The organism is Ramlibacter alkalitolerans, from assembly GCF_016722765.1.
GTDB classification, from domain to species: Bacteria; Pseudomonadota; Gammaproteobacteria; order Burkholderiales; family Burkholderiaceae_C; genus Ramlibacter; species Ramlibacter alkalitolerans.
In genome coordinates, this window is record NZ_JAEQND010000020.1 from 1 (window position 1) to 82,735 (window position 82,735).

The window sequence follows — 82,735 nt, forward strand, 5'->3', positions numbered from 1 at the left end:
GAAGTGCGCGAGCTGCTGTCCAAGTACGACTTCCCCGGCGACGACACCCCGATCATCAAGGGCTCGGCCAAGCTGGCGCTGGAAGGCGACAAGGGCGAGCTGGGCGAGCAGGCCATCATGAAGTTGGCCGACGCGCTGGATTCGTACATCCCCACGCCCGAGCGTGCCATCGACGGCACCTTCCTGATGCCGGTGGAAGACGTGTTCTCCATCTCCGGCCGCGGCACGGTGGTCACGGGCCGCATCGAGCGCGGCGTGATCAAGGTCGGCGAGGAAATCGAGATCGTGGGCATCAAGACCACGCAGAAGACCACCTGCACGGGCGTGGAGATGTTCCGCAAGCTGCTGGACCAGGGCCAGGCGGGCGACAACGTCGGTATCCTGCTGCGCGGCACCAAGCGTGAAGACGTCGAGCGCGGCCAGGTGCTGTGCAAGCCGGGCTCCATCAAGCCGCACACGCACTTCACCGCCGAGGTGTACGTGCTGAGCAAGGACGAAGGCGGCCGCCACACGCCGTTCTTCAACAACTACCGCCCGCAGTTCTACTTCCGCACGACCGACGTCACGGGCTCCATCGAGCTGCCCAAGGACAAGGAAATGGTCATGCCCGGCGACAACGTGACGATCACCGTCAAGCTGATCGCCCCGATCGCCATGGAAGAGGGTCTCCGCTTCGCCATCCGCGAAGGCGGCAAGACCGTCGGCGCCGGCGTCGTTGCCAAGATCATGGAGTAATCGTCATGGCCCAACAGAAGATCCGCATCCGCCTGAAAGCCTTCGATTACAAGCTGATCGACCAGTCCGCCGCCGAGATCGTCGACACGGCCAAGCGCACAGGCGCCATCGTCAAGGGCCCGGTGCCCCTGCCGACGCGCATGAAGCGCTTCGACATCCTGCGTTCGCCGCACGTCAACAAGTCGAGCCGCGACCAGTTCGAGATCCGCACGCACCAGCGCCTGATGGACATCGTCGACCCGACCGACAAGACGGTCGACGCCCTGATGAAGCTGGACCTGCCGGCGGGCGTGGACGTGGAGATCAAGCTGCAGTAATTGCTGCGCTTCGACGCCCTGAAAGGCCGCCTCCGGGCGGCCTTTCCCTTTCCGTCACCCCCGCGAAGGCGGGGGCCCAGGGCTCCCGATGCCGCCGCGCGCGGCGGTCCCTGAAGCCCTGGATTCCCGCCTCCGCGGGAATGACGACGAGGGGCGTCCGTCCGCGGGGAATGACGGCAGGAGCCGCTGGCGCCCCTGTAGGACTCCTGCTACAATAGTCGGCTTCGCTCGTTTTCGGGCGCGCGAAGCATTTTTCAACCCTCTCTCGCAAAGTCCGTGATCGACGCGGGCGTCAAACATGGCAGCCAATTGCAGCGGCCGCGGCGGGAGCAACGGAGTAACAACATGAGTCTGAGCAGCCTCGGGTTGCTGGGCCGCAAGGTGGGCATGATGCGCCTGTTCACCGATGACGGGGACGCTGTTCCTGTCACGGTGCTGGACGTGTCCAACAACCGCGTGACCCAGGTCAAGAACCAGGACAACGACGGCTACGTGGCCCTGCAGGTCACGTTCGGTGCACGCAAGGCCTCCCGCGTCACCAAGCCGCTCGCCGGCCACCTCGCCAAGGCGGGTGTGGAAGCCGGTGAAATCATCCGTGAATTCAAGGTCGACGCCGATACGGCCGGCAAGTACGCCGCCGGCAAGACCGTTCCGGTGCAGGACGTCTTCTCCGCCGGCCAGCTGGTCGACGTGCAGGGCACCTCGATCGGCAAGGGCTTCACGGGCACCATCAAGCGCCACAACTTCAGCTCGCAGCGCGCGTCGCACGGCAACAGCCGTTCGCACAACGTGCCGGGCTCGATCTCCATGGCGCAGGATCCGGGCCGCGTGTTCCCGGGCAAGAAGATGTCCGGCCACCTCGGCGACGTGACCAAGACCGTGCAGAACCTCGACATCGTCCGCGTGGACGAAGCGCGCGGCCTGCTGCTGGTCCGCGGCGCGGTGCCGGGCGCGAAGAACGGTTTCGTGACCGTCCGCCTCGCCGCCAAGGGCCAGCCGAAGCCGGTCCAGGTGCAAGCCAAGGCCGAGAAGGGGAAGAAGTAAATGGAACTCGAACTCCTGAACGAGCAGGGCCAGGCAGCGTCGAAGTTCGACGCCCCCGAGACCGTGTTCGGCCGCGAATACAACGAAGCGCTGGTGCACCAGATCGTGGTGGCCTTCCAGGCCAATGCCCGTCAAGGCACGCGCGCCCAGAAGGACCGCGAGCAGGTCAAGCACTCGACCAAGAAGCCGTTCCGCCAGAAGGGCACCGGCCGCGCCCGCGCCGGCATGACCTCCTCCCCGCTGTGGCGTGGGGGCGGCCGCATCTTCCCGAACAGCCCGGACGAGAACTTCTCGCAGAAGATCAACAAGAAGATGTACCGCGCCGGCATGGCGTCCATCTTCTCCCAGCTCGCCCGCGACGGCCGCCTGGCCGTCGTCGAATCGCTGACGGTCGACAGCCCCAAGACCAAGCAGCTGGCCGCCAAGTTCAAGGCCATGAACCTGGAGTCGGTGATGGTGATCGCCGACCAAGTCGACGAGAACCTGTTCCTGGCGTCGCGCAACCTGCCGCACGTCTACATCGTCGAGCCGCGCTACGCCGATCCGGTGTCGCTTGTCCATTACAAGAAAGTGCTCGTCACCAAGGGCGCGATCGACAAGCTCAAGGAGATGTTCGCGTGACCGCTCCGAAAAAATACGATGAAGGCCGCCTGATGCAGGTGCTGGTCGCTCCGATCATCTCGGAGAAGGCCACCCACGTCGCGGACAAGACCAACGCGGTGACCTTCAAGGTCCTGCAGGATGCGACCAAGCCCGAGATCAAGGCCGCCGTGGAACTGATGTTCAACGTGAAGGTGACGGGCGTCTCGGTCGCCAACATCAAGGGCAAGACCAAGCGCACGGCGCGCTCCGTCGGCCGCCGCGACAACATCCGCAAGGCGTATGTGTCGCTCGCCGCCGGCCAGGAGCTGAACTTCTCCGGGGAGACCGCTTAATCATGGCCGTCATCAAGATGAAACCGACCTCCCCTGGCCAGCGCCAGGTGGTCAAGGTCTCGCGCGATCACCTGTACAAGGGTGACCCGTACGCGCCCCTGCTGGAGAAGAAGTTCCAGAAGGCCGGCCGCAACAACAACGGCCACATCACCGTGCGCCACAAGGGCGGCGGCCACAAGCACCACTACCGCGTGGTCGATTTCGTCCGCAACAAGGACGGCATCCCGGCGAAGGTGGAGCGCATCGAGTACGACCCGAACCGCACGGCCCACATCGCCCTGGTGGTGTACGCCGACGGCGAGCGCCGCTACGTGATCGCCCCGCGCGGCCTGGAAGTCGGCGCCACGCTGCTGTCCGGCGCCGAGGCCCCGATCCGCGCCGGCAACACGCTGCCGATCCGCAACATCCCGGTGGGTTCCACGATCCACTGCATCGAGATCATGCCGGGCAAGGGTGCGCAGATCGCGCGTTCCGCCGGGACCTCCGCGACGCTGCTGGCGCGCGAAGGCACCTACGCCCAGGTCCGCATGCGCTCCGGTGAAGTGCGCCGCATCCACATCGAATGCCGCGCCACCATCGGTGAAGTGGCCAACGAAGAACACAGCCTGCGCCAGATCGGCAAGGCCGGCACCAAGCGCCACATGGGCATCCGCCCGACGGTGCGCGGCGTCGCGATGAACCCGATCGACCACCCCCACGGTGGTGGTGAGGGCCGCACCGGTACCGGCAAGCCGCCGGTGGACCCGTGGGGCAACCTGACCAAGGGTTACCGTACTCGCAACAACAAGCGCACGCAGACGTTCATCGTCTCGCGTCGCAAGAAGTAAGGGGTCCGCAACATGACGCGTTCTCTCAAGAAGGGTCCGTTCGTGGACCACCACCTGGTGAACAAGGTCGACAAGGCCGTTTCCACCAAGGACAAGAAGCCGATCAAGACCTGGTCGCGCCGCTCGATGATCCTGCCCGATTTCATCGGCCTGACCATCGCCGTGCACAACGGCAAGCAGCACGTGCCGGTCTACATCACCGACCAGATGGTGGGCCACAAGCTGGGCGAATTCGCCCTGACGCGCACCTTCAAGGGTCACCCCGCGGACAAGAAAGTCCAGAAGAAGTAAGGATCCATCATGGCTGAAACCAAAGCGATCCTGCGCGGCGTGCGCCTGTCCGTGGACAAGGGCCGCCTCGTGGCCGACCTGATCCGCGGCAAGAAGGTGGACCAGGCCCTCAACATCCTGAACTTCACCCAGAAGAAGGGTGCCGTCATCGTCAAGAAGGTGCTGGAGTCCGCGATCGCGAACGCCGAGCACAACGACGGCGTCGACATCGACGAGCTGAGCGTGAAGAGCATCTACGTGGAACAAGGCACCGTGCTGAAGCGATTCACCGCGCGCGCCAAGGGCCGCGGCAACCGCATCAGCAAGGGCACCTGCCACGTGTACGTGACCGTCGGGAACTGAGGAAGAACATGGGACAGAAGATCCATCCGACCGGCTTCCGCCTGGCCGTCACGCGCAACTGGAACTCCCGCTGGTACGCGAACAACCGTGACTTCGGCCACATGCTGGCCGAGGACATGAAGGTGCGCGAGTACCTGAAGACCAAGCTGAAGAACGCCGCGGTCTCGCGCGTGCTGATCGAGCGTCCGGCCAAGAACGCCCGCATCACGATCTACTCCGCCCGCCCGGGCGTGGTGATCGGCAAGAAGGGCGAGGACATCGAGAACCTGAAGAAGGAACTCGCCACCCGCCTGGGCGTGCCGGTCGCGGTGAACATCGAGGAAGTGCGCAAGCCTGAAGTCGATGCCCAGCTGATCGCCGACTCGATCACCCAGCAGCTCGAGAAGCGCATCATGTTCCGCCGGGCGATGAAGCGCGCCATGCAGAACGCGATGCGCCTGGGCGCGCAGGGCATCAAGATCATGTCCGCCGGCCGCCTGAACGGCATCGAGATCGCGCGCACCGAGTGGTACCGCGAAGGCCGCGTGCCGCTGCACACGCTGCGCGCCGACATCGACTACGGCTTCTCCGAAGCCAAGACCACCTACGGCGTCATCGGCGTCAAGGTGTGGGTCTACAAGGGAGACACGCTGGGTCGCACCGACCTGCCGTCGCTCGACTCCACGCCCCGTCCCGAAGGCGAAGAGCGCCGTGGCCCGCGTGGCCCGCGCCGTGACGGCGACCGCCGTGGCGGCCCCGGCGGCGATCGCCGTGGCGGCCCTGGTGGCGGCCGTGGCGGCCCCCGCCGCGACATGGGTGCGACCAACGCTGCGCCGGCCGAAGGCAGCGACAAGCCCGCTGAAGCAACCGCAGGGGCGGATGCCCCGAAATCTACCGTTAAGCGCGTCCCCGCGCCGGGCGGCGCCAAGCGCTGATCCGACGGTAAAGGAGAGAACCAATGCTGCAACCTGCTCGCCGCAAATTCCGCAAAGAGCAAAAAGGCCGCAACACGGGCGTTGCCACCACCGGCAACTCCGTGGCGTTCGGTGACTTCGGCCTGAAGTGCACCGACCGCGGCCGCCTGACCGCCCGCCAGATCGAGGCCGCGCGTCGCGCGATCTCCCGCCACGTCAAGCGTGGCGGCCGCATCTGGATCCGCGTGTTCCCCGACAAGCCGATCTCCCAGAAGCCCGCCGAAGTGCGGATGGGTAACGGCAAGGGCAACCCGGAGTACTACGTGGCCGAGATCCAGCCGGGCAAGATCGTGTTCGAGATCGTCGGCGTGCCCGAGGAACTCGCGCGCGAAGCGTTCAAGCTGGCTGCCGCCAAGCTGCCGCTGCGCACCACGTTCGTGACCCGCATGATCGGCGCCTGAGGAGGAGATGGAAATGACGAAAGCCAATGATCTCCGCCAGAAGGACGTCGCCGGCCTGGAAGCCGAAGTGAAGTCGCTGCAGAAGGCCCATTTCGGCCTGCGCATGCAGAAGGCGACGCAACAACTCAACAACACCGCCACGCTGCGTTCCACGCGCCGTGACATCGCTCGCGCCAAGACCATCCTGGCGCAGAAGCGTGCGGAATCCGCCAAGACGTCGAAGGAGTGAACATGACGGAAGCGAAAACCTCCCTCAAGCGCACTCTCGTCGGCAAGGTGGTGAGCGACAAGCGCGCCAAGACCGTGACCGTGCTGGTCGAACGCCGCGTGAAGCACCCGCTGTACGGCAAGATCGTGATCAAGTCGAGCAAGTACCACGCGCACGACGAACAGGGCCAGTTCCACACCGGCGATGTCGTCGAGATCGAGGAAAGCCGTCCGATCTCCAAGACCAAGAACTGGGTCGCGACCCGCCTGGTGGAGAAGTCCGAGGCGGTCTAAACCCCGCGGCCCCTGCAGGCCCTCTGGAAACGGCCCACAATCGTGGGCCGTTTTTCTTTTGTCCAGTCACTTCAACGAGGAGATCGAAATGATCCAGGTCGGCGACCAACTCCCTGATGTCACCCTGCAGGAATATTCGGAAGTCGAGGGCAATGGCTGCAGCATCGGCCCCAATCCGGTGAAGGTGCGCGAAGCCGCCAAGGGCAAGACCATTGCGCTGTTCGCGCTGCCCGGCGCGTTCACGCCCACCTGCTCGGCCAAGCACGTACCCGGCTACGTGGAGAAGTTCGACGAACTGAAGAAGGCCGGTGTCGACGAGATCTGGTGCGTGAGCGTCAACGACGCCTTCGTGATGGGCGCCTGGGCGCGCGAGCAGAAGAGTGCCGGCAAGGTGCGCATGCTGGGCGACGGCAGCGCCGACTTCGCCCGCGCGACCGGCCTGACGCTGGACCTGACGGCGCGCGGCATGGGCGTGCGCAGCAACCGCTATTCGATGCTGGTCAAGGACGGCAAGGTGGCCAGCCTGAACGTCGAGGGGCCAGGCAAGTTCGAGGTGAGCGACGCGGGGACGATGCTGTCGCAGGTGAAGGCCTGACCCTGCTTTTTCCCTCCCCCTCTGGGGGAGGGCAGGGTGGGGGCGCTCGGTCGCCTGAACGAGGCGCGGCTGATCGAGCGCCGCAGCGCCCCCACCCCAACCCTCCCCCGGAGGGGGAGGGAGTAAAGACCGTCCTAGCCCCGGCTGCTCAAGGGCGCCGGCGCGCTGACCCACAGCTCCGCCTTCAGGTAGTGCGCCCCGGCAATCGGGTTGTGGTAGTAGGGCGGGATCTCCTCGAAGCCGAGTTCCTCGTAGAGCGCCCGCGCCGCCTCCATGTCGTCCAGCGTGTCCAGCAGCACGCAGTCGTAGCCGGCGCGGCGCGCCGCATCGAGCGCCGCCTCGGCCAGCTGCCGCCCGAGGCCGAAGCCGCGGAAGGGCCGGCGCACGTACAGGCGCTTCATCTCCGCGGCATTCGGATAGTCGGCGTTGTCGATGGGACGCAGGGCGCAGCAACCGGCGACCTCGCCGTCCACGCGCGCCACGTAGAGGGCTCCGCGCGGCGGCACGTACTCGCCCGGCAGCGTGGCGAGCTCCTCCTCGAAGTTCTGGAAGCAGAGGTCGACGCCGAGGCCCTCGGCGTATTCGCGGAAGATGGCGCGCACTGCGTCGAGCTCGCGCCTTGCGGGAGTGGTCAGCTCGATGACCGGCAAAGGGGCAGTGTCCAAGGTCGGGAAAGCAAGTCCACGGACGGCGAATTTTAGCCAAGTCGCACGGATGAGCTTGTTTTTCAACCCAGCCGGCTGATCCAGGTGACCAGGCCGGCGCAAGCGAGCGCCACGGCGGCGGCCACCGTGCGCGAGGCCGCGTCGTCGCGGGCCGGCGGGGCGGCGTGCGCCAGTTCCTTGTCGCCCGTGATCATCGGGCGCACCAGCGCCTGGCGCCGGCGGCGCTCGTAGAACACGATGGCGGCGATATGCAGCCCCACCAAAGCGAACACGAGCCACTGGCCCACGTGGCGGTGGTAGGAGGTGAGCGCCAGGCCGCGTGCGGTGGAGACGAAGCGATTGAGCGGGCCGGTGAAACCCGCTTCGTCGTCCGTGAAGAGCCCGCTCGCCGCCTGCGCCAGCAGCACCAGCAGCATCGCGAAGACCGAGGCCGCGCCGAGCGGGTTGTGGCCCACCAGGTGGTCCGGATGCGGGCGGCCGCCCAGGTAGGCCAGCACCTTGCCCGGGGCATAGAGGAAGGAGCCGAAGCGCGACCAGCGCCCGCCGATGAAGCCCCACACCAGCCGGAACAGCAGCAGCGCCAGCACCGTGCATCCGATGCGCGCGTGCCATTCGGTGCCGCCTTCCACCTTGGCCGTGATCACGAGGGCGACGACGCACATCGCGAGTAACCAATGGAATAAACGCGTGGGCAGGTCCCAGACGCGGACGCGATAAGACATCGGTGATCCTGTTGTCGTTGGCACTAGCGAAAAGCCGGATGGCCGGCGCCGAAATGCTTAGTAGATTCCCGCGGTGGACAGTTCCGGACCGAACTTTTTTCACAGGTCCCGGGTCTGCCGCCTTGGCACCCGCCACTCTACCCAACGGAGAAGAACCGATGAAAGTTGTTGCCACCCTCGCCCTCGCCGCCGCCGCGTTCACCCTCGCCGCGCCGGCGTCCGCCCAGTTCGCCAAACCCGAGGATGCGGTCAAGTACCGCCAGAGCGCCATGTTCATCATGGGCCAGAACTTCGGCCGCATCGGCGCCATGGTGAACGGCAAGGCGCCGTACGACCCCGCTGCCGCCGCCACCAGCGCCGAGATCGTGGCGGAGATGGCCAAGCTGCCCTGGCCCGGTTTCACCGCCAACACCGACAAGCTGTCGCAGAAGGCGAAGTCGGAGATCTGGGTCGACGCCGCCAAGTTCAAGGAAGCGTCGGAGCGCCTGCAGAACGCCGCTCCCAAGCTGGCCACCGCGGCGAAGACCAACAACCTCGACACGCTGAAGACCGCCTTCCAGGAGACGGCGGGCGCGTGCAAGAACTGCCACGACAACTTCCGCAACCAGTGAAGTGACCGTCACCCCCGCGCAGGCGGGGGCCCAGGGAAGAAAGCAAAAGCGGCCGACGGCCGCTTTTGTGTTCGGGAGCCCTGGATTCCCGCCTGCGCGGGAATGACGGAGTCGAAGCGGGAATGACGCAGGTGAAACGGAATGACGGAGGGGAAGCGGAAATGACGCAGGGGTGCGTGCACCTCAGCCCGCGCACTCCACCAGCATCCGCACCAGCTCCTGCGGCGCGCTGATCATCGGGTCGTGCCCGGTCGCCAGTTCCCGCACCTGCGCGCCGCCGCCGCGCATCCATTCGCCGTCCCAGAAGCCAGCGTCGCGCACGCGCGGGCGGATCGAATCGATGGTGCCCAGCCGCGGCTGCACGCAGTCGATGAAGGTGCGCGGCACACTGGCTACCCGCCGGGCGTCGAACTGCAGCGGCGCCTGGTAGGTGTGCCCGGGGTGGGGCGTCTGCCGGCGCTGCACCCACGCGTGGTCCGCCGCGGCCAGACCGAACACCGACGGATCCGGTGCCGGGAAGGCGAAATCCGGTGAGCCCTGGGCCGCCGCCAGCCGCGCCTCGCGGGTGGCGCTCGCATGCGTGCTGCTCCAGCTTTCCCCCGGCTTGGGCACCACGGCGTCGATGTACACCAGGTGCTTCAGGCGCTGCGGCATGCGGTCCGCCACCGCGGTGCCGATCATGCCGGCGTAGGAGTGCACGGCCAGCACCACGTCCTGCAGTTCCTCGGCCTCGAGGGTGTTGGTCACGTCGGCGATGTGCGTCTCCAGCGTGATCAGCGAGGACATCAGGTGCACCCGCTCGCCCACGCCCGTCAGGCACACGGCCAGCGCGCGATGGCCCTGCGCATGCAGCGCATCGACCACCCGCCGCCAGGCCCAGGCGCCGTGCCAGGCGCCGTGCACGAGGACGAAGTTCGCCATCAGATCACCTCCTTCGCGCGCAACGCGCGGATCCGCTGCGCGTCCAGGCCCAGCACCTCGCCCAGCACCTGCTCCGTGTGCTGCCCCAGCAGGGGCGGCGGCAGGTCCGTGCGCACCGGCGTAGCACCCAGCTTCAGCGGGCTGCCCACCAGGTTCAGCGGACCGGCCAGCGGATGCTCCCACTGGTGCACCATGCCGCGCTCGCGCACCTGCGGATCGGCGAACACCTCGCCGATGGAGTTGATCGCGCCGCACGGCACCTTGGCCGCCTCCAGCGCCGCCAGCCAGTCGGCCTTGCGCCGGGTCTTCATCACTTCTTCCAGGATCGGCACCAGCACCGCGCGGTTGTGGACCCGGTCGCGGTTCCTGGCGAAGCGCGTGTCGGTCGCCAGTTCCGGCCGGCCCGCGACCTGGCAGAACTTGCCGTACTGTCCGTCGTTGCCCACGGCCAGGATGATGTGGTCCTTGTGGCCGTCATCGGCCGGTGCGACCTCGAACACCTGGTACGGCACGATGTTCTGGTGCGCATTGCCGGCGCGGCCCGGCACCTTGCCGCTCACGAGGTAGTTGGCCCCCAGGTTGGCCAGCATCGCCACCTGCGTGTCGAGCAGCGCCATGTCGAGGTGCTGGCCCTCGCCGGTCCGCTCGGCGTGGCGCAGCGCGGCCAGGATGCCGACGCAGGAATACATGCCCGTGAACAGGTCGGCGACCGCCACGCCCACCTTCTGCGGCCCGCCGCCGAGATCGTCGCGCTCGCCGGTGATGCTCATGAGCCCGCCCATGCCCTGGATGGCGTAGTCGTAGCCGGCACGCTCGCGATAGGGGCCGGTCTGGCCGAAGCCCGTGACGCTGCAGTAGACGATGCGCGGGTTCACCGCCTTCAGCGCCGCGTAGTCCAGGCCGTAGCGCGCCATGTCGCCGACCTTGAAGTTCTCCACGAACACGTGGCAGTGCTTCGCCAGTTCGCGCACCAGCGCCTGCCCCTCGGCCTGCGCGATGTCGCAGGTCACCGAGCGCTTGTTGCGGTTGGTGCCCAGGTAGTAGGCGGCCTCGTGCGTGTCCTGGCCGGCGCGGTCCTTCAGGAAGGGCGGGCCCCAGGTGCGGGTGTCGTCGCCGGTGCCGGGGCGTTCGATCTTGATCACGTCGGCGCCCAGGTCCGCCAGCGTCTGCGTGCACCAGGGGCCGGCCAGCACGCGCGACAGGTCGAGCACGCGGATTCCATCGAGAGCATTCATGCACGCCATTATCGGGAAACGGATAATGGCCGGAGCGCCCCGCAAGAAGGCGCCTTCCGCTTCATCCAAGGTTCCCGATGTCCCTGCTCGATCGCCGCCAGACGGTGGTGGTGTTCCTGGCGTTCGCCTTCGCCTATTTCTTCGCCGCCGTGCTGCGCGCCATCACGGCCACCCTGTCCCCGGTGCTCACGCGCGAGTTCCACCTCGACGCCGGCGCGCTCGGCCTGCTGGCCGGCGGCTACTTCCTCGGCTTCGCGATCATCCAGCTGCCGCTGGGCACCTGGCTCGACCGCCACGGCCCGCGCAAGGTCAACCTGTGGTTCGTCGCGCTGGCCGTGCTCGGCTGCGGCGCCTTCGCCATGGCGACCAGCTTCGGCTGGCTGCTGGCCGCGCGCGTGCTGTGCGGGCTGGGCGTGGCTTCCTGCCTGATGGCGCCGCTCACCGGCTTCCGCCGCTGGTTCACGCCCGGGGTGCAACTGCGCACCAATTCCTGGATGCTCATGACCGGCTCCTTCGGCATGGTCGCGTCCACGCTGCCGGTGCAATGGCTGCTGCCGCAATTCGGCTGGCGGCCCCTGTTCTGGGGCCTGGCGGTGCTGCTGGCGCTGTCGATGTTCGTGATCGCCTGGCGCGTGCCGGAGTGGAGCGAGTCCGACCACGCGCTGCCGCCCGGCGCCCCGCGCGCCAGCTACGCGCCGGTGTGGCGCCACCCGTACTTCTGGCAGATGGCCCCGCTCGGCTTCTTCACCTACGGCGGCATGATCGCCGTGCAGTCGCTCTGGGCCGGGCCCTGGCTGTCGCGCGTGGCCGGCGCCGATCCGGTGCAGGCCGCCGGCGGCCTGTTCACCATCAACCTGTGCATGCTGGCCACCTTCTGGACCTGGGGCCTGATGAATCCCTGGCTGCAGCGGCGCGGCATCGTCACCGACAAGCTGATCGCCTGGGGCACGCCCCTGAGCCTGCTGGCCGTGGCCAACCTGGTGGTCTCCGGCCCCCATGCCGGCGCGGCGGCGCTGGCCTTCTTCTGCACCAGCAGCACCTTCGTCGCCCTGGCGCAGCCGGCCGTGGGCATGGTGTTCCCGGCAACGCTTGCGGGCCGCGCGCTGTCCGCCTACAACCTGGTGATCTTCGTCGGCGTGTTCGTGGTCCAGTGGGGGATCGGCCTGCTCGTCGACGCCTTCCGGCAGGCCGGCTGGAGCGACGTGGACGCCTTTCGTGGCGCCTTTGGTGTCTTCCTCGCCACGAGTGCCCTGTCCTACGCGTGGTTCCTGTGGAGCAGACGCCATAATCGGCAGAGCCCATGAACGCCATCCTGCTGATCGCCCACGCGCCGCTGGCCAATGCGCTGCGGCAGTGCGCGCTGCATGTCTTCCCCGACTGCGGGGCGGCGGTGACGGCGATCGACGTGCAGCCGAACCTCTCGCCGGACGAGACGCTGGCCGCCGCGCGCATCGCGATGGAGCAGCTCACGGCGGCGGGCCACGTCCAGGGCGTCCTGGTGCTCACCGACATCTTCGGCGCCACGCCCAGCAACGTGGCGCAGAAGCTGGTGGACGGCGTCGCTTCCCGCCTGATCACGGGCGTGAACCTGCCGATGCTGCTGCGCAGCGTGAGCTACCGCAACGAGCCGCTGGACACGCTCGTCTCGCGCGCGGTGATCGGCGGCACCCAGGGCGTGATGCAGGTCGCCATCACGGCGCCGCAGCAGCAGCCACAACGCAACCATGATCAAGACCACAACGACCATCAGCAATAAGCTCGGCCTGCATGCGCGCGCCTCGGCCAAGCTCACCAAGCTGGCGGGCAGCTATCCGTGCGAGGTCTGGGTCAGCCGCGGGGAGCGGCGCGTGAACGGCAAGAGCATCATGGGCGTGATGATGCTGGCCGCCGGCGTCGGCGCCGAGATCACGCTGGAGACCAGCGGCGACAAGGAGCAGGAGGCGATGGACGCGCTGCTGGCCCTGATCGCCGACAAGTTCGGAGAGGGCGAGTGACTTTCGCGGTCCATGGCATCGCGGTCGCCCGGGGGATCGCCATCGGTCGCGCGGTCGTGACCGGCTCCGGCCGGGCCGACGTCGTCCACTACTTCATCCAGCCGGACCAGATCGGCCCCGAGATCGAGCGGATCCGCGTCGGCCGCAATGCGGTGGTGGAGGAGATCCAGCGCCTGCAGCAGACCATCACGACGATGGGCCCGAAGGAAGCGCCGCACGAACTGTCGGCGCTGCTGGACGTGCACCTGATGCTGCTGCAGGACGAGGAGCTGATCGAAGGCGTCAAGCACTGGATCACCGACCGCCTCTACAACGCCGAATGGGCGCTGACCACGCAGCTCGAAGTGCTGTCGCGCCAGTTCGACGACATGGAGGACGAGTACCTGCGCGAACGCAAGGCGGATCTCGAACAGGTCGCCGAACGCATCCTGCGCTACATGAAGGGCATCCCTTCGCCGGTCACGCAGCCGGTGGCGCGGCGCAAGACGCAGCAGGACCTGCTGCTCGATGACAGCGTGGACGTGCCGCTGGTGCTGGTGGCGCACGACCTGTCGCCGGCCGACATGCTGCAGTTCAAGCAGAGCGTGTTCGCGGGCTTCGTCACCGACGTCGGCGGCAAGACCTCGCACACCGCGATCGTCGCGCGCAGCCTGGACATCCCGGCCGTCGTCGGCGCCCGTTCGGCGAGCAACCTGGTGCGCCAGGACGACTGGGTGATCATCGACGGCGACACCGGCGTGATGATCGTCGACCCGTCGGCCATCATCCTGGCCGAATACGGCTTCAAGCAGCGCCAGGCCGAACTGGAACGCAGCCGGCTCAATCGCCTGCGCCACACGGCGGCGGTGACGCTCGACGGCCAGAAGGTGGAACTGCTCGCCAACATCGAACTCCCCGACGACGCCGTCGGCGCGCTCAAGGCCGGCGCCGTGGGCGTCGGCCTGTTCCGCAGCGAATTCCTGTTCATGGGCCACGGCGGCGACATGCCCGACGAGGAGGCGCAGTACCAGGCGTACAAGCGCGCGATCGAAGGCATGCAGGGCCTGCCGGTCACGATCCGCACGCTGGACGTGGGCGCCGACAAGCCGCTGGACGACTCCCGGCGCGATTTCGCCCACCTGAATCCTGCCCTGGGCTTGCGGGCGATCCGCCTGAGCCTCGCCGAGCCGGACATGTTCCGCACCCAGGTGCGCGCGATCCTGCGCGCTGCAGCCCACGGCAAGGTCAATCTGCTGATCCCGATGATCGCGCACGCCACGGAGATCCGGCAGACCTTGTCGCTGATCGACTTCGCGCGCGCCGAGCTGGACAACCGCGGCGTGCCCTACGGTTCGGTGGAGATCGGCGCCATGATCGAGATCCCGGCCGCCGCGCTGTCGCTGCGCACCTTCCTCAAGTACTTCGATTTCCTCTCGATCGGCACCAACGACCTGATCCAGTACACGCTGGCGATCGACCGCTCCGACGAATCGGTCGCGCACCTGTACGACCCCTGCCATCCCGCGGTGCTGCGGCTGGTGGCCGACACCATCGCGGAGTGCCGGCGCCAGAACAAGGGCGTGAGCGTGTGCGGCGAGATGGCCGGCGACACGCAGTTCACGCGCCTGCTGCTGGGCCTGGGCCTGCGCAGTTTCTCGATGCACCCGGCGCAGATCCTCGCCGTGAAGCAGGAGGTGCTGCGCGCCGACGCGAGCCGGCTGGAGACCTGGGCGCGCGAGGTGGTGGATTCGGAGGACCCGGCGCAGGCGCTGGCGGGTTGAGGCACCTAACGTGGGGCATCTCGTAGGCTGGGGCGGCGCCAGCCGCGGAAGGTGAGCTGCGCGAACCCCAGCGTCCCCGGCCGGCCACCCGCAGCGCCGGGGTTCCGGCGCTGGCGCGCGTCACCGCCAGCCTACGGGTTGGCACCGATGCAGTCTGCCGCCGCCGCCTCCAACAATCCCCCCGCAGGGTCCCCGCCGGCTCCCGCGTGAGGCGAGCCGGCGTGCCGCGCCGTGCACCGCCAAAGGGGAATGCATGGGCCTCACGCTGAATCATTTCTCGATCCGCACGCTGGACCTCGAAGCCACGCGCGACTTCTACGAGCGCGTGCTGCAGCTGACGGTCGGCCCGCGCCCGCCCTTTCCCTTTCCCGGCCTGTGGATGTACCGCGGCGACCACGGCGACTACCAGAACGCCGTCGTGCACATCATCGGCATGGACCCGGACGACCCGGTGGGCCTGCGCAAGTACCTGGGCGATCGCGACGTCTCCTCGCTGCGCGGCAGCGGCGCCGTGGACCATGTCGCCTTCTTCGCCACCGGCCTCGCGCAGATGCGCGCGCACCTGCAATCGCAGGGCATCGAAGTGCGCGAGCGCACCGTGCCGGCACTGGGCCTGCACCAGCTGTTCCTCGACGACCCGAACGGCGTCGTCGTCGAACTGAACTATCCCGCTTCCGAACATCCCGGCTCCGCGGCCTGAGCCCCGCGACGTGGTGGTGCTCCATCCCGGTGCCGTGTCCCTGCGCGGCACGGCTGGACGTGTCCTGAAGGAGGCCTGCGCATGAAGGCGCCCGATTTCGATTACGTGAAGGCGCGCAGCGTCGCCGAGGCACTGGAACTGCTCGCGCGCCATGGCGACGACGCGCGCATCCTGGCCGGCGGGCAGACGCTGCTCGCGGCGCTCAACCTGCGCCTCTCGGAGCCGAAACTCCTGATCGACATCGGCGGCCTCGCCGAACTGCGCGGCATCGAGCGCCGGGGCGAGCGCCTGCACATAGGCGCGCTCACGACGCACAGCGAGATCGAGGCCTCCCCGTTGGTGGCGGAACTGGCCCCACTGCTGTGCGCCGCCGCGCCGCACATCGGCCACCGCGCCATCCGCAACGCGGGCACCTGGGGCGGATCGCTCGCCCATGCCGATCCCGCCTCGGAGTGGCCCTGCTGCCTGCTGGCGCTCGACGGCGTCGTCACCGTGCGCGGCCGCGCCGGCGAGCGCCGCATCCCCGCCGCCGATTTCTTCCGCGCCATCCTGACCACCGCCCTCGCGCCGGACGAACTGCTGGTCGACGCCGATGTGCCGATCGCCACGTCCGCCGACTGGTTCGGCTTCGACGAACTGGCGCGGCGCCGCGGCGACTACGGCGTGGCCGGCCTGGCGGTCGCGGCGCGCTTCCAGGGCGCCACCGCGCAACAGGTGCGGCTGGCCTTCCTCGGCATGGGCGCGACACCGCTGCGCGCGCGCCGCACCGAGGCGCTGCTGGCGGGGCAGCCGCTCACGGGGGCCAGCATCGAGCTCGCACTGGCGGGCCTGCAGGCGGACCTCGATCCCTTTCCCGACCTGCACCACAGCGCGGCGATGAAGCAGCACCTGGCCGGCGTGCTCGCGCGCCGCCTGCTGTCCGCCGCCCTGGCCAGCCGCGCGGCGCTGGCCGCCTGAACCCCGCCCGCAGAGGAGAACGCATGGCCGATGTCCGCACCATAGCCCTGAGCGTCAACGGCCAGGCCGTGCGCCGCCCCGTGCAGCCGCGCCAGCACCTGGTCGATTTCCTGCGCGATGCGCTGGGCCTGAAGGGATCGCACCTCGGTTGCGAGCACGGCGTGTGCGGCGCCTGCACGGTCGAAGTCGACGGCCGCATCGTGCGCGGCTGCCTCACGCTGGCCGTCCAGGCCGACGGTCGCCGCGTACGCACCATCGAAGGCGTGAGCCAGGACGGCGACGTCACCGACCTGCAGGAAGCCTTCGTGCGGCGCAACGCGCTGCAATGCGGCTTCTGCACGCCGGGCATGGTGCTGGCCGCGAAGGAATTGCTGGAAACGAAACCGGACGCGACGCGCGCCGAAGTGCGCGAGTGGATGGGCGGCAACTACTGCCGCTGCACCGGCTACCACGCCATCGTCGACGCGATCTGCGACACGCTGGACGCGCGCGCCGGGCGGGCCGCGGCCGGAGCCGTGCGATGAGCGAGATCGTCGAACAGCCGGAACAGCGCGAAGTCGCGCTCGCGCCCGTCACGCAAGACCCGCGCTACATCGGCACGACGCGCGAGCGCCCCGGCGTGCGCCGCCTGGTCCAGGGGCAGGGCGTCTACGTCGACGACATCGAGCTGCCGCGCATGGCGCACGCCGTGTTCTGGCGCAGCCCGGTGGCGCATTGCCGCATCTTGGGCATCCATGCCGATGCGGCGCGCCGCATGCCGGGCGTGATCCTGGTCGCGGACGGCCGCGACATCGCCACCGTCTGCAAGCCCTGGGTCGCGACGCTGGCGCACCTGGCCGGCATGAAGTCGGCGCCGCAGTATCCGCTGGCGATCGAGCGGGCCTGCTGGCAGGGCGAGGCCGTGGTGGCGGTGGTGGCCGAAACACGCGAGCAGGCGGAGGACGCGCTCCAGCACGTGCAGGTCGACTACGAGCCGCTGCCGCCGGTGGTCGACATGGAAACGGCGCTGGCCGCCGGCACGCCCGTGATCCACCCGGAGCTGGGCGACAACCTGTGCTTCACGCGCACGCTGGCCACCGCCGCCGTCGACGAAGCGTTCGCCCGCGCCGACGCGGTGGTGGAAGCCACCTTCGAGTTCGGCCGCCACACCGGCGTGACGCTCGAGCCGCGCAGCCAGCTCGTGGACTGGAATGCCGCCGAACAGCGCCTGACCGTCTACCACTCCTGCCAGGCGCCGCACATGATGCAGGACCTGTACGCGCGCCAGTTCGACCTGCCCGAATCCTCGGTGCGGGTGATCTGCAAGGACGTCGGCGGCTCGTTCGGCATCAAGGTGCACGCCTATCCCGACGACTTCGCGACCGTGGCGCTGGCGATGCTGTGCCGGCGGCCGGTGAAGTTCGTGGCCGACCGCATCGAGTCCTTCACCAGCGACATCCACGCGCGGCACCACCGCGTCAAGGGGCGCATCGCCGCCAGCCGCGAGGGCGCGATCCTGGCCTTCGAGATCGACGACCTCACCGGCATCGGGCCCTATTCGATGTTCCCGCGCACCAGCGCGATCGAAGGCAACCAGGTGGTCAACCTGGTGGGCGGCCCGTACCGCCACCAGCAGTACCGCGCGCGCGTCGACGTAGTGTTCCAGAACAAGACGCCGACCTGCCAGTACCGCGGCGTCGGCCACCCGATCGCCTGCTCGGTCACGGAGGGCCTGGTGGACCTGGCCGCGCGCCAGTTGCGCATCGACCCGCTGGAATTCCGGCGCCGCAACGTGATCCCGGACGACGCCTACCCCGCCACCGGCGCCAGCGGCATCCGGCTGGAGGTGCTCTCGCACGAGGCCTGCCTGCGCCGCATCGAGGAGATGATCGACTACGGCGCCCTGCGTGCCGAGCAGGCGAGGCTGCGCGCGCAAGGCATCCACCGCGGCATCGGCTTCGCCACGGTGATCGAGCTGACCAACCCGAGCGCGGCCTTCTACGGCGTGGGCGGCGCGCGCATCGCGTCGCAGGATGGGGCGACGCTGCGGCTCGATCCTTCCGGCGCCGTGGTGGCGCTGGTCGGCGTCGGCGAGCAGGGGCAGGGCGCCGAAGGCATCTTCCGCCAGATCGCCGCCGATGCGGTCGGCGTGGACCTCGAGCGCGTGCGCGTGGTCACGGGAGACACCGAGGTGACGCCCTACGGCGGCGGCACCTGGGCCTCGCGCGGTGCGGGCATCGCCGGCGAGGCGGTGCTGCTCGCGGGCCAGGCGTTGCGCGCCAACATCCTCAAGCTGGCGGCCGTGATGCTGCAGCGCGATGCGGCGATGCTCGCCGTGCGGCGCGGCCAGGTCGTCGATGCCGCCACGCAGGAGCCGCTGCTGCCCTTGGCCGAACTCGGTCGCGTCGCCTACTACCGCTCCGACACGCTGCCGCGCGACTTCACGCCGGAGCTGATGGTCACGCGCCACTACGCCCAGCGCGACTATCCCTTCATCTTCACCAACGGCGTGCAGGTCTCGTTCGTGGAGGTCGACACCGACACCGGCTTCGTGCGCCTGCTCAAGCACTGGGTGGTCGAGGACTGCGGGCGCGTCATCAACCCGCAACTGGTCGACGAGCAGATGCGCGGCGCCATCGTGCAGGGCATCGGCGGCGCGCTGCTGGAGGAGTGCCTGTACGACGACCAGGGGCTGATGCTCAACGCGAACCTGGCCGAGTACCTCGTGCCGATGTGCGCCGAGATGCCCGACATCGAGGTGGCGCACGTGCAGACGCCCACGCGCAGCAGCCAGTTGGGCGCCAAGGGCGCCGGCGAGGCCGGCACTGCCGGCGCGCCGGCCGCGGTGATGAACGCGATCAACGATGCGCTCGCGCCGCTGGGCGCGCAGGTGTGGTCGCAGCCGATCACGCCGGAGAAGATCCTGCGCGCGTTGGGCACGGTGATCTGAAGTCTTAGGGGTTCGTCCCGATGCCCGGCCCCCACCCCCCACCAACAATCCCGCGGATGGCGCAGGTCCTCGTCGTGGGTGGGTCGCTCGGGGGTCTGATGGCCGCCAACCTGCTCGCTCGCAACGGGCACCAGGTCACCGTGCTGGAGAAAGCGGCAGGGCCGATGGAGGGCCGCGGCGCCGGCATCGTGAGCCACCGCGTGCTCGAGGACGGCCTGCGCCGCATCGGCATGCCTGCGGACTATGCACTGGGCATCCGCGTGCCGGGGCGCATAACGCTCGATAGCCACGGTGCCGTGCTCGGACGACTGGAGATGCCGCAGGTCCTGACCTCCTGGGGCCGCCTGTACCAGTTGCTGCGCGAATTGCTGCCGCCCACGGCGGCCTACCGCCAGGGCATGACGGCGCAAGGTGTCGAGGAACGCGGCGAACGCGTGGTGCTGCACACGAATGCGGGCGCATTCGAGGCCGACCTGGTGGTCGCCGCCGATGGCATCCGCTCCGCGATCCGCCAGCAGTGCTGGCCGGAGGTGCAGCCCCAGTACGCCGGCTACGTCGCGTGGCGCGGCCTGTGCGACGAGGCCGTGGTCTCGCGCGGCACGCACGAAACGATGTTCCCGCTGTTCGCGTTCTGCACGCCGCCGGGCGAGCAGATGCTGGGCTACCCCGTCGCGGGGCCGGGTCAGCGCATGGAGCCGGGTCATCGGTCCTGGAACTTCGTCTGGTACCGCGCGGCGCCCGCACCGGAAGGACTGGCGCGCCTGCTCACCGATGCCGACGGCACGCACCATCCGCACGGCATCCCGCCGAACAAGGTCTCGTGGCGCGAGGTCGCCGCGATGCGCGAGGACGCGCGCCGGCTGCTCGCACCGCAGTTCGCCGAGATCGTGGAGAAGTGCGGCCAGCCCTTCCTGCAGCCGATCCACGACGTGGCCTCGCGCGAGATCGCCCGCGGACGCATCGCGCTGCTCGGCGACGCGGCCTTCGTGGCCCGGCCGCACGTCGGCATGGGCGTGACCAAGGCGATGCAGGACGCACTCGCGCTCGCGCACGCGCTGGCCACCCACGGCGCGACGCCGCGCGCGCTGCAGGCCTACGCGCAGGAGCGCGCCCCGAGCGCCCTGCAGGTCGTGCGGCGGGGCCGCCGCCTCGGTGCCTACATGCAGGCCTGCGGCCAGGACGGCGTGGTGCAGGCCCGCGACGCGCTCGCCGCCATGAACGAAACCGCCGTCGAACTCGACACCCTGGACCTGAACGAGGAGAACGCGCATGAACGCACCGCTTCCGTCCCGCTCGCCTGAAGCTTCCCGCCGCCGCCTGCTGCAGGCCGGTGCCGCCGGCGCCGCCCTCGTCGCGGCGCCGTTCGCGGCGCAGCTCGCGCGGGCGCAGGCCGGCAACATCAAGATCGGCTTCCTCGTCCCGCTCACCGGCCCCTACGCGCCGGAAGCGCAGGACCAGGTGCGTTCCGCCGAACTGGCCGTCAAGGACTTCAACGACGCCGGCGGCTTCAACGGCCGCAAGGCCGAACTGCTGGTGCGCGACGACAAGCTCAATGCCGGCGAGGCCGCGACACGCACGCTGGAGCTGATCGAGAAGGACAAGGTCGACTTCATGGCCGGGTCCCTCTCGGCGGCCACGCAGCTGTCGATGAACGCCGTCACGCGCGAGCGCAAGGTGATCTTCGTCTCGATCAGCCAGTCCGACGCGATCAACGAGGTCAAGGACTTCAGCCCCTACACCTTCCACGAGGCGCTCAATCCGCACCTCACCGCCGGCGCGGTGGCGCGCTACTGCTTCCCGAAGTTCGGCAAGCGCATCGTCTACCTGACCGCCGACTACGCCTACGGCCACGAGATGGTCCGCGGCTTCGAGCGCGCCGGCAAGGCCTTCGGCGCGACCACGCTGGCCGACATCCGCCACCCGCTGGGCACCTCCGACTACTCGGCCTTCCTGCCGCGCATCCAGGCCCTGAAGCCGGACATCCTCGTGATGAACAACTTCGGCCGCGACTTCCTCAATGCGCTGAAGCAGGCGACCGACTTCGGCCTGAAGTCCACCACCCGCATCATCACGCCGGTGCTGCTGTTCACCGCCCGCCAGACCGGCGGCGCCGACGTCTTCGACGGCGTGGTCGGCGGCACCTCCTACTACTGGGGCATCGAGGACCACGTGCCGGCCGCCAAGGTCTTCAACGACAAGTTCCGCAAGGCCTACAACGGCGCGCTGCCCTCCGACTACGGCGCGCTCGGCTATGCGGGCGTGCGCAGCGTGCTGCAAGGCGTGCTCGATGCCAAGACGACCCAGTCCGACCAGGTCAGCGCCGCGATGACCCGCATGAAGTACAACTGGTACAAGGGCCCGGAGTACTACCGCGCCTGCGACCACCAGGCGGTGCAGTCGGTGTTGATCATCGAGTCCAAGAGCAAGGGCAACAAGGACAAGAACGACGTCTTCAACGTCGTGCACACCGACGAGCCGAGCGAGGCCAACCTGCGCACCTGCGCCGAGCTCGGTCACAAGGCCTGAACCTTGGAACAGTTCACCCCGTCGCTGCTGGCGCTGCAGCTCGTGACCGGCATCGCGCTGGGCGCGATCTACGCGCTGCTGGCGGTCGGCCTGTCGCTGATCTTCGGCATGCTGACGGTGGTGAACTTCGCCCACGGCGCCCTCTTCATGCTGGGGGCCTTCCTGGGCGTGTATTTCTACGGCCTCACGGGCAGCTTCGTCGTCAGCCTGGTGATCACGCCGCTGGTGGTGGGATGCATGGGGCTCGTCACCGAGCGCTTCCTGGTGCGGCCGCTGTACGGCCGCGGCATCGACTACCCGCTGCTGCTCACGTTCGGCCTGAGCTACGTGATCATCGAAGGCGTGCGCATCGTGTTCGGCATCGAGGGCATGGCCTCGAGCACGCCGGCGGCGCTGCGTGGCGCCGTCGACCTGGGCTTCGGCCATTTCCCGCTGTACCGCCTGTTCCTGATCTTCGCGACGGCCGTGGTCGTGGGCGCGCTGTGGCTGTTCATCGAGAAGACGCGCTACGGGCTGATCATCCGCGCCGGTTCGCGCGACCCCGAGATCGTGCGCGTGCTGGGCATCGACGTCGCCCGCGTGTGGTGGATGGTGTTCGGCATCGGCACCGCCATCGCCGGCATCTCCGGCGTGCTGGCCGCCCCCACGCGCGCCGTGAACGCGGAGATGGGGATCACGGTGCTGGCCGAATCCTTCGTGGTCACGGTGGTGGGCGGGATGGGATCGCTGCCGGGCGCCGTGGTGGCCGGCCTGCTGGTGGGCGTGGTCTTCAGCCTGACCTCGCTGCTCGCGCCGGACCTGGCGGAGCTGTCCATCTTCGTGCTGATGGCGCTGGTCCTGCTCGTGCGGCCGCAGGGGCTGTTCGGCAAGGCCGGGCTCATGAGTTGAGGCCCACCGGCTTGGCAACGCTCGTCCGCACCATCGAACGCCACCGCGTCGCGGCGGTGCTGCTGTTCCTGCTGGTGTTCCCGCTGCTGATGCCCTACGAGGCCCTGGCCGTGAACATCCTCGTGTTCGGTCTCTACGCGGTCGGCTTCAACCTCCTGTTCGGGTACACCGGCCTGCTGTCCTTCGGCCATGCGGCCTTCTTCGGCGTCGGGGCCTATCTCACCGGGATCGCCATCGTGCACGCCGGGCTGCCCTGGCCACTGGCGATCGCGGCCGGCGTCGCCGCTTCGCTGCTGGTGGGCGCGGCGGTCGGCTTCCTCGCGATCCGCAGCCGCGGCATCTACTTCTCCATGGTCACGCTGGCGCTGGCGCAGATCGTCTACTACGCCTTCTACAAGGCCGAGCGCTGGACGGGCGGCGAGAACGGCCTGCGCGGCGTGCGCGTCGACCCGGTGGAATTCGCCGGGCTGCGCCTGGACTTCACCAACCCCACGACCAAGTACTACGTGATCCTGGTGTTCGTCGCCGCGGCCCTGTGGCTGGTCTCGCGCATCCTGGCCTCGCCCTTCGGCGCGGTGATGGAGGCGATCCGCGAGAACGATCGGCGCGTTTCAGCCTGCGGCTACGACGTGGCCCGTTCCAAGCTGCTGGTGTTCGTGCTGTCCGCCGGCCTGTGCGGCCTGGCGGGCTCGCTGCGGGCGCTGCACCTGTCGGTGGTGCCGATCGACTCGCTGCACTACCTGACCTCGGGGCACGCGGTGATGATGTGCCTGCTGGGCGGCATGGGCACCTTCTTCGGCCCCTTCGTCGGCGCCGCCGTGTTCCTGTACCTCGAGGACGTGGTGACCACGCTGACGCAGCACTGGATGCTGGTGGTCGGCATCGTCTTCATGCTGTTCGTGCTGTTCTTCCCGCGCGGCATCTGGGGCACGGTGCTGCACGTGTTGCGCCAGCGGGAGACGGCCGGGAACGCAGTTCCCGTCGTTCCCGCGCAGGCGGGAATCCAGGACGCCCTGGGTCCCCGCCTCCGCGGGGACGACGGCAGGGGGGAGGTTTCGCCGTGAGCGACACGATCCTGGAGGCGCGCGGCATCGGCATGCGCTTCGGGCGCTTCCAGGCGCTGGCCAACGTCAGCACCTCGTTTCGCGAGCGCGAGCTGTGCGCCATCATCGGTCCCAACGGCGCCGGAAAGAGCACCTTCTTCAACATCCTGAGCGGCTCGCTGGCCCCCAGCAGCGGCCGCGTCCTGTTCCGCGGCGAGGACGTCACGGCGCTGCCGCAGCACGCCTACGCGCGCCTGGGGATCGCCAAGAGCTTCCAGATCACCAACGTCTTCAAGCAGCTGAGCGCGCACGAGAACGTGCGGGTGGCGGCGCAGATGCGGCACGTGCGCTTCAACTTCCTGAAGTCGCGCGAGGACTGGCCGCAGGCCAGGGAGGAAGCCGATGCCCTGCTCGAACGCGTCGGCCTGGCGCCCTGGCGCAACAAGCCGGCCGGGGACCTCGCGCACGGCCAGCAGCGCGCGCTGGAAGTCGCGATGGCCCTGGCCGCCCGCCCGCAGTTGCTGCTGCTGGACGAACCCACCGCCGGCATGTCGCCGGAGGAAACGACGGTGATGATGGCGCTGATCACCAGTCTCGCTCGCGAACGCACCGTGATCCTGGTGGAGCACAAGATGAAGCTGGTGATGGGCATCTGCCAGCGCCTGATCGTGCTGCACCACGGCGAGTTCCTGGCCGAGGGCACGCCGGAGGAGATCCGCGCCAACGACCAGGTGCGCAGCGTCTACCTGGGGCAAGGTTGATGGACGCGCCCTTGCTGCAGGTCCGCGGCCTGAACGCGTGGTACGACCACAGCCACGTGGTGCAGGACATCGCGTTCGAGGTGCGACGCGGCGAGATCGTGACGCTGATGGGGCGCAACGGCGCCGGCAAGACCACGACGCTGCGCACGGTGATGGGCCTGCTGGCGCGCAGCGCCGGCGAGATCGTGTTCGACGGCCAGCCGCTGCACCGCCAGCGGGCGCACGCGCGCTACCACCAGGGCCTCGCCTACGTGCCGGAAGACCGCCGGATCGTCGCCGGCCTCACCGTGCGCGAGAACCTGCAGCTGGGCCTGCTGGCGAGCGGCCGGCGCGCCGAGACCAACGCCATGATCGACGAGATCGCCGAGACCTTCCCGCGACTGAAGGAGCGGCTCGCGCAGGAGGCGACCTCGCTGTCCGGCGGCGAGCAGCAGATGCTGGCGATCGCGCGGGCCATGATGGCCAGGCCCAAGATGATCCTGCTGGACGAGCCCTCCGAGGGCATCATGCCGCTGCTGGTGCACGAGATGTTCCGCCTGTTCGTGCGCATGAAGCAGCAGGGCACCACCATCCTGCTGGTGGAGCAGAACGTGGAACGCGCGCTGTCGATCTCCGACCGCGCCTACATCCTCGACCAGGGCCACGTGGTGCACGAGGGCCGCGCCGAGGACCTGCTGGCCGACACCGAGATCCAGAACCGCTACTGCGCGGTGTAAGCGGCTTCTCAGCGCACCCGCGTGCCGATCAGCGCGGCGCCGATGATCAACGCCGCAGCCGCCAGGATGCTCAGGCTGAACGAGCGGCCGGTGACCAGCACCAGCAGCGTGGTCGAGGCCAGGGGCGTGAGGTAGCTGAGGATGCCGATGTGGCGCGCGTCGCCGGTCTTGAGCGCCTTGTCCCAGAGGAAGAAGGCGGCGCCCAGCGGGCCGAGCCCCATCACGGCGATCAGCGCGTAGTCGCGCGGCGACAGCTGCACCGGGTCTTCCAGCAGCGCGTGGCAGGCCAGCGACAGCAGTCCCGAGACGAGGCCGAACAGGCCGACCGCCGCCGTGGGGAAGGACGGCACGCGCCGCGTCCACAGCGAGTAACTGGACCAGATGAAGGCCGCGCCGAGCGCGGGCAGGTAGCCCCAGGACCAGGCTCCGCTCGCGCCGCCGCCGCCCAGGATCGCGATCGCCGCGCCGGCGAAGCCCGCCAAGCCGGCGAACACGTGCGCGCCCTTGAGGTGCACGTCGCGCAGCAGGATGGGCGCGAGCAGCACGATCAGCAGCGGCCACAGGTAGTTCACGAGGTTGGCCTCGACGGGAGGCGCGGCGCGCAGGGCGATGAACAGCAGGAAATGGTAGGCGAACAGGCCGTAGATGCCCAGGGCCAGGGTGCGCGGCGGCACGCGCCAGTGGCGGACCAGCGGCCACGCCGGCACGCTGCCGATCACCAGGGCGAGGCCGGTGAGGAGGAAGGGCGGGACGTGGCGCAGGGTGACGCCGAGGGCCGCGAGCGAGGCCCAGAGCGCGATGGCGCCGAGGGCGTACCAGTGGGGGGACATGGGCGCGGACTTTAACCGCAGCCGCGGCCGGCTTCCGTAGGCTGGCGGTGACGCGCGAAGCGCCGGAACGTAGGCTGGCGGTGACGCGCGAAGCGCCGGAACCCCAGCGATCGATCGCGTGAAGCGCTGGGGTTCGTGGCGCGCTGCGCGCGCGCTCACCGCCAGCCTACGAACCCGACTCGCGGATCAAGGCCCGCGGGTGCCCCCCAGCGCCGGAAACTCCTTGCCCCGCCCCGGCTGCCGCAACATCGCCAGCCGCCTGCGCATCCCCTCGATCTCGATCGTCTGGCCCGCGATGATCTCCTCGGCCAGTTGCCGCGTCGCCGGATCGCGCCCGTAGCGCAGCACCGCGCGCGCCATGTCCACCGCGCCCACATGGTGCGGGATCATCATCGCAAGGAAGTCGATGTCGGGATCGCCGGTCGCCGTGGCCGCGTGCATGGCGCTCATCATGCCCGCCATGCCTTCCTCCATCTCGGTGGCGAACGTCATCCGGTCTGCCCCCGCGCACCCACCCGCACGTAGACCAGGTTGATGCTCTTCTTGTTGCGCAGTTCGCCGGAAGGCAGCGCGATGGAGCCGAGCGGGATCTGCGCGATGAACGCCGGCCGCATCGGGTCGCGCACGTCGAAGGCGCTGCAGACCGTCTGGCCCGCGTTGGGCGTGCCGGGGAGTTCGTCCTGTTCGTGCGCGACGTACAGCAGCGTGTTCTCGGGGTTGGTCCACAGGCCGTGCGACTCGCGGCCGTGCGTGAAGAAGGTGCCGACCACCTTGCGCGCGCCCGGCGGGGCCGAGCGGTCGATGATCGCGATCTGGCTCGAAGCCACGCCGCCCGGCCCGTTGTCGTCGACGCGCGCGAGGCTGGCGTAGACCACCTTGCCGCGCGCGTTCTCCACGAACTCCACGTGGTTCGGCCGTGCGTTGGCGCCCAGCGGCACGGCATCGAGCAGGCCGAATTCGGGCCGCGTGGAGCGACACGACACGGCGTCGGCCAGCTTGTGCGAGAACCAGACCTCGCCGCCGTCCGGCGTGGTCTTCAGGAAGGGCGTGAAGCCCGGCTTGTCCTGGCCCGAGATGTCGAGCGTGACGCGCCGCTGCGGCAGGGTGAAGCCGTCGGCGCCCATGCGCAGCTCGAACACGTCGACGCTCGAGACCTTCTGGCTGGCGACGAAGGCGACCGTGTTCTCGCGGTTGAACCACACCTGCGCCGGCCCGGGCAGCGTTCCCACGTACATGCGGATCGCCTGGGCCGAGGCGTCGCCGCGCAGGTAGCGGATCGCCGCCTCGACGTCGAGCACCGCGATGCGGTCCTCGCCGCGCACCGTCACCCACAGTTCCTTGCCGTTGCGCGAGAAGGTGGGTTCGTGCGGCTCGCGGCCGACCAGGATGCCGGTGCTGATGCGTTCGCGATTGGTGGTGCTGCCGGCGGCGAAGTTCGGCGCGTTGCCGATCACGTGCCGCTGCGCCGCGTCGGTGAGGTAGATGTTGCTGGAGCCGCGCCCGCTGGTGGCGAGCAGGCGGCCGTCGGGCGAGGGCACGGCGCCGTGCGCATCGATGCAGCCGTGGTACAGCGGCTTGTGGATCATCGCCGCGTGCGTGGGCGCCACGCCGCCGGTCACGTAGCGGAAGGGCGGCCGCGGGTCCTCGTCGAAGCTCGTGAGGTTGATCGTCGTCTCGACCCGGTTGGTGGCCGGGTTGATCACCGCGATGGTGTTCGAGTCCTCGTTGGTGATGAAGACGCGGTCGGCGTCCTCGATGCCGGGCACGCGCGCGGGCGGGGCGGCGGGCTGGGCCTGCGCCAGCACGGGGCCGGTGGCCAGCGGCAGGGTGCCGGCGATCCGGAGGAAGTCGCGGCGGCTGGCCGAGGCCGGGCTGTCTTGTCGTTGTGGCATGCGGTGCTTTCCGGAATGGATGGGGACAAATGAAAAAAACGCTGCGAGCGCGCGTTTTATTCCATCCGGCCCCGCCCCGGTGCACCGCCGGTATCGGGGAAAGCCTTAGGCGCCGACGCCGGCGGCCTGCGCCTGCTGGTCCGCGTGGTAGGAACTGCGCACCAGCGCGCCCACGGCCGCGTGGGTGAAGCCCATCTCCCTGGCCTGCGCCTCGAACATCCTGAAGGTGTCCGGGTGCACGTAGCGGCGCACGGGCAGGTGCGAGGTGGTGGGCGCGAGGTACTGGCCGATGGTCAGCATCTCGATGTCGTGCGCGCGCATGTCGCGCATCACCGCGAGGATCTCCTCGTCGGTCTCGCCCAGGCCGACCATGAGGCCGCTCTTGGTCGGGATGTGCGGGAACAGGGCCTTGAACTTCTTCAGCAGGTTCAGGCTGAACTGGTAGTCCGAGCCCGGCCGCGCTTCCTTGTACAGGCGCGGGATGGTCTCGAGGTTGTGGTTCATCACGTCCGGCGGCGCGGCCTTCAGGATCTCCAGCGCGCGGTCGTCGCGGCCGCGGAAGTCGGGCACCAGGACCTCGATCCGCGTCGCGGGCGAGAGCTCGCGGGTCTGGCGGATGCACTCGACGAAGTGGCCGGCGCCGCCGTCGCGCAGGTCGTCGCGGTCGACGCTGGTGATCACGACGTACTTCAGCTTCATCTTCGCGATCGTCTCCGCCAGCTTGCGCGGCTCGGCGGTGTCCAGCGGGTCGGGCCGGCCGTGGCCCACGTCGCAGAACGGGCAGCGCCGCGTGCACTTGTCGCCCATGATCATGAAGGTGGCCGTGCCGTGGCCGAAGCACTCGCCGATGTTGGGACAGGAGGCTTCCTCGCACACCGTGTGCAGGCCCTGCTCGCGCAGGATCTGCTTGATCTCGTAGAAGCGGCTGTTGACGGAGCCGGCCTTGACGCGGATCCAGTCCGGCTTCTTCAGGATCTCGCCCGGCTCCACCTTCACCGGGATGCGCGACAGCTTGGCGGCGGCCTTCTGCTTGGCGCCGGCCTGGTAGGTCTCGAGGGATTGCGCCTCGCGCACGACGTTGGTGGAACTCATCGGGGGTCCTTGGGGGTCAGGGGGCGAGCAGCGCCTCGAGCTGGTGGCCCAGCCGGGCAGCCGCGTCGTTCCAGCTGGTGGAAACCCCGATTGTAGAAAGGTCGACCGTTTCCAGACCTGCGTAACCGCAAGGATTGATCTGCCGGAAGGGTTGCAGGTCCATGGCGACGTTGAAGGCGAGGCCGTGGTAGGTGCAGTGGCGGGTGATCTTGATGCCGAGGGCGGCGATCTTGCCCAGGCCTTGGAAGGAGATGGCGGGGGTGCCGGGCAGCCGCTCATGCGAGAACGGATCCTCCACCCGCACATAGATCCCCGGCGCCCCGCGCACCCGGTGCCCCGTCACCCCGTACTCCCCCAGCGTCCGGATCACCGCCTCCTCCAGCCGGTAGACGTACTCCTTGACGAAGTAGCCGGCCCGCTGGAGGTCGATGAGGGGATAGACCACCACCTGCCCCGGCCCGTGGTACGTGACCTGGCCGCCGCGGTTGGTGGAGACGACGGGAATGGCGCCCGGATCGAGCACGTGGTCGGCCTTGCCGGCCAGTCCCTGGGTGAAGACCGGCGGGTGCTCGCAGATCCACATCTCGTCGGGCGTGCCGGCGCCGCGGGCCTCGGTGAAGGCCTGCATGGCCTGGTACGTGGGCAGGTAGTCGACCCGCCCCAGCACCTTGACTTGCACTTACAGGACGACCTTGACCATCGGATGCGAGGTCAGCGCCCGGTACAGGTTGTCCAGCTGCTCGCGGCTGGTCGCCGTGACGGTGATGGTGATGCCCAGGTAGTTGCCGGCGCGGCTGTCGCGCAGTTCCACCGTCGATGCGTCGAAGCTCGGGTCGAATTCGCGCGCGATCGTGGTGATGGCGTGGACGAAGCCGTCCACCTTCGCGCCCATCACCTTGATGGGGAAGCGCGAGGGGTACTCGATCAGGGAGTCCCGGCGGGGATCGTCCTGGGCGGAGGGGGGCGGATGGATGGAAGCGGACATTCAGGAAGTTGCGCGTTTGGCCTGCTGGTAGCCTTCGAACAGCTTCTGGTAGATGGGGCCGGGTCGGCCGTTTCCAACCGGCTGGCCATCCAGGCGGGTGCAGGGCAGCACTTCCTTGGTGGCGGACGACAGCAGGATCTCGTCCGCCGCCAGCACTTCCTCGCGCGAGACCCGGCGCAGCTCGAAGGGGATGCCCTGCTGCATGCAGAGCTCCTCGAACACGCCGTAGCGGATGCCCTCCAGCACCAGGTTGTCCTTGGGCGGGCCGAGCACGACGCCGTCCTTCACCACCCAGACGTTGGAGGCCGCCGCCTCGCTCAGCCAGCCGTCACGGAACATGATGGTCTCGTTGCCGCCCTGGTCGGCGCTGACCTGCCGGGCCAGCACCGCGCCGATCAGCGAGATGCTCTTGATGTGCGCCTTCTTCCAGCGGAAGTCGTCGGCGGTGTAGCAATCGACCCCGCGCGCGCGTTCCTCCGGCGGGTAGATGTAGAGCCGGTTGACCATGGCGAAGACCGTCGGCTCGATGTCCGGCGGCATCACGTGGTCGCGCATGGCCACGCCGCGCGTGACCTGCAGGTAGACGAGCTGGTTCGTCTCCTCGATCCGCTTGCCCACGTGCTGCGCATAGGCCGCCATCAGCTGGTCGACCACCTTGCGCCAGCCGGCGCGGTCCATGGGATTGCGGATGCGCAGCTCGGCCAGGCTGCGTTCCAGCCGGGCCATGTGCTCGTTGAAGCGGAACGGCCGACCTTCATAGGCGGGCACCACTTCGTAGATGCCGTCGCCGAAGATGAAGCCGCGGTCGAGGACGCTGACTTTCGCGTCGCGGATGTTGCCCAATTCGCCGTTGAGCCAGCAGGGCAGGGCAGGAATGGTCTCGCTCATGGCGTGATTGTCACTGCTTCGGCGCCGGACCGGGCGCGCCGGCCGGCCGCCAGGTGCCGCCGATGGGCAGCACGCCGAACGCCTCCTCGGGCAGGCCGCTGGCCTGCCGGGCCGCCGCCAGGTCGAGCGGAGGCTGGTCCAGCGCCTCGTCGGTGAGCTCGAAGGTGCCCCAGTGCACGCCGATGCTGCGCCGGGCGCCCAGGTCCCTGTGCGCCTGCACGGCATCGGCCGGGTCCATGTGCTGCTCGCGCATGAACCAGCGCGGTTCGTAGGCTCCGATGGACAGCAGGGCGAGGTCGAACAGCAGGCCGTCGCGGGCGTGCGCGCCGAGCCGCTCGCGCGTGTCGGCGAAGTGCCTGCTGTAGCCGGCGTCGCCGGAGAAGTACCAGCGCAGGTCGGGCGCGAACACGCACCAGCCGCCCCACAGCGTCTCCATGCGGTCGTCCAGCCCGCGCGCCGACCAGTGCTGGACCGGCACGAAGTGGAACTCGACGCCCTGCACCCGGTGCACGTCCCACCAGTCCAGTTCGACGACGTGGGTGATGCCCTCGCGCTCCAGGAAAGCCTTGATGCCCAGCGGCACGAGGAACAGCGTGCGGCCGCCGGAGCGCGCGTTCAGCTGCACGACGCTGGTCTGGTCCAGGTGGTCGTAGTGGTTGTGCGAGATCAGCACGACGTCGATCGGCGGCAGGTCCGCCAGCGCGATGCCGGGCGGCTGCGAGCGCCTCGGCCCGGCGAAGCCCACCGGCGACGCGCGCTCGCTGAAGACCGGATCGGTGAGGATGTTCAGCCCGCCGCTTTGCACCAGCACGGTCGCATGGCCGATCCAGGTCGCCGAGGGCTGCCGTGCCTGCAGCAACTCCAGTTGCGGCGGCACGACGGGCGTCGGCTGGCGCGCGGCCGGCGGCAGTCCGGCGCGCCAGGCTTCCCACCGCCAGCGCAGCAGCCAGGACAGGGGCTTGGCGACCTGCGCGCCGGTCACGTTGCGAAAGCCCTCCGGCGTGTGCTGCGGTTTCGCTGCATCGAAGCCGTGGTGCGCGAACGCCGCCACCGCCAGCAGGGCGCCGGACAGCGCCGCCGCCCACGGCTTCAACGCCACAACAACACCGCCGCGATCGCGGCCCAGCCCAGCCCCAGGTTGATCTTCACCAGCAGCACGATCTGGTTCATGCGCTTGCCGCCTTCCGGCCAGTCGCCGGCTTCCACGGCCCGCTGCAGCCGCCGCCACGGCGAGAAGAAGATGTGCCCGAACAACAGCATCATCACGATGCCCAGGCCGGCCATCGCGTGCCAGCCGCGCGGCGCCGCGGCGCCCGGCACCTGCAGCAGCAGCGGCACGCCGCTGGCGAGCAGCAGCACGATGCTGGCGATCACCACCAGGAAGAAGCGCCGCAGCACCAGCACCATGAGCGGCAGGCGCTGCGGCGGCTGCAGCTGCGCGTGCAGCGCCGGCCGCAGCGCGAGCACGGCGAACGCCATGCCACCGATCCAGAAGATGGCCCCGGCGACGTGGAAGAAGAGCAGCAGGTTGCGCATCGGACTCCCCGTTCTGGTCGGCGCATTGTGGGGCCTCGGTGCAGCCACCCCACGCTGACGCGGGGCTGATAACCCCGGGGGCTGGAGCACCCTCGTGGTTTCTACCTATAATGGGAGGCTTTCCAGAAATTCAGGACCAACAGCGGCCCGGCATGCCCACAAGAACAGGCCAACAAAGGGTGGCCCCGCTGCCTGAAGACGACGAGCAGGAACCCCCGCCCAGACCGCTGACCGCCCAGGAGGCGCGACGCGTGCGCGAGCAGAACCCTCCGGTCTCACCCTGGTGGGTCGTGGCGGGACAGGCGGGCGTCGGCCTCGTGGCCGCCTTGCTGGGATGGCTCCTCACTGGCAGGCAGAGCGTTGGGTGGTCCGTCCTGTACGGCGCGTTCGCGGTGGTCCTCCCCGCGGCCGTGTTCGCGCGGGGCTTGACCGGAAGGTTCTCGTCGCTCAATGCAGGCACCGCGGCCGTCGGGTTCCTGCTTTGGGAGATGGTGAAGATCGCCTTGACGATCGGCCTGCTGATGGCCGCGCCGAGGTGGGTTGCGGGATTGAGCTGGCCGGCACTGCTGGTGGGCCTGATCCTCGCGATGAAGGTTTACTGGGTCGCCCTGGCGTTCGCGCCGCGCCCCAAGACGCAATCGAGCTGAAAGAAACATGGCTGCTGAAAACGTTGCCGCGGGGCACGGTCCTACCGCGGGCGAATACATCGTTCACCACCTGACGTTCCTTCAGAACAAGAAGCCGGCGAACGTCGTCGACTTCTCGGTGTTCAACTGGGACTCGCTGTTCTGGGGCATCGTCCTGGGCGTGGTGACCTGCTTCTTCCTGTGGAAGGCGGCGCGCAAGGCCACGTCCGGCGTTCCGGGGCGCTTCCAGGCGGCCGTCGAGATCATGGTGGAGATGGTGGACGCGCAGGCCAAGGGCATCGTGCACAACGCCACGAGCCGCAAGTTCGTGGCACCGCTGGCGCTGACCGTGTTCCTCTGGATCTTCATGATGAACGCGATGGACCTGCTGCCGGTCGACCTCGTGCCGTACCTCTGGCAGAAGATCTTCGGCGCCGCCGGCCACGACCCGGAGCACGCCTACATGCGCGTGGTGCCGACGGCCGACCTCTCGATGACGATGGGCCTGTCAATCTCCGTGCTGCTGGTCTGCCTGTTCTACAACATCAAGATCAAGGGCCTGGGCGGCTGGTTCCACGAGCTGTTCACCGCCCCCTTCGGCGCCCACCCGCTGCTGTGGCCGTTCAACTTCCTCATGCAGATCATCGAGTTCGTCGCCAAGACCGTCTCCCACGGCATGCGGCTGTTCGGCAACATGTACGCCGGCGAACTGATCTTCCTGCTGATCGCGCTGATGGGCGGAGCCTTCTCGCTGACGGCCACCGGCATCGGCCTGGCCATCGGCCACATCATCGCGGGCACGGCGTGGGCGATCTTCCACATCCTGATCATCACGCTGCAGGCCTTCGTGTTCATGATGCTGGCGCTCGTGTACGTCGGCCAGGCCCACGACGCGCACTAGAACGCGTCCCGTTTTCCCCTTCCCCTTTTCTCGTCAACCACCCCAAGTCCTTAGGAGCAATCATGGAAGTTATCAGCTTTGTCGCCCTGGCCGCCGGCCTGATCATCGGCCTCGGCGCCATCGGCGCCTGCATCGGCATCGGCGTCATGGGCAGCAAGTACCTCGAGTCCGCCGCCCGCCAGCCCGAGCTGATGAACGAACTGCAGACGAAGATGTTCCTGCTGGCCGGCCTGATCGACGCCGCGTTCATCATCGGCACGGGTATCGCGCTGTGGTTCGCCACCGCCAACCCGTTCCTGGGCCAGATCGCCAACCTGCCGAAGTAAGTCGCCCCCATCCTTCCGCTGCAACCCCTTCCCGCGCCACATGAGAGGCTGGCGGGAGCAAGGATGAAAAAGTGAGCATCACCGGTACCCTCATCATTCAGATCATCGTCTTCCTGATCCTGGTCGGGTTCACGATGAAGTACGTGTGGCCGCCGATCGCCGTGGCGCTCGACGAGCGCGCCAGGAAGATCGCCGAAGGCCTGGCCGCCGCCGACAAGGCGAAGGCCGAGCTGCAGGAAGCCGACAAGAAGGTGGAGCAGGAACTGGCGAAGTCTCGCGCGGAAGTGGCGCAGCTGCTGGCTGATGCCGAGCGCCGCGCGCAGGCGATCGTGGAAGAGGCCAAGGGCCGTGCGACGGAAGAGGCGAACAAGATCGTCGCCGCCGCCCGTGCCGATGCCGAGCAGCAGACCGTGCGGGCCCGCGAAGCCCTGCGCGAGCAGGTCGCGATGCTGGCCGTCAAGGGTGCCGAGCAGATCCTGAGGCGCGAGGTGAACCCGGGCGTGCACGCCGAACTGCTGAACCGCCTGCAGACGGAACTCGTGTGAGCCATGGCTGAACTCGCCACCATCGCCCGACCCTACGCCGAAGCGCTGTTCAAGTCCGCCGGCAACGACCTGGACGGAACCTCGCAGTGGCTGGACGCGCTCGCTGCCGTGGCGAGCCAGCCCCAGCTGCTGCAGTTCGCGGCCAACCCGAAGGTCGCCAACCAGCAGGTGTTCGACGTCGTCACCGATGTCGTGCGCGTGCAGTTGCCCATGCCGGCACAGAACTTCCTGCGCACCGTGATCGACAACGGCCGCCTGGAGGCCATGCCGGAGATCGCGCGCCAGTTCCGCGAGATGGTGAACGCGCAGAGCGGCTCATCCGATGCCGTGGTGTACAGCGCCTTCCCGATCTCCCCTGAGCAGACCGCCGCCGTTGCTCAGGCACTCGAGAAGCGGTTTCGCCGTAAGCTCAATGTCACCGTGCAGGAGGACGCTTCCCTCATCGGCGGCATCCGCGTGGTGGTTGGCGACGAAGTGCTGGACACCTCGGTCCGCGCCCGCCTGGAACAAATGAAAGTGGCGCTGACGGCCTGAGGCTGTCCCCGCTCCCAAGCACACAAGGAACGAGACATGCAGCTCAATCCCGCTGAAATCAGCGAACTGATCAAGAGCCGGATCGAAGGCCTGGCCGCCAGCGCCGACATCCGCAACCAGGGCACGGTGATCTCCGTGACCGACGGCATCGTCCGCGTGCACGGCCTGTCCGATGCGATGGCCGGCGAAATGCTGGAATTCAAGCCTACGCCCGACGGCCTGCCCACGTTCGGCCTGGCGCTGAACCTCGAGCGCGACTCGGTGGGCGCGGTGATCCTGGGCGAGTACGAGCACATCTCGGAAGGCGACACCGTCAAGTGCACGGGCCGCATTCTCGAAGTGCCCGTCGGCCCGGAACTGATCGGCCGCGTGGTGAACGCCCTGGGCCAGCCGATCGACGGCAAGGGCCCGATCAACGCCCGCATGAGCGACGTGATCGAGAAGGTCGCTCCCGGCGTGATCGCCCGGAAATCGGTGGACCAGCCGGTGCAGACCGGCCTGAAGGCCATCGACTCCATGGTGCCGATCGGCCGGGGCCAGCGCGAGCTGATCATCGGCGACCGCCAGACCGGCAAGTCCGCCGTCGCGGTCGACACGATCATCAACCAGAAGGGTCAGAACATGACCTGCGTGTACGTCGCCATCGGGCAGAAGGCGTCCACGATCAAGAACATCGTGCGCGCGCTGGAAGCCAACGGTGCGATGGAATACACCATCGTCGTGGCCGCGTCCGCCTCCGAGTCCGCCGCCATGCAGTACGTCTCCGCGTACTCCGGCTGCACGATGGGCGAGTACTTCCGCGACCGCGGCCAGGACGCGCTGATCATCTATGACGACCTGTCCAAGCAGGCCGTCGCCTACCGCCAGGTCTCGCTGCTGCTGCGCCGTCCCCCGGGCCGCGAAGCGTATCCCGGCGACGTGTTCTATCTCCACAGCCGCCTGCTGGAGCGCGCCGCGCGCGTGAACGCCGATTACGTGGAAGCCTTCACCAAGGGTGAGGTCAAGGGCCGGACCGGCTCGCTGACCGCGCTGCCGATCATCGAGACGCAGGCCGGCGACGTGTCCGCGTTCGTGCCGACCAACGTGATCTCGATCACCGACGGCCAGATCTTCCTGGAAACCAACCTGTTCAACGCCGGCATCCGTCCCGCCATCAACGCGGGTATCTCGGTGTCGCGCGTCGGCGGTGCCGCGCAGACGAAGCTGGTCAAGGGCCTCTCCGGCGGTATCCGTACCGACCTGGCGCAGTACCGCGAACTGGCCGCCTTCGCGCAGTTCGCCTCCGACCTCGATGCGGCCACGCGCAAGCAGCTCGATCGCGGCGCCCGCGTGACGGAACTGCTCAAGCAGCCGCAGTACAGCCCGCTGCCCATCTCGCTGATGGCCGCCTCGCTGTTCGCGGTGAACAAGGGCTACTTCGACGACCTCGATGTCAAGAAGGTGCTGCCCTTCGAGCACGGCCTGCACGCCTGGCTGAAGGACAAGTACGGCGCGCTGCTGAACAAGCTGGAAACCAACAAGGCCATGGACAAGGATTCCGAGGCCGAGCTGACCAGCGCGATCGAAGCGTTCAAGAAGACCTTCGCCTAAAAGCCGATCACCAAGGAACAGGGCAATGGCTGCAGGCAAAGAGATACGCGGCAAGATCAAGTCGGTGGAGAACACCCGCAAGATCACCAAGGCCATGGAAATGGTCGCCGCCTCCAAGATGCGCAAGGCGCAGGACCGCATGCGCGCGGCCCGGCCCTACAGCGACAAGGTGCGCAACATCGCCACCAACCTCGGCAAGGCCAACCCCGAATACACCCACCCCTTCATGCGTCACAACAACGACGCGAAGGCAGCGGGCGTGATCGTGGTGTCCACCGACAAGGGTCTGTGCGGCGGCCTGAACACCAACGTGCTGCGGGCCGTGACGCAGAAGCTGCGCGAACTGCAGGAGCAGGGCGCGACGGTGCAGAGCGTCGCCATCGGCAACAAGGGCCTGGGCTTTCTGAACCGCATCGGTGCGCAGGTGGTCTCGCACGTCACCCAGCTCGGTGACACGCCCCACCTCGAACGCCTGATCGGCCCGGTGAAGGTGCTGCTGGACCAGTACGCCGAAGGCAAGCTGAGCGCCGTGTACCTCGCGTACACCAAGTTCATCAACACGATGCGCCAGGAGCCGGTGCTCGAGCAGTTGCTGCCCCTGTCGGCCGACAAGATGCAGGCCGAATCGAAGGCGGCGGGTGGCGAGCCGGGCTGGGATTACATCTACGAGCCGGACGCCAAGTCCGTGATCGACGACCTGCTGCTGCGGTACGTCGAGGGTCTCGTCTATCAGGCGGTCGCCGAGAACATGGCCTCCGAACAGTCGGCCCGCATGGTCGCCATGAAGGCGGCCACGGACAACGCCGGCAACCTGATCGGCGAACTCAAGCTGGTCTACAACAAGACGCGCCAGGCGGCGATCACGAAGGAACTTTCGGAGATCGTGTCGGGTGCCGCCGCGGTTTAAATATTCGGAGCAAAGGTAAATGGCTCAATCCCAAGGAAAGATCGTTCAGTGCATCGGCGCCGTGGTGGACGTCGAGTTCCCGCGCGACCAGATGCCGCGCGTGTACGACGCGCTGAAGATGGAGGGCACCGCGCTGACCCTGGAAGTGCAGCAGCAGCTGGGTGACGGCGTGGTCCGCACCATCGCGCTGGGCTCCTCCGAAGGCCTGCGCCGCGGCTACACCGTGTACAACACCGGCGCCGCGATCACCGTGCCGGTGGGCAAGGCGACGCTCGGCCGCATCATGGACGTGCTGGGCAACCCGATCGACGAGCGTGGCCCGGTCGACCAGGCGCTGACCGCACCGATCCACCGCAAGGCCCCCGCGTACGACGAACTGTCGCCCTCGCAGGAACTGCTGGAAACCGGCATCAAGGTGATCGACCTGATCTGCCCGTTCGCCAAGGGCGGCAAGGTGGGCCTGTTCGGTGGCGCCGGCGTCGGCAAGACCGTGAACATGATGGAGTTGATCAACAACATCGCCAAGGCGCACTCGGGCCTGTCGGTGTTCGCCGGCGTGGGTGAGCGCACCCGCGAGGGCAACGACTTCTACCACGAGATGGCCGAATCCGGCGTCGTGAAGCTGGACAACCTGGCCGAATCGAAAGTGGCCATGGTGTACGGCCAGATGAACGAGCCCCCGGGCAACCGCCTGCGCGTGGCCCTGACCGGCCTGACCATCGCCGAATCGTTCCGCGACGAAGGCCGCGACGTGCTGTTCTTCGTCGACAACATCTACCGCTACACGCTGGCCGGCACCGAAGTGTCCGCCCTGCTGGGCCGGATGCCTTCCGCCGTGGGCTACCAGCCGACGCTGGCCGAGGAAATGGGCCGCCTGCAGGAGCGCATCACGTCGACCAAGGTCGGCTCGATCACCTCGATCCAAGCCGTGTACGTGCCGGCGGACGACCTGACCGACCCGTCGCCTGCCACCACCTTCGCCCACCTGGACGCCACCGTGGTGCTGTCGCGCGACATCGCCTCGCTGGGCATCTACCCCGCCGTGGATCCGCTGGACTCCACATCGCGCCAGGTCGACCCGAACGTCGTCGGCGAAGACCACTACACCACGACCCGCGCCGTGCAGTCCACGCTGCAGCGCTACAAGGAACTGCGCGACATCATCGCCATCCTGGGCATGGACGAACTGGCGCCGGAAGACAAGCTGGCCGTGGCCCGCGCCCGCAAGATCCAGCGCTTCCTGTCGCAGCCCTTCCACGTGGCCGAAGTGTTCACGGGCTCGCCCGGCAAGTACGTGCCGCTGTGCGAGACGATCCGCGGCTTCAAGATGATCGTGTCCGGCGAGTGCGACCACCTGCCCGAGCAGGCCTTCTACATGGTCGGCACCATCGACGAAGCCTTCGAGAAGGCCAAGAAGCTGGCGGCCTGATCCGGTTGAGCGTTGAGCGTTGAGGGTTCAGCGTGAACCCCCCGCTCAACGCCCGACGCTCAACGCACAACGAACATGGTCGATACCACCCATACCATCCACGTCGACGTGGTGAGTGCCGAGGAGCAGATCTTCTCGGGCGAGGCGCGCTTCGTCGCGCTGCCCGGGGAGGCCGGCGAACTGGGCATCTATCCGCGCCACACGCCGCTGATCACGCGCGTGAAGCCCGGCTCGGTGCGCATCGAGCGGGCCGACGGCAACGAGGAATTCATCTTCGTGGCCGGCGGCATCCTGGAAGTGCAGCCGAACCGCGTGACCGTGCTGACCGACACCGCCATCCGCGGGAAGGATCTGGACGAGGAAAAGGCCAACGAGGCCAAGCGTGCCGCCGAAGAGGCGCTGCGCAATGCCAAGAGCGAGATCGACATCGCCCGCGCCCAATCCGAGCTTGCCGTCGCCGCCGCCGAGATGGCGGCGCTGCGCAAGTACCTGCGCAAGAAATAAGAAGAACCGAGAAGAAGAACAACACCGCTTTCCCGAAACAAGAACGCGCTAAAAACCCGCGCACTGCAGCCCCGGTCGAAAGGCCGGGGCTTTTTTATTGTTCGAGGGGAAGTAGGCTGGTGGTGAACCGCGAAGCGCGTGAACCCCAGCGATGCGCGGAGCGCTGGGGTTCACGCGCTGACGCGGTTCACCACCAGCCTACGCAGTGAACCGCCGCCAGAGTCAGCAGCACCGCCCGCTGCTCTTCCCCCCATACCGCCGCTCGATCGCCCACGCGCTGTACGCCTCGCGCGTCATCACGGGCTGCCCGGGGTGCGTCGCTTCGGCATGCGCGAGATAGCGCTCGTAGTCGGGCATGCCGAAGACCTGGCGGCAGGCGGAGCAGAAGTCCCGCCAGCGCGGGGACCTCTGTTCCTGTGCTTCGATCATCATTCCCCGCCACCGCCGGCCGGCGCGAAGCCGGACGGGATCTCGCGCGCGGTGGGCCGCGTGTCGCGCAGCGCCTTCAGGCAGGTGCGGGCCGCGAAGAAGCACATCGCCAGCACCAGCAGCACGAACAGCCCGCAGACCACCGCGTCCACGTAGTTGTTGAAGGCCACCCGCTGCATTTCGGCGATCGACTTGGCCGGCGCCAGCACCTTGCCTTCCGCGGCGGCGGCACTGAACTTCTCGGCCAGCGCCAGGAAGCCGATCTTCGGATCCGGATGGAAGATCTTCTGCACGCCCGCGGTCAGCGTGGTGACCAGCAGCCAGGCGGTCGGGACCAGCGTGACCCAGACGTAGCGCTCGCGCTTCATCTTCACCAGCACCGTGGTGCACAGCAGCAGCGCGATGCCGGCCAGCATCTGGTTGCCCACGCCGAACAGCTGCCACAGGCTGTTGATGCCGCCCAGCGGATCGATCACGCCCTGGTACAGGAACCAGCCCCACAGGCCCACGCACAGGCCGGTGCACAGAAGGTTGGAGGCGAGGTTGTCGGTGTCGCCCAGCGGCCGGTACACGTGCCCCAGCATGTCCTGGATCATGAAGCGGCCCACCCGCGTGCCGGCGTCGACGGCCGTGAGGATGAACAGCGCCTCGAACAGGATCGCGAAGTGGTACCAGAAGGCCATCATCGCCTGCCCGCCGAGCGCCGAGCCGAGGATCTGCGCCATGCCCACTGCAAGCGTCGGCGCGCCGCCGGCCCGCGCCAGGATCGTGCTCTCGCCGATGTCGCGGGCCACCTGCGTGATCGCTTCCGGCGTGATGACGAAGCCCCAGCTGGAGATCACCTGTGCGGCCTGCAGCGGCGTGGTGCCGACGATCGCCGCCGGCGCGTTCATCGCGAAATAGATGCCGGGTTCCAGCACGCAGGCGGCGGTGATCGCCATCAGCGCGACGAAGGACTCCGTCAGCATGCCCCCGAAGCCGATCAGGGGCATGTGCGATTCCTTCTCCACCATCTTGGGCGTGGTGCCCGAGGAGATCAGCGAGTGGAAGCCGGAGACGGCGCCGCAGGCGATGGTGATGAAGAGGAAGGGGAACAGCTTGCCGGAGAACACCGGGCCGGTGCCGTCGACGAAGCGCGTGACGGCCGGCATGGCCAGGTCGGGCGCGACGAAGTAGATGCCCAGCGCCAGCCCCGCGATGGTGCCGATCTTGAGGAAGGTGCTCAGGTAGTCGCGCGGCGCGAGCATCAGCCACACCGGCAGGCTGGCGGCCACGGCGCCGTAGATGATCATCGCCCAGGCGATCTGCGTGCCCGTGAGGGTGAACGCCGGGCCCCAGGTCGGGCTCTCGGCGATGCTGCGGCCGAAGACGATCGCCAGCATCAGCAGCACCACGCCGAAGACGGAGGCTTCGCCGACGCGTCCCGGACGGATGACGCGCATGTACACGCCCATCAGCAGCGCGATCGGGATGGTCGCCGCGATCGTGAACATGCCCCAGGGACTGGAGGTCAGCGCCTTGACCACCACCAGCGCCAGCACGGCCAGGATGATGATCATGATGGCCAGCACGCCCACTAGCGCGAACGAGCCGGGCACCGGGCCCAGCTCCATGCGGATCAACTGACCGAGCGACTTGCCGTCGCGCCGCGTGGCGACGAACAGCACGATGAAGTCCTGCACCGCGCCGGCGAGCACCACGCCCACCAGGATCCACAGCGTGCCCGGAAGGAAGCCCATCTGGGCTGCGAGCACCGGGCCCACCAGCGGCCCGGCCCCGGCGATGGCGGCGAAGTGATGGCCATAGAGCACCCACTTGTTGGTGGGCACGTAGTCCATGCCGTCGTTGTGCCGGATGGCCGGCGTGATGCGCATGTCGTTCAGGCGCAGCACCCGGTGGGCGATGAACTGGCCGTAGAAGCGGTACGCGATCAGGTACACGCACAGGCCTGCGGTCACCAGCCACACGGCGTTGACGGGTTGGCCGCGACTGAGCGCCAGTGCCCCGAAGGACAGCGCCCCCAGCAGCCCGATGGCCGCCCATCCCACGAGGGATTTCACTCTTGCCACTTCCTGCTCCTTCCGATACGGATCGTGAAAAATCATTCTCCGCCCCGCCCGGTCGAGCAAGTTTGACGAAAGGACAAGAAAGCGCCGGCCGCGCGAATTGGGAACAATGCAGGCCACCATGGCCGCATTCACCGAAACCCTGCCCGGCGTCGCCGCCGAAGCACCCGCGCAGACGCGCGGCTTCCGCCTGAACCACTCCATGCTGCGCGTGAAGGACCCCGCGGTGTCGCTGGACTTCTACACGCGGGTGTTCGGCATGCGCGTGCTGCGCAAGCTGGATTTTCCCGAGATGAAGTTCTCGCTGTACTTCCTGGCCCGGCTCGAAGGCGACGAAGCGGTGCCGCAGGACGCCGGCGAGCGCCTGGTGTGGACCTTCAGCCAGCAGGGCATCCTGGAGCTCACGCACAACTGGGGCACCGAGGACCAGCCGGAGTTCAGGTACCACGACGGCAACGCGCAGCCCCAGGGCTTCGGCCACATCTGCTTCGCCGTGCCGGACCTGGCCGCCGCGATCCGCTGGCTCGACGACAACCAGGTGCCCTACGTGAAGCGGCCGGAGCAGGGGAAGATGAAGGACATCGCCTTCGTGAAGGACCCCGACGGCTACTGGATCGAGATCCTGCAGCCGGAACTGGTCGCCGACCTGGGACGGTAGCTGGTGCGGCGTTCGCAAGCGTAGGGAAAGGCGATGCCACGGCAAGCGATTGCGTTGCGGTGCCGCGCTGCGCTGCGTGCCCTCCGGTCCGGCGCAGGACGGCTTTGTCCGCCTCACTCCATGTCCCCCGGCGCGGTTGAGAGCACGGGCCTTGGCCGATGCGGCGCCCGCGCCTCCTCCTTGACTTCCGGAGTCGGACAAAGCCGTCCTGCGCCTGCGGCGTTGCATGGGGGAGCAGCCGCTGCCCCGGGGTCAGCCAGGGAGCGGCGCTACGATGCTCCTCAGGGGGCCGGATCGGAGGCGACGTTGCCCCGTTCAGGCGCGGCGTTCTCAGCCCGCGTGCAAGGCGTTCATGAGTGCCGGCACCTGCGCCGGCAGTTCGCGCGCCAGATATCCCAGCGTTCCGTGCTGCTGCGCGAGCGCCTGACCCGCCCGCGCGTGCAGGGCCACGCCCCACACGGCCGCCTGCTCGGGCGCGCAACCCCGGGCCGCCAGCCCCGCGATGAGCCCGGCCAGCACGTCCCCGGAGCCGGAGGTGGCGAGCCCCGGCGCCTGCGAGCGGTGGGTCCAGCTGCGGCCGTCGGGCGTGGCGACGCAGGTGGTCGCGCCCTTGAGCGCCACCACCGCGTTCCAAGCCGCGGCGTGGCGGCCGGCGCAGGACTGCGGCTCCTCCTGCAGGTCTTCCTTCGCCGCGCCGGTGAGGTGCGCCATCTCGCCCGCGTGCGGGGTCAGGATCACCGGCTGGGCAAAGCGAGGCGTCAGCTTCACGAGGTCCATCGCCAGCGCATCGAGCACCACGACCGCCTGCCGGAACAGCGGCAGCACGGCCTGCACGAAGGCGATTGTCGACTGCGGGCCGATCATGCCGGGCCCGATCACCACCGCGCCGAGCGAGGACGCGACCGCTTGCAGCGCCGGCAGGCCGAACAGCGTCGGCGCGCCTTCCGAGCCCTCGGGCAGGGCGATCACGCGCGCTTCGGGCACGGCCGCCGCGACGGGCGTGGCCACCGACTGCGGCGTCGCGATCACCAGCTTGCCGGCGCCGGCCCGCAGCGCCGCCGTCGCGGCGAGGATGGCTGCGCCCGGCATTTCGCGGCTGCCCGCCAGCACCAGCACGCGGCCACGATCCTCCTTGTCGGCATCGGCGTCCGGCTGCGGCAGCGGCCAGGCGCGCAGGAGCGGGTCGTCGACGGCCAGGCTCATTCGACGACCCTCCGTCCTGCGGACTGCGGGATTCGCCTTGCGGTCCGGCGGCTCATGGCTTGGGCGCGCCGGGCACGTCCTTCTCCGCCGTCACCGGGGCGCCGGCCTCGAGCAGCGGCGCCACGAAGTTGACCAGGTGCGGCTGCAGGCAGCGCGCCGCGTCGTCGAGCTGGTAGGACGTGACGGCGCAGTTCGGCACGTCGCCCAGCTTGTCGATCGCCAGGATCTGCGCCTCGTCCAGGTTCTCCAGCAGGTAGCGCATGCAGTTGACGATCACCTGGTGCGCCACGACCAGCACGCGTTCGCCGCCGTGCTCGCGCGTCATCATCTCGGTCAGGCTGCGCAGCCGCAGGATCACGTCGCACCAGCTCTCGCCGCCGGGCGGGCGGAAGTAGAACTTGCCGACGTGCCCGCGCTGGTCGTTCAGCTCGGGATACTTCTGCTGGATGCCGAACTTGGTCAGGCGGTCCAGGATGCCGAATTCCTTTTCGCGCAGCCGTTCGTCGACGCGCAGGCGCACGTCGGCGCCGGTGCGCAGCCCCGCTTCCTCCAGGATCAGCCCCGCCGTGTGGCGCGCCCGCACATACGGCGAACACAGGACGACCTGCGGGCGCTGGCCCGTCGGCAGTTCGCCGAACCAGCGGCCCAGGGCGCGCGACTGCTCCACGCCGAGGGCCGACAGCGGCACGTCGATGTCGCGGTGCTCCACGTCGATCAGCGCGTGGCCGGCCGCCTCGGCGGCGTCACGCGCAACGTTGCCGGCGCTCTGTCCGTGGCGGACAATCCAGAGGGTGCGGGGCCAGGGATCACTCATGGTCTTCTCGGGCTTTTCCCCAATGCTGCCGCAGGCGCGGTCCGCCGTGGGGCGCGCCGGCCCCGCGACTGGCGCATCCGCACCACTCCGGGTCTGTCCGGAGTGGTATGCACGGTCGAGCAGGAGTAGGCTTGGCTGCAAACCGCCGCTCCAGACGGCCGTCCGCTCGTTGTGAGGAGGTCCCCCATGCGCATTCTTGCCTGCGCGCTGCTGCTTGCCGCAGCGCCAGCCCTGGCCCAGGAAATCATCGTCGGCCAGTCCGCCCCGCTGACCGGCGGCAACGCCGAACTCGGCAACGACATCCGCAACGGCGCCCTGGCCTATTTCCACAAGGTCAACGAGGCCGGCGGCATCGCCGGCGCGAAGATCAAGCTGGTGACGCTGGACGACCACAACGAGACGAAGCTCTCGGCGGAGAACGCGAAGAAGCTGGTGGAGGAGAACAACGCCGTCGCGCTGTTCGGCTTTGCCTCGTCCACGCTCAGCATCCCCGCCATGCCGCAGGTGGTCGAACACAAGGTGCCCTTCTTCGCGCCTTTCACCGGCGCGGACACCATCCGCAAGCAGAACGAGTACGTCTACACGGTGCGTGCCACCTATGCGGACGAGATCGGCAAGATCATCAACTTCTGGGGCAACCTCGGCAACACCAAGGTCACGGTGCTGCACTACGACGACACGGTCGGCAAGCAGAACTTCGAGACGGTCGCCGAGGTGCTGAAGAAATTCAACCGCACGCCGGTGTCGGTGGCCATCAAGCGCAACGCGGAGGTCACAGAAGCCAACGTGCGCGCGGTCGTCGCCTCCGACCCCAACGTGCTGGTCGTGACCACGCTCTATGCGCCGGCGGCGCAGATGCTCAAGAAGCTCAAGGCGCAGGGCCGCGTCTACATGACGACCAGCCTGTCCTTCGCCGGCGCCAGCCAGCTCGCCAAGGCGCTCGGCCCCGACGCCTCCGGCGTCTCGGTGGCGATCACCGTGCCGACGCCGCGCTCGCACGCGGTGGCGGTGGTGCGCGAGTGCAACGAGGCGTGGACCGGTTCCGGCCAGAAGGAGCTGATGTCGGTGACGGCGCTCGAGTCCTGCATCGCCGCCAAGGTGCTGACCGAAGGCATGCGGCGCGCCGGCAGCAACGTCACGCGTGCCTCGCTGCACAAGGCGCTGTCGGCGCTCGGCCGCTTCGACACGGGCGGCTACGTCGTCGACTTCAAGCCCAATTTCCGCCACGGCGGCAGCTACGTCGGCATGGCGCTGCTCAAGCCCAACGGCGAAGTGCGCGAGTAACTACAGCCGGCGCGCGCCGGTCAGGCGCACGGCCCGCGCGGCGCGATCCGCCTGCGTGCCGCGCAGGGCCGCGTCGCCCCCGTGCTTGTGCAACTCCAGGTGCACCGCGCTGTTGACCAGCGCCAGGTGCGTGAAGGCCTGCGGGAAGTTGCCGAGGAAGCTGCCGTCGCCGGCCTGCACTTCCTCGGCGAACAGGCCCAGGTCGTTCGACAGGCCCAGCAGCCGTTCGAACAGGCGCCGTGCTTCGTCCGCGCGGCCGGTCGCGAGCAGCGCATCCACCAGCCAGAAGCTGCAGATCAGGAACGCGCCCTCGCTGCCCGGCAGCCCGTCCGGGTTGCGGTAGCGCAGCACGAAGCAGTCGTCCTGCAACTGCTCCTGCACCGCCGACACGGTGCGTGCGAGCAGGCCGGCGTCCAGCGGCAGGTCCAGCAGCGGCAGCGTGAGCAGCGAGGCATCGACCTGCTCCGAGCCTGCGGCCTGCACGAGGTGGGTGCCGCCGCGGTGCAGGCCGTGGCGCAGGATCCACTGCAGCACTTCGGCGCGCGCCTGCTCCCAGGCCGGCTGCGGCCCCAGCATGCGGATCGCGCGGTCCAGCGCCACCCAGGCGAAGGCCTTGCTGTGCACGTTGTGCCGGGGCGCGTCGCGCAGTTCCCAGATGCCCTGGTCCGGCGCCGCCCAGTGCCGCGCCACGTGGTCCGCCGCGCCGCGCACGACCCGCGCGAGCTGTTCGTCCAGCGGGGCGCCGAGCTGCTGGTAGGCCAGGGCCCAGTCCGCCAGCTCGCCGTAGATGTCGATCTGCACCTGCTGCGCGGCGGCATTGCCCACGCGCACCGGCCGCGAGCCGCGATGGCCCTCGACGTGCGCCAGGCAGCGTTCCCCCACTTCGATCTCGCCGCCGATGCCGTACAGCACCTGCAGGCGCACCGGCGAGTTGGCGCAGCAGGTTTGCAGGAAACCGCAGAACTGGCGCGCTTCCTCCGTGTAGCCCAGCGTGGCGAAGGCCTGCAGCACCATGGAGGCGTCGCGCAGCCAGGTGTAGCGGTAGTCCCAGTTGCGCACGCCACCGAGCTGCTCGGGCAGCGAGGTCGAGGCGGCGGCGACGATCGCGCCGGTCGGCGCATAGGTCAGCGCCTTGAGCGTGAGCGCGCTGCGCCGCACCGCATCGGCGTAGTCGCCGCTGTAGGCGCAGCGGGCGCACCAGCCTTCCCAGAAGGCACTGGTTTCGTCCAGCAGGTGCTGCGGCGCGCGCGCGGCCTGCACCGCTTGGTGGCAGGGCGGGGACAGCACGAAGGTGCGGCGCTCGCCGGCGCCGATCTGCAGCAGTTCCTCGTGCGCGCCGTGCGGCTGGTCCGGGCGGGTGTCGCAGTACAGCCGCGCGTCCGCCGGCTGCGCGTCGGCGAAGCCGGCAGCAGGCGGCGCGAAACGCAGCTGCAGCTCGACGCGGCCGGCGAGCCCTTCGACCATGCGCACCAGCATGCCCTCGTTCTCGCGCCCGGGTTGCATGGTGCTGGCGCTGTCGGGGCGGCGGCGCGCCGGCATGAAATCGGTGATCGCCACCGTGCCGCCATCGCAGTGGTGCAGCGTGCGCAGCGCGAAGGTCTCGGGCAGGTAGGCGCGTTCGCTGCGGCCCGGGCGCACCGGGGCGAGCTGGAAGCGCCCGCCCTGCCGCGCATCGAGCACGCCCCACAGCACCGGCTCGGCATCGAAGCGGCCGAAGCAGCACCAGTCGACGTCGCCCGTGCGCGTCACGAGGGCGGCGCCATGGCAGTCGGCCAGCAGGGCGTGGTCCTCGATGGGCGCGTAGGCCATCAGCCGCCCTCGCGGAAGGCGGGATAGAGCGACATGGCGCCGTCGACGAACAGGGTGGTGCCGACCACGTAGTCCGCGGCGTCGGAGGCCAGCCACACGGCCGCGCGCGCGACGTCTTCCGGCTCGCCGATGCGGCCGTACGGAATCAGCTGCAGCAGCTTTTCCATCGCCTCGGGCGTGGACCACGCGTCCTCGTTGATCGGCGTGCGGATCGCACCGGGCGCGATGGCGTTGACGCGGATCTTCTCGGCCGCGAGCTCCTGCGCCATGCTCTCCATCAGCAGCTTGAGGCCGCCCTTGGCCGCCGCATAGTTGGCGTGCCCCGCCCACGGGATGCGCTGGTGGACCGAGTTGATGAAGATGATCTTGCCGAGGGCGCGCGAGCGCTGCGCATCGGGCCCCTGCCGGCGGAACGCGCGCACGGCGTGCTGGGCGCACAGGAACTGGCCGGTGAGGTTCAGGTCCATGACCTGGCGCCAGTCCTCCAGCGTCAGCTCGGTGAACGCGGCGTCCTTCTGGATGCCGGCGTTGGCCACCAGCACGTCGATGCCACCGAGCAGGCGCGTCGCCTGCTGCAGCAACTGCTCGCATCCGGCTGGCTGGCCGAGATCGGCCTGCGCCCCGTGCGCCGTGCCGCCGCGCCGGCGGATCTCGTCGACCAACTCGCTGGCCTGGCCGGAATGCGAGTGGTAGTGCACCAGCACCGCCGCGCCGGCCTCGCCGAAGGCACGCGCGATCGCGAGCCCGATGCCGGAGCTCGCGCCGGTGACGACGCAGCGTTGACCTGTGAGCATGGAGACCTCGCGCCCATGCTACTGCCGCAGGAGCGCGGTGTGGGATCCTGTAGGCTGGTGGTGACGCGCGCCAGCGCCGGAACCCCAGCGCTTTCGCGCATCGCTGGGGTTCGCGCTGACGCGGCTCACCGCCAGCCTACCTCCGTCACCACCCGCAGCCCTCACCCCAGCACCGGCTCGTCCGGCAGCTCATTCGGATTCGCCTCGCCCCCGCGCAGCGGAAAATGCTGCACCAGCAGCGCCGTCACCTCGTCGACCGCCTGCACCAGCCCTTCCTCGTAGCGGCCGGCGCGGAAGGCATCGCCCATGCTGCGCACGATCTCCTGCCAGTGCGCCTGCGGCACGTGGCGCGCCAGGCCGCGGTCGGCGACCACCTCGATCGCGTGTTCCGCCAGCAGCAGGTAGATGAGCACGCCGTTGTTCTGCTCGGTGTCCCAGACGCCCAGCTTGCCGAACATGGCGATCGCGCGCTCGCGCGGGGCGGCGTCGCGCCACAGGTAGCTCAGGGGCAGGCCGGCTTCGATGTAGATGCGGATCTCGCCGCCGTGGCGCGCCTCGCTGGCAGCCACCCGGTCCGCCAGGCGCTGCACGAGCGCGGGCGGGATCGCACGCCGCGTGTCGGCGTCGTCGACCCAGCGGTGCCGCAACATGCGTTGGAAGCGCTGCATCATCACCAGTCTCCCGAGGCGCCGCCGCCGCCGAAATCGCCCCCGCCGCCCGAACCGAAGCCGCCGCCGCCGCCGAAGCCACCGCCGCCGCCTCCTCCACCCCAACCGCCACCGGGAAAGATCACCGGCCCGCCCCAGCCGCGCCGGCGGCCGCCGAACGGTCCGCCGCCCGACATCATCGAGAACAGCAGGCCGACGATCGCGGCGATCACGGCGATCACGACGCTGGACGTGAACAGGAAGGCCAGGAAGCCGATGCCGCCCCCGGTGACCATCGAGCCGAGCTTGCGGCCGAACATGGCGCGCAGCACGCCGCCGACCACCGGAACGGCGATGAACAGCAGGATCGCGAGGTTGAAGAAGTCGAAGCCGCCGCCGCCCTGCGGCTCGCCCCGGGTGCGCGGCTGTGCCGGCGCCGGCAGCGGCTCGCCGGAGATGCGCGCGATCAGCTGGTCGGCCGCGGCCTGCAGCCCGCCGGCGAAGTCGCCCTGGCGGAAGCGCGGCGTGATGGCCTCGTCGATGATCTGCTTGGCCGCGAGGTCGGGCACCGCGCCTTCGAGCGTCTTGGCCACCTCGATGCGCACCTTGCGGTCGTCCTTGGCGACGATCACGACGACGCCGTCGCCGACCTCCTTGCGGCCGATCTTCCAGGCGTTGGCCACACGGTTGGCGTAGCTGGCGACGTCTTCCGGCTGCGTGGTGGGCACCAGCAGCATCACGATCTGCGTGCCCTTCTTCTGCTCGAACGCGGCGAGCTTGTCTTCCAGGCCCTTGCGCTGGATGGCGTCGAGCGTGCTGGTCTGGTCGATCACGCGGGCGGTGAGCTCGGGCACCGGCAGCACGTCCTGGGCGAAGCAGGCGCCCGCCAGCCAGAGCACGAGCAGCCCGGCGGCGCCCCGCAGGCTGGTCTTCGCGCAGCGAACACCAGCAAGCACCGCACACACCAGCGCCATGGCTGGTGTGCGCTGCGCGCAGCCCAGCCTGCACGTCATGCGCATCGCCTCAACGGGCGGGCGAGGCGGGCGAGACCGGCGGCGGCACGGTGCCGGGGTTCGACGGCTTGCTGAAATCCACCGTCGGCGGCACCGAGATCTGCGCCTCGTTCTGCACCGTGAAGTTCGCCTTCGGCGCGTAGTGGAAGACCATCGCGGTGAGGTTGGTCGGGAAGCTGCGCGCCAGCACGTTGTACTCCTGCACGGCCTGGATGTAGCGGTTGCGCGCCACGGTGATGCGGTTCTCGGTGCCTTCGAGCTGCACGCGCAGGTCGCGGAAGGACTGGTTGGCCTTCAGGTCCGGGTAGCGTTCGCTCACCACCAGCAGCCGCGACAGCGCGCTGGAAAGCTCGCCCTGCGCCTGCTGGAATTTCTGGAAGGCCTGGGGATCGTTCAGGGTCTCCGGCGTGACCTGCACGGAGGTCGCCTTCGCCCGCGCCTCCACCACCTGGCGCAGCGTGTCCTGCTCGAAGTTCGCCTCGCCCTTGACCGTGGCCACGAGGTTGGGCACCAGGTCGGCGCGGCGCTGGTACTGGTTCAGCACCTCGGCCCACGCCGACTTCGTCTGTTCGTCCAGACGCTGGAAATCGTTGTAGCCGCATCCGGAAAGGGACGCGAGCACAGCCAGGATCAGCAGCCACTTCTTCATGTCGGTTCCACCTCGGCTAAGCTGTCGACGGTAGCATAGATGGGATGGCGCAGGACCCGCTTCAAGTGCTGCGGGCCGCTTCGCGCCCGCACCCATCCGCCGGACGGCCGCGGCTGCTGATCGCCGGCGCCACCGGTGCGCTCGGCAACGAGGTGTTGCGGCGGCTGGCCGGCTCCTCCGCCTATGAGACCACCCAGGTGCTCGCCCGCGAGCCGGTCACCGAAGGCATGCGCAACGTGCAGACGCTGCTCGTGCCCGCGCCTGAGCCCGGCGGCTGGCCGCCGGCCCGGGCAGATGTCGGCGTGGTGCTGTTCGATCCGCCGCGGCTGTTCTACGACCGCGAACGCGCGCTGTGGACGCCGGCGCCCGAGCAGCTGCCGGCGCTGGCGCGCTGGATGCGCGCGAGCGGCGTGCGCACCTTCGCCGTCGTGCTGCCGCATGCGCCGGGCCGCCTGCCCGAAGCGCTCAAGCGCGGGCTGGCCAGCCTCGACGAGCATGCGGTGGCCAGCCTCGGCTTCGAGCGCCTGCTGATCCTGCGCTCGGCGCAGAAGCCGGCGACGGAGCGGCGCGAGAGTGCGCTTTCACGGCTGGCCCACTGGATGCTTGGCGTGTTCAAGTACATGGTGCCCTCGGCCGAGCAGCCGGTGCGGGCCGTGAAGGTGGCGGAGCTGCTCTCGCTGGCGCTGCGGCGGGCCCGCCCCGGCATTCACGTCGCGGCGCCGGAACTGGTGTGGCAGGCTGCGCAGGGCGAGATGGAAGACGTGGTGCGCCGCTGGCTCGCGTGAGCGGGTGTCGGCACAATCAGGAGATACCGTGACCATGCGCAAGTCGAAGCTCCAGGCGGCCAGTCTCGACGGCGATGCCGACGACGTGGAGGCCGCCTTCTACGATGCCCTGCAGCGCGGCGACATCGAGAAGCTGATGGGGTGCTGGGCCGACGAGGACGAGATCTTCTGCATCCATCCCGGCGGCCCGCGCGTGGTGGGCGCCACCGCGATCCGCGCCACCTTCGAAGCCATGTTCGCCGAGGGGCCCGTGCGGGCCTGGCCGGAGCGGGTGCGCAAGATCGGCTCGGTGACCAGCAGCGTGCACAACGTCGTCGAGCGCGTGGAGGTCCTCACGCCCGGCGGCCTGACCAGCGCCTGGGTGATCGCGACCAACATCTACCACCGCACGGCCCAGGGCTGGCGGCTCGTGGCGCACCACGCGAGCCCGGGCACCACGGGAGACATCCAGGAAGTGTCGGATGCCCCAGCGGTCCTCCACTAGCGGCGGCCTGCAGGGCTACGCCGCGCCCTGGTGGCTGCCGGGCGGCAACCTGCAGACGATCTGGCCGGCCCTGTTCGCACGCCGCACGCGCGGCACCGTGCCGGCCTTCGCGCGCCAGCGCTGGACCACGCCCGACGGCGACTTCGTCGACGTGGATGTCCTCGCCGGCGAGGGCGCGGCGCGCCGGCCGCTGGTCGTGCTCTTCCACGGCCTCGAGGGCTCCTCGGGCAGCCACTATGCGGAGGCCTTCGCGGACGTCGCCTGGCGCGCTCAGCTGACCTTCGTGGTGCCGCACTTTCGCGGCTGCAGCGGCGAGCTGAACCTCGCGCCGCGCGCCTACCACTCGGGCGACCATGCGGAGATCGACTTCATCCTGCGGCGCCTGCGCCAGCAGCACCAGGGCCCCATCGTGGCCGTGGGCGTGTCACTGGGGGGCAACGCGCTGCTGCGCTGGGCGGGCGAGGCCGGCGAGCGCGCCGCGGACCTGGCGCAGGCGGTCGCCGCGGTGTGCTCGCCGCTCGACCTGGCCGCCGGCGGGCACCACATCGGCAAGGGCTTCAACCGCATGGTCTACACGACCATGTTCCTGCACACCATGAAGCCCAAGGCGCTGCAGAAGTGGGCGCAGCACCCGGGCCTGTTCGACCGCGAGGCCCTGCTGCGCGCCAGCGACCTCTACGAGTTCGACAACATCTTCACCGCGCCGGTGCACGGCTTCACCGGCGTCGAGGATTACTGGGCGCGCGCCTCGGCCAAGCCGCACCTGCACCGCATCCGCATCCCGGCGCTGGCGCTCAACGCCCTGAACGATCCCTTCGTGCCCGCCGCGAGCCTGCCGCAGGCCGCCGACATCAGTGCCACGATGACGCTCTGGCAGCCGGCGCAGGGCGGCCACGTCGGCTTTCCTTCCGGGCCCTTCCCCGGCCACGTGCTGGCGATGCCGGAGGCGGTGACGGCCTGGCTGCTGCAGGCTGCGGGGATCACTCCGCCGGTGCCGCAGGCGTGGCCGCAGCGGCCGCAGACCGTTCCGGCGGCACCCTGACCGGCCGCGGCGGAACCTGCGCGGTGCGCAAGGGCCTCGGTGCCGAGGCCGCCCTGGCCGCCGGCTTGGCGCCCGCCGCCGGCGCATAGGAGGCCGGCGCCTCGCGCCAGCGCGGAGCCCACACGTTCGTTCCCGCCGTCGGCGTGCCGACCGTCGCGTTCGCCACCGGCGAGAACGCGGCGGCGATCAGCTGCCCGGACTGCACGGCGGCCTGCGGCATCGCACCGGCGCTGGCCGGCATCGTGGGCGCGCCGGCGGCGGCGCTGCTGGCCGGCGGCCAGGCGGCTTCGGCGGCGGGCCGCGGCGTGCCGATCGGCGTCGTCGCCTTGCCCAACTTCACGGCGGCGATGTCTTCCTCGCTCGGGTACAGGCCCTGCAGGTAGTAGTCGAAGGCTCGGCGCGCGATCGGCGCGGCGGCGGCGGCACCGAAGCCGGCGTTCTCCACGATCATGCCGATCGCGATCTTCGGGTCGTCGGCCGGCGCGTAGGCGATGTACAGCGCGTGGTCGCGGTGCCGCTCCTCGGTGTTGGCGTGGCTGTACTTGGCGCCCTGCGCGATGCCCACCACCTGCGCCGTACCGGTCTTGCCGCCGCTGGTGTAGCCGGCTCCCCGGAAGGCGGCGGCCGAGGTGCCCTCGATGGTCACGCCCACCATGGCCTTGCGGATGATCGCCAGGTTCTCGGGCTTGGCGGTGAGCTGGCCGATCTGCTGCGGCGCCACCGGCTCGCCCTTCTTGGTGGTGGTGTCGACGATCTCCTTGACCAGGTGCGGCTTCATGCGCGCGCCGGCCGGGTTGGAGATGGTCGCCATCGCGGTGGCGAGCTGCAGCGGCGTGAAGTTGTTGTAGCCCTGGCCGATGCCCAGCGAGATCGTCTCGCCCGCGTACCACTTCTGCTGCTCGGGCCGGCGGTAGGCCTTGCGCTTCCACTCGGTGGAAGGCAGCAGGCCCTTGGATTCGCCCTGGATGTCGATGCCGGTCACCTCGCCGAAACCGAAGTGCGACAGCTGCTCGTGCATCAGGTCCACGCCCATGTCGTTGGCCAGGATGTAGTAGTAGGTGTCGCAGGACTGGACGATGGAGCGGTACATGTCCACCGTGCCGTGGCCGCCCGGCTTGTCGTCGCGGAACTGGTGGCCGCCGAACCAGAAGAAGCCCGGGTCCGAGATCGCCTGCTCGGGCCGGCGCTTGCCGGTCTCCAGCGCGGCGAGGGCCATGTAGGGCTTGAAGGTGGAGCCGGGCGGATAGGTGCCGCGCAGCGCGCGATTGAGCAGCGGCTTGTCGATCGACTCGTTGAGCGCCTGCCAGTTCTCCTGGTCGATGCCGTCGACGAACAGGTTGGGATCGAAGGTCGGCTTGCTCACGAAGGCCAGCACCTCGCCCGTCTTGGGGTCGATCGCGACCAGCGCGCCGCGGCGGTCGCCGTACAGGTCTTCCACCAGCTTCTGCAGCTTGATGTCGATCGACAGGCGCACGGTGTTGCCCGGCGTGGCGGGCGTGGACGCCAGCTTGCGCACCGCGCGGCCGCCGGCGGAGGTCTCGACCTGCTCCACGCCGGTGATGCCGTGCAGCTGCTTCTCGTAGCTCTGCTCCACGCCCAGCTTGCCGATGTACTCGGTGCCGCGGTAGTTGGCCTGCTCTTCTTCCGGCCAGTCCTCGATCACCTTCTTCTCGGCCTGGTTCACCCGGCCGATGTAGCCGATGGCGTGGCTGGCGAGTTCGCCGTAGGGGTAGTTGCGGAACAGGCGGGCCTTGATGTCCACGCCGGGGAAGCGGAAGCGCTGCACGGTGAAGCGCGCCACTTCCTCGTCGCTGAGCTTGGTGCGCAGCGGCAGCGAGTCGATGCTCTTGCTTTCCTCCAGCAGCTTCTTGAAGCGGCGGCGGTCGCGCTGCTGGATGTCGATCACGTGCGTCAGTTCGTCGATCACGGTGTCGAGCGGCCGCGACAGCCGCGAGGGCGTGATCTCCAGCGTGTACGCGGAGTAGTTGGATGCCAGCACGATCCCGTTGCGATCCAGGATGAGGCCGCGGTTCGGCACGATCGGCACGATGGCCGTGCGGTTCGCCTCGGCCTGTTCGTCGAGCTCCTCGTGGCGCACCACCTGCAGCACCACCAGCCGCGAGACCAGCAGCAGGAACAGCAGCAGCACGGCGACGCTGGCGACCAGCACGCGGCCGCGGAATCGGGACAGGTCGGCTTCGACGTTGCGCAGTTCGGTCATGGGACTTCAGACCTTCCTAGAGCGGTCTATTCTCGTCCGGATCGGGCGCCCTGCGTTGGGGCCAGAGCAGCAACACGCTCACCACCGGCCACAGCGCGGCTTCCACCACGGGCGACAGCAGGAAGGTGACGCCGGGGAAGGGCGCGCCGCCGAGCATGCGGATCGCCAGCTCGATGCCGTGCGCCGCGGCGAACAGCGGCAGCACCTGCACTGCCTGCGAGGGCACCTTGAACCACAGCAGCCGGCGGTGGATGGTGATCGCGAAGTAGCTCAGCGTGGTGTAGGCCAGCGCGTGCTGGCCCAGCAGCGAGGCCTGGTGCACGTCGATCGCCAGCCCGAACACGAAGGCGGCGATCACGCCGATGCGCAGGGGCTGGTGCACGCTCCAGAACACGATGACGATGGCCAGCACGTCCGGCATCCACGGCAGCCGGCCGAGCGGCAGCATGTTGATCATCATCGCGAAGATCAGCGTGAACCAGATGAAGAACGGATTGGCCGGCAGCAACAGCGGCTGCCCGGGACGCATGATCATGCGGTCGGCTTCCTCATTTGCGACCCTTCTTCAGCGGCGCCGCGTCCTCCGGCGCCGGCCGCGGCGGGATCTGCGAAAGCAGCGGCTTGAGCACCATCACGTGGCGCGCGCCCGCCACCAGCGCCTGCGGGTTGCAGACGATCTTGGCGAAGGCGGAATCCGGCCGGCGGTCCACCTTGGCCACCTTGGCGACCGGGATGCCGGGCGGGTAGACGCCGTCGACGCCGCTGGTGGTGAGCAGGTCGCCCGGCTGCACGTCGGCGTTGGCGGCCATGTAGCGCAGCTCCAGCCCGCCGCTGCCGTAGCGGCCGGCGTCGCCATAGGTGATGCCGCGCACGCCGGTGCGGGTGTTGATCACGGGGATGGCCTGCTCGGTGTCCGTCACCAGGGTGACCTCGCTGATCAGGGGATGCACGCGCGTCACCTGCCCGATCACGCCGGATTCATCGATCACCGGCGAGCCGGGGTCGATGCCCTGGGCGAGGCCCTTGTCGATGACGACGCGGCGGGTGTAGGGGTCGGCGGCGTCGTAGAGCACTTCGGCCGTCTGGGTCGGCGTGTTCAGCCGCTCGCGCAACTGGAGCAACTTGCGTAACTGGGCGTTTTCCAGCGCCAGCTCCTCGACCTGGTTGGCGCGCTGCGACTGCAGCACCAGCTTGCGGCGGGCCGCCTCCTCGTTCTGCAGCGCCGTGTTGAGGGTGGTGAAGTAGTCCTGCACGGTGCGCACCGCCAGCACCGGACGCATCGCCACCCACTGCACCGGGAACAGCACCGTGGCCATCGCGGAGCGTACCGGCTGCGTGATCTTGAAGCGCGCGTCGGCCACCATCAGGAACAGCGCCAGCGCGCTGCAGACCATCAGCTTGGAGAGTGCTGACGGTCCCTGCTTGAAGAAAGGCGGTGGAGTGCGGTCGAGAGTGCCTAGTGGCATGACGGAATGACTTCGCTTCGCTTCATGACGAAATGACAAAGGTCAGCATATTGTCACGCCGCGCGGAGCCGGCGTGTCATCCGTCGCCGCGTGCGCGCGGCGCGGCGCATTCCGTCATTCGGAAGTGAAGATCGAGCCCAGCCGTTCCATGCGTTCCAGGGCGATGCCGCAGCCGCGCACCACGCAGGTGAGCGGATCTTCCGCCACCAGCACGGGCAGGCCCGTTTCCTCGGCGAGCAGGCGATCGAGGTCGCGCAGCAGGGCGCCGCCGCCGGTGAGCATCATGCCGCGCTCGGCAATGTCGGCGCCCAGTTCCGGCGGCGTCTGCTCGAGCGCGTTCTTGACCGCCGACACGATGTTGTTCAGCGGATCGGTCAGTGCTTCCAGGATTTCGTTGGAGCTGATCGTGAAGCTGCGCGGCACGCCCTCGGAGAGGTTGCGGCCCTTGACTTCCATTTCCTTGACCTCGCTGCCGGGAAAGGCGGAGCCGATCTGCTTCTTGATGCTTTCGGCGGTGGGCTCGCCGATCAGCATGCCGTAGTTGCGGCGGATGTAGCTGATGATCGCTTCGTCGAACTTGTCGCCGCCCACGCGCACGCTGCCCTTGTAGACCATGCCGCCCAGGGAGATCACGCCGACCTCCGTGGTGCCGCCGCCGATGTCGACCACCATGGAACCGGAGGCTTCGGAGACGGGCAGGCCGGCACCGATCGCGGCGGCCATCGGCTCCTCGATCAGGTAGACCTCGGAGGCGCCGGCGCCGAGCGCGGACTCGCGGATCGCGCGCCGTTCCACCTGGGTGGAACCGCAGGGAACGCAGATGATGATGCGCGGGCTGGGCTTCAGGACGGACCGGGGATGGACCATCTTGATGAACTGCTTGAGCATCTGCTCGGTCACGGTGAAGTCGGCGATCACGCCGTCCTTCATCGGGCGGATGGCCTCGATGTTCCCGGGCACCTTGCCCAGCATGGCCTTGGCCTCGTGGCCCACGGCCTGGATGGATTTCTTGCCTTGCGGGCCGCCCTCGTGGCGGATCGCCACCACCGAAGGCTCATCCAGGACGATGCCCTTGTCGCGCACGAAGATCAGGGTGTTGGCGGTACCCAGGTCGATGGCCAGGTCCGTGGACAGATAGCGTCGGAATGCTCCGAACATGGGGGAAATCCTCTTCTTGTCGCGAAAGCGGCCGCCTTGCGCGGCCGTTGCACCGGGCGGCGGAGCACCGCTCGCCGAAGGCGGGATAATACCCGATCCCCTGTGCCGGACACCCCGCGCGCGGCGTTCGCGCGCGTTACAAGCCGTTGTGGCGCAAGACGTATTTTCACTATGTCCCTGAACTCCCAAGACATCGCGCGCATCGCGCACCTGGCTCGGCTGGAACTGCATCCTGCCGAGAGCGAGCGCATGCTCTCGCAGATCAACGACTTCTTCGCCATCGTCGAGAAGATGCGCGCGGTGGACACCTCCGGGGTGGAGCCGCTGACGCATCCCGTGGCGGCCGTGCGCGACGTCGCACTGCGCCTGCGCGAGGACGCGGCGAGCGAGCCGAACGCGCGCGAGGACAACCAGAAGAGCGCGCCGGCGGTGGAGCGCGGGCTGTTCCTGGTGCCGAAGGTGATCGAGTGAGCCAACTGCACCAACTGACCGTCGCGGAGCTCGCGCGCAAGCTCAAGGCCAGGGAAGTCTCCGCGGTCGAACTGGCGGGCCACTACCTCGGGCGCGTGAAGGCGCATGCCGATCTCGGCGCCTACCTGGCCACCAACGAGGAATGCACGCTCAAGCAGGCTCGCGCGGCGGACGAGGCGATCGCGGCCGGCGACGCCGGCCCGCTCACCGGCGTGCCGATCGCGCACAAGGACATCTTCGTCACGCGCGACTTCCCCAGCACCGCCGGCTCGAAGATGCTGGCGAACTACCGCTCGCCCTTCGATGCGACGGTGGTCCAGCGCCTGGGCGAAGCCGGCGCCGTGACGCTGGGCAAGCTCAATTGCGACGAGTTCGCCATGGGCTCGTCGAATGAGAATTCCGCCTACGGGCCGGTCAGGAATCCGTGGAACAAGGGCCGCATCCCGGGCGGCTCCTCCGGCGGCAGCGCCGTGGCCGTGGCCGCGGGCCTGGCGGCGGCCACCACCGGCACCGACACCGGCGGCTCGATCCGCCAGCCGGCCTCCTTCTGCGGCATCACCGGCATCAAGCCCACCTACGGGCGCGCCTCGCGCTACGGGATGATCGCCTATGCCTCCAGCCTCGACCAGGCCGGCGCCTTCGCGCGCACGGCGCAGGATTGCGCCCTGCTGCTGTCGGCGATCTGCGGGCCGGACCCGGACCGCGACTCCACGTCGCTGGACGTGCCGGCGGAGGACTTCACGCAGTCCCTCGGCGGCTCCATCGAGGGGCTGCGCATCGGGGTGCCGCGCGAGTTCCTGGCCGAAGGCGTGGCGCCCGACGTCCGGGCGGCGATCGAAGCGGCCCTGCAGCAGTACGAGAAGCTGGGCGCCCGGCGGGTGGAGATCTCGCTGCCCCGCACCGAGCTGGCGATCCCGGTCTACTACATCATCGCGCCAGCCGAGGCCAGCTCGAACCTCTCGCGCTTCGACGGCGTCAAGTTCGGACACCGCGCCGCGGACTACGCCGACCTGCTGGACATGTACAAGAAGACACGCGCCGAAGGCTTCGGCGCCGAGGTGCAGCGCCGCATCATGGTGGGCACCTACGTGCTGTCGCACGGCTACTACGACGCCTACTACCTGCAGGCGCAGAAGATCCGCCGCATGATCGCCGACGATTTCCAGGACGCGTTCAAGGAGTGCGACCTGATCGCCGGCCCGGTGGCGCCCACCGTGGCGTGGCAGCTCGGGGAGCACGGCGGCGACCCGGTCGCGGACTACCTGGCCGACATCTTCACGCTGCCCGGATCGCTGGCCGGCCTGCCCGGCATGAGCATTCCGTGCGGCTTCGGCGACGGCGGCATGCCCGTGGGCCTGCAGTTGATCGGCAACTACCTGGGCGAGGGCAGGCTGCTCAATGCCGCCCACCGTTTCCAGCAGGCCACCGACTTCCACCTCCGCGCGCCGGAGGGATTCTGATGACGTCCACGAGCAAGCTCATTCACGGCTACGAGGTCGTCATCGGCTTCGAGACCCACGCCCAGCTCTCCACCGAGAGCAAGATCTTCAGCCGCGCGCCGACGAAGTTCGGCGCCGAGCCGAACACGCAGGCTTGCCCGGTGGACCTGGCGCTGCCCGGCACGCTGCCGGTGATGAACCGCGGCGCGGTGGAGCGCGCGATCCGCTTCGGCCTGGCGATCGGGGCGCACGTGGCGCCGCGCAGCATCTTCGCCCGCAAGAACTACTTCTACCCCGACCTGCCCAAGGGCTACCAGATCTCGCAGTACGAGATCCCGGTGGTGCAGGGCGGCGAGGTCGGCTTCTTCCTCGGCGACGAGAAGAAGAGCGTGCGCCTGGTGCGCGCGCACCTGGAAGAGGACGCCGGCAAGTCGCTGCACGAGGACTTCGTCGGCCAGTCCGGCATCGACCTCAATCGCGCCGGCACGCCGCTGCTGGAGATCGTGACCGAGCCCGACATGCGCTCCTCCGACGAGGCGGTGGCGTACGCCCGCGAACTGCACAAGATCGTCACCTGGATCGGCATCTGCGACGGCAACATGCAGGAAGGCTCCTTCCGCTGCGACGCCAACGTGTCGGTGCGCAAGCCGGGCCAGCCGCTGGGCACCCGGCGCGAGATCAAGAACCTGAACTCCTTCAAGTTCATGAAGGAGGCGATCGACTTCGAGGTGCGCTGGCAGATCGACCGGCTGGAGGACGGCCTGGCGATTGAGCAGGCGACCGTGCTGTTCGATCCCGACACCGGCGAGACGCGCGCGATGCGCACCAAGGAGGACGCGGCCGACTACCGCTACTTCCCCGATCCCGACCTGCCGCCGCTGGTGATCGCGCCCGAGTGGGTGGAGCGCATCCGCGGCGAGATGCCGGAACTGCCGCGCGCCATGGCCGCGCGCTTCGTGCGCGACTACGGCCTGCCGGAGTACGACGCCACCACCCTGACCCAGAGCAAGGCGATGGCGGCCTACTTCGAGGAAGCGGCGCGCGCCAGCGGCCAGGCCAAGCTGGCCAGCAACTGGATCATGGGCGAGGTGTCGCGGCGCCTGAACGCGCAGGAGACGACGATGGCGCAGGCGCCGGTCGCTGCCGGGACGCTGGCCGCGCTGATCCGGCGCATCCAGGACGGCACGGTGTCGAACAGCGCCGCCCGGCAGGTGTTCGATGCCTTGTGGGCCGGGGAGGGCCAGGAGGTCGACGCCCTGATCGAAGCCAAGGGCCTGCGCCAGATGAACGACAGCGGCGCGCTGGAGCGGATCGTCGACGAGGTGATCGCGGCCAATCCGGCCAACGTCGAACAGGTGCGGGCCGGCAAGGACAAGGCCTTCAATGCGCTGGTCGGCCAGGCGATGAAGGCCAGCAAGGGCAAGGCGAACCCGCAGCAGGTCGGCGACCTGTTGCGCAGCAAGCTGGGGATCTGACCCGCCCCCGGGGGGGCATCTCCCCCGGAGTGGGTGGGGCATTTCGCCGGGGCGGGACCCGGGTATGTCGCCTGGGCGACGCGGCTCAGCGCCGTTGCGGCGCGCCGGAGGCGCCGCCGGCGCCGGAGGTGGCCGTGGAGGGGCCCAGTTGCGCCCACAGCGCCTTCAGCCGCGCCAGTTCCTCGTCGAACTGGGCGTCGATGCGCCGCTTTTCCTCTTCCTGCGCGGCCACGAAGCGCTGCTGGGCGGCGATCTGCTGCTCGTTTTCCTCGATCAGGCGCTTCAGGCGGGCCGGCCACCTGGCCGGATCCTTGTAGAACTCGGTTTCCTGTTCGAGCTTGCGGCGCTGCTCCTCGAGCTCCGCCACCCGGCGCTGGCCGGCGGCGATCACGTCCTGGGCGGCGCGCAGGGCCTTGACCCGCTCGCCGTCGTGCGCGGCCTGGTTCGGGTAGCGCGCCAGCAGCGCCTTCTGGGCGCGGCGCTCGTCGGTCTGGCGCTGGCGCTCGTCGGCGACCTTGCGCTCACGTTCCTCGGCGATCGCGCGTTCCTGGGCGGTGAGGGACGGGCCGATGGTGCGCCGCACCGTGCCGTCCTTCTTCAATTCCTTCTGCTCGCGGTCCAGGCATTCGATGATCGGGCGGTCGGACGTCAGGCGCTGGCCGCGCGAATCGATGCAGGTGAAGATGCTGCCGGTGCCCGGGGCCGCCGGCTGCGCCCAGGCGGGCGGGCACGCTCCCGCCAGCGCCAGCAGGGCGCCGCAAACGAGGCGAAAGCAAGATGGGACAGGCAGCACCAGGGATTCCTCTTCAGCCAGCTCCGTACCGATCCCGGTAAGCGACAACCTTCCCGTAATGCTCTCCGAGTTCGTCGCCGGCATGCACCTCCAGATAATGCAAGAGATCGGCCAGCCTGGCGATGGCGCAGACCTTCAAGCCCAGCCTTTCGCGGACATATTGCACGGCGCTCCACGCCACGTCGTGGCCGCCCTCCGTCGCTTTCTCCTGGCGGTCGAGCGCGATGGCCACCGCCTGGGGGGTGGCGCCGGCCGCCTGGATCAGGGCGATGGACTCCCGGGCCGCCGTTCCGGCCGACATGACGTCGTCGACCACCAGCACCCGGCCGCGCACCGGCGCCCCGACCAGGGTGCCGCCCTCGCCGTGGTCCTTGGCTTCCTTGCGGTTGTAGGCGTAGGGCACGTTGCGGCCGGCGCGGGCCAGCTCGATGGCCACGGCCGCCGCCAGCGGGATGCCCTTGTAGGCCGGGCCGAAGATCATGTCGAACTCGATGCCCGAGGCGAGGATGCGGCGTGCATAGAATTGCGCCAGCCGACCGAGCTTGGCGCCGTCGTCGAACAGGCCCGCGTTGAAGAAATAGGGGGACAGGCGTCCCGCCTTGGTCTTGAACTCGCCGAAGCGCAGCACGCCCGACTGCACGGCGAACTCCACGAACTCCTGGGCCAGTGCGTCCTGCCCGCCATCCGCCATCATGGGAAAATCCTTGTTCAAACTGACCAGCCTGAACCTCAATGGCATCCGCTCGGCGGCCAGCAAGGGGGTCGAGGCGTGGCTTGCACAGACCAGCCCGGATTGTATTTGCGTGCAGGAGGTCAAGGCGCAGGCGCCGGACGTGCAGGGCCGGTACGACGCGCTCGCCGGCCTCAAGGGCCACTTCCACTTCGCGCAGAAGAAGGGCTATTCCGGCGTCGGCGCCTTCAGCCGGCACGAGCCGAGCGACGTGATCGTCGGTTTCGGCTGCGAGGAATTCGACGCCGAGGGCCGCTACGTGGAGCTGCGCTTCGACACGCCGCAGCGCAAGCTGTCGATCATCAGCTGCTACTTCCCTTCGGGCTCCTCCGGCGAGGAGCGCCAGCAGGCCAAGTTCCGCTTCCTCGACGTGTTCGATCCGCACCTGGCGGCCCTCAAGCAGCAGCGCGAATTCGTCCTGTGCGGCGACGTCAACATCGCGCACCAGGAAAAGGACCTGAAGAACTGGAAGGGCAACCGCAAGAACAGCGGCTTCCTGCCGGAGGAGCGGGCCTGGATGACGAAGCTGCTGTCCGAGACCGGCCTGGTGGACGTCTACCGCCACCTGCAGCCGGACACCACGGAGGACTGCTACACGTGGTGGAGCAATCGCGGCCAGGCGTATGCGAAGAACGTGGGGTGGCGGCTGGACTACCAGGTCGCGACCGCCGGCGTGGCGCAGACCGCGCGGGCGGCTTCGATCTACAAGGCGGCGCGCTTCAGCGATCACGCGCCGCTGACGGTGCACTACGAACTGGCGCTCTGAGCGCTCAGTAGCCGTAATAGCCGTAGCCCGGGTTGTAGTAGGTCGCGGGCGGCGGGTAGTACACCGCCGGCGGCGGCGGGGTGTAGCTGTACGCGTTGGACGCCTGCCCCACCAGGGCGCCCGCGAGCGCCCCCAGCACCAGCGCGCCGACGACGTCGCCGTCATCGCGGCGATCGCGGTACGCCGGCCCGTAGTAGCGCGGGGCGACATAGCGGTTGTTCTGCGCCCAGTGGCCCCTGGCCGGCTCGGCGCGCTGGTGCTGCCAGGCCTGGCGCGCGGCGTGGTCACGGTGGTTGTCCCGGGCGAAAGCGGACACCGAGCCGAGGCCCAGGGTGGCGGCGACGGCGACGGCAACGAATCTGGTCTTCATGGACTGCTCCTTCTTGGTAGGGAGCAGGTCGGTGCGCATCGGGCCCGGACAAGGAGGGGACAGGCAAAGCTGCCGTAGACCTCGTAACGGAACGCAAAGGGACGAGCCACGGCGCCCGCCGCGAACTACACCCAGCGCGGGACGGCTTCGGCGGTGTCGCCGATGTCGACCAGGCAAGCCACGACTTCATGGCCCGGCCCGCGCAGGCGCTGCAACTCCGCATCGATGAACGCTTTGACCAGGTCCGGGCTGAGGCCGGGAACCGCGACGCCGGCCGCGGCGGGATCGAGTCCGAGGGCAAGGACGGCGGCCATCAGGGAGTTTCGTCGCTGTCGCCGGGTGACGCTGCCGCGCGCCGGTAGCTGCCCGGGCTCACCCCGGTCCACTTCTTGAAGGCGCGATGGAAGGCGCTGGGCTCCTGGAAGCCGACGCGCTCGGCCACTTCGGCGATCGCGAGGCTGGGCCCCGACAGCAGTTCGATGGCGATGTCGCGGCGCAGGTCGTCCTTCAGGCGCTGGTACTTCAGTCCCTCGGCGTGCAGGCGGCGCTGCACCGTGGTGTTCGACATGTGCAGCACGCGCGCCAGGGTGTCGAGTTCGGGCCAGTCCTGCGGGGCCTGCGCGCGCAGGCGGTGCCGGATCTGGATGCTGAGGCTGGCATCGTTGCGGTACTTCACCAGGAGGTTGGCGGGCGCCTCGCGCAGGAAGGGCACCAGGCTCGCTTCCGTCTCCACCACCTTCAGGCCCAGCAGGTTGGCATCGATGCGCACCTGCGTGATGGGAGCATCGAAGCTCGCCGTCTCGCAAAAACGCGTGCGGTAGTCCGCGGTGTCCTCGGGTTCGGCGCAGCGGAAGCGCGCCTCCAGCAGCGGGATGCGCCGGCGCACCAGCCAGCACGCGAGGCCGTGAACGAGCATCAGCCACGTCGCGTAGGTGAACATGCGGTTCGGCGCGGCGCCGCGGTCATGCACCACGATCCAGGCGTCGTCGCCTTCGCAGCGCAGCTCGCCGTGCAGGTCGTCCAGCACCACGCGCAGGAAGGTGAACATGCGCTGCAGCGCATGGCCCAGCGTGTGGCAGCTCAGGGCGGCGTGGCACAGCAGTCGGAAACTGCCGCGGCGCATCGGGTGCGTGTCCATGCCGAAGAACTCGTCGTCCATCGCGTCCGCCAGCACGGACCACAGGCACGCATACGTGGCCGCGGGAACGCGGGCCCGCCTGGCCTCCAGCAGCGCGGGCTCGATGCCGGCCTGCTGCACGAGGGCGGGCAGGTCCAGGCCCCGCTCGGCCGCGACGAGGACGGCCTCGCGCACCAGGCCCACGGAGATCGTTCCCTTGTCAAGCCCCTCGGTCATGGGTACGGCGTTCATGCAGGTGTCCAAATCCGTCGCGACGAATGAAGCGAGCGGGCATTGGCCGCCCTGCGGGCACTCCCTAGGATCATCCCCATTGCGCCATGACGCCGCTCGTCGCGGACTCCATTTTCCGGGATACGGCAGCCGGCTGGAAGTCCGCGCCTGCATCGTCACCGGCGCTGCCCGATCCACGATCGCCCCGGAGCACGCCATGATCCCCACCCCCGAACAGCAGATGATCCGCGAGGCCATGCGCCAGTTCGCGCAGGAGCGCCTCGCGCCCAACGCGGCCCAGTGGGACCGCGAACACCGCTTCCCGAAGGAGGCGCTGCAGGAACTGGCCGGCCTGGGCGCGATGGGCATGGTGGTGCCCGAGGAGTGGGGCGGCGCCGGGCTCGACTACGTCTCGCTCGTGCTCGCGATCGAGGAGATCGCGGCCGGCGACGGCGCCACCTCCACCATCGTCAGCGTGCAGAACTCGCTGGCCTGCGGCATCACGCTGAAGTACGGCACGCCGGCGCAGAAGGATCGCTACCTGCGCCGGTTGGCGAGCGGCGAGTGGCTCGGGTGCTTCTGCCTGACCGAGCCGCAGGCCGGCTCGGATGCCTCCGCCCTGCGCTGCCGCGCCGTGCGCGAGGGCGACCACTGGGTGCTCAATGGCACCAAGCAGTTCATCACCAGCGGCAAGCATGCGCAGGTGGCGCTGGTGTTCGCCGTCACCGACAAGGAGGCCGGCAAGAAGGGCATCTCCTGCTTCCTGGTCCCGACCAGCACGCCGGGCTACGTCGTCGCGCGGCTGGAAGACAAGATGGGCCAGCATGCCTCGGACACGGCGACCATCGTGCTGGAAGACTGCCGCATCCCGGCCGACCACCTGCTCGGGCGCGAGGGCGACGGCTACAAGATCGCGCTGTCGAACCTGGAGGCGGGCCGCATCGGCATCGCCGCGCAATCCGTCGGCATGGCGCGCGCGGCCCTCGACGCGGCGACCCACTACGCGAAGGAGCGCATCGCCTTCGGCGTGCCGATCATCGAGCACCAGGCGGTGGCGTTCCGGCTGGCCGACATGGCCACCCAGGTCGAGGCGGCGCGGCAGCTGACGCTGCATGCGGCCACGCTCAAGGATGCCGGCGAGCCCTGCCTGAAGGAAGCTTCGATGGCGAAGCTGTTCTCATCGACGATGGCCGAGCGCGTGTGCTCGGATGCCATCCAGGTCCACGGAGGCTACGGCTACGTGAGCGACTTCCCGGTGGAGCGCATCTACCGCGACGTGCGCGTGAGCCAGATCTACGAAGGTGCGTCCGACATCCAGCGGCTCGTGATCGCGCGCGCCGTGGCGCAGGGCTGAGAAGCCCGCGCCGCCGACGAGAGAGAGAACACAGGAGGAAGCCATGTCGATCCAGGAGCAATACCGCCAGAAGCGCCGCGCGGCGCACGACGCGGTGAACGAGGTGCAGGACAACGACGTCATCGTCGTGCCGACCGGCGTGGGCGAGCCGCCTGCGCTGCTGAAGGCGCTGTCGGAGCGGCGACGCGAATTCCAGGGCGTGTGCGTGGCGCAGATCCTGCCGATCGGCCGCTACGGCTACTTCGACCCCGAGACCGTGCACAACGTGCGGCACATGGCCTACTTCCTGGGCGGCGCCTCGCGTGCCGGGGCCCAGCAGGGCTGGATCGAAACGCTGGCGGCCAACTTCTCGGAGCTGCCCGAGCTGATCCGCCGCGGCCTCACGCCGGCCGACGTGGTGTTCAGCCTCGCCTCGCCGATGGACGAACACGGCTACTTCTCGCTCAGCCTCGGCACCGACTACACCATGGCCGCCGTCGAGCGCGCGCGCGCCGTGGTGCTGGAGGTGAATCCGAACGTGCCGTTCGCCCACGGCAACTGCCACGTGCACATCTCGCAGGTGGCCGCGCTGATCGAAAGCGAGGCGCCGCTGGCGGAAGTGGGCCTGCCGACCATCGGCCCCGTGCAGGAGGCGATCGGCCGCTACGTCGCCGACATGATCGAGGACGGCTCGACCCTGCAGATCGGCTACGGCGGCATCCCCGACGCCGTGGTGATGCAGCTGAAGGAAAAGCGCGAACTGGGCGTGCACACCGAGATGATGGGCGACGGCCTGCTGTCGCTGATCGAATGCGGCGCCGTCACGAACCGGGCCAAGACCTACCTGCCCGGGAAGGCGATCGCCACCTTCGCGCTCGGCTCGGCCAAGCTGTACCGCTCCATGCACCGCAACCCGGGCTTCGAGATGCACCCGGTCGACTTCACCAACGACCCCTGGCTGGCGGCACGCAACGACAAGCTCATCTCGGTCAACGCCACGCTGCAGATCGACCTGTTCGGGCAGTGCGGCTCGGAGTCCCTCGGCCCGGTGCCTTACTCCGGCACCGGCGGCCAGACCGACTTCGTGCGGGCCGCCAACCGGTCCGCCGGCGGCAAGTCCTTCATCGTGCTGCCCTCCACCGCCAAGGAAGGCCGCATCTCGCGCATCGTCGCCACGCTGGAGCCGGGCACGCTGGTGACCACCAGCAAGAACGACGTCAACTACGTCGTCACCGAATACGGCGTCGCGCAGTTGCGCGGCAAGACGATGCGCGAGCGCGCCCTCGCACTGATCGCCATCGCCCACCCGGACTTCCGCGGCGAACTGCAGCAACAGGCGGCGCGGCTCAAGCTCCTGTAGACCGCCTTCCCTCCCGATCGCAACCTTTCGCGCCGGCAGCACCGGCGCGCGGAGATCCTCATGCCCCGTTCCAGCACCCGTCACGACCCGGTCGTCATCGTCGGCGCCGCGCGCACCCCGCTCGCCGCTTTCCAGGGGGAGTTCGCTTCCCTGACTGCCCCGCAACTCGGCGCGCATGCCATTCGCGCGGCGGTCGAGCGGGCCCGGCTCGCACCCTCCGAGGTCGACGAGCTGCTGCTCGGATGCGTGCTGCAGGCCGGGCTGGGGCAGGCGCCGGCGCGCCAGGCCGCACTGGGCGCCGGGCTGCCGCTGTCCACCGGCTGCGCCACCGTCAGCAAGGTGTGCGGCTCCGGGATGAAGGCCACGATGCTGGCGCACGACCTGCTGCTGGCGGGCAGCCAGCGCGTGGTGGTCGCGGGCGGCATGGAGAGCATGAGCCAGGCGCCCTACCTGCTGCCCAAGGCCCGCGCCGGCCAGCGCCTGGGCCACGGCCAGATGCTCGATCACATGTTCTTCGACGGCCTGGAAGACCGCTACGGCGAGGCCACCAACGGTCGCCTGATGGGCACCTTCGCCGAGGACTGCGCGCGCCATTTCGGCTTCACGCGCGAGCAGCAGGATGCCTTCGCCACCACCTCCACGCTGCGGGCCCAGCAGGCCGCGCGCGACCGCCTGTTCGACTGGGAGATCGCGCCGGTGCCGGTGGCGGCGCGCGGCGGCGAGCGCCTCGTGGCGCAGGACGAGGCGCCGCTGAAGGTGCAGCTCGAGAAGATCGCCGGGCTCAAGCCCGCCTTCGCGAAGGACGGCACCGTGACTGCCGCCAATTCGAGTTCGATCTCCGACGGCGCGGCCGCCCTGGTGCTGATGCGCGAGTCCACCGCGCGCGAACTGGGCGTGGCCCCGCTGGCGGTGGTCCTGGGCCATGCGACGCACGCGCAGGAGCCGCGCTGGTTCACGACGGCACCGGTCGGTGCCGTGCACAAGCTGCTGGGCAAGGTCGGCTGGGAAGTCGCCGACGTCGACCTGTGGGAGGTGAACGAGGCCTTCGCCGTCGTCACCATGACGGCGATGCGGGAGCTGTCGCTGTCGCACGAGCGCGTGAACGTCCATGGCGGGGCCTGTGCGCTCGGGCATCCGATCGGCGCCTCGGGCGCGCGCATCCTCGTGACCTTGCTCGCGGCCTTGCGCCAGCGCGGCCTGCAGCGCGGCGTGGCGACGCTGTGCATCGGCGGTGGAGAGGCCACCGCGCTGGCGATCGAACTGGCCTGACGGCGCGTCTCCGGCGCGCGCCTGCAAGGACGGCACGCGCCGGGAGAACTATGGCTCGCCGGCGAGCGCGTCGTCGACGTGGCAGGTGCTGCGCTTCATGCCGTCGCGCAGGGCCGCCGGCCGCTTGATGGTGCCGCTGCGGTCGTCGAACTCCGCCACCGCCAGGTCGAGGGCGCCGCGCCGTTCGTGCTCCTCCACGGGGAGCCAGGGCGCACCGAGCGCGGCCCACTGTGCGTCGGTCAGCTGCAGTTCGCCGGTCAGGAAGATCTGGCGGTCGGCCGGGCCGTCGGGAAACGACGCCTCGAGCACCAGCCCCCCATCCCCCACGCGGCACAGTCCGTGCGCCATGGCGGGGTCGAACACGAGCAGGTCGCCTGGCGCCAGCGCCAGTTGCACGCCGGCGTGCGGCATCACGAACTCCACATCCGCAGCGTCGAGCACGAGGATCCAGAACAGGCAGCGCGACCAGTGGCCGCGCACGTCGTTGTGGAAGCCGGCGCCGCGCGACGCGAGGTAGTCGATGCGCTTCTCGACGCTGCTGCGGCAGGCCTCGAGCTCGTCGCCCAGCACGCCGGTGCGCTGCAAGGCGGCGGCCAGGCGCGCGGCCAGGCCGGCTGCACCCGGTGCGTCGGCGGCCAACTCGGCCAGCGTCGTGTTCGCGTAGGTGACGTCCGAGAAGGCCTCGATCTCGACCCGCGCATAGCCCGTGGCAGCCAGGCGCGCGAGCGAGTCCGCATCGAGCAATCCGCCGCGCACGACGTGGACACGTTCATGGGGTGCGCGGGCGTCGAAGGCGTGGCCGGGCTCCTCGCTGCGGACGGCGAAGGCACGAAAGCGCGGCGGCACGGCACACGGGCGCGCGGCGATGACGCGATGGGCGGGAACGCAGCCAGGCATCGCAGCATTGTCCCAGCGTACCTGGCTGGCCGTTCGATCTTCCGGGCCGTGGTGACAGAATGAACGGGTGACGACACCGCTGCCGCGCGTGCTGCGCCTGATTCGCTCGCCTTCGCGCGCGATCGACCGGCTGTTCGGCTACGACGTGTTCGTCGCGCACCGGCGGGCCGATGCCGCGGGCTACGCGGCACTGCTGGTCGAACGCCTGGACCGGGAAAAGCTGTCCACGTTCATCGACGTGCGCGAGTACGGTCCGGGCGACGAGCTTTCCGCGGCGACGCTGCGCCACGTCCGCAAGGCGACGATGCTGGTCGTGCTCGGCTCGCCGACGATCCTCGAGCCGCGCGACCCCGACTGGGTGTTCGGTGAGATCGACGCCTACATGGCGGCCAACAGCGGCGAGTCGCTGCGCGTGCTGCCGATCGACTTCGGCGCGACGCTGGCCGGCGCCACCGGGCGATCCGCGATCGCCGACCGGTTGCGCGACGTGATCCGGCTGGAGCAGCCGCTCGCGGCCTTGCACGAGCCCCCCTCGGACGGCGTGGTCGACGCGATCGCGCGCCAGTTCCGCAACCGGCGCCGCGACCGCGTGCGGCTGCGCGTTTTCCAGGGCATTGCCGCCGTGCTGTCGGCGCTGCTGGTGGCGTCCCTCGCCGCCGGCTGGCTGGCGAACAAGGCCCTGGCCGATGCGCGGCGCAACCTGGCGGCGAACTACATGACCGCCGCCAACGCGCGCCTGGACCTCGGCTTCCGCGACGAAGCGGCGGCCCTGGCCGCGGAGGCGCTGCGCCACCGCGACCAGCCGGAGGCACGCCGCCTGATCACCGAGAACCCGCCGCTGGACCTGTCGCACGTCGTCGCCGCGGACGACGTCAGTGCGTTCGCGGCCGACGTCGACCTGGCGCGTGGACGCTGGGTGGCCGCGGGCTACCAGGGCCGACTGTCGCTGCTTGGGCTCGGGGCCGGGCAGGCGCGCCGCGACGTGCGGGTGGGTAAGGTCGACCTCCATGCGGTGGCGTTTTCGCCCGACGGCGAGCGCCTGCTGGTCGGCGACGATCGCGGCCAGGTGCATGTCCGCGTGGCGGCCGACCTGGGCCCCGCGCCGTGTGCCGAGTTGCCGCGCTTTTCCGGTCGGGTCTCCGGGTTCGCCTTCCTCCCCGACACCGCAGGCCCGCTGGTGATCGCCGGCAAGGCGATCTACGCGCTCGACCTGCAGGCGGGCTGCCCGGCGGGTGCGCCGCGCGAGCTGTATCGATCGGACAGCGAAATCATCGAGTTCGTGGTCGACGCGCCGCGCCGGCGCATCGTGGTGGCCGAGCACGACGGCCTCGCCGTCGTGACGCTCGACCTGCGCGAGCCGGCGCCCGCCCGGCACGTTGCCCTGCCGATGCCGCCGGGGCGCAGCGAACGGCCGCAACCCGCGCGCATCGCCTTGCAGCCCGGCACCGGCAAGCTGTGCGTCTTGACGCTCGGTGGCGACGAACTCGTTTTCCTCGACGAGCAGTTCGCGCCCACCACGCCGCTCGGCCAGCGGCCCTTCGGGACCGGCAAGGCGCCGCTGGGCGTCGGACTGTTCCAGTTCGATGCCGGCGGCGAGCGCCTGCTCGTCTCCGGCGACGGCGTGCTGCTGCTGTGGTCGATGGACCCGCGCCGCGCCCACCGGCGGCTGCGGCTGCCCGCCTCCGCGGTGCTGCTGCGCGACGACACGATCGTGGCGCTGGGCGACCCGGCCCAGCGCGCGCCCGGTGCGCCCCAGGTGCTGCGTCGCTTCGCCATCGACCCGCCGTTCCAGGCACCCGTGGCCCTCATGGGTTCGCAGGCTGGCGCGAAGCCGCAGGTGCGCCGGCTCGAGCCGTCGCCCGCGGGCGCCAGCGTGCTGGCCGCCACCGCCGACAGCGGCGTGCTGGCCTTCGAGTTCGCGAGCCGCAAGGTGTCGCAGGCGGCCGCGCCCGGCGCCGGCGCCGAGTGGGCCGCACGATCCGCCGACGGCCGCCGGATCGCCGTCTTCGGCGCGGGTGCCGAGGTCGAACTGTGGGAGGCCGGACGCCTGCTGCGCAAGGCATCGTTCCTGCCGCAGAGCCCGACCGGCCTGTATTCGGCCGCGTGGCTGAGCGATGGCGGCGCGCTGGCCGTGGGCGGCGGCTGGACCGCGCCGCTGCTGCTGCCGGCCGACGCCGGCCGGCAGCCCCTGGCCGCTCCGACCGCGCTCAGGCCCGAGGTCCGCAACCTGGTGGCGGGCCCCGAGGGCAGGGTGCTGGTGCAGGCGCAGGGCACCTGGACCTGGGACACCGCCAGCAACCGGATGCAGCCAGTCGACCTGGTCGGCACCGATGCGCTCGCGCTCATGGACCTCGCCCGCTGGGGCGCGGGCGGGGTGGCGGCGCTCACGCGCAAGGGGCTGTTCCTCTGGGAATGGCGCAGCGGCGGGCGGCTGGAGCGGGTGGCCAGCGTCGACATTGGCGGCGACCGCATGGTGGTCGCCGCCGATGGCCGCCGGCTGGCCCTGTTCCAGCGGGATCGCCTGGCCGTGCACGACCTGCCCTCCGGCGCCTTGCGCGCCGTGCTGCCCTTTGCGGGCGACGTCTACACCGCGGCGTTCTCCGCCGACGGATCGATGCTGCTCGGGGGCTCGCGCAGCGCGCCGTTCATGCTGTGGTCCCTGCACGCGCTCGACGCTGCGCGCGAGCAGGTCGCCGACACGGTGCAGCGTGCGAGCGGGCAGGTCCGGGCCGATTTCAGCCTGGCCCTGCCGGCGCCCGCAACGCCGAAGTAGTTTCCTGGCGCGCGAGGGCCGGCGCCAGCGGCTCACCCGCACCGTCCGCCGCTACCACTCCACCAGGCTCAGGCCGATGCTGAACACCGTGCGGCTGCGGTTGTAATCGAGCAGCGTGTCGCCGTAGCCGCTGAAGACCTGCGTGTGCAGCTGCAGCCCGCTGGGCGGTCCTTCGCCGGTGTCGCCCAGCGTGCGGAACCACTCCAGCCGCAGCGATCCGCGGCCGCGGGCCCGCAGCGCATGGCGGGCGGTGGCGGCGAACAGGTTGCGGCGGCTGTTGCGCCACACGGCCCGCAGCTCGCCGCGGCCGATGAAGTCGCTGATGCCCGGGTTGTCGTCGTTGGCCGCGTCCTCGTGCAGGCGGCGCCAGACGCGCGCCTGCAGTTGCAGCCGGTCGTGCTCGGCGCCGGCCATCAGGTAGACGCGGTTCCAGCTGCGCGACAGCGGCAGCGACTGGCCGTTGGACTGGTGCACGATGCCCAGCCCGCCGAAGCGCACGCGCCAGCGATCGGCCTGCGGCGTCTGCAGCGGCAGCACGTAGATGAATTCCGGCTCGTGGTCCGTGCTGCGGAAGGGGCGCGACAGCCCCGGCGTGAAGATCTGCCAGTACGACTGCTGCGAGTACGCGAACCAGAGGGAGTCGATCGCGTCGGGGCGGCCGACGAGCAGGCCCTGCGCGATCTTCGCCCGCACCGACAGTTGCAGGCGCGTCTCGGTGGTCCGGTAGTCGAGCGAAGTCGTGGCGGTGTTGCGCGGGTTCTCCGAGCTGGGCTGGCGGTTGATGGTCGCGGCGCCGACCAGGTCCAGCGAAATGGGGCGGTAGCCGCGCAGGCCGAAGGTGCCGCAGTCCGCGCCGGGCTCGAGCTCCCAGAAGCGCGAGAGCTCCGAATAGCGGGTGTCGTGGCAGCCTTCCGAGGCGGTGAGCGAGAAGCCGCGGCGCGGCGGCGGCTCGGTCAGCGGCGCGGCCGCCGCCGTTTCGGGGGCAGGGGGCGCGGGCGCCCGCTGGCTCTTGGCCCAGGCGTCGAAGCAGGCCAGGCGCTGCACGCCATCGAGCACCGCCGTGCAGGCCTGCCAGTCGGCATCTCGCTGCTGCGCGGCGGCAGTGCAGGGCAACAGGACGGCGGCCAGGCAGGCGATCAGGATGCGCATCCGCGCAATGCTAGCGAGGCCCGCGGGCACTGGGGCACGTCCACGCGGCGCCGCTTGCTAGTCCTTGCGCAGCACGAAGTCCCTGGCCTGCGCATCGCGCTCGGCCTTCCAGCTGCCGCGGATCTCGCGCCCGCACGAGCCTTCCACCACCTCGCCCAGCCAGGTGGCCGCGATGTGGACGCCGTCGGCGGATTCCTCCAGCGTGAACTCGCCATCCTCGACGTCGCCGGCGAGCTTGCTGCGGTCGCCGTTGCGGTTGATGGTGCCGCTGACGCTTTCCGCATAGAGCGCGTGCTTTTCCAGCAGCAGGGTGCCGGCGTGACCCTGGCCGCTGAACTCGGCCCGCCAGAGCCCGAACAGGTGCGCCGCCGTGACTTCGCTGGCGTGCGGGCATGGGACCTGCGCGATCGCCGGGCCGGCACAGGCGATCAGGGCCAGGGCGAGCGCCCTCATGCGGCACCGGGCGTGGCTGCGGCCGCTGCCGCCTCCGCGCTCTTGCGGGCGAACTCGGCCCGCAGGGCCCGGAGTTTCTCGCGCGGATCTTCCTTCGTCGTCGCCTTGTCGAGCGCCATCTCCGCGATGAAGCGGCTCGGCTGGGCGGCGACCATCTCGCGGCCCTTCTTGCGCTTCTTGCTCCAGCTCACCACCAGGGAGCGCTGGGCGCGCGTGATGCCCACGTACATCAGGCGACGCTCCTCCTGCAGCCGCTGGGCGAAGGATTCGCTCACGACGCCGCCGTCGGCGTCCTCCGGCTTGAAGGGCAGCATGCCCTCCACGCAGCCGGCCAGGATCACATGCGGCCATTCCAGGCCCTTGGAGGCGTGCAGGGTCGACAGCGTGACCACGTTCTGGTCCTTCTCGCGCTCGCTGATGGTGGACAGCAGCGCGATCGTCTGCGCCACCTCCAGCAGCGTCTTGCGCTCCTGCGCCATGCTCACGCCGGCGGCGTCGTCGATCTCGCCGCCGCAGCGGGCCGCCATCCACTCGCAGAAATCGAGCACGTTGGTCCAGCGCGCGGCCGCCACCTTCTCGTTGTCCTCGCTGTCGTACAGGTGCTTCTCGTAGCCGATGTCCTTGAGCCAGTCGGCCAGGAAGGCCTTGGCCGCCTCGGCGCCCACGGTGTGGCGGGCGCGGAACTCGAGGTCGTTCACGTAGCGGCCGAATTCGTGGAGGCTGCCCACGGCGCGCGCGCTCAGCACGCTGCCCAGCGAAGACGAGAACAGCGCCTCGAACAGCGACAGCTTGTACTGGCTGGCGAACACGCCCAGTGCCTGCAGCGTCTGGTGGCCGATGCCGCGCTTGGGCGTGGTGACCGAGCGCAGGAAGGCCGGATCGTCGTCGTTGTTGACCCACAGGCGCAGCCACGCGCACAGGTCGCGGATCTCGGCACGGTCGAAGAAGCTCTGGCCGCCGGAGACCTTGTACGGGATCTGTGCCTTGCGCAGCGCCTGTTCCAGGACGCGGGCCTGGTGGTTGGCGCGGTACAGGATGGCGAAGTCCTTCCAGTCCTTGCCGGCGCCGGACTCGCGGATCGACTGGATGCGGCGCACGGCGCGCTCAGCCTCGTGCTCCTCGTTGTCGCAGTCGATCACGCGCACCGGCTCGCCCTCGCCGAGTTCCGAGAACAGGGTCTTGGGGAACAGCTTCGGGTTCGGCTGGATGACGTTGTTGGCGGCGCGCAGGATCGCGCTGGTGGAGCGGTAGTTCTGCTCCAGCTTGACGACCTTGAGCGTCGGATAGTCCTTGGGCAGCCGGCGCAGGTTGTCCAGCGTGGCGCCGCGCCAGCCGTAGATCGACTGGTCGTCATCGCCCACGGCCGTGAAGCGCCCGCGCTCGCCCACCAGCAGCTTGAGCAGCTCGTACTGGGTCGCGTTGGTGTCCTGGTATTCGTCGACCAGCACGTGACCGAGCTTCTTCTGCCACTTCTCGCACACCTCGGGGAAGTCGCGCAGCAGCTTGAGCGGCAGCCCGATCAGGTCGTCGAAGTCCACGCTCTGGTAGGCGGCCAGGCGTTCCTCGTAGCGCGCCATCACGGTGGCCGTCACGCGCTCGTTGTCGTCCTTGGCCTGGGCCAGCGCCTGCGCTGCGTTGAGCCCCAGGTTCTTCCACAGGCTGATCGCCCACTGCCACTGGCGCGCCGTGGCCGCATCGGTGGTGCCGCCGGCGTCCTTCAGGATGCTGGTGACGTCGTCGGAGTCGAGGATCGAGAATTGCGGCTTGAGGCCCAGCACCTTGCCGTCCTCGCGCATCAGGCGCACGCCCAGCGCGTGGAAGGTGCAGATCACGATCTCCTTGGCGGGCCGGCCGACCAGCGACTTGGCGCGCTCGCGCATTTCGGCCGCGGCCTTGTTGGTGAAGGTGATCGCCGCGATGCGGTTCGCCTCCACGCCGGTCTGGATCAGCCGCGCGATCTTGTGCGTGATCACGCGCGTCTTGCCCGAGCCCGCGCCGGCCAGCACGAGGCACGGCCCATGCAGATAATTCACGGCTTCTTGCTGGGCGAGGTTCAGGCCGGCGGACATCGGGAGGGGACAGCGGGAGAGCGCCGAATCATAAGGTCTGGGACGCGCCGCGGCGGCGCGGCGTCGCGAAGTCCGCACATCGGCGCGGTTGCAGTTGCAGGGACAATACGCCCCGTGCTAGACGTCCTGCTCGTCACCTTCCCCTTCTTCGCCCTGGTGCTCGCCGGCTACGTCGCCGCCCGCCGCCGCATGCTGCCCTTCGAGGCGATCGGCGGGCTGAACGGCTTCGTGCTGTATTTCGCACTACCCTGCCTGCTGTACCGCTTCGGCGCCAACACGCCCATCGCGCAGATGCTGGACCCGGCGGGGATGGTGGTCTGGATCGCCTGCGCGCTGCTGATGGTGGCCGGCACCGTGAAATTCAGCCTGAACGAGCGCATCCGCTGGAACGATGCCTCCTTCGGTGCGCTGGTTGCCGCGTTCCCGAACACCGGCTTCATGGGCGTGCCCTTGCTGGTGGCGCTGCTCGGGCCGCGCGCGGCCGGGCCCGCGATCCTCACCATCCTGATCGACCTGGTGATCACCAGTTCGCTGTGCATCGCCCTGTCGCGCCTGGACGGCGCCGACGAACACGGCGCCGCCGAAGCCGCGAAGAAGGCGCTCAAGGGCGTGGCGCTGAACCCCATGCCGTGGGCGATCCTGCTCGGTGGCATCGCGTCGGCGGTCGGCCGCAAGCCGATCGCGCCGGTGATGAACACCATCGGCCTGCTGGCGGACGCAGCCTCGCCGGTGGCGCTGTTCACCATCGGCGCCGTGCTGGCGCGCTCGCAGGCGGTGGCCGCGGCCGGCGAGCACGGGCCGATGCCGGCGCGCGACTTCGTACCCGTGGCGCTGGCCAAGCTGCTGGTGCATCCCGTGCTGGTGTGGTGCCTCGGCATGGCGGCGCGCGCCGCCGGCCTGCCGCTGGACCCCTACACGCTGACGGTCATGGTGCTGGTGGCGGCCCTGCCCAGCGCGAGCAACGTGTCGCTGCTGGCGGAGCGCTTCGAGGCGGACACCGGTCGCATCGCGCGCATCATCCTGCTGACGACTGCGGCGGCCTTCCTCACGTTCTCGGCGGCGGTGGCGCTGCTGCCCACCGGGCGCTGATCGCGGCCTTCACAGCACCGGCGCGAGCCACGAGGTGACGCGTTCGCGCACCTTTTCCAGCAGCGGGCGGCTGCGCCATTGCTCCAGCGTGAAGGGCTTGCAGCGCCGCAGGTCGTTCTCGAACACGCGCGTGAGCTGGGCAGCGAACTTCGCGTCGTACACGTTCAGGTTCGCCTCGTCGTTCAGGTGGAAGGAACGCGGATCGAAGTTGGTGGAGCCCACCGAGACCAGCAGGCCGTCGACGATGATCGTCTTGCAGTGGTACATGGTCGGCTGGTACACGTGCATCTCCAGGCCGGCCTCCAGCAGTTCGCCCCACAGCGCGCGCGACGCGTGGCGCACGGTCTGCGTGTCGATGTGCCGCCCCGGGGTGATCACGCGCACCCGCACGCCGCGGCGCAGCGCCGCGACCAGCGCGAGCCGCGCCATGTCGTCCGGCACGAAGTAGGCGCTGGCGATGTCGATCGTCTTCACGGCGGCGGTGATGGCGATCAGCACCATCAGCTGCATGCTTTCGCTGCCGCCGCTGGGCGAGCTGTGGAACATCTGCGCCTGCTGCTCGCCCACGGGCTGCAGCGGCGGGAAGTAGGCGCCGCCGTGCAGGATGCGCCCGCTCGCCTTGCTCCAGTTGGCCAGCATCACGCCCTGCATCTGCGCGACCACCGGCCCCTCGACGCGGTAGTGCGAGTCGCGCCAGTGCTCTTCGTCCTGCGCGTGCCCGGTCCAGGGCGGTGCGATGCCCACGCCGCCGGTGAAGCCGATGCTGCCATCGACGATCAGCAGCTTGCGGTGCGTGCGGTTGTTGATGCGGCCCAGGTTGTACCAGCGCAGCGGATGGAAGCGGTACACCTCGACGCCGGCGGCCTTCATCGCTTCGACCAGCCGCTCCTCCACCTTGATGCTGCCCAGCCAGTCCAGCAGCACGTGCACCTTCAGGCCGGCGCGGGCGCGCTCGGACAGCGCCTGCGCGAACTCGTCGCCGATCTTCCCCGACCAGTAGATGAAGGTCTCGAACAGGATGGTGCTGCGGGCGCCGCGGATCGCCTCCAGCATGGCGGGAAAGATCTCGTCGCCGTTGTGCAGGGCCTGCACCCGGTTGCCCTCCACGATGCCGGGCCCCAGCAGCATGCCCATGGCGCGGAAGAACTGCGGGTCGTCCACCGGGTACTGGTGCTCGATCTCGTGCGAGACGCGCCGCTCGCCCGTGGCCAGGTTCACGTACAGGAGGGCGGCGATCAGCGCGAGGAAGATACCGAGGGCGACGAACATGCAGCGGACGCGACGGGGCCGAAAGCCGCGATGCTAGCGCCGCCGCGCTCGTCCGGGGTGCGATCGGCCGCAGGGGCCGCGGCGGCCTACCAGCTGTCGACCGCGCAACCGCGTGCCGGCGCCGCGCGCGCTGCGGTCAGGCCGCGGACCAGCCAGGCGCGCGTCTGCGCGGGGTCGATCACGGCATCGATCTCCAGCGTCGCCGCCAGGTTCATCGCCTGTCCCTCGGCGTACTTCTGCGCCACCAGCCGCTCGAACAGCGCCTCGCGCTGCGGGCCTTCCGGCACCGCCTCCAGTTCCTTGCGGTAGCCCAGGCGTACCGCGCCTTCCAGGCCCATGCCGCCGAACTCGCCGCTCGGCCAGGCCACGGTGAACTCCGGCGCATGGAAGCCGCCGGCCAGCATCGCCATCGCGCCCAGGCCGTAGCCCTTGCGCAGCACGATCCCGAACAGGGGCACGCGCAGGTGCGCCGCCGCGATGAACAGGCGGCTGGCGTGCCGCACCTGCGCCCGCTCCTCGATGGCGGGGCCGACCATGAAGCCGGGCGTGTCGACCAGGCTCACGACCGGCAGCCCGTGCGCGTTGCACAGTTGCAGGAAGCGCGCCGCCTTGTCGGCGGCGTCGGCGTCGATGGCGCCGCCCAGGTGCAGGGGATTGCTGGCCAGCAGTCCCACCGGGCGGCCTTCGATGCGGCCGAGCGCGGTGTGGATGCCGGCGCCGAAGCCGGTGCGCAGTTCCAGCAGCGATCCGATGTCGGCGATGCCCAACAGCGCGGTGCGGCTGTCGTACACGCGCAGGCGGTTTTCCGGCACGACCTCGCGCAGCGCCAGCGCATCGGGCGCCTGGTACTGCGCGACGGAGCCCTGGAAGTAGCCGAGATAGCGGCGGGCAGCGGCGCCGGCCCCGGCCTCGTCGTCCACCAGCACGTCGATCACGCCGTTGCCGTGCTGCACCGGCGCCGGACCGATCTCCTGCGGCTGGAACACGCCCAGGCCGCCGCCTTCGACCATCGCGGAGCCGCCCATGCCGATGTTGCTGCCGCGCGTGGCGATGATCACGTCGCAGCATCCGAGCAGCGCCGCGTTGCCGGCAAAGCAGCGGCCGGCGGCGACGCCGATCACCGGCACTTGGCCGTTCAGGCGCGCGAAGCTGGCGAAGGTCGGCACGTGCAGGCCGGCGACGATGGGCATGTCGACATCGCCCGGCCGGCCGCCGCCGCCTTCGGCGAACAGCACGACCGGCAGCTGGTGCTTCAGCGCGATGCCCAGCAGCCGGTCGGTCTTCTGGTGGTTGCGAAAGCCCTGGGTGCCGGCGAGCACCGTGGCGTCGTAGGCCATCACGACGGCCTGCGAACGCTCCGGCGGGAACAGGTTGCCGTTGATGCGGCCGATGCCGGTGACCATGCCGTCGGCGGGCGTGTTGCGCGCCAGGTCTTCCGCGCTGCGGCGCCGGCTCTGCGCCGCCACCGCCAGGGCGCCGTATTCGCTGAAGCTGCCGGGATCGCAGAGGTCTTCGATGTTCTCGCGCGCGCTGCGCAGGCCCAGTGCGTGGCGCTTCGCGATGGCCTCGGGGCGGGCGGCGTCGAGCGTGAGGGCGTGGCGCTCGACCACCCGCCGCAGGTCGTCCCGCATGCCTTCCTCCCTCCCCCTCCGGGGGAGGGCCGGGGCGGGGGCGCTCCCCGCCGGCTCCTGCGCCGCCTCGATCACGAGCAGCACCTCCCTCTCCTTGACCGTCTCGCCCTGTGCGAACAGCCGTTCCCGCACCTTCCCGTCCGCCGGCGCCCGTACCTCGTGCTCCATCTTCATCGCCTCGAGGATCACGAGCACGTCGCCGGCGCGCACCGCATCGCCGGGCGCGACCAGCCACTGCACCACCTGGGCCTGCAAGGGGGAGCGGAGTTCGGTCATGCGTGGATTGTGCGGTGGGCAAGGGCCTGCGACCGTCGATGCCGCGACAGGCGCGGCCGTCGCACAATGCGGCCATGCCATCGCTCGTTCCCCTGGTCGAAACCTTCCGCGGCGGCACGCGCGAAAACGTGCACTTCGGCGCCATCGCGGTCACGGGCGCGCACGGGCAGGTGCTCGCCCACGCGGGGGACCCGCACTGGACGACGTTCACGCGCTCCACGCTCAAGCCGCTGCAGGCCCTGCCTTTCGTGCAGGCCGGCGGCGTGCGGCACTTCGGCCTGAGCAGCGCCAACCTCGCCCTGCTGTGTGCCAGCCACAGCGGCGAGCCCATGCACGTCGAGCAGGTGGACCAGATCCTCGCCAAGACCGGCATCGGCTACAAGCGCCTGCAGTGCGGCTGCCATGTGCCCTACTACGCGGAGCTCGGGGGCTGGCCACCGCCCGGGCCGGGCAGCTACGACGAGCGCCACCACAACTGCAGCGGCAAGCACAGCGGCTTCCTCGCCTGGTGCGTGCAGCATGGCCAGCCGACGGACTCCTACCTGGAACCCTCGCATCCGCTGCAGCAGGCGATCCGGTACACCGTCGCCGAGGTGGTGGGCCTGCAGCAGCACCAGCTCGCGATGGGCATCGACGGCTGCTCGGCGCCGAACTACGCGATGCCGCTCGCCTGCCTGGCGCGGGGCTTCGCCCGCCTGGGCACCGGCGGGCGCGACACCCGCTTCGGCGAGAGCTTCGCGCTGCTGGCCGATGCGATGACGGCCCATCCCGAGCTGGTTTCCGGCACGGGCCGCAACGACCTGGCGTTCATGACGGTCGGAGGCGGCGACTGGGTCACCAAGGTCGGCGCCGAAGGCGTGCAGGTGGTCGCCAGCCGCAGCCGCGCGCAGGCCCTGGCGATCAAGATCGCGGATGGCAACAAGCTCGCGCTCCATGCAGCGACGGTCGAGGCGCTGGACCAGCTCGGATGGCTGGATGCGCAGCAGCGCGAGGCGCTGCGGCCCTGGCGCAACGAGACGATCGCGAGCATCCGCGGCGCCCCGGTGGGGGAGCGCCGTGCGGTGTTCAGCCTGTCAGGCGACCTCTAGCCGTCCTCCGCGCGCACGTTCGACCCACGGACGCACGCAGCAGCGGCGTAGCCGTCATCCCCGCGCAGGCGGGGGGCGGTCTCAACCCGTCAATGCAACGGTGGCTGCCAGCCTTTCGGCTGGTGACTCGAATCCCAAAGTCTCTCTGGGACGTGTATTGAGCTTTCTGGCGACCTGGTCTAGCTGCTCCTGCGTGTACAGAGACAGGTCG

At 69.5% G+C, this 82,735-nt stretch carries 88 protein-coding genes and 2 pseudogenes; 52 read left to right on the top strand and 38 right to left on the bottom strand.

Translation table 11 applies throughout. The annotated features are described in order from the left end of the window. The 13 genes from JI746_RS25865 to JI746_RS25925 form a co-directional block, all read left to right on the top strand. Positions 1-735: EF-Tu C-terminal domain-related protein (locus JI746_RS25865; protein ID WP_269129510.1), on the top strand; the 735-nt coding region annotated here is incomplete at its 5' end. Positions 736-740: 5 nt separating this feature from the next. Beyond that, positions 741-1,052: a 30S ribosomal protein S10 gene (rpsJ, locus tag JI746_RS25870; RefSeq protein ID WP_145895499.1), complete on the top strand. Its 312-nt coding sequence runs from the start codon at positions 741-743 to the stop codon at positions 1,050-1,052. Between the two features lie 345 nt (positions 1,053-1,397). After that, a complete protein-coding gene (rplC, locus tag JI746_RS25875) occupies positions 1,398-2,096 on the top strand; it encodes a 50S ribosomal protein L3 (protein ID WP_201693207.1) in 699 nt (232 codons plus the stop codon). Continuing rightward, the gene (gene rplD / locus JI746_RS25880; protein ID WP_201693208.1) at positions 2,097-2,717 is read left to right on the top strand and encodes a 50S ribosomal protein L4; all 621 of its coding nucleotides are present in this window, start codon (positions 2,097-2,099) and stop codon (positions 2,715-2,717) included. After that, positions 2,714-3,031, top strand: a complete 318-nt coding sequence (gene rplW / locus JI746_RS25885; RefSeq protein ID WP_330893086.1) for a 50S ribosomal protein L23 — start codon at positions 2,714-2,716, stop codon at positions 3,029-3,031. The genes rplD and rplW overlap by 4 nt, the downstream gene beginning before the upstream one ends. Positions 3,032-3,033: 2 nt before the next feature. Further along, the gene (gene rplB, locus JI746_RS25890; protein WP_201693209.1) at positions 3,034-3,858 is read left to right on the top strand and encodes a 50S ribosomal protein L2; all 825 of its coding nucleotides are present in this window, start codon (positions 3,034-3,036) and stop codon (positions 3,856-3,858) included. A 12-nt stretch (positions 3,859-3,870) separates the two neighbouring features. Next, on the top strand, positions 3,871-4,149 hold the full coding sequence (rpsS, locus tag JI746_RS25895; protein ID WP_193675725.1) for a 30S ribosomal protein S19: 279 nt from the start codon (positions 3,871-3,873) through the stop codon (positions 4,147-4,149). A gap of 9 nt (positions 4,150-4,158) precedes the next feature. Next, complete coding sequence (gene rplV, locus JI746_RS25900; protein ID WP_201693210.1) at positions 4,159-4,491, top strand: 50S ribosomal protein L22; 333 nt, start codon at positions 4,159-4,161, stop codon at positions 4,489-4,491. Between the two features lie 8 nt (positions 4,492-4,499). Beyond that, on the top strand, positions 4,500-5,405 hold the full coding sequence (gene rpsC, locus JI746_RS25905; RefSeq protein ID WP_201693211.1) for a 30S ribosomal protein S3: 906 nt from the start codon (positions 4,500-4,502) through the stop codon (positions 5,403-5,405). Positions 5,406-5,428: 23 nt separating this feature from the next. Continuing rightward, entirely contained in the window at positions 5,429-5,845 is a 417-nt protein-coding gene (gene rplP / locus JI746_RS25910) for a 50S ribosomal protein L16 (protein ID WP_201693212.1), read from the top strand. Positions 5,846-5,858: 13 nt separating this feature from the next. Further along, positions 5,859-6,074 (top strand): 50S ribosomal protein L29, encoded by a 216-nt coding sequence (rpmC, locus tag JI746_RS25915; protein WP_201693213.1) that lies wholly within the window; start codon positions 5,859-5,861, stop codon positions 6,072-6,074. Between the two features lie 2 nt (positions 6,075-6,076). Further along, positions 6,077-6,346, top strand: coding sequence for a 30S ribosomal protein S17 (rpsQ, locus tag JI746_RS25920; protein WP_201693214.1), 270 nt, complete (start codon positions 6,077-6,079; stop codon positions 6,344-6,346). 88 nt (positions 6,347-6,434) lie between these two features. Next, the gene (locus tag JI746_RS25925) at positions 6,435-6,941 is read left to right on the top strand and encodes a peroxiredoxin (protein WP_201693215.1); all 507 of its coding nucleotides are present in this window, start codon (positions 6,435-6,437) and stop codon (positions 6,939-6,941) included. A gap of 134 nt (positions 6,942-7,075) precedes the next feature. Here JI746_RS25925 and JI746_RS25930 read toward each other — a convergent pair whose 3' ends face one another. Beyond that, positions 7,076-7,591 (bottom strand): GNAT family N-acetyltransferase, encoded by a 516-nt coding sequence (locus tag JI746_RS25930; protein WP_408004128.1) that lies wholly within the window; start codon positions 7,589-7,591, stop codon positions 7,076-7,078. 77 nt (positions 7,592-7,668) lie between these two features. Continuing rightward, positions 7,669-8,328, bottom strand: a complete 660-nt coding sequence (locus JI746_RS25935; RefSeq protein WP_201693217.1) for a cytochrome b/b6 domain-containing protein — start codon at positions 8,326-8,328, stop codon at positions 7,669-7,671. A 158-nt stretch (positions 8,329-8,486) separates the two neighbouring features. On the opposite strand from JI746_RS25935, the gene JI746_RS25940 reads away from it, so the two are divergent. After that, the gene (locus JI746_RS25940) at positions 8,487-8,939 is read left to right on the top strand and encodes a c-type cytochrome (protein ID WP_201693218.1); all 453 of its coding nucleotides are present in this window, start codon (positions 8,487-8,489) and stop codon (positions 8,937-8,939) included. 183 nt (positions 8,940-9,122) lie between these two features. Here the strand turns inward: JI746_RS25940 and JI746_RS25945 are convergent, their stop codons facing one another. Together JI746_RS25945 and JI746_RS25950 are read right to left on the bottom strand one after the other, a co-directional pair. Next, on the bottom strand, positions 9,123-9,860 hold the full coding sequence (locus tag JI746_RS25945; RefSeq protein ID WP_201693219.1) for an alpha/beta fold hydrolase: 738 nt from the start codon (positions 9,858-9,860) through the stop codon (positions 9,123-9,125). Next, positions 9,860-11,095: a CaiB/BaiF CoA transferase family protein gene (locus JI746_RS25950; protein WP_201693220.1), complete on the bottom strand. Its 1,236-nt coding sequence runs from the start codon at positions 11,093-11,095 to the stop codon at positions 9,860-9,862. Before JI746_RS25950 ends, JI746_RS25945 begins: the two co-directional genes overlap by 1 nt. A 77-nt stretch (positions 11,096-11,172) precedes the next feature. On the opposite strand from JI746_RS25950, the gene JI746_RS25955 reads away from it, so the two are divergent. The 14 genes from JI746_RS25955 to JI746_RS26020 all read left to right on the top strand — a co-directional run bounded on the left by JI746_RS25955 (position 11,173) and on the right by JI746_RS26020 (position 25,369). Continuing rightward, complete coding sequence (locus tag JI746_RS25955; RefSeq protein WP_201693221.1) at positions 11,173-12,399, top strand: MFS transporter; 1,227 nt, start codon at positions 11,173-11,175, stop codon at positions 12,397-12,399. After that, on the top strand, positions 12,396-12,851 hold the full coding sequence (locus JI746_RS25960) for a PTS sugar transporter subunit IIA (RefSeq protein ID WP_201693222.1): 456 nt from the start codon (positions 12,396-12,398) through the stop codon (positions 12,849-12,851). The genes JI746_RS25955 and JI746_RS25960 overlap by 4 nt, the downstream gene beginning before the upstream one ends. Continuing rightward, entirely contained in the window at positions 12,820-13,089 is a 270-nt protein-coding gene (locus JI746_RS25965) for an HPr family phosphocarrier protein (protein ID WP_201693223.1), read from the top strand. The genes JI746_RS25960 and JI746_RS25965 overlap by 32 nt, the downstream gene beginning before the upstream one ends. Continuing rightward, the gene (gene ptsP, locus JI746_RS25970) at positions 13,086-14,849 is read left to right on the top strand and encodes a phosphoenolpyruvate--protein phosphotransferase (RefSeq protein WP_201693224.1); all 1,764 of its coding nucleotides are present in this window, start codon (positions 13,086-13,088) and stop codon (positions 14,847-14,849) included. The genes JI746_RS25965 and ptsP overlap by 4 nt, the downstream gene beginning before the upstream one ends. A gap of 253 nt (positions 14,850-15,102) precedes the next feature. Continuing rightward, complete coding sequence (locus tag JI746_RS25975; protein ID WP_201693225.1) at positions 15,103-15,549, top strand: VOC family protein; 447 nt, start codon at positions 15,103-15,105, stop codon at positions 15,547-15,549. An 81-nt stretch (positions 15,550-15,630) separates the two neighbouring features. Then, complete coding sequence (locus JI746_RS25980; protein ID WP_201693226.1) at positions 15,631-16,506, top strand: FAD binding domain-containing protein; 876 nt, start codon at positions 15,631-15,633, stop codon at positions 16,504-16,506. 23 nt (positions 16,507-16,529) lie between these two features. Next, positions 16,530-17,030 (top strand): (2Fe-2S)-binding protein, encoded by a 501-nt coding sequence (locus JI746_RS25985; protein WP_201693227.1) that lies wholly within the window; start codon positions 16,530-16,532, stop codon positions 17,028-17,030. Then, a complete protein-coding gene (locus JI746_RS25990) occupies positions 17,027-19,435 on the top strand; it encodes a xanthine dehydrogenase family protein molybdopterin-binding subunit (RefSeq protein WP_201693228.1) in 2,409 nt (802 codons plus the stop codon). Before JI746_RS25985 ends, JI746_RS25990 begins: the two co-directional genes overlap by 4 nt. Before the next feature lie 56 nt (positions 19,436-19,491). Continuing rightward, positions 19,492-20,736, top strand: coding sequence for an FAD binding domain-containing protein (locus tag JI746_RS25995; RefSeq protein WP_201693229.1), 1,245 nt, complete (start codon positions 19,492-19,494; stop codon positions 20,734-20,736). Next, positions 20,705-21,961, top strand: coding sequence for an ABC transporter substrate-binding protein (locus tag JI746_RS26000; RefSeq protein ID WP_201693230.1), 1,257 nt, complete (start codon positions 20,705-20,707; stop codon positions 21,959-21,961). The genes JI746_RS25995 and JI746_RS26000 overlap by 32 nt, the downstream gene beginning before the upstream one ends. A 3-nt stretch (positions 21,962-21,964) precedes the next feature. Beyond that, entirely contained in the window at positions 21,965-22,849 is an 885-nt protein-coding gene (locus JI746_RS26005; RefSeq protein ID WP_236600152.1) for a branched-chain amino acid ABC transporter permease, read from the top strand. Positions 22,850-22,860: 11 nt separating this feature from the next. Further along, positions 22,861-23,913 (top strand): branched-chain amino acid ABC transporter permease, encoded by a 1,053-nt coding sequence (locus tag JI746_RS26010; protein ID WP_236600153.1) that lies wholly within the window; start codon positions 22,861-22,863, stop codon positions 23,911-23,913. Further along, positions 23,910-24,653, top strand: coding sequence for an ABC transporter ATP-binding protein (locus JI746_RS26015; protein WP_330893087.1), 744 nt, complete (start codon positions 23,910-23,912; stop codon positions 24,651-24,653). Before JI746_RS26010 ends, JI746_RS26015 begins: the two co-directional genes overlap by 4 nt. After that, positions 24,653-25,369 carry an ABC transporter ATP-binding protein gene (locus JI746_RS26020; protein ID WP_236600154.1) on the top strand — a complete coding sequence of 239 codons (717 nt, stop codon included), beginning with the start codon at positions 24,653-24,655 and terminating at the stop codon, positions 25,367-25,369. Before JI746_RS26015 ends, JI746_RS26020 begins: the two co-directional genes overlap by 1 nt. 8 nt (positions 25,370-25,377) lie before the next feature. On the opposite strand, the gene JI746_RS26025 is transcribed toward JI746_RS26020, so the two are convergent. The 9 genes from JI746_RS26025 to JI746_RS26065 form a co-directional block, all read right to left on the bottom strand. Continuing rightward, on the bottom strand, positions 25,378-26,199 hold the full coding sequence (locus JI746_RS26025; protein ID WP_201693231.1) for a DMT family transporter: 822 nt from the start codon (positions 26,197-26,199) through the stop codon (positions 25,378-25,380). 186 nt (positions 26,200-26,385) lie between these two features. Beyond that, positions 26,386-26,691 (bottom strand): CopM family metallochaperone, encoded by a 306-nt coding sequence (gene copM, locus JI746_RS26030; protein ID WP_201693232.1) that lies wholly within the window; start codon positions 26,689-26,691, stop codon positions 26,386-26,388. Beyond that, positions 26,688-28,091 carry a beta-propeller fold lactonase family protein gene (locus JI746_RS26035; protein ID WP_201693233.1) on the bottom strand — a complete coding sequence of 468 codons (1,404 nt, stop codon included), beginning with the start codon at positions 28,089-28,091 and terminating at the stop codon, positions 26,688-26,690. The genes copM and JI746_RS26035 overlap by 4 nt, the downstream gene beginning before the upstream one ends. Positions 28,092-28,196: 105 nt before the next feature. Continuing rightward, entirely contained in the window at positions 28,197-29,183 is a 987-nt protein-coding gene (lipA, locus tag JI746_RS26040; RefSeq protein ID WP_201693234.1) for a lipoyl synthase, read from the bottom strand. A 16-nt stretch (positions 29,184-29,199) separates the two neighbouring features. Next, positions 29,200-29,862 (bottom strand): lipoyl(octanoyl) transferase LipB, encoded by a 663-nt coding sequence (gene lipB, locus JI746_RS26045; protein ID WP_201693235.1) that lies wholly within the window; start codon positions 29,860-29,862, stop codon positions 29,200-29,202. Next, on the bottom strand, positions 29,863-30,168 hold the full coding sequence (locus tag JI746_RS26050) for a YbeD family protein (RefSeq protein ID WP_201693236.1): 306 nt from the start codon (positions 30,166-30,168) through the stop codon (positions 29,863-29,865). It abuts the gene before it with no gap. Further along, the gene (locus tag JI746_RS26055) at positions 30,169-31,056 is read right to left on the bottom strand and encodes a D-amino acid aminotransferase (RefSeq protein ID WP_201693237.1); all 888 of its coding nucleotides are present in this window, start codon (positions 31,054-31,056) and stop codon (positions 30,169-30,171) included. Between the two features lie 10 nt (positions 31,057-31,066). After that, positions 31,067-32,155 carry an MBL fold metallo-hydrolase gene (locus JI746_RS26060; protein WP_330893088.1) on the bottom strand — a complete coding sequence of 363 codons (1,089 nt, stop codon included), beginning with the start codon at positions 32,153-32,155 and terminating at the stop codon, positions 31,067-31,069. Next, positions 32,146-32,592 carry a CopD family protein gene (locus tag JI746_RS26065; RefSeq protein ID WP_201693238.1) on the bottom strand — a complete coding sequence of 149 codons (447 nt, stop codon included), beginning with the start codon at positions 32,590-32,592 and terminating at the stop codon, positions 32,146-32,148. The genes JI746_RS26060 and JI746_RS26065 overlap by 10 nt, the downstream gene beginning before the upstream one ends. Positions 32,593-32,843: 251 nt before the next feature. On the opposite strand from JI746_RS26065, the gene JI746_RS26070 reads away from it, so the two are divergent. The 9 genes from JI746_RS26070 to JI746_RS26110 all read left to right on the top strand — a co-directional run bounded on the left by JI746_RS26070 (position 32,844) and on the right by JI746_RS26110 (position 39,954). After that, a complete protein-coding gene (locus tag JI746_RS26070) occupies positions 32,844-33,239 on the top strand; it encodes an ATP synthase subunit I (RefSeq protein WP_330893089.1) in 396 nt (131 codons plus the stop codon). 7 nt (positions 33,240-33,246) lie between these two features. Further along, a complete protein-coding gene (gene atpB, locus JI746_RS26075; protein WP_201693240.1) occupies positions 33,247-34,119 on the top strand; it encodes a F0F1 ATP synthase subunit A in 873 nt (290 codons plus the stop codon). A gap of 62 nt (positions 34,120-34,181) precedes the next feature. Beyond that, on the top strand, positions 34,182-34,445 hold the full coding sequence (atpE, locus tag JI746_RS26080) for a F0F1 ATP synthase subunit C (protein WP_236598893.1): 264 nt from the start codon (positions 34,182-34,184) through the stop codon (positions 34,443-34,445). Positions 34,446-34,516: 71 nt separating this feature from the next. After that, positions 34,517-34,990, top strand: coding sequence for a F0F1 ATP synthase subunit B (locus tag JI746_RS26085; RefSeq protein ID WP_201693241.1), 474 nt, complete (start codon positions 34,517-34,519; stop codon positions 34,988-34,990). Positions 34,991-34,993: 3 nt separating this feature from the next. After that, complete coding sequence (locus JI746_RS26090; RefSeq protein WP_201693242.1) at positions 34,994-35,524, top strand: F0F1 ATP synthase subunit delta; 531 nt, start codon at positions 34,994-34,996, stop codon at positions 35,522-35,524. A 36-nt stretch (positions 35,525-35,560) separates the two neighbouring features. After that, positions 35,561-37,114, top strand: a complete 1,554-nt coding sequence (gene atpA, locus JI746_RS26095; RefSeq protein ID WP_201693243.1) for a F0F1 ATP synthase subunit alpha — start codon at positions 35,561-35,563, stop codon at positions 37,112-37,114. A 25-nt stretch (positions 37,115-37,139) separates the two neighbouring features. After that, positions 37,140-38,021, top strand: a complete 882-nt coding sequence (gene atpG, locus JI746_RS26100) for a F0F1 ATP synthase subunit gamma (RefSeq protein WP_201693244.1) — start codon at positions 37,140-37,142, stop codon at positions 38,019-38,021. Positions 38,022-38,040: 19 nt separating this feature from the next. After that, positions 38,041-39,450 (top strand): F0F1 ATP synthase subunit beta, encoded by a 1,410-nt coding sequence (gene atpD, locus JI746_RS26105; protein WP_201693245.1) that lies wholly within the window; start codon positions 38,041-38,043, stop codon positions 39,448-39,450. Positions 39,451-39,525: 75 nt separating this feature from the next. Beyond that, positions 39,526-39,954, top strand: coding sequence for a F0F1 ATP synthase subunit epsilon (locus JI746_RS26110; protein ID WP_201693246.1), 429 nt, complete (start codon positions 39,526-39,528; stop codon positions 39,952-39,954). A gap of 222 nt (positions 39,955-40,176) precedes the next feature. Here JI746_RS26110 and JI746_RS26115 read toward each other — a convergent pair whose 3' ends face one another. Further along, complete coding sequence (locus JI746_RS26115) at positions 40,177-40,386, bottom strand: YbdD/YjiX family protein (RefSeq protein WP_236600155.1); 210 nt, start codon at positions 40,384-40,386, stop codon at positions 40,177-40,179. Further along, positions 40,383-42,452, bottom strand: a complete 2,070-nt coding sequence (locus JI746_RS26120; RefSeq protein WP_408004129.1) for a carbon starvation CstA family protein — start codon at positions 42,450-42,452, stop codon at positions 40,383-40,385. The genes JI746_RS26115 and JI746_RS26120 overlap by 4 nt, the downstream gene beginning before the upstream one ends. 118 nt (positions 42,453-42,570) lie before the next feature. Between JI746_RS26120 and gloA the strand changes: the two genes are divergently transcribed. Beyond that, positions 42,571-43,107, top strand: coding sequence for a lactoylglutathione lyase (gene gloA, locus JI746_RS26125; protein ID WP_201693248.1), 537 nt, complete (start codon positions 42,571-42,573; stop codon positions 43,105-43,107). 330 nt (positions 43,108-43,437) lie between these two features. Here gloA and JI746_RS26130 read toward each other — a convergent pair whose 3' ends face one another. Together JI746_RS26130 and JI746_RS26135 are read right to left on the bottom strand one after the other, a co-directional pair. Continuing rightward, positions 43,438-44,310 (bottom strand): NAD(P)H-hydrate dehydratase, encoded by an 873-nt coding sequence (locus tag JI746_RS26130; RefSeq protein ID WP_201693249.1) that lies wholly within the window; start codon positions 44,308-44,310, stop codon positions 43,438-43,440. Between the two features lie 52 nt (positions 44,311-44,362). Further along, positions 44,363-45,124, bottom strand: coding sequence for a histidine phosphatase family protein (locus tag JI746_RS26135; RefSeq protein ID WP_201693250.1), 762 nt, complete (start codon positions 45,122-45,124; stop codon positions 44,363-44,365). Positions 45,125-45,310: 186 nt separating this feature from the next. On the opposite strand from JI746_RS26135, the gene JI746_RS26140 reads away from it, so the two are divergent. Then, positions 45,311-46,408, top strand: coding sequence for an ABC transporter substrate-binding protein (locus JI746_RS26140; RefSeq protein WP_201693251.1), 1,098 nt, complete (start codon positions 45,311-45,313; stop codon positions 46,406-46,408). On the opposite strand, the gene JI746_RS26145 is transcribed toward JI746_RS26140, so the two are convergent. The 5 genes from JI746_RS26145 to JI746_RS26165 form a co-directional block, all read right to left on the bottom strand. Beyond that, a complete protein-coding gene (locus tag JI746_RS26145) occupies positions 46,409-48,217 on the bottom strand; it encodes a glycoside hydrolase family 15 protein (RefSeq protein WP_201693252.1) in 1,809 nt (602 codons plus the stop codon). Further along, positions 48,217-49,011: a 3-oxoacyl-ACP reductase FabG gene (gene fabG, locus JI746_RS26150; protein ID WP_201693253.1), complete on the bottom strand. Its 795-nt coding sequence runs from the start codon at positions 49,009-49,011 to the stop codon at positions 48,217-48,219. The genes JI746_RS26145 and fabG overlap by 1 nt, the downstream gene beginning before the upstream one ends. Positions 49,012-49,172: 161 nt before the next feature. Further along, on the bottom strand, positions 49,173-49,682 hold the full coding sequence (locus JI746_RS26155) for a TPM domain-containing protein (RefSeq protein WP_201693254.1): 510 nt from the start codon (positions 49,680-49,682) through the stop codon (positions 49,173-49,175). Beyond that, positions 49,682-50,632, bottom strand: a complete 951-nt coding sequence (locus tag JI746_RS26160) for a TPM domain-containing protein (RefSeq protein WP_201693288.1) — start codon at positions 50,630-50,632, stop codon at positions 49,682-49,684. Before JI746_RS26160 ends, JI746_RS26155 begins: the two co-directional genes overlap by 1 nt. Before the next feature lie 49 nt (positions 50,633-50,681). Continuing rightward, positions 50,682-51,320, bottom strand: a complete 639-nt coding sequence (locus JI746_RS26165; protein WP_201693255.1) for a LemA family protein — start codon at positions 51,318-51,320, stop codon at positions 50,682-50,684. 44 nt (positions 51,321-51,364) lie between these two features. On the opposite strand from JI746_RS26165, the gene JI746_RS26170 reads away from it, so the two are divergent. Genes JI746_RS26170 through JI746_RS26180 form a run of 3 tightly spaced genes read left to right on the top strand, consistent with a single transcriptional unit; the run spans position 51,365 to position 53,631 of the window. Further along, positions 51,365-52,105 carry a Rossmann-fold NAD(P)-binding domain-containing protein gene (locus tag JI746_RS26170; protein WP_201693256.1) on the top strand — a complete coding sequence of 247 codons (741 nt, stop codon included), beginning with the start codon at positions 51,365-51,367 and terminating at the stop codon, positions 52,103-52,105. Between the two features lie 34 nt (positions 52,106-52,139). Continuing rightward, on the top strand, positions 52,140-52,589 hold the full coding sequence (locus JI746_RS26175) for a YybH family protein (protein ID WP_201693289.1): 450 nt from the start codon (positions 52,140-52,142) through the stop codon (positions 52,587-52,589). Next, positions 52,567-53,631 carry a YheT family hydrolase gene (locus JI746_RS26180; protein ID WP_201693257.1) on the top strand — a complete coding sequence of 355 codons (1,065 nt, stop codon included), beginning with the start codon at positions 52,567-52,569 and terminating at the stop codon, positions 53,629-53,631. Before JI746_RS26175 ends, JI746_RS26180 begins: the two co-directional genes overlap by 23 nt. Here JI746_RS26180 and mrdA read toward each other — a convergent pair. The 4 genes from mrdA to JI746_RS26200 all read right to left on the bottom strand — a co-directional run bounded on the left by mrdA (position 53,570) and on the right by JI746_RS26200 (position 58,476). Continuing rightward, positions 53,570-55,852: a penicillin-binding protein 2 gene (gene mrdA / locus JI746_RS26185; RefSeq protein WP_201693258.1), complete on the bottom strand. Its 2,283-nt coding sequence runs from the start codon at positions 55,850-55,852 to the stop codon at positions 53,570-53,572. The genes JI746_RS26180 and mrdA overlap by 62 nt on opposite strands. A 16-nt stretch (positions 55,853-55,868) precedes the next feature. Further along, the gene (gene mreD, locus JI746_RS26190; RefSeq protein ID WP_201693259.1) at positions 55,869-56,387 is read right to left on the bottom strand and encodes a rod shape-determining protein MreD; all 519 of its coding nucleotides are present in this window, start codon (positions 56,385-56,387) and stop codon (positions 55,869-55,871) included. A 13-nt stretch (positions 56,388-56,400) separates the two neighbouring features. Further along, the gene (gene mreC / locus JI746_RS26195; protein WP_201693260.1) at positions 56,401-57,318 is read right to left on the bottom strand and encodes a rod shape-determining protein MreC; all 918 of its coding nucleotides are present in this window, start codon (positions 57,316-57,318) and stop codon (positions 56,401-56,403) included. Positions 57,319-57,432: 114 nt separating this feature from the next. Beyond that, on the bottom strand, positions 57,433-58,476 hold the full coding sequence (locus JI746_RS26200) for a rod shape-determining protein (RefSeq protein ID WP_169422959.1): 1,044 nt from the start codon (positions 58,474-58,476) through the stop codon (positions 57,433-57,435). A gap of 171 nt (positions 58,477-58,647) precedes the next feature. Between JI746_RS26200 and gatC the strand changes: the two genes are divergently transcribed. Genes gatC through gatB form a run of 3 tightly spaced genes read left to right on the top strand, consistent with a single transcriptional unit; the run spans position 58,648 to position 61,861 of the window. Continuing rightward, entirely contained in the window at positions 58,648-58,947 is a 300-nt protein-coding gene (gene gatC, locus JI746_RS26205; protein WP_201693261.1) for an Asp-tRNA(Asn)/Glu-tRNA(Gln) amidotransferase subunit GatC, read from the top strand. Next, the gene (gatA, locus tag JI746_RS26210; RefSeq protein WP_201693262.1) at positions 58,944-60,407 is read left to right on the top strand and encodes an Asp-tRNA(Asn)/Glu-tRNA(Gln) amidotransferase subunit GatA; all 1,464 of its coding nucleotides are present in this window, start codon (positions 58,944-58,946) and stop codon (positions 60,405-60,407) included. Before gatC ends, gatA begins: the two co-directional genes overlap by 4 nt. Next, positions 60,407-61,861 carry an Asp-tRNA(Asn)/Glu-tRNA(Gln) amidotransferase subunit GatB gene (gene gatB, locus JI746_RS26215; RefSeq protein ID WP_201693263.1) on the top strand — a complete coding sequence of 485 codons (1,455 nt, stop codon included), beginning with the start codon at positions 60,407-60,409 and terminating at the stop codon, positions 61,859-61,861. The genes gatA and gatB overlap by 1 nt, the downstream gene beginning before the upstream one ends. Positions 61,862-61,946: 85 nt before the next feature. Here the strand turns inward: gatB and JI746_RS26220 are convergent, their stop codons facing one another. Both JI746_RS26220 and pyrE read right to left on the bottom strand, forming a co-directional pair. Beyond that, on the bottom strand, positions 61,947-62,654 hold the full coding sequence (locus tag JI746_RS26220) for a DUF4124 domain-containing protein (protein ID WP_201693264.1): 708 nt from the start codon (positions 62,652-62,654) through the stop codon (positions 61,947-61,949). A 13-nt stretch (positions 62,655-62,667) separates the two neighbouring features. Beyond that, positions 62,668-63,348 carry an orotate phosphoribosyltransferase gene (pyrE, locus tag JI746_RS26225; protein ID WP_201693265.1) on the bottom strand — a complete coding sequence of 227 codons (681 nt, stop codon included), beginning with the start codon at positions 63,346-63,348 and terminating at the stop codon, positions 62,668-62,670. A gap of 10 nt (positions 63,349-63,358) precedes the next feature. Between pyrE and JI746_RS26230 the strand changes: the two genes are divergently transcribed. Then, positions 63,359-64,150 carry an exodeoxyribonuclease III gene (locus JI746_RS26230; RefSeq protein WP_236600157.1) on the top strand — a complete coding sequence of 264 codons (792 nt, stop codon included), beginning with the start codon at positions 63,359-63,361 and terminating at the stop codon, positions 64,148-64,150. 4 nt (positions 64,151-64,154) lie between these two features. Here the strand turns inward: JI746_RS26230 and JI746_RS26235 are convergent, their stop codons facing one another. From JI746_RS26235 to JI746_RS26245, 3 genes are all read right to left on the bottom strand, one after another. After that, a complete protein-coding gene (locus tag JI746_RS26235; protein ID WP_201693267.1) occupies positions 64,155-64,520 on the bottom strand; it encodes a hypothetical protein in 366 nt (121 codons plus the stop codon). 125 nt (positions 64,521-64,645) lie between these two features. Continuing rightward, entirely contained in the window at positions 64,646-64,834 is a 189-nt protein-coding gene (locus JI746_RS26240; protein ID WP_201693268.1) for a hypothetical protein, read from the bottom strand. Next, positions 64,834-65,874, bottom strand: coding sequence for an AraC family transcriptional regulator (locus JI746_RS26245; RefSeq protein WP_201693290.1), 1,041 nt, complete (start codon positions 65,872-65,874; stop codon positions 64,834-64,836). The genes JI746_RS26240 and JI746_RS26245 overlap by 1 nt, the downstream gene beginning before the upstream one ends. A 211-nt stretch (positions 65,875-66,085) precedes the next feature. On the opposite strand from JI746_RS26245, the gene JI746_RS26250 reads away from it, so the two are divergent. From JI746_RS26250 to JI746_RS26260, 3 genes are read left to right on the top strand one after another with little or no spacing between them, the layout of a single operon-like run. Further along, a complete protein-coding gene (locus JI746_RS26250; protein WP_201693269.1) occupies positions 66,086-67,222 on the top strand; it encodes an acyl-CoA dehydrogenase in 1,137 nt (378 codons plus the stop codon). 43 nt (positions 67,223-67,265) lie between these two features. Further along, entirely contained in the window at positions 67,266-68,561 is a 1,296-nt protein-coding gene (locus JI746_RS26255) for an acetyl-CoA hydrolase/transferase family protein (protein WP_201693270.1), read from the top strand. A gap of 60 nt (positions 68,562-68,621) precedes the next feature. After that, positions 68,622-69,830 (top strand): acetyl-CoA C-acyltransferase, encoded by a 1,209-nt coding sequence (locus JI746_RS26260; RefSeq protein WP_201693271.1) that lies wholly within the window; start codon positions 68,622-68,624, stop codon positions 69,828-69,830. Between the two features lie 48 nt (positions 69,831-69,878). On the opposite strand, the gene JI746_RS26265 is transcribed toward JI746_RS26260, so the two are convergent. Continuing rightward, positions 69,879-70,727, bottom strand: coding sequence for a cupin domain-containing protein (locus JI746_RS26265; RefSeq protein WP_201693272.1), 849 nt, complete (start codon positions 70,725-70,727; stop codon positions 69,879-69,881). Positions 70,728-70,794: 67 nt separating this feature from the next. On the opposite strand from JI746_RS26265, the gene JI746_RS26270 reads away from it, so the two are divergent. After that, positions 70,795-73,500: a TIR domain-containing protein gene (locus JI746_RS26270; RefSeq protein ID WP_201693273.1), complete on the top strand. Its 2,706-nt coding sequence runs from the start codon at positions 70,795-70,797 to the stop codon at positions 73,498-73,500. A gap of 51 nt (positions 73,501-73,551) precedes the next feature. On the opposite strand, the gene JI746_RS26275 is transcribed toward JI746_RS26270, so the two are convergent. Genes JI746_RS26275 through JI746_RS26285 form a run of 3 tightly spaced genes read right to left on the bottom strand, consistent with a single transcriptional unit; the run spans position 73,552 to position 77,171 of the window. Next, on the bottom strand, positions 73,552-74,649 hold the full coding sequence (locus JI746_RS26275) for a phospholipase A (RefSeq protein WP_201693274.1): 1,098 nt from the start codon (positions 74,647-74,649) through the stop codon (positions 73,552-73,554). 57 nt (positions 74,650-74,706) lie between these two features. Beyond that, complete coding sequence (locus JI746_RS26280) at positions 74,707-75,102, bottom strand: hypothetical protein (RefSeq protein WP_201693275.1); 396 nt, start codon at positions 75,100-75,102, stop codon at positions 74,707-74,709. Then, on the bottom strand, positions 75,099-77,171 hold the full coding sequence (locus tag JI746_RS26285) for an ATP-dependent helicase (RefSeq protein WP_201693276.1): 2,073 nt from the start codon (positions 77,169-77,171) through the stop codon (positions 75,099-75,101). The genes JI746_RS26280 and JI746_RS26285 overlap by 4 nt, the downstream gene beginning before the upstream one ends. Positions 77,172-77,285: 114 nt before the next feature. Between JI746_RS26285 and JI746_RS26290 the strand changes: the two genes are divergently transcribed. Next, a complete protein-coding gene (locus JI746_RS26290; RefSeq protein ID WP_201693277.1) occupies positions 77,286-78,260 on the top strand; it encodes an AEC family transporter in 975 nt (324 codons plus the stop codon). A 9-nt stretch (positions 78,261-78,269) separates the two neighbouring features. Here JI746_RS26290 and JI746_RS26295 read toward each other — a convergent pair whose 3' ends face one another. Beyond that, positions 78,270-79,529 (bottom strand): phospholipase D-like domain-containing protein, encoded by a 1,260-nt coding sequence (locus JI746_RS26295; protein ID WP_201693278.1) that lies wholly within the window; start codon positions 79,527-79,529, stop codon positions 78,270-78,272. 86 nt (positions 79,530-79,615) lie between these two features. Continuing rightward, positions 79,616-81,421 (bottom strand): annotated as a pseudogene (locus JI746_RS26300) (carboxyl transferase domain-containing protein); the annotation flags it as partial. 89 nt (positions 81,422-81,510) lie between these two features. Between JI746_RS26300 and JI746_RS26305 the strand changes: the two are divergent. Continuing rightward, positions 81,511-82,524, top strand: a complete 1,014-nt coding sequence (locus JI746_RS26305) for an asparaginase (RefSeq protein ID WP_201693280.1) — start codon at positions 81,511-81,513, stop codon at positions 82,522-82,524. Between the two features lie 81 nt (positions 82,525-82,605). On the opposite strand, the pseudogene JI746_RS28435 reads toward JI746_RS26305, so the two are convergent. Beyond that, a pseudogene (locus JI746_RS28435) lies at positions 82,606-82,735 on the bottom strand (IS30 family transposase); the annotation flags it as partial.

What these genes read in the sequence shown, in the direction of transcription:
- atpE (WP_236598893.1), top strand. Translation starts at nt 34,182, where the DNA reads ATGGAAGTTATCAGCTTTGTCGCCCTGGCCGCCGGCCTGATCATCGGC.
- rpmC (WP_201693213.1), top strand. Translation starts at nt 5,859, where the DNA reads ATGACGAAAGCCAATGATCTCCGCCAGAAGGACGTCGCCGGCCTGGAA.
- JI746_RS25995 (WP_201693229.1), top strand. Translation starts at nt 19,492, where the DNA reads ATGGCGCAGGTCCTCGTCGTGGGTGGGTCGCTCGGGGGTCTGATGGCC.
- rplC (WP_201693207.1), top strand. Translation starts at nt 1,398, where the DNA reads ATGAGTCTGAGCAGCCTCGGGTTGCTGGGCCGCAAGGTGGGCATGATG.
- JI746_RS26265 (WP_201693272.1), bottom strand. Translation starts at nt 70,727, where the DNA reads ATGCCTGGCTGCGTTCCCGCCCATCGCGTCATCGCCGCGCGCCCGTGT.
- JI746_RS26235 (WP_201693267.1), bottom strand. Translation starts at nt 64,520, where the DNA reads ATGAAGACCAGATTCGTTGCCGTCGCCGTCGCCGCCACCCTGGGCCTC.
- JI746_RS26135 (WP_201693250.1), bottom strand. Translation starts at nt 45,124, where the DNA reads ATGAGTGATCCCTGGCCCCGCACCCTCTGGATTGTCCGCCACGGACAG.
- gloA (WP_201693248.1), top strand. Translation starts at nt 42,571, where the DNA reads ATGGCCGCATTCACCGAAACCCTGCCCGGCGTCGCCGCCGAAGCACCC.
- JI746_RS26115 (WP_236600155.1), bottom strand. Translation starts at nt 40,386, where the DNA reads ATGATGATCGAAGCACAGGAACAGAGGTCCCCGCGCTGGCGGGACTTC.
- JI746_RS26050 (WP_201693236.1), bottom strand. Translation starts at nt 30,168, where the DNA reads ATGTCCGCTTCCATCCATCCGCCCCCCTCCGCCCAGGACGATCCCCGC.
- atpD (WP_201693245.1), top strand. Translation starts at nt 38,041, where the DNA reads ATGGCTCAATCCCAAGGAAAGATCGTTCAGTGCATCGGCGCCGTGGTG.
- rplB (WP_201693209.1), top strand. Translation starts at nt 3,034, where the DNA reads ATGGCCGTCATCAAGATGAAACCGACCTCCCCTGGCCAGCGCCAGGTG.
- JI746_RS26180 (WP_201693257.1), top strand. Translation starts at nt 52,567, where the DNA reads ATGCCCCAGCGGTCCTCCACTAGCGGCGGCCTGCAGGGCTACGCCGCG.
- fabG (WP_201693253.1), bottom strand. Translation starts at nt 49,011, where the DNA reads ATGCTCACAGGTCAACGCTGCGTCGTCACCGGCGCGAGCTCCGGCATC.
- JI746_RS25925 (WP_201693215.1), top strand. Translation starts at nt 6,435, where the DNA reads ATGATCCAGGTCGGCGACCAACTCCCTGATGTCACCCTGCAGGAATAT.
- JI746_RS25950 (WP_201693220.1), bottom strand. Translation starts at nt 11,095, where the DNA reads ATGAATGCTCTCGATGGAATCCGCGTGCTCGACCTGTCGCGCGTGCTG.
- copM (WP_201693232.1), bottom strand. Translation starts at nt 26,691, where the DNA reads ATGACGTTCGCCACCGAGATGGAGGAAGGCATGGCGGGCATGATGAGC.
- JI746_RS26140 (WP_201693251.1), top strand. Translation starts at nt 45,311, where the DNA reads ATGCGCATTCTTGCCTGCGCGCTGCTGCTTGCCGCAGCGCCAGCCCTG.
- JI746_RS25990 (WP_201693228.1), top strand. Translation starts at nt 17,027, where the DNA reads ATGAGCGAGATCGTCGAACAGCCGGAACAGCGCGAAGTCGCGCTCGCG.
- JI746_RS26020 (WP_236600154.1), top strand. Translation starts at nt 24,653, where the DNA reads ATGGACGCGCCCTTGCTGCAGGTCCGCGGCCTGAACGCGTGGTACGAC.
- JI746_RS26090 (WP_201693242.1), top strand. Translation starts at nt 34,994, where the DNA reads ATGGCTGAACTCGCCACCATCGCCCGACCCTACGCCGAAGCGCTGTTC.
- JI746_RS26255 (WP_201693270.1), top strand. Translation starts at nt 67,266, where the DNA reads ATGTCGATCCAGGAGCAATACCGCCAGAAGCGCCGCGCGGCGCACGAC.
- JI746_RS26240 (WP_201693268.1), bottom strand. Translation starts at nt 64,834, where the DNA reads ATGGCCGCCGTCCTTGCCCTCGGACTCGATCCCGCCGCGGCCGGCGTC.
- rpsJ (WP_145895499.1), top strand. Translation starts at nt 741, where the DNA reads ATGGCCCAACAGAAGATCCGCATCCGCCTGAAAGCCTTCGATTACAAG.
- rpsS (WP_193675725.1), top strand. Translation starts at nt 3,871, where the DNA reads ATGACGCGTTCTCTCAAGAAGGGTCCGTTCGTGGACCACCACCTGGTG.
- JI746_RS26130 (WP_201693249.1), bottom strand. Translation starts at nt 44,310, where the DNA reads ATGAGCCTGGCCGTCGACGACCCGCTCCTGCGCGCCTGGCCGCTGCCG.
- JI746_RS26155 (WP_201693254.1), bottom strand. Translation starts at nt 49,682, where the DNA reads ATGATGCAGCGCTTCCAACGCATGTTGCGGCACCGCTGGGTCGACGAC.
- mrdA (WP_201693258.1), bottom strand. Translation starts at nt 55,852, where the DNA reads ATGACCGAACTGCGCAACGTCGAAGCCGACCTGTCCCGATTCCGCGGC.
- JI746_RS26280 (WP_201693275.1), bottom strand. Translation starts at nt 75,102, where the DNA reads ATGAGGGCGCTCGCCCTGGCCCTGATCGCCTGTGCCGGCCCGGCGATC.
- JI746_RS26285 (WP_201693276.1), bottom strand. Translation starts at nt 77,171, where the DNA reads ATGTCCGCCGGCCTGAACCTCGCCCAGCAAGAAGCCGTGAATTATCTG.
- rpsQ (WP_201693214.1), top strand. Translation starts at nt 6,077, where the DNA reads ATGACGGAAGCGAAAACCTCCCTCAAGCGCACTCTCGTCGGCAAGGTG.
- mreD (WP_201693259.1), bottom strand. Translation starts at nt 56,387, where the DNA reads ATGATCATGCGTCCCGGGCAGCCGCTGTTGCTGCCGGCCAATCCGTTC.
- JI746_RS26170 (WP_201693256.1), top strand. Translation starts at nt 51,365, where the DNA reads ATGGCGCAGGACCCGCTTCAAGTGCTGCGGGCCGCTTCGCGCCCGCAC.
- gatB (WP_201693263.1), top strand. Translation starts at nt 60,407, where the DNA reads ATGACGTCCACGAGCAAGCTCATTCACGGCTACGAGGTCGTCATCGGC.
- rpsC (WP_201693211.1), top strand. Translation starts at nt 4,500, where the DNA reads ATGGGACAGAAGATCCATCCGACCGGCTTCCGCCTGGCCGTCACGCGC.
- JI746_RS25985 (WP_201693227.1), top strand. Translation starts at nt 16,530, where the DNA reads ATGGCCGATGTCCGCACCATAGCCCTGAGCGTCAACGGCCAGGCCGTG.
- JI746_RS26250 (WP_201693269.1), top strand. Translation starts at nt 66,086, where the DNA reads ATGATCCCCACCCCCGAACAGCAGATGATCCGCGAGGCCATGCGCCAG.
- atpG (WP_201693244.1), top strand. Translation starts at nt 37,140, where the DNA reads ATGGCTGCAGGCAAAGAGATACGCGGCAAGATCAAGTCGGTGGAGAAC.
- JI746_RS26055 (WP_201693237.1), bottom strand. Translation starts at nt 31,056, where the DNA reads ATGAGCGAGACCATTCCTGCCCTGCCCTGCTGGCTCAACGGCGAATTG.
- JI746_RS26275 (WP_201693274.1), bottom strand. Translation starts at nt 74,649, where the DNA reads ATGCGCATCCTGATCGCCTGCCTGGCCGCCGTCCTGTTGCCCTGCACT.
- lipA (WP_201693234.1), bottom strand. Translation starts at nt 29,183, where the DNA reads ATGAGTTCCACCAACGTCGTGCGCGAGGCGCAATCCCTCGAGACCTAC.
- atpB (WP_201693240.1), top strand. Translation starts at nt 33,247, where the DNA reads ATGGCTGCTGAAAACGTTGCCGCGGGGCACGGTCCTACCGCGGGCGAA.
- JI746_RS26305 (WP_201693280.1), top strand. Translation starts at nt 81,511, where the DNA reads ATGCCATCGCTCGTTCCCCTGGTCGAAACCTTCCGCGGCGGCACGCGC.
- JI746_RS26245 (WP_201693290.1), bottom strand. Translation starts at nt 65,874, where the DNA reads ATGACCGAGGGGCTTGACAAGGGAACGATCTCCGTGGGCCTGGTGCGC.
- JI746_RS26175 (WP_201693289.1), top strand. Translation starts at nt 52,140, where the DNA reads ATGCGCAAGTCGAAGCTCCAGGCGGCCAGTCTCGACGGCGATGCCGAC.
- JI746_RS25945 (WP_201693219.1), bottom strand. Translation starts at nt 9,860, where the DNA reads ATGGCGAACTTCGTCCTCGTGCACGGCGCCTGGCACGGCGCCTGGGCC.
- JI746_RS26165 (WP_201693255.1), bottom strand. Translation starts at nt 51,320, where the DNA reads ATGAAGAAGTGGCTGCTGATCCTGGCTGTGCTCGCGTCCCTTTCCGGA.
- JI746_RS25965 (WP_201693223.1), top strand. Translation starts at nt 12,820, where the DNA reads ATGATCAAGACCACAACGACCATCAGCAATAAGCTCGGCCTGCATGCG.
- JI746_RS26110 (WP_201693246.1), top strand. Translation starts at nt 39,526, where the DNA reads ATGGTCGATACCACCCATACCATCCACGTCGACGTGGTGAGTGCCGAG.
- JI746_RS26145 (WP_201693252.1), bottom strand. Translation starts at nt 48,217, where the DNA reads ATGGCCTACGCGCCCATCGAGGACCACGCCCTGCTGGCCGACTGCCAT.
- atpA (WP_201693243.1), top strand. Translation starts at nt 35,561, where the DNA reads ATGCAGCTCAATCCCGCTGAAATCAGCGAACTGATCAAGAGCCGGATC.
- JI746_RS26260 (WP_201693271.1), top strand. Translation starts at nt 68,622, where the DNA reads ATGCCCCGTTCCAGCACCCGTCACGACCCGGTCGTCATCGTCGGCGCC.
- JI746_RS26025 (WP_201693231.1), bottom strand. Translation starts at nt 26,199, where the DNA reads ATGTCCCCCCACTGGTACGCCCTCGGCGCCATCGCGCTCTGGGCCTCG.
- JI746_RS25935 (WP_201693217.1), bottom strand. Translation starts at nt 8,328, where the DNA reads ATGTCTTATCGCGTCCGCGTCTGGGACCTGCCCACGCGTTTATTCCAT.
- JI746_RS26295 (WP_201693278.1), bottom strand. Translation starts at nt 79,529, where the DNA reads ATGTTCGTCGCCCTCGGTATCTTCCTCGCGCTGATCGCCGCCCTCCTG.
- rplP (WP_201693212.1), top strand. Translation starts at nt 5,429, where the DNA reads ATGCTGCAACCTGCTCGCCGCAAATTCCGCAAAGAGCAAAAAGGCCGC.
- gatC (WP_201693261.1), top strand. Translation starts at nt 58,648, where the DNA reads ATGTCCCTGAACTCCCAAGACATCGCGCGCATCGCGCACCTGGCTCGG.
- rplD (WP_201693208.1), top strand. Translation starts at nt 2,097, where the DNA reads ATGGAACTCGAACTCCTGAACGAGCAGGGCCAGGCAGCGTCGAAGTTC.
- rplV (WP_201693210.1), top strand. Translation starts at nt 4,159, where the DNA reads ATGGCTGAAACCAAAGCGATCCTGCGCGGCGTGCGCCTGTCCGTGGAC.
- JI746_RS26160 (WP_201693288.1), bottom strand. Translation starts at nt 50,632, where the DNA reads ATGGCGCTGGTGTGTGCGGTGCTTGCTGGTGTTCGCTGCGCGAAGACC.
- pyrE (WP_201693265.1), bottom strand. Translation starts at nt 63,348, where the DNA reads ATGATGGCGGATGGCGGGCAGGACGCACTGGCCCAGGAGTTCGTGGAG.
- JI746_RS26000 (WP_201693230.1), top strand. Translation starts at nt 20,705, where the DNA reads ATGAACGCACCGCTTCCGTCCCGCTCGCCTGAAGCTTCCCGCCGCCGC.
- mreC (WP_201693260.1), bottom strand. Translation starts at nt 57,318, where the DNA reads ATGCCACTAGGCACTCTCGACCGCACTCCACCGCCTTTCTTCAAGCAG.
- JI746_RS25955 (WP_201693221.1), top strand. Translation starts at nt 11,173, where the DNA reads ATGTCCCTGCTCGATCGCCGCCAGACGGTGGTGGTGTTCCTGGCGTTC.
- JI746_RS25940 (WP_201693218.1), top strand. Translation starts at nt 8,487, where the DNA reads ATGAAAGTTGTTGCCACCCTCGCCCTCGCCGCCGCCGCGTTCACCCTC.
- JI746_RS25975 (WP_201693225.1), top strand. Translation starts at nt 15,103, where the DNA reads ATGGGCCTCACGCTGAATCATTTCTCGATCCGCACGCTGGACCTCGAA.
- JI746_RS25980 (WP_201693226.1), top strand. Translation starts at nt 15,631, where the DNA reads ATGAAGGCGCCCGATTTCGATTACGTGAAGGCGCGCAGCGTCGCCGAG.
- JI746_RS26035 (WP_201693233.1), bottom strand. Translation starts at nt 28,091, where the DNA reads ATGCCACAACGACAAGACAGCCCGGCCTCGGCCAGCCGCCGCGACTTC.
- JI746_RS25960 (WP_201693222.1), top strand. Translation starts at nt 12,396, where the DNA reads ATGAACGCCATCCTGCTGATCGCCCACGCGCCGCTGGCCAATGCGCTG.
- JI746_RS26065 (WP_201693238.1), bottom strand. Translation starts at nt 32,592, where the DNA reads ATGCGCAACCTGCTGCTCTTCTTCCACGTCGCCGGGGCCATCTTCTGG.
- JI746_RS26200 (WP_169422959.1), bottom strand. Translation starts at nt 58,476, where the DNA reads ATGTTCGGAGCATTCCGACGCTATCTGTCCACGGACCTGGCCATCGAC.